Here is a 107,644-nt window from a genome sequence, read left to right as displayed (position 1 = left end):
GGCCTTCATATTTTCGGGCGTCAGCTTGCCGTCCCGCTCCAGCTTGGCGGCCGCGATCGACGGCAGGGTCCACATCGACGGCAGGGGCGAGATCTCCTGCGAGGCGCGGCCGGCGCTGGTCAGCAGCGGCGAGACCAGCACGACGCCCTTCACGGCGACGCCCAGGTCGGTCTGCAGCTCATAGGCCAGGCGCGGGCCGCGGAAACCGCCGTAGCTCTCGCCGACCAGATACTTGGGCGAGGTCAGGCGCTCGGTCTTGACCAGGTAGTCGAAGACGATGCGCGACAGGTACTCGATGTCCTGCTTGACGCCGTAGAAGCGCTTCTTGGTCTCCTCCTCGCCGACCAGCGAGCGCGAGAAGCCCGTGCCGACCGGATCGATGAAGACGAGATCGGTGAAGTCCAGCCAGCTGGCCGGATTGTCCTGCAGCTTGCTGAAGTCCGAGGGGCTATCGCCTTCCGCGCCGAACTGGACGCGCTTGGGGCCCAAAGCGAAGTTCAGATAGACGCTGGCCGCGCCCGGACCGCCATTGAAGGCGATCGTGATCGGCCGGTTCGGATCGCGCGGACCGTCTAGAACGTACGAGGTGTAGACCACCTCGGCGACCTTCTTGCCCTTCTCGTCGCGCACCGGCAGCGAGCCCACGGTGGCGGTGTAGGCGATGGTCTTGCCGGCGATGACGGTGGTCTGCTTGACCGACTTGTCGGCCGGCAGGGCGGGCAGGTCGAGGCCCTTCTCCGCGGCGGGCTTGTCGCCGCCCTTGTCCTGAGCCCAGGCCGGCGTCGCCAGCCCCGAACCCGCCAACACCAGCGACGCCACCACGGCCGCGACGCCGCCTCCGAAAACCTGTTTCATGTTCGTCCCCTCGACTGAGGACGAAATTGCTAGGGCGCCCGGCCAATCTTCACAACTGTTCCAAAGCGTGCTCGCTTGCGGAAAAGCCAGGGAGACGCCGAGCATGGATAAGAGCAGCGCGCGGGCCGCCGCGTTGACGCGCCTGGCGATCGGCCTGGCGCAGGGCATCGCCCTCTTCCTGCTGCAGAAGGCCGACGAGTCCAAGAGCTGGCCGGCGACGTCGCCCATGCTCTACGCGCCGCTGCTGGTCTGCGTGCTGACGGTTCCGCTGCTGCCGCTGTCGGCCCTGTCGGCGATGCGTCGCGGGCCTCTGCTCGCCTGGAGCGCGGTGGCCGCGGCGCTGGTCGCGATCATGGCCGTGCACGCCGCCTGGGTCGGCGCCGCGCCCGACCGCCTGGGCGCGGGACCGTTGTCGCCGCCGCTGTTCATCGCCGTCGCCGCCCTGCTGTTCATCGCCCACCACCTGGTCCAGCCGGCCGAGGCCTCGGGCAAGCCGGTCGCGCCCTATGCCGACTATTTCGACCTCGTCGGGACCAACGCCGTCCGCCTCTTCTTGTCGCTGGCCTTCACCGGCGCTTTCTGGCTGCTGCTGTTCCTGGCCGGCGCCTTGTTCAAGCTGATCGGCGTCACGGCGATCCAGAAGCTGATCGGCGAGACCGCCTTCGCCTTCCCGGCCACCGGCCTGATGTTCGCCGCCGCCGTGCACATGGCCGTGCAATTGACCGAGGCCCGCGCGGGCCTGGTGCGCGGCGTGCGGACGGTGGGCCTCGTTTTGCTGGCCTGGCTGCTGCCGCTGATGGTGGTGATCGCCGGCGGCTTTCTGGCCACCCTGCCGTTCACGGGCCTCGCCCCGCTGTGGAGCACCAAGGCCGCCGCCTCGTTGCTGCTGTCGGCCGCCGCCGCCCTGATCATCCTGATCAACGCCGCCTACCAGGACGGGCTCGAGCCGCCCAATTCGATCCTGCTCTGGGCCGCGCGGCTGGCGAGCCTGCTGCTGATCCCGATCGTCATCCTGACGGCCTACGCCCTGTGGCTGCGGATCCACCAGTACGGCCTGACGCCGGACCGGGTGATGGCGGCAGCCTACCTGATCGTCGCCGTGGGTTTCACGATCGGCTACACGCTGGCCGCCACGCGGCCGGGCGACTGGATGAAGCCGCTGGAGCCGACCAACCTGATCATGGCCGCTGTCTCCGTCCTGCTGCTGATCGCCCTCTTCACGCCGATCGCCGATCCGGCGCGGCTGTCGGTGGCGAGCCAGGTCAAGCGCCTGGAGTCGGGCAAGGTCTCGCCGGCGAAGTTCGACTTCCAGTTCTTGCGGTTCGAGAGCGGGCGCTATGGGCGGCTGGCGCTGGAGCGGTTGAAAGGCAGCCGTGAGCCCGAGATCGCGCGGCGGGCTCGGGAGGCCGACGCCCTTGGCGCACGCCGGCCGGCGCAGCCCGAAAAGCCCGATTTCAGCGGGATCAAGGTCTACCCCCTCGGCGCCAAGCTGCCGGACTCCTTCGTGAAGCAGGCCTGGGACACCGAGGCGCGGGGTGGCTGCATCGGTCCGGGTTCTGTCTGCAAGGCGCTGATCTTCGACTTCGACGGCGACGGGGCTGACGAGGTGCTGCTGGGCGCGACCGATCAGTCGGACATCTTCCGGTTCCAGAACGGGCGCTGGGAGCTGGTCGCCCAGACGAGCGCCCGCTGCGGCTCGGTTGATCTTGGAGAGGCTCTGGAAGCCGACCAAGCGCGCATGAGCGAGCCGAGGACCTCCCGCGACCTGATCATCGGCGACAAAGCGCTGATGATCCGACCGGTCGGGAAGGGCTGCGAGGGGGCGCCGGACGCCTCCAAGCCCAATCGCCCTCGAGGGCCTCCGGTCGCGCCAGGCCCTCTTGGCTCCGCTCCCCTCTAACCCACCCCCTCGCTGATCGCGTTGAGCCGCGCATAGACGCCGCCCTTCGCTTTCAGTTGGTCGTGGCGGCCTTCCTCGACGACGCGGCCTTTCTGGAAGACCAGGATCCGGTCGGCGCCGCGCACCGTCGACAGGCGGTGGGCGATGACGATCGTGGTGCGCCCCTCCATCAGCGCCTCGGCGGCGGCCTGGACGAGCCCTTCCGTCTCCACGTCCAGCGACGAGGTCGCTTCGTCCAGCACCAGGATCGGCGCGTCGGCCAGGAAGGCGCGGGCGATGGCCACGCGCTGGCGCTCGCCGCCCGACAGCTTGACGCCCCGCTCGCCGACCAGGGTGTCGTAGCCCTTGGGCAGCTTCAGGATGAAGTCGTGGGCGCGCGCCTTCTTCGCCGCCGCCTCGACCTCTTCGCGCGTGGCGTCCGGCTTGGCGTAGGCGATGTTCTCGAACAGCGTGCGGTGGAACAGGGCCGGGTCCTGAGGCACCACCGCGATGGCGCGGCGCAGGGACGCCTGGGTCACCTTCGAGACATCCTGACCGTCGATCAGCACCGCGCCGTCCTGCAGGTCATAGAGGCGCTGGACCAGCTTGACGAAGGTCGACTTGCCCGAGCCCGTCGGCCCGACCAGGGCCACCCGCTCGCCGGGCGCGATCTTCAGGCTGAAATGATCGTACAGCGGCGCGCCGGCGGCCTTGTAGCGGAAGGTCACGTCCCGGAACTCGATCGCGCCGGGGCCCGGCTGGAAGTCCGGCGCGCCAGGGGCGTCGGCGATCTGGGGGTCCAGCCGGGTCCAGGCGGCGACATCTTCAGTGTCGTCGAGGCCCTTCTGCAGCATGCGGATGTTCTCGCCCAGGTTCCGCAAGTAGCCGCTCATCAGCATGAAGGCGGTGATCGCGAAGGCCACATCGCCCGGCGTGGCCGTGCCTTGCGTCCAGCCCCAGACCATCGCGCCGGTCAGGCCGGCCTGCAGCACGACCAGCAGCAGGTTCTGGCCCAGCCACACGTCGGTGAAGCGGTTCCAGGTGACCATCACCGCGTCGCGCCAGGCGGCCGTCACCTCGGCCAGGCGTTGGGCCTCGCGCTCCTCGGCGCCGAAGCTCTTCACGGTGGGGTTCGAGGTCACCGCGTCGGCCAGGGCCCCGCCAATCTGGGAGTCGAGCGCGTTGGACTTCAGGTTGCTGGGCCGCACATAACGCTCGGTGACCCATAGGTTCACCGACAAATAGGCGACCACCACCACCAGCGAGATCCCGCCGGCCAGCGGTTGGCGGATCAGCATGGCGATCGACAGGCCGATCAGGACGATGACGCCGGGGCCCAGCCAGATGGTCACCGCGTCGGTGACGCTGTCATAGCCCCACATAGCGCGGGTCAGCTTGCGCACCGTCGCGCCGGCGAAGCTGTCGGCATGCCAATCCGACGAGAAAGCCTGCACCTTGGCGAAGCTCTCGTTGGTCATCTCCTCCATGTTCCGGGCCGCCAGCGGGATCCAGAACCGGTGGGCGATGTTGCGCACCACCGCGAAGGCGAAATAGACGCCGATGAACATGGCCAGGGCCGACCAGGCGTCGGTGTGGCCGCGAGGCTTGCTGGCGACGGTGTCGACGAGATGTCCCGAGGCGTAGGGCAGAGCGAGGTCGAAGCCGACCGCCACCAGGGTCAGGCCGACGCCCAGGCCAAACAGCAGCGGCCGCCGCTTCCAGAAGCGGGCCACGAAGGCCAGCACCTGGCGGTTGGACAGCGCGCGCTTCTTGGCGCCGATTTCGTCTTCGTCCTCGAGGATATCGGTCATGGCCCGCTAGATAGGGCCTTGCGAGCCTTAGCGGGAGGCGCCTTTTCGCCGTCCGAACGGGCGCCAGCGCAGGAAGCCGCGGATCGCCGGTCCGACCACGGGCGTGCGCAGCATCGGGCGGACGGCGTGCGGGCGGGTCTTCAGGAAGCAGACCACCGCTCCGATCCAGAAGACGGTGGTGGGCAGGCCCGGCGTGACGATGCCGACCGCCCCGGTGGCGACCAGCACCCCGCCCAAGCCGTCGAGCGCCCAGCGCTCGGCGCGGCTGAGACGGCGGCGGCGCGATTTTCGATCCGGAGCGGCGGAAGCCATGGCCCGATCCTCGCGCCCGGCGAACCCGCTGTCGAGAGAATTGAGAGCGGCTCGCAACATCGCGAACCCTTAAGCGAGGCTCAGGCGAAGGGCGCTAGAGTCGCGATCCTTGACCAGACCGCGCCGAATGCGCGGCCCGAACTTGGTCGCCGAGGTCAGGCGCGCGACCATGCCGCGATCGCCAGCCTTGTCGAACAGCCGCGCGGCGGCGGTCCAGAGGGTGGTGGTCACCGGATGCGGCAGCACGATCCCGGCCGCCCCGCCGGCCATCAGCAGGCTCCAACCGGAAACACGAAGAGCGGCGGTGGTCATTGTCGAACTCCAAAAAAGGACGGGGAGAACCAACGGAGCGGTGATGCGGTCCTCCCCGAAATCGTCGCCTATTCGGCGGCGATGGCGATGTCGGCGATCGAGACTCCCACGCGTTGGGCGACGCCCGCGGCGTAGGCCGGATCGGCCCGGTGGAAGTGGACCAGCTGGCGCTTGATGATCGCTTCGGGCACGCCCTGCATGGCCGCCGCGATATTGTCGAACAGCTGGGTCTGCTGGTCGGGGCTCATCAGGCGGAACAGGGCGCCGGGCTGGCTGTAGTCATCATTGCCGTCCCGGTGGTTGAACCGGTCCGCGTCGCCATGCAGCGGCAGCGGCGGCTCGGCCGCGGACGGATCCTCGACCGGCCCGCCGAAGCTGTTCGGCTCATACCAGGCGTCGGTGCGCGGCGGACTGTCGAACCGCATCGCGCCGTCGGCGTGGTAGTGATGCACCGGGCAGCGCGGACGGTTCACCGGCAGCGCCTCGTAGTGCGTGCCGATCCGATACCGGTGGGCGTCGGCATAGGCGAAGATCCGCGCCTGCAGCACCTTGTCCGGCGAGAAGCCGATCCCCGGGACGATGTTCGACGGCGAGAACGAGCTCTGCTCGACCTCGGCGAAATAGTTGTCCGGGTTGCGGTTCAGCTCCAGCACGCCGACCTCGATCAGCGGGAACTCGCCGTGCGGCCAGACCTTGGTCAGGTCGAACGGGTTGTAGGACGTCCGCTCGGCCTCTTCCTCGGTCATGATCTGTAGGGAGAAGGTCCAGCGCGGGTAGTCGCCGCGCTCGATCGCCTCGAACAGGTCGCGCTGGGCGCTCTCGCGGTCGCCCGCGATCACGGCATTGCCTTCGGCGTTCGTCCAGTTCTTGATCCCCTGCTGGGACTTGAAGTGGAACTTGACCCACACGCGCTCATTGGCGGCGTTGAGGAAGCTGTAGGTGTGGCTGCCAAAGCCGTGCATGAAGCGGTAGCCCTGCGGCAGGCCCCGGTCGCTGAACAGGGTCGTGACCTGGTGTAGGCTCTCGGGGCTCAAGCTCCAGAAATCCCACATCGCCGTCGGCGAGCGCAGGTTGGTCACCGGGTGGCGCTTCTGGGTGCGGATGAAGTCAGGGAACTTCAGCGGATCGCGGATGAAGAACACCGGCGTGTTGTTGCCCACGAGGTCCCAGTTGCCTTCCTCGGTATAGACCTTCAGCGCGAAGCCGCGCACGTCGCGCTCGGCGTCCGCCGCGCCGCGCTCGCCCGCGACGGTCGAGAAGCGCAGCAGCACCTCGCTTTCCGCGCCCGGCTGCAAGGCCTTGGCCTTGGTCCAGCGGCTGATGTCGTGGGTGATCTTCAGCGTGCCATAAGCGGCCGAGCCCTTGGCGTGGACGACGCGCTCGGGAATGCGCTCACGGTTCTGGTGGGCCAGCTTTTCCAGCAGCTGGTAGTCCTGCATCAGCAGCGGACCGCGCGGACCGGCGCTGATCGAATTCTGGTTGTCCGCGATCGGCGCGCCGGCCGTCGTCGTCATGGTCGTCTTGGTCATGGCTGCCTCCGCCTTGGGTGTGAGCGAACCTTGGCCCTCGGCCTTACATAAATCCAATTGATCGTTTTTCTCGACGGGATTGGATTTATCTATGTACGCATAGGTGAGCTTGGCCGATCGCGCTCCGTCGGGCTTGAACGTTATGGCCGCTCTTTTCGCCTTGCGCCGGCGCGGGTAAGCCTGCGGCCATGAACACGCACGCCATCCTGCCCGACGCCGCGGCGACCAACTGGGTCGATCGCCACGCGCCCGAACGCCTGCGGCCGTGGCTGAAGCTGGGCCGCTTCGACCGGCCGGCGGGGATCTGGCTCTTGATGCTGCCGGGCTGGCAGGGGATCGCCCTGGCCGCCGCCGAGCAGGGCCGCTGGCCCAATCCGCTGTTGCTGCTGGCCGTGTTCGTCGGCGCGGCCCTGATGCGAGCGGCCGGCTGCGCCTTCAACGACATCGTCGACCGCGACTTCGACGCCCAGGTCGCCCGCACCGCCCTGCGGCCGATCCCGGCCGGGCTGATCAGCGTCAAGCAGGCCTGGGGCTTTCTGATCGGCTGCAGCCTGATCAGCTTCCTGATTCTGATCTGCCTGGGTTGGACGGCGATCCTGCTGGGCGTGCTGTCGCTGGGCCTGGTGGCGGCCTATCCGTTCATGAAGCGGATCACCTGGTGGCCGCAGGCGTGGCTGGGCCTGACCTTCAACTGGGGCGCCCTCTTGGGCTACGCCGCCGCCGTCGGGCATCTGTCCTGGTCGGCCGCCCTGCTCTACGCCTCGGGGATCTTCTGGACCCTGGGCTACGACACGATCTACGCGATCCAGGACATCGAGGACGACGCCCTGGCCGGCATCAAGTCCTCGACGCGCCGCCTGGGCAAACACGTGAAGCTGGGCGTCGCGGGCTTCTACGGGGCCTCCGTGGCGCTGGTCGTCGCCTCGGCCTGGGTCGGGGGCCTCGGCCCGCTGTTCCTGCCGTTCGCCGGCGCCTTCGCCCTGCACCTGTCGCGCCAGGCGGCGGCGGTGCGGATCGAGGACGGACCGGGCGCGCTGAAGCTGTTCAAGTCGAACGCCTTGGCGGGGCTTCTGGTGGTGCTGGGTCTCGTGGCGGGGCTGTGGAAGCCCGGCGTGAGCTTTTAACGCGGCGCTTCCCCTCCCCCTTGCGGGGAGGGGCAGGGGGGGGGGGGTGTCAGCGCCAACCTCGGCCACCACGGAGCAGCGCCCCCATCCCCGACCCCTTCCCCGCGAGGGGCAAGGGGCTTTCTAGAACGGCCCCTGGCGGTACACCCGTTCCATCACCTGGTTCAGCTCGGCCAGCCGCCGATCGTAACTCCTGGCCAGGCAGGCTTGGTTCGCCCCGCAGGCATGGCGGCTCTTCAGCCAGGCGCGCTGGTCGCCGATGATCGCGTCGCGGCCGCCCATCGGCACGAGATGGCGGGTGATGCCGTACAGCTGGTCGACGCGGACGTCCTGGTCGTTCAGCGCGCGGTTGGCGCAGATGGCCCGCTCGTCGGTGGCCCTCGCCTTGGCGCAGTCGAAGCTGGCGGCGGCGGCGGGCGTCGCGGCGACGGCCAGGACAAGAGCTGTGATCAGGCGGCGCATCGGAACCTCCAGAAGTCATGACGCAGGGTCATCCTGTCGGGCCTAAGCTGAATGTGACATGATCCGTTCCATGGCCGTCGCCGCCCGCGTCAAACCGCAGAACCTGTTCACGCCCGACGAATGGACGCGGATTTCCGCGCGCTCGTCCTGGCGCGGGATTGCAATGGTCGCCCACGCCTGGGCGGTGATCGTCGCGGCCGGGGCCCTGTTCGTGGTCTTCCCCAATCCGCTGACCTACCTGATCGCCGTGATGCTGATCGGCGCCCGGCAGCTGGGCCTGGCGATCCTGATGCACGAGGCCGCGCACGGCGGCCTCCATCCCAATCTCAAGGTCAATGACTGGCTGGGCGAGTGGCTGTGCGCCGCCCCGATCGGAGCCTCCCTGGCGCGCTACCGCCCCTATCACCTGACCCACCACAAATACGCCCAGCAGGCCGAGGATCCGGACCTCATTCTCTCCGCGCCCTTCCCCACCACCGCCGCCTCGCTGCGCCGGAAGATGATCCGCGACCTGACGGGCCAGACCTTCTTCAAGCAGCGCTTCGGCTTCCTGCTGGCCAAGGCCAAGGGCCAGCCGAAGGGCGCGATCTTCGCCGGCGAGGTCGCCCGGCAGGCGCCGTTCCTGCTGTGGAACCTGGGGCTGCTGGTCGTGCTGTCGGCGTTCGGGTTGTGGTGGGCGTGGCTGGCGCTTTGGGTCGTTCCGATGGCGACCTGGTTCCCGCTGGTCACCCGCCTGCGCAACATCGCCGAGCACGCCCTGGTCGCCAAGGACGAGCCCGATCCCTTCCGCCATGCTCGCACCACCCACGCCAACTGGATCGAGCGCGCCCTGGTCGCGCCCTACCACGTCAACTTCCACGCCGAGCACCACATGTTCATGCACACCCCGTGCTGGAACCTGCCCTTGGCGCACCGGCTGCTGGAGCAGAAGGGCCTGACCGACGGCATGCTGACCGCGCCGGGCTATCTGTCGGTGCTGAAGGCCGCGTCGAGCAAACCCATCGCGGCCTGAGGCCGGGCATGCTCTAACGCCGTCCATGATCGTCCAGACTCTGGAAGGCCGCCGGGCTTTCATCCGCGACAACACCCGCCTGCAGGCGCCGCCGCATACGCCGGAGCTCAAGCTTCACCTAGCCGACGAGGTCACGCCGATCTGGAAGCTGACCGAAGAGGCGCTAGAGGAGATCGGCCTGCCGCCGCCGTTCTGGGCCTTCGCCTGGGCGGGCGGCCAGGCCCTGGCGCGCTATGTCCTCGACCATCCCGAGATCGTCGCCGGCAAGCGGGTGATCGACTTCGCCACCGGCTCGGGCATCGTCGCCGTGGCGGCGATGAAGGCGGGCGCGGCGAGCGTGCTGGCCGCCGACATCGACGTCTTCTGCGAGGCCGCCGTCGGCCTGAACGCGCAGGCCAACGGCGTCGAGATCGCCTTCACCGACCAGAACCTGCTCACCGCCCCGCCGCCGCAAGCCGACGTGCTGCTGGCCGGCGACATCTGCTACGAGCGCCCGATGGCGGAGGCGGTGATGGCCTGGCTGCGGCAGGGCCACGCCGCGGGCGCCCGCGTGCTGATCGGCGATCCGGGCCGCACCTACTTCCCCAAGGAGGGACTCGAGAAACTGGCCGAGTACCAGGTGCCGACCACCCGCGAGCTGGAAGACCTGGCCGTCAAGCGCACCAGCGTCTGGACTCTGCCCTGAGGGCGAACTAGAACAAATAAAGAACATTGTTTGAGGAGATCGCCATGCGCGAGGACGGCAAGATCGACTACATCGAATGGCCCGCCGGCGATCTGCCCGCGACCAAGGCCTTCTATTCCGCCGCCTTCGGCTGGACCTTCGTCGACTACGGCCCGGACTACGCCGCCTTCGAGGGCGAGGGTTCGGACGGCGGCTTCGCCAAGCCGCAAGAGGGTTCGACCGACCGACCGTTGGTCATCCTCTACGCCCACGACCTGGAGGCCATGCTGGACAAGGTCGTCAAGGCGGGCGGGACGATCACCGCGCCGATCTTCAGCTTCCCCGGCGGTCGCCGCTTCCACTTCACCGACCCATCCGGCAACGAGCTGGGCGTCTGGAGCGCCACGGGCGTCGAATAGGTCGACGCGGCGAATCGCTGTCGGTTCGCCGCCCGTGCTTTTCGAGGGGGATGACATGCGGGCGTTGTTTCTGGGTCTCGCGCTGGCGGGCATGACCGGAGTCGCGTGCGCCGAGGATCCGCCGCCCGCGCCCATCCCCGCCTCGGTCAAGGCGCTGGAAGGCTGCTGGCGCGGCGAAGGCGACGTGATGGGCAAGGCGGTCGATATAACGCTGGCGGTCAGACCCGCCGCGCTCGAGACCGCGCTGACCGTCGACGCCGACAGCCACGCCAAGGCCGATCCGGCCGACCGCTACGCCGCCCATCTGGTCCTGGCCGGTCGGGGTCCCGCGCCCAAGGACGGACCGGCGATCGGCGTCTCGGGCTTCTGGGCCGACAGCTTCGGCGGCGACTTCACCGCCGTCGGCAAGGGCGAGGCGGTCCCGGGCGGGTTCGACATCACCTATCCCTATCCGGACGCCGCCTTCGTCAACCGTTGGCGGCTGGACGGCGACAAGCTGTCCTGGAGCATCGTCGCCCGCGCCGGCGGCAAGGACTCTCCATTCGCCGCCTACGCCCTGACCCGCTCGGCCTGCCCGGCGCGGTAGGCGCGCCCATCAAACCGTCACACAGCGCCGCTAACGTCCGCCCCCTGACGATCAGCCTGGAGCTCTTGCTCTGGGGGCGAGGGACGGGATGGGCGCCGAGAACGGCGAGCGGAGCTGCGGCGACTGCGGCATGTGCTGCAAGCTGATGGGCGTAGAGGCGCTGGCGAAGCCGCCGCACGCCTGGTGCGGGCATTTCCGCAAGGGCTCGGGCTGCGCCATCTATGCGGACCGCCCCAAGGCTTGCGCCGACTACGCCTGCTACTGGCTGCAGGCCAAGCATCTGGGTCCCGAGTGGCGGCCGGACCGCGCGCGGTTCATCCTGCACCGCGAGGACGACGGCCAGCGCCTGGTGGTCGAGGTCGATCCAGCCCGTCCCGACGCCTGGCGCAAGCCGCCGTTCTACGGAACCCTGCGCGTCTGGGCCCAGCAGGGCGCCGCCAAGGGCCTCGCCCTCAACGTGATCGTCGGCGAACGCGCCTGGGAGATGCGGCCCGAGGGCGATGTCGATCTTGGCGTGATAAGGACCCTGCCGCGATGAGCGACGACCAAACCTTGACCGTCGAACAACCCGCCCCGGGCAAGGCCTGCGGATCCTGCGGTCTGTGCTGCAAGGTCCTGGCCATCGAGGCTTTGGAGAAGCCCGACGGCGTCTGGTGCGGCCATTTCAAGAAGGGCGGCGGCTGCGGCTACTACGAGCATCGTCCGCCGGCCTGCCGGGGCTTTCACTGCCTGTGGCTGACCTCGTCCCGCCTGGGCGACGAGTGGCGGCCGGACAAGGCCGGCTTCGTCATGTATTCCGACCGCGACGGCAAGCGGCTGAACGTCGTCGTCGATCCGGGCAAGCCCGCCGCCTGGCGGCGCGAGCCGTATTATTCCTACATCAAGGCGATGTCGCGCCGGGCGCTGGAGGGCTACGAGCTGGTGGTCTGCGTTGGCGATCGCCGGACGGTGGTCTTCCCGACCGAGGAGATCGACCTTGGCGTCCTGCCGCCCGACCGCAAGCTGGTCAGCGGCTATGTCGAGCAGGACGGCGCCCTGACGCCCTTCGCCATGGTGCTGGCCGACGTCGACTAGAATCGCGGATGAAAATCCCTCGGCGCCCAGCCAAAGTCCCGCATCGCGTCCGAAGAGTCGAAGGTCAGGTCCTGGCCCATGCGCGTCCCCATCGCCGCCGTGGCGCCGGGATAGAAGGGCTTGGCCAGCCGCATCAGCAGAGCAAACAGCCAGGGCGGCATCGGCAGGCTGCGCGGGGTCTTGCCCAGCCCCTCGAACACCCGGTCGACCATCGCCCGATAGGTCAGGGTCTCGCCGCCGACCAGGTCATAGGCCCGGTTCAGCGCCGCCGACGCTTTCCCCGCCGCCAGGGCGCCGACCGCCAGATCCGCGGCGTGCACCGGCTGGCGCAGGCCCTCGCCGCGTCCCGATAGCGGCATGACGTGGAAGCGTGTCACCAGCCGCGCGATGCGGCTGACATTCTCGTCGTGGCCTTCGTCATAGATCAGGGTCGGCCGCAGGATCGTCCAGGCGACGCCGTGCTCGGCGCACCAGGTCTCGACCGCCTGCTCGGCGTCGAGCAGCGCCTTCGCCACCGCGCGCTCGGCGGGTTCGGGCGAGGCGACCTTGGTGAAGCGGCTGGTCGAGGAGAAGGCGATCAGCCGCACCATGCCCCGCGCCTTCAGCCCAGGCAGCACCGCCGGCAGCAACCAGATCGGCGACAGCGAGAACACCGTCGCCGCCGGCGGCAGGCGCGTCTCCACGTCCGGATCGGTCAGGTCGACGTCGACCCAGCAGGCGTCTCCGGCGGGCGGGCGGCGGCTGATGGCGACGGGATCGAACCCCTCGTCCGCCAGCCGGGCCATCAGGTGGCCGCCGATCAGGCTGGTCGCGCCCAGCACCAGGATGGGCGTCTTGAGGGTGTTGTCGGAGTCCATGGCCAACATATAGTCGCGTCTCCGAGGGGTTGCCCATGACCTATGACACCCATGACCTATGACGAGGTCGTCGCCTTCGCCTTGCGCCTGCCCGGCGTCGAACACGGGACCGCCTATGGCCGTCCCTGCCTGAAGGCGCATGGCAAGTTCCTGACCCGCCTGTTCGAGGACGGCGAAAGCCTGGTCTGTCCCGGCGTGCCGTTCGACGAGCGCGAGATGCTGATCGAGGCCGAGCCAGACGTCTTCCATGTCACGGATCACTTCCGCGGCTATCCTTACGTTCTGATCCGCCTGGCCGGCGCCCATCCAGGAACGGTGCAGGGGCTGGTGCTGCGCCAATGGCGGGCGACCGCGCCGAAGAAGGTGCTGAAAGCCTGGGACGAGAACCACCCAACGGGGAACGCATGACCGACAAGACCAAGGCCTGGCGGCTGCTGATCGCGCTGGTCGCGGCGGCGGGGCCGCTGCTGCAGTACGGCCTGATGGCCTATGACGAGACCCTGGCCACCCTGCCGGCCAAGACCGTCGAGTTCTTCAGCTATTTCACGATCCTGTCGAACGCCCTGGCGGCCGTCGCCCTGGCCGCGCCGCTGATCGCGCCGGACAGCCGGCTGGCGGCGTGGTCGGAGAAGTCTGGTCCGCGCGCGGCGATCGCGACCTATCTGGCGATCACGGCCGTGGTCTATCACACCATGCTGGCCCACACCTGGAACCCGCAGGGCCTGCGCCTGGTCGCCACCACGCTGAACCACACGATCACCCCGGCCGCCTTCCTGCTCGACCTGGCCCTGCGTGGCGGCGAGGGCGAGGCGCGCTGGATCGCGGCCTTGAAAGCGATGGCCTTCCCCGCCCTGTTCGGCGCCTGGACCCTGGCGCACGGCGCGGTCTCGGGCTTCTATCCTTATCCCTTCATGGACGTGACCAAGCGAGGCTATCCGCCTGTTCTCTTGACGATCGTCCAGATGGGCGTGGCCTTCGCGCTGGTCTGCCTGATCTTCATCGCCATCCTGCGCGTTCGGACCCGGATGGCGCAGGCCAAACCGGCGCCCATATCCGCCTGACCGTCTTTCTCGGAGTTTCTCGATGTCCAAGCTCGTCCCCGCCATTCGCTCCGGCGACGTCCTGATGCCCGCCATCGGCTTTGGCACCTGGCAGCTGGAGAACGGGACCGCCGTCCCGCTGGTCGAGAAGGCCCTGGAGGTCGGCTACCGCCACATCGACACGGCCCAGATCTATGGCAACGAGCGCGACGTCGGCGCGGCGATCAAGAATAGCGGGATCAAGCGCGACGACCTCTTCGTCACCACCAAGGTCTGGATCGACCAGTTCGCCGATGGCGACCTGCAGCGCTCCGCCGAGATCAGCCTGGAAAAGCTGGGCCTCGACCACGTCGATCTCCTGCTGCTGCACTGGCCCAAGCCCGACGTGCCGCTGGCCGAGACCCTGGGCGCGCTGAACGAGGTCCGCGCCAAGGGCTGGACCCGCGCCATCGGCCTGTCGAACTTCCCCTCGGCCCTTTTGGAAGAGGCCGCCAAGCTGTCGGACGCGCCGATCGCCACCGACCAGGTCGAGTACCACCCCTATCTGTCGCTGAAGACCCTGAAGGCCAAGGCCGACCAGCTGGGCGTCTCGATCACCGCCTGGTCGCCGCTGGCCCAGGGCAAGGTGGCCCAGGACCCGCTGCTGATCGACATCGGCCGCGCCCACGGCAAGACGCCGGGCCAGGTGACCCTGCGCTGGATCATCCAGCAGGGGATCATCGCCATTCCGCGCACCAGCAACCCCAAGCGCGTCGAGGAGAACTTCGACATCCTCGACTTCGAGCTGTCGGAGAAGGAGATGGCCGAGATCCACGGCCTGGCGCGCCCGGACGGACGGATCGGCGACTGGCTGGACAAGGCCTATCGCTGGGACGCGGAATAGGCGCTCCAAAGCGATTCACACTCGGCAAGCTTGTTCTCCGCTGCGCTGGACCTTAGCGTTGAGGCTCAGAGGGAGGCTGCGGAATGAGCGAAGTGATTTTGGGCGATGACTCCAAAGGCGTCGAGAAGCGCAAGGTTGGCGCGGCTCTGGGCATAGGGATTCTTCTGCTGCCGTGGATCTTTGCCTGGTTCCTTTTGCGGAAGGGATACAGCCCGGTCGCGAGGGTGATCTCGTTCGGCTGGATGGCGATCTTTTTCCTGATCGTGATGGGCAGCGGCAGCAGCTCGAACCAGCCCGTCACCGCCAGCGCCGCCTCGACAGCCGCCAGCGCGCCTTCCGCGGAGCCGGCCAAGGCGTCGGCCAAGGCGTCGGCCTCCGAACCGGAATCAAACTTAACGGGTCCCCAGCGGAACGCCGTCAGGTCGGCCAAGCAGTATCTCAGCATGACCGGCTTCTCGCGTAAGGGCCTGATCGCGCAACTATCTTCCAGCGCGGGTGATGGCTACGACGTCGCCGACGCCACGGCGGCGGTCGATAGTCTCGACGTCGATTGGAACGAGAACGCCGTGAGGTCAGCCAAGCAGTACCTCGACATGTCCGGCTTCTCGTGCAACGGCCTGATCGAGCAATTGTCCTCCAGCGCTGGGGACAAATACACCGTGAGCGAAGCGACCTATGGCGCACGTCAAGCAGGCGCTTGCTCTTAAGCCAGACAACAGCGCTCCGGTCGCTGAAGGACCCCGAACCAGCCTCTTGAGGTCGGTTCGGGCCTCATTTCCCTGGCATGGCTGCAGCGTCGCTGGCCGGCGCTCGCTGGCGATCCTGAGACACAAGGATCGGTGAAGGGATGACGGGGGCGATCTGGGCGGCGGCGGCCTTGGCGATAGCGAACGCAGGGCCGGCGCCCTTTCCGCTGCAGGCCTTGCTCAAGGATTCCGAAGCGGCGCGAACCTTCGACTACTGGCGCCTGCGTGACGGCCGGACGCCGGCGCAGGTGCTGGCTCTCGGCGACAGCGTGACCAAGGCCTCGCGCGACGGAGCCTGCCAGACGGACGCCGAGCGGGAGGTCGTCGCGGGCCTCAGGACCGCCGCCGAAGCGTCGAGCGGCGGCCAGTGGCGAGCCGACCGGGATGCTGGCGCCAGCGCGGTCCTGTCCTATCGCGCCAAGCAGGCGCGGATTCTGGCCCATCAGCCAAGCGGCGATCCCGAGCTCGACGCAGCCATGGCGCCGATCCTCGCGGACTGGGGCGCGGCCTCGACGTCACGCGCGCGGGCCCTGCTTAAGCGCCAGGCCGCCGATCAGCTGCCCATGCAAGCGATGCTGATCGCCTCGGGAAATCCCCGCCTGTCCGATGGCGTGGCGACGCGCCTCTTCGCGTCGCTCGAACAGGACGAGTGCCGCAACAGCCATATCCTGTCGGGATGGCTGAAGACGGAGGTGGCTCGTCGCGGCTGGTTCACGCCATCCCGCGACGGAAAGTCGGCCGCCGAGGCCGCCTTCATCATCACCCAGCACGCCGACCACGACGTCGCCTTCCAGAAGAACGTACTGACGCGACTGGAAAAGCTGCTGCCCAGCGGCGACCTTGACCGCTCGCAATACGCCTATCTGTGGGATCGCATCGCCACCCACGAGGACAGGCCGCAGCGCTACGGAAGCCAGTCGAAGGGCTGCATCGGCGGCAAGATCGAACTGTGGCCGATCGAGGATCCGGAGCGCGTGGATGAGCGGCGCGCGCGCTTCGGGATGCCCCCGCTTTCGGAATACCGATCAACCCTGGCCAAGCTGTCGCGCTGCGGGGCTTGACCAAAACTCCCTCCGCTTTCAGACGAAGCTGGTTTCATCCCGCCTCGAAAGCGCCTAGGTAAGCCTCAACCTGAGCATAACCTTGCAGGGACGAGCGAACATGGACGACGCGGGCGTGAGCTTGCAGGCGACGATGGCGGACATGGGCCGGACGGCGCGCGAGGGCGCGCGCGCCCTGCGCCTGGCATCGCCAGAGCAGCGCACCGCGGCGATCCGCGCCATGGCCGCCGAGATCCGCAAGGCCGCCCCGGCTATCCTGGCCGCTAACGCCGAGGACCTGTCCCGCGCCGAGGCCAACGGCGTCTCGGGCCCGATGCTCGACCGTCTGGCCCTGGACGCCGCGCGCCTGGACGGCGTCGCCGCCGGGGTCGAGGCCGTCGCCGAGATCGCCGATCCGCTGGGCGTGGCCACCTCGCGCTGGACCCGGCCCAACGGCCTCGACATCAGCCGCGTGCGCACGCCGATCGGCGTGATCGCCATGATCTACGAGAGCCGCCCGAACGTGACCGCCGACGCCGCCGCGCTGTGCGTGCGTTCGGGCAATGCGGTGATCCTGCGCGGCGGTTCGGAGTGCATCGCCTCGAACCTCGCCATCCACGCCGCGATCGAGCGGGGGCTGGAAGCGGCCGGCCTGCCCGCCAGCGCGGTGCAGGCGGTGAAGACGCCCGATCGCGCCGCCGTCGGCATGATCCTGCAGGGCCTGGACCGCTCGGTCGACCTGATCATCCCGCGCGGCGGCAAGAGCCTGGTCGCCCGCGTCCAGGCCGAGGCCCGCGCCCCGGTGCTAGGCCACCTGGAAGGCCTCAACCACGTCTTCGTCCACGCCGCCGCCGACCTCCAGAAGGCCGTCGACATCGTCGTCAACGCCAAGCTTCGCCGCGTCTCGGTCTGCGGCTCGGCCGAGACCCTGCTGGTCGACAAGGCCGCCGCCGCGTCCCTGCTGCCGCCGATCGCCCAGGCGCTGATCTCGGCCGGCTGCGAGCTGCGCGGCGACGCCGCCGCCCGCGCCATCGTCCCCGAGATGAAGGCCGCGACGACCGAGGACTGGACCACCGAATACCTGGCCGCGATCCTCTCGGTCGCCGTGGTCGAAGGCGTCGAGGGCGCGGCCGCGCACATCGCCGCCTTCGGCTCTGGCCACACCGACGCGATCGTCACCGAGGACGAGGCGGCCGCCGAGGCCTTCGTCGCGGCGGTCGACAGCGCTATCGTGCTGGTCAACGCCTCGACCCAGTTCGCCGATGGCGGCGAGTTCGGCTTCGGGGCCGAGATCGGCATCGCTACAGACAAGCTACACGCCCGCGGTCCGGTTGGGGCCGAGCAACTGACGACGTTCAAATATGTGGTTCGCGGGACCGGCCAGACTCGTCCCTGACGCCGGCCGGCCCGCTGCGCAGCGCCTCGGTTTCCACCTGGAGCCGGGGATGCGCGTCGGCCTGTTCGGCGGCAGCTTCAACCCGGCGCACGAGGGGCACGCCCACGTGGCCGAGACGGCCATGCGCCGTCTCGAGCTGGACCGCGTCATCTGGCTGGTCTCGCCGCAGAACCCGCTGAAACCCTCTCACGAGACCAAGCCCGTGGCCGAACGGATGGCGCAGGCCCGGCGCTGGGCGCGCGGCTCGGGCATGATCGTCTCGGACGCCGAGACGCGGCTGGGCTCGCAATACACGATCGACACCCTGCGGGTGCTGAAGGCCCGCTTCCCGGGCGTGAAGTTCGTCTGGGTGATGGGCGCCGACAGTCTGGCGGGCTTCCACCGCTGGCGCGGCTGGACCCAGATCATGCGCGAGGTGCCGGTGGCGGTGATCTCCCGCCCCTGGATCGCGCTGAAGGCCCGCACGGCTCCGGCGGCGCGCCGCTTCGCCTTCGCCCGCTGGCCGGCCAGCGCCGCCTCGCGCCTTCCCGACGCCACCGCGCCGGCCTGGGTCTATCTGACGGGGCCGCTGAATTTCGCGTCTTCCACGGCGCTTCGGGCCCGCCAGACTGGCAAGCTGAACCGCTAGGTTCAGCACGGCGCGCGAGGCCAAATCGACCTTCGTGAACGCGCCCCCTCACGTTTCGCCCAATTCCGTGCTAAGAGAGCTGTCCACAGCGACCCTATAAGGAGCAATACGCTGCGTAGCGACCCCGCGCATGGTGCGCACGAAGGCTTGGCCGGCGCCGAGTCCTCGACTGAATCCCCGGGCCTGAGTCCGGTTCTCGACGTGAAGGCGCTGGAGCGCCTGATCCTGTCCCGCCTGGACGACGACAAGGCCCAGGACATCGTCCACATCGACCTGACGGACAAGAGCTCGGTCGCCGACAGCCTGATCGTGGCGTCGGGCCGCTCGCACCGTCACGTCGGCGCCTTGGCCGACCACATCCTGCGGGCGCTGAAGGAAAACGGCTTCGGCAAGGCGCGGGTCGAAGGCCTGCCGCATTGCGATTGGGTGCTGATCGACGCCGGCGACGTCGTCATCCACCTGTTCCGCCCCGAAGTGCGCAGCTTCTACAACATCGAGAAGATCTGGGCGGTCGACGCCCCGCACCGCACCGCGGCGAACTGATCTGATCGCGCTCGGCCGCTGTCTCCGCGAGACGGCGGCCTTGAGCCGCCTCTTTGCCTGGCGCGTGGCGGGCGCCGAAACCGGCTTCCACTTTCGGCTGCCACGCTTACCCTCATGAAGATCACCATCCTCACCGTCGGAAAGCTCGGCCGCATGGTCGAGGCGCAGTTGGCTCTGGACTATGCGTCCCGCGCCACGGCGTCCGGCCGCGCCCTGGCGCTAGGGCCGGTCGAGATCGTCGAGGTCGAGGCCCGCAAGCCCGGCAAGGCCGCCGAGGCCGAGGTGCTGCGTCCGCATCTGGAGGGCGCCCACGTCATCGCCTGCGACGAGCACGGCAAGGTCCGCAAGAGCCGCGACTTCGCCGACCACCTGGCCAAGCTGCGCGACGATGGGACGCGGCGCGTGGTCTTCCTGATCGGCGGAGCCGACGGCCTCGATCCCTCGATCCTGTCGACCGCCAACGAGACCATGGCCTTCGGGCCGCAGACCTGGCCGCACGCCCTGGCGCGGGCGATGCTGGCGGAACAGATCTATCGCGCCGCGACCATCCTGTCGGGCTCGCCCTATCACAGGGATTAGGGATAGTAAGGGCGCGATGCTTCGCCGCCCCACGCGTCTTGTCCTGATCCTCGCCGCCCTGGCGCTCGCCGTGCCCACGGCCGGGATCGCCTGGCAGAGCGTCGACCGCGCCGCCATGGAGCAGCGCGCCAAGGACCGCCAGGAGGCCGCCGACACCCGCCGCGAGATCGAGGACCTGCGCGCAGAGCTCGACCGGCTGGACCACGCCCGCGTCGCCGCCGGCGCCGACGTCGACGCCAAGCGGGCGCGGCTTGAGGCGCTGAACGCCCGTGAACGCGCCATCCTGGCCGACCTCGGCCTCAACCGGCAGCGGCTGGCCCGGCTGCTGTCGGCGCTGCAGCTGTTCCGCCGCGATCCGCCGCCGGCCCTGCTGGTCTCGCCGGCCAACGCCCGCGACGCGGTGCGGGCCGCCATCCTGATCCGCGCCATGACGCCAGACCTGCAGCACCGGGCGCAGGCCTACGCCCGCCAGGCCACCGCCGTCGGGACCCTGCGCCGCGAAGCCGCCGCCGCCTCGGCCGAACTGTTCACCGCCGAGAGCGTGGTCGCCGACCGCAAGGGCGAGATCGAGCGGCTGATCATCGAGAAGACCCAGCTGGAGCGCGCCTACGCCCAGGAAGCCCTGGCCCAGGAGAGCGAGCTGCGAACCCTCGGCGCGCTCAGCGACGGGCTGGGCCGGTCGGCGGCGACCGGACCGCTGGTGCTGCGCCCGCCGGTCGCGGGCGCCATCGTCCGGCGCTTCGGCCAGGAGATGCCGGCCGGCGGCAAGGCGCCGGGCCTGACCCTGCGGACGGACAAGGGCCTCTCGGTGACCTCGCCCGTCGCGGGAACCGTGGAGTACGCCGGGGCGCTGAACGGATGGGGCGCGGTGATCATTCTACGCGCACAGGGCGCCTATCACATCGTCCTGGCCGGTCTCGACCAGATCACCGCCGCGCCAGGACAATCTGTCGCGGCCGGCGCCCCGATCGGAAAGATGCCCGACCATGTATCCTCTGATCCGGAGCTCTATATGGAAGTGCGTGAGAACGGCGAGCCGGCGGATCCGGAACGCTGGTTCAAACAGGAGTCGCGATAACCGGCTTTTTCGGTAATGTGACTGTCTTCGGACAGCCGACCATTCGGGTTGGACGGGGCTATAATTGGTTTGCGACGCCGCGCGTCGCCAGGGAGCCTTCTGGGCCTTAATGCGCAAGTACCTGCTCATCGGCGTTTCCGCCTTCGTCCTCGGCGCGGGGACCATGGCCTACATCAGCCCCATCGCCCAGGCGAACAACGCGCCCAAGACCAAGACCTACAAGTTGCTGGAGCTGTTCGGCGACGTGCTGGGCACGGTCGAGGACCAGTACGTCACCGAGGTCGACGACAAGAAGCTGATCGAGGCGGCGCTGGACGGCATGCTGACCAGCCTGGACCCGCACTCGGGCTATCTGTCGCCCGACAGCTACGAGGACATGCAGGACACCACCCGCGGCGAGTACGGCGGGCTTGGCCTGGAAGTCACCAGCGAGGACGGCGTGGTCAAGGTGATCTCGCCGATGGACGGCACCCCCGCCGCCCGGGCCGGCGTGCAGGCCGGCGACTACATCACCGCCGTCAACGGCCAGAGCGTGCTGGGCCTGACCGTCAACGAAGCGGTCAAGCAGATGCGCGGCGCGGCCGGCGAGCCGGTCACCCTGACGATCGCTCGCGACAAGAACGACCCGTTCGACGTCAAGCTGATCCGCGAGATCATCAAGCCCAAGGCCGCCATCGCCCGCATGGAAGGCGACTACGGTTACGTGCGCCTGCCCGGCTTCAACGAGAAGGCGACCGAGGCCCTGACGGCCTCGATCAACGACCTGAAGGCCAAGAACCCGAAGATGAAGGGCCTGATCCTGGATCTTCGCAACAATCCGGGCGGCCTGCTGGATCAGGCGGTCGGCGTGTCCGACGTCTTCCTGGACGGCGGCGAGGTGGTCAGCCAGCGCGGCCGCGATCCGCGCAACATCCAACGCTACAACGCCAAGCCCGGCGACCTGCTGAACGGCCTGCCGCTGGTGGTGCTGATCAACCAGGGTTCGGCCTCGGCCGCGGAAATCGTCGCCGGCGCCCTTCAGGACCGTCACCGCGCCGAACTGGTCGGCCTGACCAGCTTCGGCAAGGGCTCGGTGCAGACCGTGATTCCGCTGCGCGGCGGGGCCGACGGCGCCCTGAAGCTGACCACGGCGCGCTATTTCACGCCGTCGGGCCGCTCGATCCAGAAGACCGGCATCGCCCCGGACCTCGAGGTCGCCCAGACCCGCGACCAGGCCCAGGACATCGCCAACCGCGTCTGGTTCAGCGAGGCCAGCTTCAAGAACGCGCTGAACGCTGACGAGGGCAAGACTCGCGTCGCGCCGCACGCGCCAGCCGAGGCGCCGCCGCCAGGCTTCGACGACAAGAAGAATGACTTCCAACTGGAGCGGGCCCTGGCCGTGCTGAAGGCCGGCGGGGTCGCCAAGACCCCCAAGCTGCCCGCGCCGGCGGCGAAAATCGCCGAGGTCACCGCCAAGGCGGCCGCCGCCGCGACCAAGGCGCCGGCCACCGAGAAGAAGTAGATCAGCGACACAACACGCTGACGAAACGCCGCCTCGCCCCTCCGGTCAGGCGGCGTTTTTCGTTTCCGCCGTGCGGCGTCGCGCCACGCTTGCCCAGCTGGCCGGCGACGTCTTGTTAACCATCTCTTCGGGCCTTCCGCTTAGCCTGCGAGGCGATGGCCGCCACGTTTTCCCGCAAGCCCGCCTACGCCGCCGCCACGCCCGCATCCGGCGGGTCGGCTGCGCTGCGCGCCAAGCTCGGGACCGCCCTGGCCAACCCCTATGTCGGCGCCGGCGGCGCGGCGTGCCTGTTCCTGGCCTCGCTGGCGACCCTCGTTCTGGTGACCAGCGACCCGCACGCAGGAAATCCCGTCGTTCGGCTGGAGCTGACCAAGATCGGCGCCACCAAGAACGCGCCCGAAGGCTGGCGCGAAGCCTTGACGGCCGAGGGCCCGCACGAGGCGCCGTTGAAGCCCGCCGAGCTCCAGCTTTCCCGCGCGCCCTTCCCGGCGGCGGGCGCCGAGGAAGGCGAAAAGCCCGCCTTCGAGGGCGAGCAGCCTGCGCCGCCCGTCCAGCAGGGTCCGGGCCTGCCCCAGGCGCCGATCGCCGGCCTGACCGCGCCGGGCCCCGGCGGCGCGCCGCTGCCGATCATCGCCGCCGACGGCCGCACCGCCGCCGACGCCTACGCCCGCCCCTTCACGCCGAACGGCCGGCCTAAGGTCTCCGTCGTGATCGGCGGCCTGGGCCTCAACGCCCAGACCACCCGCGCGGCGATCGAGACCCTGCCCGCCGAGGTCACCCTATCGTTCGCGCCCTACGCCGAGGGCCTGCAGGGCTGGATCGATCTGGCCCGCGAGCACGGCCACGAGGTGCTGCTGGAGACGCCGATGGAGCCGGCGGACTATCCCGCCAATGACCCCGGTCCCTACACGCTGATCGCCGCCAACCGGCCCGAGGACACCGTCCGCAAGCTGGAGTGGCTGATGTCTCGCGCCACCGGCTATTTCGGTCTGTCGAACTATCTGGGCGCGCGCTTCGTCGACAACGACCAGGCGATGAACACTTTCAACGCGGTGCTGAAGGCGCGGGGCCTGGCCTTCATCGACGACGGTCTGGCCGCCCGGCGCGGCGGACCGATCCCGCGCGCCTCGGCCGATCGCGTCATCGACGACGAGCTGTCGGCCAGCGCCATCGACGCCCAGCTGCGCGCGCTGGAGAACGGCGCCTCCGCGCGGGGGCAGTCGCTGGGCTCGGGCTTTGCCTATCCGGTGACGATCAACCAGGTCCGCCTCTGGGCCGCCGGCCTGCAGGCGCGCGGTCTGCAACTGGCGCCGGCCTCGGCTCTCGCCCATCGCTAAACTCTGTGGAATAAGGCTCCCATGAGTTCAGAGCCTGACTATCCGCAGCACCGCCCGAACGTCGGCGTCGTCCTGTTTCATCCGGATGGCCGCGTCTGGCTGGGCCGCCGCCACAAGCAGCCGCCGCCCTATAACTGGCAGTTCCCGCAAGGCGGCGTCGATGACGGCGAGGATCTCGAGACCGCCGCGCGACGCGAGCTGGCCGAAGAGACGGGCGTGACGTCCGTCGAACTGCTTGGACGGACGCCCGGCTGGATCACCTACGACTTTCCGCCCGAGGTCCTGGCCGATCCAAAGTCTTCGCGGGGATGGCGTGGTCAAAAGCAGGTTTGGTTCGCCTATCGCTTCATCGGAGACGAGGCCGAGATCGATCTGGCGGCGGACGAACACATCGAGTTCGACGCTTGGCGATGGGGTAGGCTCGACGAAGCACCCGAACTGATCGTACCTTTCAAACGCGGCGTCTACGAAGCAGTCGTCGCCGCGTTCGCGGGGTTCGCGCGAGGGGCCTGATTTCCGGGTCTTTCGGGCGGGGGGAGAACGGTGGTGGAAACAGTTCTGTTGATTCACGGCTACGGCTGCGCTGGCGACGTGTGGGGACCCGTCGCCAACCGGCTGCGCGCCGAAGGCTATCGCGTGGAGACGCCGACGATCCGGGCGGCGGTGCGGACGGTCGACGGGCCTCGCGCCGGTCTGGCGGGCCTGACGCTCGCGGACTACGTCGCCGAGATGGCGGCCTACGCCCAGACCCTGGCGCGCGAGACCGGCAAGAAGCCGATCGTGATGGGTCACTCGATGGGCGGCCTGATCGCCCAGAAGATCGCCGAGGCCGGCCTGGCCTCGACCGTCGTCTTGTTCGCCCCGGCCTCGCCCGCCGATGCGCGCGGCAAGCCCAAGCTTTCGCCTCTCTTCACGTTCCTGAACCTGGTCCTGGCCGGCAAGCCCGAGACCAAGGCCGGCAAGATGTGGAAGACCGGCTTCAAGTTCGGCGTCGCCAACGCCGTGCCGCCCGCGCGTCACGACGCCCTCTACGCCACCATGGTCTATGACAGCGGCCAGGTGCTGTCCGATCTGGCTTATCCCGCCAGAGACCCCAACAAGGCCGCCTATGTCGACGCCAGCAAGGTCACCGCGCCGATGCTGGTCATGAGCGGCGCCCTGGACCGCACGACACCGGTCGAGGACGTGCGTCGCGTCAGCAAGAAGTACGCTGGCGCCGAGTATCGCGAGTACCCCAACAACGCCCACTATCTGATAGATGAGCCAAACACGATGAAGATCCTCGACGACCTGATCGCCTGGCTGGGCGGCAAGAAACAGACCCCGGCCGCCACGCCCGCGCCGACTGCGGCCAAGGCCCCGACGCCGGCCCCGGCGGCCGCCCCCGTGAAGGCGGCGGAACCCGCTCCGGCCCCCGCGCCGGCTCCAAAACCCGCCCCCGCGCCCGCCCCGGCCCCGGCTCCGACGCCCGCTCCGGCGGCCGCCGCCGCGCCGAAGGCCGAAGCCAAGCCCAAGGCCGCCGCGAAGCCGAAGGCGGCCGCGCCGAAGAAGGCCGCCGCTCCGGCCAAGGCGCCGGCCGCGAAGGCTTCCGCCGCCAAGGCGAAGGCCGCCCCCGCGCCGAAGGCCAAGGCCCCCGCTAAGGCCGACGCCAAGCCCAAAGCCGCCGAGGCTCCGAAAGCGGCCGCCGCGCCCGCCAAGGCCGCGCCGAAGGCCAAGGCGGCGGCCAAGCCGGCGGCGACGAAGGCTCCAGCCGCTAAGGCCGCGGCTCCGAAGGCCGCCGCCAAGCCGGCGGCGGCCAAGGCGCCGGCCAAACCCGCCGCGGCGAAGCCTGCGACCGCCAAGAAGGCCGCTCCGGCCGCCAAGAAGCCTGCGACAAAGGCGACCGCCAAAACCTCGCCCAAGTCCAAATAGACCGTGTACTCTGCCCCCGCCGGCCAAGCTGGTCGGCGGGGCCTTAGTCGAGTTCAAGAGCGTCCATGCGCGCACCGGTCATCATGGTCCATGGGGCCTTCTGCGGCGGATGGACCTTCGACGCGTTCCGCGCGCCGTTCGAGGCCGCTGGTCACGCGGTTCTGACGCCCGACCTGATCGGCCATGACGGGTCCGGCGGCGTCGCCGGCGTCTCGATGACCGACTACGCCCGGCAAATCGCCCGCCTCGTCGAAGCCTGCGAGACCCCACCCATACTGATCGGCCACTCGATGGGCGGCCTTGTCGCCCAGATGGCCGCTTCCCGCGCCCGTGTGTCCAAGCTGATCCTGCTGGCCCCGTCCGCGCCCTGGGGCGTCAGCGGCGCCAGCCTCGAGGAGGCGGCTTCGGCCATGAGCCTCTACGCCCTCGGCCCTTACTGGCTTCAGGCCGTCGCGCCAGACTACGGCGTCGTCCGTCGCTATAGCGTCGATCGCCTGCCCCGCCCCGCCCGCAAGGCGATCTTCGCCCGCATGACGGCCGAGAGCGGCCGGGCGCTGTGGGAGACGCTAAACTGGTGGCTCGACCCCTTCATGACCACCAGCGTCGCCGCGTCGGGTTGCCCGGTGCTGGCCATCGCCGGCGGCCAGGACGTGATCCATCCGTCCGCCACCGTCCGCCAGACGGCGGCGCGCCTGGGCGGCGTCGTGGAGGTGTTCCCGGCGATGAGCCACTGGCTGCCCGGCGAGCCGGGCTGGGAAGACGTGGCCGCGCGATGCCTCGAATTCATCGCCGCCGAGGACCGGGCGGCGGCCTGATCTACTGCGGGCTGAACAGTTTCAGCCCGAGGATACCGGCCACGATCAGTCCCAGGCAAACCAGCCGCGCGGCCGTCGCGGGCTCCTTGAACAGCACGATCCCGACGATGGCCGTGCCGACCGCGCCGACGCCCGTCCAGACGGCGTAGGCCGCGCCCAGCGGCAGGGTCTTCACCGACCAGCCCAAGAGGCCCATCGACAGGACGAGGCTGATCGCGGTCAGCACGATCGGGATCGGCTTGGTGAAGCCTTCGGTGAACTTCAGGCCCACGGCCCAGCCCACCTCGAACAATCCGGCGATCAGGAGAATGATCCAGGCCACGACGAGCCCTTTCTTCGAAAAAGGCGGGGTCGTCCCCGGAAAAGCAAAAAGGCGCGGGGTCGTCCCCGCGCCTTCGCTAGATAGGTCGGTCTTGAAGACCGGGCAACCAGATCAGCGGCTGTTGGTGCTGTACAGGATCTGGGCGCGCTCGAAGTTCTTGCCGACCGAGGTCTCGTCCAGCTTCTTCAGACGCACGTAAACCAGACCCGCGTGGCCGTTGGCCCAGGCGTCATCCCAGGACACCGTGAAACGGCGGAAGTCGCTGCCGACCGTCTGGTCGTTGCGGATCAGGCGCAGCTGCGGGCTGTTTTCCCAGGTCGCCCAGTCGTGCAGGCCGTTGGCCAGTTCCTGAGCCTGCTCGGGGGTCTGGGCGTAGTCGATCGTGACCGTGCAGATGTTCTTGTTCGAGCCGGGGTTGTCGAGCGTGATGTTGTAGGGCTTGCCCAGGTCCAGAACCCATTGCTCCTTCTTCTTCTTGAAGCCGTAGTCCTTGACCAGCTGGGCGAAGTCGCCGCCGGCGACCTGCGGCTTGCAGACCTTGTCCAGCACGTCCAGCAGCTTCAGGGCCACCGGGTCGGTGGTCTTCGGGCCGCGCACCGGGGCGGTGTAGGTCTCGGCGGGCGCGGTCGCGGCCGGCGCCGCGACGGGCGGCGCAGCCTGGTCCGCCGGCGCGGCCGGAGCGGCTTGGTCCGCCGGAGCGGCTTGGGCGGCGGCGGGAGCCTGAGCGGGCGCGGCGGCCGGAGCCGGGGCGGCGGTTTGTTCCTGGGCGACGGCGGTGGAAGCGACCGCGCCGAGGGCGATCAGGCTGACGAGCGCTAGGCGCATAGGCTGGTTATCCCCAACTGAACGAGAGGTCGGCATTAAAACCGACAGACGATCCCTCGCAACCCTTATGGCCGCCGAATGCGGCGGAGATTGGGTCACAAGTGTAATTTTTTCGCGCCCGCCACCCGAGCGCTCACGAAAACGCCCTCGATCGCGAGGAACGAGGGCGTTTGCAAACTCGAAAATCCGAAAGCGATCAGGCCGCTTCGACGGCGTGTTCGGCCAGGATGGTCAGCCCCTCGGGACCCACGTCCGCGAAGCCGCCCTGGATGTCGAACACCTTGGTCGTCGCGCCGTCCTTCACGGTCACCTTGCCTTCGCGCAGGGTGGTCATGAAAGGGGCGTGGTTGGCCAGGACGCCGAAGTCGCCTTCCGCGCCCGGGGCCTGGACCATGTCCACGTCGCCGGAGAACAGTTCGCGCTCGGGGGCGACCAGAGAGAAGTGCAGCTTGGCCATCAGTTGAAGGTCTCCTCGACGCCGCCCAGGGCGGCTTCGATGTCTTCGTCGGTCTGGATCTCGGTCCCGCAGAAGGGGCAGAAGCGGATGGTGGCCAGCACCAGGCCCGTCTCGCCCTCTTCCTCGCGTTCGCCGAGATTCAGCAGGATCAGGCCGCTGTCGTGCTCGATGAGGCTGGCGGTCGTGTCCGGGGACACGGCCTCCGCCAGCTCCTCGCAGCAGAAGTGGCCCAGATCGGCGTCTTCGGTCATTAGGCTTCGGCCGCCATCTTTTCGGCCTTGGCCACGGCTTCCTCGATCGGACCGACCATGTAGAAGGCGCCTTCCGGCAGGTGGTCGTATTCGCCGTCGACGATGCCCTTGAACGAGCGGATCGTGTCCTTCAGCTGGACGAAGGCGCCCGGCGTGTTGGTGAACTGCTCGGCGACGTGGAACGGCTGCGACAGGAAGCGCTGGATCTTGCGGGCGCGGGCCACGATCAGCTTGTCCTCTTCCGACAGCTCGTCCATGCCCAGGATGGCGATGATGTCCTTCAGGGCCTTGTACTGCTGCAGGACTTCCTGGACGCGGCGAGCCACCGTGTAGTGCTCTTCGCCGATGATCAGCGGGTCCATGATCCGCGAGGTCGAGTCCAGCGGGTCCACGGCCGGGAAGATGGCCTGGGCCGCGATGTCGCGCGACAGAACGGTGGTGGCGTCCAAGTGGGCGAACGAGGTGGCCGGAGCCGGGTCGGTCAGGTCGTCGGCGGGCACGTAGATGGCCTGGACCGAGGTGATCGAGCCCTTGTTCGTCGAGGTGATGCGCTCCTGCAGGTTGCCCATCTCGGTGGCCAGGGTGGGCTGGTAGCCCACGGCCGAGGGGATGCGGCCCAGCAGAGCCGACACTTCGGCGCCGGCTTGGGTGAAGCGGAAGATGTTGTCGACGAACAGCAGCACGTCCTTGCCTTCTTCGTCACGGAAGTATTCCGCGATCGACAGGCCGGTCAGGGCGACGCGGGCGCGGGCGCCCGGGGGTTCGTTCATCTGGCCGTAGACGAGGGCGCAGCGCGAGCCTTCGGTCGAGCCGTTGTTGGCCTTCGGGTCGACGTTCACGTTCGACTCGATCATCTCGTGATAGAGGTCGTTGCCTTCGCGGGTGCGCTCACCCACGCCGGCCAGAACCGAGTAACCGCCGTACGCCTTGGCGATGTTGTTGATCAGTTCCTGCATCGTCACGGTCTTGCCGACGCCGGCGCCGCCGAACAGGCCGATCTTGCCGCCCTTGGTGTAGGGGCACATCAGGTCGATGACCTTGATGCCGGTGACGAGAACTTCAGCCGTGTTGGTCTGCTCGGCGAAGGTCGGGGCGTCGCGGTGGATCGGGCGCGATAGGGTCGACTGGATCGGGCCCTGCTCGTCGATCGGCTCGCCGATGACGTTCATGATGCGGCCCAGGGTGCCCGGACCGACCGGCACGCGGATCGGGGCGCCCGTGTCCTTGACCGGCTGGCCGCGGACCAGACCTTCGGTCGCGTCCATGGCGATGGCGCGGACGGTGTTCTGGCCCAGGTGTTGGGCGACTTCGAACACCAGGCGCTGGCCGGTGGCGGTGTTGACGGTCTCGACGGCGTTCAGGATCGCCGGCAGGGCGCCGTCGAACTCGATGTCGACGACCGCGCCGATGATCTGCACCAGACGGCCGGTGGCGCCGTCCAGGTTGACGGCGGCGTTGGCCGGAGCCGAAGCGGCGGCGGCCTTCGGAGCGGCCGGCTTCTTGGCGGCGGGCGCCTTGGCGACGGCGGCCTTCGGAGCAGCGGCGGCCTTGGGGGCGGCGGGCTTCTTGGCGGCGGCGGTCGCCGGCTTTTCAGCGGGGGTCTTGGCCATGGCTTGCGGGTCTTTCGGTCTCTGCGTGCTTGTGTCGTTAGGCTAGATCAGACGGCTTCGGCGCCGGAGATGATCTCGATCAGCTCCTTGGTGATCTGAGCCTGGCGGGAGCGGTTGTATTCGAGGGTGTAGCGCTTGATCATGTCGCCGGCGTTGCGCGTGGCGTTGTCCATGGCGGTCATCTGGCTGGCGTAGAAGCCCGCCATGTTGTCCAGCAGGGCCGACAGGATCTGGACCGTCAGGTTGCGCGGCAGCAGCGTCTCGAGAATGGCCTCTTCCGAGGGCTCGTACTCGTAGACCGCCGTCGGACCCGAGGCGGCTTCGACGCCTTCGACGGTCGCCGGGATCAGCTGCAGGCCGGTCGGGATCTGCTGCACCACCGACTTGAAGCGGCTGTAGAACAGGGTGACCACGTCGGTCTCGCCCGCCTCGTATTCGCGGGTGATGACGTCGGCGATCGGCTGGGCCACCGACAGGGTCAGCTGGCGATAGGCCGACAGGTCGAAGGTCTCGACGATCCGGCCGGCGTAGGGCTTGGCGAGCTGCGCCGTCACCTTCTTGCCGACGCAGATCACGCGGACGTCCTTGCCCTGCTTGATCAGGCCGTCGATGTGGGCGCGCGCGGCGCGGACGATCGACGAGGTGAAGCCGCCCGCCAAGCCGCGGTCGGCGGCGGCGACGACGACCAGGTGGCGGTCGTCACGGCCGGTGCCGGCCAGCAGCTTCGGCGCGCCGTCGCCCGAGACGCCGGCGGCGAGGTTGGCGATGACGCTCGCCAGACGCCGAGCGTACGGACGAGCGGCCTCGGCCGCGTCCTGGCTCCGGCGCAGCTTGGCCGCCGCCACCATCTGCATCGCCTTCGTGATCTTTTGCGTCGCCTTGACGCTCGAGATCCGATTGCGCATTTCCTTTAGGCTTGCCATCCGCCTATCAGACCTTCCTAAACAACCACCAGGTGGTGTCGTCCATCACGGTCGTCCTTCTCCAGAAGAACCCGTAATCAACCAGCACCAGATCCGGGAACAGATCCAAGTAGAGCGAGCCGAAATCGTTCTTGAACAGAAGATCCTGCTCGCCTCGGTACGTAATCGTTTCCGCCTTCGGCGAAAAATACTCCGCGCAAAGCACGTACTTGGCCGATACGCGATGAATCTCGCGCATCGTCGCCTCGAGCTGGGTCGGATCCACGTGGATCAGAACCCCCGAGGTGAACGCCATGTCGACCGCGCCATCCGCAAGCGGGATGCTGTGGCCGAAACCCTCGAACAGACGCTCGGGCGGCAGGACGCCGTCGTCGAGGATCTGCTTGCGGGCCGCGCCGTTGGGCTCGATGCCCCACAGTTCAGCGTCGGTGATCGCCTGGAGCCCCCGGAGGTTCAGCCCGACGTTCGGCCCGACCTCGAGGATGCTCTTCGGCGGATCGCCGACGAGACGCGGCAGCACCTGCCCCCAGACCTTGGCGCGGCCACGCACGGCGTCGACGGTCACGGCGTTCCGCTCAGTGTAGCGGTCGCCGAACTCGCCGGACCAGGCCTCCAGGGTTTTGGGGGCGTCAGCCACGCGTCAGATCCTTAGGCGAAGGTCGCCGAGAAACTGTCGAGCGCGCTCTTCAGCGTGTTCTCCAGATCCTTGTCGAGCGCCTTCTTGGTGCGGATGCCTTCCAGAAGGTCGGCGTGCTGGCTGTGGAGGCGGGCCAGGAACTCGGTCTCGAACCGGCGAACGGCCGAGGTCGGGATCTTGTCCAGATAGCCGCGGGTGCCGGCGTAGATCACGCAGACCTGCTCTTCCACCGCTTGCGGGGCGTATTGCGGCTGCTTCAGCAGCTCGGTCAGGCGCTCGCCGCGGGCCAGCATCTTCTGGGTCGAGGCGTCCAGGTCCGAGCCGAACTTCGCGAAGGCGGCCATTTCACGGTACTGGGCCAGTTCGCCCTTAATCGGGCCGGCGACCTGCTTCATCGCCTTGATCTGGGCCGACGAGCCGACGCGCGACACCGAGATGCCGACGTTCACGGCCGGACGGATGCCTTGGTAGAACAGGTCGGTTTCCAGGAAGATCTGGCCGTCGGTGATCGAGATCACGTTGGTCGGGATGTAGGCCGAAACGTCGTTGGCCTGGGTTTCGATGATCGGCAGAGCCGTCAGCGAGCCCGAACCGTTGTCTTCGTTCAGCTTCGCGGCGCGTTCCAGCAGGCGCGAGTGCAGGTAGAAGACGTCGCCCGGATAGGCTTCGCGGCCCGGCGGGCGGCGCAGCAGCAGCGACATCTGACGGTAAGCGACGGCCTGCTTCGACAGGTCGTCATAGATGATCAGGCCGTGCAGGCCGTTGTCGCGGAACCATTCGCCCATGGCGCAGCCGGCGAACGGGGCCAGGTACTGCAGCGGGGCCGGCTCCGAGGCCGAGGCCACGACGACCGTGGTGTACTCGAGAGCGCCGTGCTCTTCGAGGGTCTTCACGATCTGGGCGACGGTCGAGCGCTTCTGACCGATGGCGACGTAGACGCAGTAGAGCTTGGCGCTCTCGTCCTTGCCGGCGTTCACGGCCTTCTGGTTCAGGATGGTGTCGATGGCGACGGCGGTCTTGCCGGTCTGACGGTCGCCGATGATCAGCTCGCGCTGGCCGCGGCCGACCGGGATCAGGGTGTCGATCGACTTCAGGCCGGTCTGCACGGGCTCGTGCACCGACTTCCGCGGAATGATGCCCGGAGCCTTCACGTCGACGCGGCGACGCTCGGTGTATTGGATCGGGCCCTTGCCGTCGATCGGCTCGCCCAGCGGGTTGACGACGCGGCCCAGCAGGCCGCGGCCGACCGGCACGTCCACGATCTCGCCGAGGCGACGGACTTCGTCGCCTTCCTTGATTTCCTGGTCCTGGCCGAAGATCACGGCGCCGACGTTGTCGCGCTCGAGGTTCAGGGCCATGCCCTTCACGCCGGCCTTCGGGAATTCCAGCATTTCGCCGGCTTGGACGTTGTCCAGGCCGTAGATGCGGGCGATGCCGTCACCGACGGACAGCACCTGGCCGACGTCCGAGACGGCGGCTTCCTCGCCGAAGTTGGCGATCTGCGACTTGAGGATGGCCGAGATTTCGGCGGCGCGGATGTCCATGGTCTTCAGGGCTCTCTGCGATCTATCTTTTGGGCGCGCTTATACGCTCAGGCGCGCTTCAGGGCGAATTTCAGGGAATCGAGCTTCGAACGGAGCGAAGCGTCGAAGAGACGCGAACCGACGCGCACCTTCAGACCGCCCAGCAGGGACGGATCGACGCGCGTGGAAACTTCGGGGGTCTTGCCCAGCGACTGGGCCAGAGCGGTCTGCACGCTCTTCAGCTGGGCGGCCGACAGCGGGGCGGCCGAGACGACCTCGGCGGTGACGACGCCGCGGTGCTTGGCCGACAGCGCGACGAAGGCCGAGATGGCGCCCAGGAGGTCGCCGGTGCGGCCGTTCGAGGCCACCAGGCCCAGGAACTTCGTGGTCAGCATGTCGAACTTGGCCTTCACGGCCACGGCGACCAGGCCTTTGCCCTTGTCCTCGGCGGAGAAGGCGGGGCTTTCGATCAGGCGACGCAGGTCGGCGCTGTCGGCGATCATCGCCTTCAGGCTCTTCAGGTCGGCCTCGACCTTCGCCAGGTTGCCGTTCTCGATCGTCAGTTCGAACAGGGACTGCGCATAGCGCTGACCCGCATCCGTCGCCTTGGTTTCGTCCGCCACTTGGTATCCGCCCGGTGCGTTGCAAATGGCCGCGAACAAGAAGGTTAACCCTTATCGCGGCTTAAAGGCTTGAGCGCGCTTGAAAAAAGCACATGGACGGTCGGCGCGTAAACGCCGCCCCGTCCGAAGCCGCGCGCCTGATAACACGGGCTTTTCGCAGTCGCAACCAAGCGGGCGCGATCAGTCGCCGGCGCGGCGGAATACAGCCGAGGCCGAGGCCGCCAGGCTGCCGTTAGGGCGCCTTAGCTCGCCTTGGGCGAAGACCAGGCTGCGGGTCGCGCGCTCAACCCAAGCCTTGGGCCGCAATGCGGCCTCTTCAAGGCCAGAGGCGAAGTCGATGGTCAGCGACGTCAGGGCCGCGCCGTCGCCGACGATCTCGCGCAGGGCGGCTTCCAACTGGGCGGAGAGACTCGTGTCCATGGCCTAAACTCAATCCGAGAACCGTAAAGAAAAAGAGGCGGCGGAACGCTCCGCCGCCCCATGAAGGCGAATGCTCGAGGAAACAGCCAGACGGGCCGGAGAAACGAACGGCCCTAAGCGTCTGGGTAGGCGATACGGAGTCCCAGGAGACTCCTACTTCGCCGAGGCCAGGGCGGAGCCCTTGGCCGAGGCGTTGCAGCGGGTCAGGTCGTCGGCGTCCAGCGAACGGCTTTCGCCGCCGAAGGCCGAGACGCGACCCACTTCCTTGGCCAGCGCCTTGCAGGCGGTGGCGGTGAGGGCGCGGGACGGCGCTTGGGCCGAAACGCACTCGGAGCCTTCGCAGACGAAGACGGCGCCGCCCGCGACCACCTTGGTCTTGGCGGCGACCGGCGCGTCCAGCGCGGCGGCGATGCGGCCGTTGGCGAAGGCCGAACCGGCGAACATGGAGACGGATACGGCGGCGACAGCCGCCAGGGTGCGGAGCTTCATCAGAAAGCCCTCCGGTGTTTGGGGAGTTGCGGTCAGATCGTTGATCGGTGGGAACGCGTACTGGCCGCTCGGAGCCGGGGGATGACAAGCGCCGGTATCCCCACCGGTGCTTCGGATCCGAACTAAGCATCGCTTAGATAACAGTGATTACAAATTGCGCAAGCGGATTTTCGTTCGGGCCCCGACATTTGCGGAAAACGCCAATTTTGGGCGACGGCGGCGAAAGGCGCGCGAAAACGGCGAACGTCGGCCCGTTCCGTCGGGGCACGATTGGCCGGCCTGACGACAGGCGTACTCTCGCTCAACAACGACAAAGACGTGCGAGGGAGGCTTGGCCATGGACTTCCAACTGCCGCCGGAGCTGACCGCCTATCTGGCGGAGCTGGACGCCTTCATCGAGAAGGAGATCGCGCCGCTGCAGGCGCGCGACGACAACCAGCGCTTCTTCGACCACCGCCGAGAATGGGCGCGCACCGACTGGGACGCCGGCGGCCTGCCGCGCCACGAGTGGGAAGAGCTGCTGGGCCAGGCCCGCAAGCTGGCAGACCAGGCGGGCCACTATCGCTACGCCTTGCCCAAGGCCTACGGCGGCAAGGACGGCACGAACCTCGGCATGGCGGTGATCCGCGAGCACCTGGCCTCCAAGGGCCTGGGCCTGTTCAACGACCTGCAGAACGAGCACTCGATCGTCGGCAACAATCCGTTCGTGCTGATGATCCGAGACTTCGGCCGGCCCGACCAGCAGCACCTGATCGAGGACATGCTGGATCGCGGCGCGTTCCGCCCGACGTTTGGCCTCACCGAACCCGACCACGGCTCGGACGCCACCCACATGGAGACCCAGGCGGTCCGCGAGGAGCGTCACGGCCAGTCCGGTTGGCGAATCGACGGCGAGAAGATGTGGACCACGGGCATGCACGCGGCCACCCACTGCTGCCTCTTCGCTCGCACCAGCGGCGAGGACGGCGACGCGCGCGGCATCACCACCTTCCTGGTCCCGGCCCACGCGCCCGGCGTGAAGATCGAGGAGTACCTCTGGACCTTCAACATGCCGACCGACCACCCGCGTGTCAGCTTCACCGACGTCTGGGTCCCGGACAGCGCCATGTTCGGCCCGGAAGGCGGCGGCCTGGCGCTGGCCCAGCACTTCGTGCACGAGAACCGCATCCGCCAGGCGGCCTCCAGCCTGGGCGCGGCGGCCTACTGCATCGAGGAGAGCATCAAGTACGCGCGCGCCCGCAAGCCGTTCGGCAAGGCCCTGGCCGAGAACCAGGCCATCCAGTTCCCGATCGTCGAGCTGTCCACCCAGGTCGAGATGCTGCGCCTGCTGATCCGCAAGACCGCCTGGGAGATGGACCGGATGACCAAGCCGGAGGTCGAAAAGCGGCTCTCGGACAAGGTCTCGATGTGTAACTACTGGGCCAACCGTCTGTGCTGCGAGGCCGCCGATCGGGCCATGCAGATCCACGGCGGCATCGGCTATTCACGGCACAAGGCCTTCGAGCACATCTACCGCCACCACCGCCGCTACCGCATCACCGAGGGCGCGGAGGAGATCCAGATGCGCAAGGTCGCCGCCTGGCTGTTCGGCTACATCGGCCCCCGGAAGAAGGACTTCCAATAGCTGGAGGTCGGCGGCCGATATGGACAAGGTTTAATTCCACGCCACCTGACGTCGATCAAACGACGCGCTATCTAACGGGGGTACGCGAACGGTCATGTTCGCGTGTCGTATTGGCGCGTTAGGGTCCTGATCGATCGTCCGCCGCCGCGCGGACCCTGGAGGATTGAATGAACCGTCTCGTCCGTAACACCGCGCGCGTGGCGCTGATCGTCGCGATTCCCGCCGCCCTGGCCGGCTGCGGGATCAACACCATCCCCACCCAGGACGAAGCAACCAAGGCCGCATGGGCCGAGGTCCAGAACCAGTACCAGCGCCGCGCCGACCTGGTGCCGAACCTGGTCGCCACGGTGAAGGGCTACGCCGCCCAGGAGAAGGACGTGCTGACCGCGGTGACCGCCGCGCGCGCCAGCGCCACCCAGGTCAAGGTCGACGCCTCGACCATCACCGACCCGGCCCAGTTCCAGAAGTTCGCCGCCGCCCAGGACCAGCTGTCCGGCGTGCTGGGCCGCCTGATGGTGATCCAGGAGCGCTATCCGGAGCTGAAGTCGAACCAGAACTTCATGGCCCTGCAGAGCCAACTGGAAGGCACCGAGAACCGCATCGCCATCGCGCGCCGCGACTACAACGAGGCCGCCCAGAAATACAACACGACGCTGCGAACCTTCCCGAGCATCCTGTGGGCCAAGACGGTCTATAGCGGCCAGAAGCCGGCCCAGCTGTTCCAGGCCACCGCCGCCGCCCAGAGCGCGCCGACGGTCGACTTCTCCAGCCCGCCGACGGCGACCCCGCCGAAGGTGCAGTAGGATCGTGAACCTGACCGCTCTCATCCTCCCTCGCGAAGCGGGGGAGGGGGACCGCGAAGCGGTGGAGGGGGCGCTCGCCACCGCAAAGCGCCCCCTCCGTCACGGCGCGCACGCGCGCCGCGCCACCTCCCCCGCTCTGCGGGTGAGGAGTTGGCTCCTCGCCCTCATCGCACTGCTGTTCGCCCTGCCCGCCCTCGCCGCTCCGACCTTCCCGCCGCTGACCGGGCGGGTCGTCGACGAGGCGCAGGTGCTGTCGCCGGACGCCGAGCGCGACCTCACCGACAAGCTGGAAAACCTGGAGGCGACCACTGGCCGCCAACTCGTCGTCGCGACGGTGCCCAGCCTTCAGGGCTATCCGATCGAGGACTACGGCTACCAGCTGGGCCGAACCTGGGGCATCGGCCAGAAGGACAAGGACGACGGCGTCATCCTGCTGGTCGCGCCCAACGAGCGGAAGGTGCGGATCGAGGTCGGCTACGGGCTGGAGCCCGTCCTGACCGACGCCCTCTCCAGCGTCATCATCCAGAGCGCCATCCTGCCCAAGTTCCGCGACGGCGACCTGTCCGGCGGGATCGTGGCCGGGACCGACGCCCTGGTCGAGCAGCTCAGCCTGCCCGCCGACCAAGCCAAGGCCCGCGTGGCCGAGGCCAGCCAGCCCGAGCGCCACAAGGCCGAGGGCTCTCCCATCGTCGCGATCTTCGTCATCCTGTTCCTGATCGTCGTGTTCTCCAGCCTGTTCCGGAGCGGGCGTCGCGGCGGCCTGGGCTCGGCCCTGCCCTGGATCATCCTCAGCGCCCTCAGCGACAGCCGCCGCGACGGCGGCGGTTGGGGCGGCGGCGGAGGCGGCGGCGGCTTCTCGGGCGGCGGCGGATCGTTCGGCGGCGGCGGCAGTTCGGGGAGCTGGTGAGATGGCGAGCAACATGAGCCCCGAGGACCTCGACCGCATCGCCCAGGCCGTGGCCGAGGCCGAGAAGACCACCGCCGGCGAGATCATCTGCGTGCTGACGCCCGAGGTGTCTGACTATCGCGAGACGCCGCTGGTCTGGGCCGCCGCGACGGCGCTGGTGCTGCCGGCGGCGGCGCTGTTCGCCGGTTTCCGCCCCGAGATGCTGACCCGTCTGTTCGGCGGCTGGAGCGTCGGCCACGCCGCGGCGATGGACGGCGCGATCCTGTCGGCGCTGTCGACCTATATCGCCCTGCAGGCCGTGGTGTTCGTGCTGGCCGCTCTGGCGGTTTCGATCCCGAGCGTCCGTCGCGCCTTGACGCCCGGCGCGCTGAAGGCCGCCCGCGTCAAGAAGGCCGCCATGGAGCAGTTTCTCAGCCGGGGCCTGCACCTCACCCGCGAGCGCACCGGGGTCCTGATCTTCGCCGCCCTGGCCGAGCATCGCGTCGAGGTCATCGCCGACGAGGGCATCTACGCCGCCGCGCCGAACGCCGTCTGGGACGAGGTCGTCGCCGACCTGGTCGCCGGCCTCAAGCGCGACGCGATCGCCGACGGCTTCGTGGCCGCCGTGCGCCGCGCCGGCGCCATCCTGGCCGAGCACGTGCCGCCCCGGACCGACAACCGCAACGAGCTGCCGGACGGCCTGACGATCCTGCCGAAGCGCTGATGCGGACTGTGAAGCTCGTCCCCGACAACAGCGTCAGCCTGCCTGGAGCGCCTGGAAAAGTCGCCCGCGCGAGCCGCTCAACATGTCGGATCGAACGGCGCTGAGATGCCGTTGGCGCGCGACCGTCTTGGACTGTTCTTTGTCCTGACCTTCGCGATCAGTTGGGGCGTCGGCGGCTTGTGGCTGCTGCTTCCAGGACCGATGACCTCAGCCTTCGGCCCGTTCGCCTACGGTTCGGCCGGCTATCTGGTCGCCGCCTGCGCGCCAAGTCTGGTCGGTTTGGCTTTGACGGTCGTCGAGCAAGGCGTCGATGGCCTGCTCGCCATGTTCCGACGGCTCGCGCCGCGCTCGTGGCTCGCCTTGGCCGTCGCCATCGCAACGCTGCCGGCCATCGCCTTGGCGCTGAGCCTGCTCATGCCCGCCCCCTGGCCGGTCCGGCCACACGATGTGCTGGTCGCGACGCCGCTGCTGCTCCTGACCACCGCCCAGTTGGTCGCCAACTCGGGACCATGGGGCGAGGAGTTCGGCTGGCGCGGCTACGCCCTGCCCCGCATGCTGGAACGCTGGCCGCCCCTATCGGCTGGCGTGATCCTGGGCCTTGCCTGGACGCTCTGGCACGTGCCGGCCTTCCTGTTCTCTGGCGTCATCGCCGCGCCCCTGACCGACCTTGGATGGTACGCCCTTGGCACGATTGGCCTGTCGCTTCTGATGACTTGGCTACACCTGCGCAGCCGGGAAAGCCTTCTGGTCGCGGGGTTGATCCCTCACATCATGATCAACGCGATGGGAACGGTCGGCGCATGGCGGACCAGACCGGCTGAGGCGGTGCTGCTGACGATATTCGGCTTGGCCTTGCTGCTGTTCTGCCGTCCCATGGCGGCGGAGCCAGAGCGCCTTTGAGGCGCCGCAGGGAGAAACGCCATGACCAGCATCGACCCGACCCGCGCCCAGTTCGACGCCTTCAAGGCCTTGCCGCGCGACACGCCGATCCACATGCTCAACCTGATCCGGCTGAAGCCGATGGCCGACTATCCGCCCGACCATCCCAACCACGGGAAGGGCATGACGGGCCTCGACGCCTATCGCGAGTACGGGCGGACCTCGGGCCCGATCTTCCAGGGCCTGGGCGGTCGCCAGGTGTGGTCGGGCCGGCCGGAGACGGTGGTGACGGGGCCGGACGATGAGCGCTGGGACCTGGCCTTCATCGCCGAGTATCCGAACGCGGCCGCGTTCCTGGCCATGGTCACCAATCCCGAGTATCGCGAGCACGTGAAGCATCGCCAGGCGGCGGTCGAGGATTCGCGCCTGATCCGGCTGGCCCCGCTGACGCCTGGCGCGGGCTTTGGCGAATAGCCCTACTCCGCCGCCATCGCCAAAGGCGCGGCCTGGGCGCCGCGCACCAGACGGCCCGGCAAGGCGCCCGTCGGCTCGCCGTCGCGCTGGGTGACCACGCCGCCCACGATCGTGGCGACATAGCCGTGGGCGCGCTGGACCAGGCGGCGGCCGCCGGCCGGCAGGTCGTAGGCCACCTTCGGCGCCTCCAGCCGCAGCCCCTCGTAGTCGATGATGTTGAGGTCGGCGCGATAGCCCGGCGCGATCAGACCGCGGTCGAACAGTCCCACGGCCTGCGCGGTGTCGCGCGTCTGGCGGGCGATCATCGTCTCTAGCGGCAACCTCGGGCCGCGCGTGCGGTCGCGGGTCCAGTGGACCAGGTTGCTGGTCGGAAAGCTGCCGTCGCAGATCATGCCGACATGCGCCCCGCCGTCCGACAGGCCCGGCACGGTGTCGCGGTGGCTGAGCATCGCGAAGCTGGGCTCCAGCGATCCGTCCGCGTAGTTGAGGAACGGGTGGTAGAGCATGCCGCGGCCGTCGTTCGCCAGCAGGGCGTCGAGGGCCACGGCTGCGGGGTCGCGCCCTTCGCGCGCGGCGATGGCGGCCACGGTCCGATCAGCCGTCGGCTCGTAGTCCGGCTTGGCGTCCATCGGGAACAGGTTGTCCCAGGCGCGCAGGGCGCTGCCGGCGAAGGGGCCCTTGGCCTCCGTATCGTGGGCCAGGAGACGGGCGCGGAAGCTTGGATCCGACAGGGCCGCGACCTTGTCGGCTAGCGATCGATCCTTCAGCTCGGCGAAGACGGGGTTCTGACTGAACGGGTTGAGCGTCAGCTCCAGGCCGAACAGCACCCCGACCGGTCGGCCGCAGACCTGGGCCTTCATCGGCAGGCCGGCGTCCACCGCCGCCGTCAGCCCCGCCAGCATCGCTTTCCAGCCCTCGGGCGACTTGGGGCTCTGGACCAGGGAGAAGGACAGCGGCCGCCCCGAGCGCTCGACAATCCGGCGGAGCATGGCCAGCTCGGCCGCGCCGTCCGGGAAGAAGTCCGAGACCACCTGCAGCACGCCCCGGCCCGCCGCGGCGAGGCCCATGGCGATGCCCGTCAGCTCGTCCTCGCCGGCGGTCAGGGTCGGGGTCGGCTGGCCGTCGCTGGTGCGATGGTTGAGCGTGCGCGAGGTGGAGAAGCCCAGCGCCCCGGCTTCGACCGCCCGTTGGGCCAAAGCGGCCATGGCGGCGATGTCGGCCGTCGTCGCCGGCTCGCGGTTCGCCCCGCGTTCGCCCATCACATAGACCCGCAACGCCGCGTGGGGCAGCTGGGCGGCGATGTCGACGTCGAAGGCGCGATCGGCCAGAAAGTCGAGATAGTCGGGAAAGCTCTCCCAGGCCCACGGGAGGCCCTCGGTGAGCACAGGGAATGGAATGTCCTCGACGCCCTCCATCAGCCGGATCAGGCGGTCGTGGTCCTGGGGCCGGCAAGGCGCGAAGCCGACGCCGCAATTGCCCATCACCACGGTGGTCACCCCGTGGCCGGAACTGGGCGTCATCCGCGCGCCCAGGTCGCCTGACCGTCATAGTGGGTGTGGATGTCGACGAAGCCGGGCGTCACGATCCGGCCGCGGGCGTCGATCTCCTCGACGCCGGCCGCCAAGCCCCGCCCGACGGCGGCGACCCGGCCATCCCGGACCCCCACGTCGGCCGCGACGCCCGGCGCGCCGGAGCCGTCGAAGACCGTCCCGCCGCGCAGGACGAGGTCGTAGGCTTGGTCCGCGGCTGGGGTGGCCATGGCGCGTCCTCCCTTATCGTTGACGGAAGGGCCCGCCCGCGTCCGGAGGGCGTCAAGCCTACCCCGGCGGAAGGGGGGACGGCCGCCCGAGCGACCGTCCCCCCTTGGCCTAGAACGCCTTGCGCACCGTCACGCCCGCCGTACGCGGCTGGCCGATGGAATAGCCGAGGCGCGCCCGGCCGCCGCGCTCGCGGTCGAACGACAGCAGGGCGTTCTCGTCGAACAGGTTGTTGACGTAGAGCGTGACGTCGACGCCGTCCTTCATCTCGACCCCGGCGCTGAGATTGACGATCTCGTAGCTGGGCAGCTGCAGGTTCACGACCGTCGGGACCTTGCCCGTCGCCCCGCCGAACGCCAGGTTCGAGACGAACGAGCGGGGGTTGTTCTCCTGGTCGCTGGCCTGGGTGTAACGGCTGCCGACGTGCTGGATCGAGGCTTTCAGATAGCCGTTGGCGCCGTCGAAGACCTCGCGGCTGTAGGTGACGTCGAACGAGATCTGGAACTTCGGCACCGAGGGCAGGCGGTTGCCCTCGCGGATGCCGCCGATCACCGCGCCGGTCCCGTCCTTGACGGTCGAGTCGAACTCGGCCTCCAGCAGGCTGCCCGACAGGCCGATGTCGAGGCCGTTGGCCAGGCGCGCGGTCAGCTCGCCCTCGATCCCCTTGGTGTGGGCCTTGGGCACGTTGAAGACGACGCGCGAGCTGCACGAGCCGGCGTCCAGCGTCGTCTGCAGGTTCTTGATGTCGGTGTAGAAGACCGCGCCGTTGAAGCGGACGCCGCCGAAGCGCGACTTGATCCCGCCTTCGTAGTTCCAGAGCGTCTCGTCATTATAGCTCTGGTAGCCGCCGAAGATCGCCCGGTCCTGGGCCGAGCACAGCGGGATGTTCAGCGGGTCGTTGACGCCGCCCAGGCGGAAGCCCTTCGAGGCCTGGGCGTTGAAGGTGACGTGGTCGGTCGCCTCGTAACGCAGCATGAAGCGCGGGGTGAAGCCGTCGGACGAGGTCTTGTCGGTGCGGTTGTCGCCATTGGCGAACAGGCCGCCGGACTTGAACTGCCGCGTCTCGCTGAAGTCGTAGTAGCGGCCGCCCGCCGTGGCGGTCAGCTTGCCCAGGGTGTAGTTGACCTCGCCGAACAGAGCCTTCTGCTTGATGTCGTAGGGCAGATAGGCGTCGTAGGGCGAGTTGCGCTCGAAGCCGTTGGCGACGGCGGCCGAGGTGCCCGCGCCCAGCACCGCGTCGGTATAGGCGTCGTAACCAGGGGTCGGCAGGCGCTGGTTGTAGACACGGTTGACCTTCGAATAGAAGCCGCCGACCACCCACTGCAGCGGCCCGTCGCCGGTGGAGGCCAGGCGCAGTTCCTGGGTCCACTGCTCGAGGTCGGTGGTGTCGACCAGCTTGGACGGCAACAGCACGGCCGCCGACGGGAAGCCCAGGTCGACCGAGACGCTGCCGGTCAGGGCGCTGGCGTCACGGTTCACGGTGATGTCGCGGCTGATATAGCTGGTCACCGAAGTCAGGGCCGCGCCGTCGAAGGCGAGGTTCGCGGTCAGGTCGGCCAGCAGGGTGTTGTCGGCGAAGCTCTCGTCCAGCAGCAGATATTGCTGGCGCTTGCCCAGCCGGATTGGCGGCCGGGTCGTCGTGTTTGGATTGGCGAACAGGTTGAACGACTCCTGGCGGTTGAAGCCGCCGGCGCGGATCTCCTGATAGACGACGCGCGGGGTCAGGCTGAAGTTCTCGGTCGGCTGGAACAGGAAGGCGATCCGCCCGCCGCGCCGCGAGCCGTCATTGACGTTCTTCTCGACCTTGCCGCCCTCCTTCAGGGCGTCGATGAAGCCGCCATAGCGAGTCAGGTAGCCGACCGCGCGCATGGCGACCTTGTCGGAGATCGGCACGTTGACCGCGCCCTTCACGTGGCCGCCGAACGAGTCGCCGCCCACCAGGTTGGCGTTGGCCTCGAACACGCCCTCGTTGACGCCCAGCTTGGGCTGGTTGGTGATGTAGCGGATCGTGCCGCCCACCGAGCCCGAGCCGAACAGGGTGCCCTGCGGGCCGCGCAGGGTCTCGACCCGGTTCAGGTCGAAGAGGTCGATGTCGGGCGTGAATAGCGACAGCGAGATCACCGACTCGTCGAGATAGACGCCGACCTGCTCCTTGACGCCCGGCTGGTCGCGCACGACCTGGCCGGCCGAGACGCCGCGCACGGACACCTGGCTCTGGCCGGGACCGAGGTTCTGGATCGTCAGGCCAGCGACGTTGCGCGACAGATCTTCCAGCGTGATCGCGCCGGACCGCTGGATGTCCTTCTCGGTCTGGGCGTTGATCGAGAACGGGATGTCCTGGATCGTCGCGTCGCGCTTGGTGGCGGTGACGATGACTTCCTCGACCGCCGTCTGGTCGGCTTGCTGGGCCGCCGCCAGGGCGGGCGCGAGCAGAAACGAAGACAGGGCGGCCCCGCCCAGCAGGGCGCGGCGCGCGCGGCGGCGCGATGTGGCGATGATCATGATTTCCTCCCAACCCTTTATTTTTGTGGCGGCGAGGTCGAGCCCGCAGCGCAACTCCAGCGTTCATCCTGGAATCACGGAAAGTCAACGCGAAAAGAAGCTGCAAGAAATCAGCCTTTTAGGGGCCGATGCTCGCTGATTTCGAAGATGTCGTATGAAAAATGGGTCAGGCTTCCGTTTACGCGCACGTGACCTTTCGCGCTGCGAAAAGCCGGTCTAGGGTGGGCCCAATTCAAACTAATGTTTTATTGGGGAGTGCGCCCTCATGCGCGAAGCGGTCATCGTCTCTTACGCCCGCACGGGCCTGGCCAAGTCCAACCGCGGCGGCTTCAACAACACTCACGGCGCGGCCATGGCCGGCCACGCGATCCAGCACGCGGTCAAGCGCGCCAAGCTGGACGGTCCGGAGGTCGAGGACGTGGTCCTGGGCTGCGGCGGCCCCGAAGGCGCCACCGGCATGAACGTCGCCCGCAACGCGGCCATGTGGGCCGGCCTGCCGGTGACCACCTCGGGCCAGACCGTCAATCGCTTCTGCTCCTCGGGCCTGCAGGCGATCGCCACCGCCGCCAACTACGTCCGCAACGACGGCGCCGACGTCGCTATCGGCGGCGGCGTGGAGTCGATCTCGCTGGTGCAGGGCGGCGGCCACATGAACCGCTTCCACATCACCGAAGAGAAGCTGATGCAGACCCATCCGGCCCTCTGGATGGCGATGATCGACACCGCCGACATCGTGGCCAAGCGCTACAATGTCAGCCGCGAGTACCAGGACGAATACGCCCTGCGCAGCCAGCAGCGCATCGCCGCCGCCCAGGCCGCCGGCCTGTTCGACGACGAGATCGTGCCGATGGCCACCAAGATGAAGGTGGTCAACAAGGAGACCAAGGAAGAGAGCCTGGTCGACTACGTGGTCACCAAGGACGAGTGCAATCGTCCGGAGACCACACTGGAGGGTCTGTCCAGCCTGAAGCCCGTGATGGGCGAGGGCAATTTCGTCACCGCCGGCAACGCCAGCCAGCTGTCGGACGGCGCCGCCGCCGTGGTGGTGATGGAGGCCAAGGAGGCCGCCCGTCGCAATCTCGAACCGCTGGGCGCCTTCCGCGGCTTCGCCATCGCCGGCTGCGAGCCGGACGAGATGGGCATCGGCCCGGTCTTCGCCGTGCCGCGCCTCTTGGAACGACACGGCCTGAAGGTCGACGACATCGACCTGTGGGAGCTGAACGAGGCCTTCGCCAGCCAGTGCCTCTACAGCCGCGACCGCCTGGGCATCGACCCGGAAAAATACAACGTCAACGGCGGCTCGATCGCCATCGGCCACCCGTTCGGCATGACCGGCGCCCGCTGCGCCGGCCACCTGCTGCTGGAAGGCAAGCGCCGCAAGGCCAAGCTGGGCGTCGTGACCATGTGCATCGGCGGCGGGATGGGAGCCGCCGGTCTTTTCGAAATCTTCTGATTTCGAAAAACCCGACAAGGAAGCGCTGCTGAAATCGCCTTGGCGATTTCAGTTGCGGTCTTTTCGAAATCTTCTGATCTGACGCGAGACTAAAACCTCGCCTCAAGAAGGCCGGGAACCGTGAAGCCGGTTTCCGGCCTTTGTTGTTGTCGTTTCAACAACAAAGGACCCGACCGCCATGGCCGCCAAGGCCTTTTTCGCAGTCGCCCTGCTTGTCGCCGCCGCCATCGGGCTTGCGTTGCCCACGCCCGGCGCCAGCCACGAGCCGCAAGCCACCCGCTCGTCGTTCCAGACGATCCCGATCGACTGAGCGGAAAAGAAAAGGGCTCCCCGGCTTCCCGGAGAGCCCTCGGCGGTCGCCGACCTAAAGCTTAGAATTCTTCCCAATCCTCGGAGACGGCCACCGCCGCCGATCCCGAGGCGCGGCCCGGACGGACGGCCCGCGACGGGCGCGGCGCGGACGGCGCGGCCGCCGAAGCTTGCGGCGCGGGCGTCGAAGACGGGGCCGGAGCCGCCGCGGCGGCGCCTTGGGCCACGCGGAAGCGGGCGACCATCTCGCTCAGCGAACGGGCCTCGCCCTTCAGCGAGTGGGTGGCGGCCGTGGCTTCCTCGACCATGGCGGCGTTCTGCTGAACGACCTGATCCATCTGGTTCACGGCGGTGTTGACCTCGTTCAAGCCCGTGGCCTGCTCGGCGGCCGAGGCGGCGATCTCGGTGACCAGGGCGTCGATCGTGGCGACCTGATCGACGATGCGCTGCAGCGCCTCGCCGGTCTGACCGACCAGGTCCACACCCGCCCCGACCTGCTGGGTGGAGGTCGAGATCAGGGCCTTGATCTCCTTGGCGGCCTCGGCCGAACGCTGGGCCAGGGCCCGCACTTCCTGGGCGACGACCGCGAAGCCCTTGCCCGCTTCGCCCGCCCGCGCGGCTTCGACGCCGGCGTTCAGGGCCAGCAGGTTGGTCTGGAAGGCGATCTCGTCGATCACGCCGATGATCTGGCTGATCTGGCTGGACGAGGCCTCGATCTCGCTCATGGCCGAGACCGCTTGGCTGACGATCGAGCCCGAACGCTCGGCGTCGGTGCGCGCGGTGGCGACCACTTGCGAGGCCTCCTTGGCGCCCGAGGCGGTCTTGCGCACCGTCGCGGTGATCTCGTCGAGGGCGGCGGCGGTCTCTTCCAGGCTGGCGGCCTGCTGCTCGGTGCGGCGCGACAGGTTGTCCGAGGCGTCGGCGATCTCGTCGGCGCCGCTGTTGACGCCGCTGGTGGCGCGGCCGATCGCCTGGATCGCCTGCTGCATGCGGTCGGCGGCGGCGTTGAAGTTGGTCTTCAGGCTTTCGGTCTTCGGCGCGAACGGCACGACGATCCGGTGGGTCAGGTCGCCCGAGGCCATGTGATCCAGGGCCTCGTTCAGGGCGGTGATCGCCTGGGCGTCCTCGCGGGCCGACGCGGCCTTCTCGGCTTCGTTGGCGGCGCGCTCGCTCTCGGCGGCCTGGCGCTCGTCGGCGGCGGCCTGCTCGATGCGGATCTTCTCGATCGCGGCGTCCTTGAAGTAGACGACGGCCGAAGCCATGTCGCCGATCTCGTCCTTGCGGCCCATGGCCGGGACTTCGACGCTGTTGTCGCCGGCCGCAAGGCGGCGCATGGCGTTGGTCATGGCCGCGACGGGACGGGCGATGGCGCCGGTCAGCAGCAGGCCGCCCGCGATGGCGATGCCGGCGGTGATCAGGATGCCGACGGCCAGAACCAGGGTCGACTGCAACGAGGCCTTCTTTTGCGCGGCCGCTTCGGTCGCCAGTTCTTCCTCGGCGTGCTTGGTGATGGCTTCGATGGCGTCTTCGACGGGGGTGACCGCCTGGTCGGCGACGCCGTCGTGCTTAACCAGATCGATGGCCTGGGCGCGGGTCGCCGGATCGGCGCCCAGCGCCTCGCCCGGCTCGATCGCCAGCTTGCGGTAGTTGGCGTAGGCGGTCTCGACGGTGGCGACGCGCGCCAGGTCCTCGGTATTGCCGTCGGCCAGGTCCTTCAGCTTGTCGAGCGCCTTCAGGAACTTCGGCTTGTGGGCCTCTTCCAGACGCTTGACGTAATAGGGGTCGGCCGAGAGCAGGAAGCCGCGCAGCGAGTTCTCCTGGCGGGTCAGGCGGAACGCCGCCGTATCGGCCGCGCGCAGCATCTCATAGGCCCGCTCGGTCCGCTCGACCGAGTGGCCGAGATTGACCTTGTTGACGTACAGGGCGACGCCCATCGCCATGATCGTCGCCAGCATGACGGCGAAAACCGCCATCAGCTTCTGGGGGATCTTCAAGTTGCCGAAGGACACCGCGCGAACTCCTCGTTCATGGAACGACGGCCGCTCAAGCCTCCACGGCGCCCGATGACGCCGTTGCCTAAAAATCGACCGTGGAGCTCAAAAATCGCGCAGGTACGGTTGCGGAGGCATTAACCCTGACCGTGACGGAATGTCGCATACACCATACCGTACCCGCATCCGGTCAATGGGCTTCGTCCCAGTTGAGCGCCGCCCGAACCTCGACCGTGAGCGGCACAGACAGGGCGACCGCCGGCTCCGCCGCTTTTTCCATCACGCGGGCGATCACCGCACGCGCGGTTTCGGCCTCGGCTTCCGGGGCCTCGAAGACCAGTTCGTCGTGCACCTGCAACAGCATGCGGGTCGACAAGCCAGCCTCCTTCAACGCCGCCGGCATGCGGATCATCGCCCGGCGCATGACGTCCGCCGCCGCGCCCTGGATCGGCGCGTTGATGGCCGCCCGCTCGGCGAATTGCCGCTGGCCGACCGACTTGGCCTGGATCTCGGGGATGTTGATCTTGCGGCCGAAGATGGTCGTCACATAGCCGTGCTCGCGCACGAAGGCCTTGGTCGCGTCCATATAGGCCTGGATGCCCGGGAAGCGCTCGAAATAGGTCTTGATATAGGCCCCGGCCTCGCCCTGGCCGATGCCCAGTTGGTTGGCCAGGCCAAACGCGCTGATGCCGTAGACGATGCCGAAGTTGATGGCCTTGGCCCGGCGGCGGATCATCGGGTCCATGCCCTCGATCGGCGTGTCGAACATCTCCGAGGCCGTCATGGCGTGGATGTCGAGCCCTTCCTGGAAAGCCTTCTTCAGCTGCGGGATGTCGCCGATGTGGGCCAGCAGGCGCAGCTCGATCTGGCTGTAGTCGGCGCTGATCAGCACCTTGCCCGGCTCGGCGATGAAGGCCTTGCGGATCTTGCGGCCTTCCTCGGTTCGGACCGGGATGTTCTGCAGATTGGGATCAGATGAGGACAGGCGCCCCGTCGTCGTCGCGGCCAGGGCGTAGGAGGTGTGCACCCGGCCCGTGCGCTCGGCGATCGCCGCGACCAGGTTCTCGGTATAGGTGCCCTTCAGCTTGGACAGCTGACGCCAGTCGAGCAGCACGCGCGGCAGCTCATGCTCCAGCGCCAGGCTCTCCAGCACGTCGCTGTCAGTGGACCACTGGCCGGTGGCGGTCTTCTTGCCGCCCTTGATCTGCATCTCGCCGAACAGCACGTCGCCGATCTGCTTGGGGCTGCCCAGGTTGAACGGGCGGCCGACCAGTTCGGTGGCGCGCGCCTCGAACTCGGCCATCCGCAGCGAGAACTCGTTGGAGAGGCGACGCAGGGCTTCGGGGTCGACCTTGATCCCGTCGTTCTCCATCGCCGCCAGCACGGTTGGCATCGGACGCTCGAGGGTCTCGTAGACCGTCAGCAGCCCTTCGCGGGCCAGGCGCGGCTTGAGCACTTCGTAGAGGCGCAGGGTGACGTCGGCGTCCTCGGCGGCGTAGGCGGTCGCTTCGGCCAAGGCGACGTGCTTGAAGCTGATCTGCGCCTTGCCGGTCCCGGCCACCTGCTTGAACGGGATCGGCTTGTGGCCCAGCCACAGCTCCGACAGCTCGTCCATGCCGTGGCCGTGCAAGCCGGCCTCCAGCACGTAGCTGATCAGCATGGTGTCCTCGATCGGGGACACCTGGACGCCGTAGCGGGCCAGGACGGCGATGTCGTACTTGGCGTTCTGGGCCACCTTCAGCACCGCCGGATCCTCCAGCAGCGGCTTCAAGGTCGCGATCACATCAGCCAACGGGATCTGGACGAGGTCGGCCGCGGCCTCTAGCGCTAGGCCTTCCTTTTCGCAGTGACCGACCGGGATGTAGCAGGCCTCGCCCGGCGCGATCGCCAGGGAGACGCCGCACAGGCCGGCGGTGGCCGAAGACAGGGCGTCGGTCTCGGTGTCGAACGCCACCACGCCCTTGGCCGTGGCCTTCTCGACCCAGGCCTTCAGGGTGTCGAGGTCGCGCACGCAGGCATAGGCCGCGTGATCGATCGTCACCGGCTCGGCCACCGGCTGGGCCGCGGCGCGGGCGGCCGCGCCCATGTAGGAGACGGTCGAGACCGGAGCCTTTGGCTGGCTCGGCGGACGGTCGAGCGTTCCGGGAACAGCCGCGGCCGAACCGTCGCCGACGCGGCGAGCCAGCGACCGGAATTCCATCTGCTCGAGAAAGGCGGCCAGGACCTCCTTGTCCGGCTCGCGCACCTTCAGGTCGTCCAGCGGCTCGGGCAGCGGCGTGTCGCAGTCCAGCTTCACCAGGGCCCGCGACAGGCGGATCTGGTCGGCGAAGTTGATCAGGGTCTCGCGGCGCTTGGGCTGCTTGATCTCGCCCGCGCGGGCCAGCAGCGTGTCGAGATCGCCGAACTCGGTGATCAGCTGGGCGGCGGTCTTGATCCCGATGCCCGGGGCGCCGGGGACGTTGTCGACGCTGTCGCCGCACAGGGCCTGAACGTCGACGACCTGCTCGGGATAGACGCCGAACTTCTCGAACACCTGCTCGCGCTCGATGCGGACGTTCTTCATCGGGTCGAACATCGACACGCCGTCGCCGACCAGCTGCATCAGGTCCTTGTCGGACGAGACGATCACCGCCTCGCCGCCAACCTCGCGCGCCTTGCAGGCGTAGGCCGCGATCAGGTCGTCGGCCTCGTAGCCCGGCAGCTCGATGGCCGGCACGCCGAACGCCCGGGTGGCCTCGCGCACCAGGGGGAACTGCGGGATCAGGTCCTCGGGCGGCGGCGGACGGTGAGCCTTGTACTGGTCGTACAGGGTGTTTCGGAACGTCTTCTCGGAGTGGTCCCAGATCACCGCCAGGTGCGTGGGCGTATCGCCCTGCATGTCGCGCAGCAGCTTCCACAGCATGTTGCAGAAGCCTTGCACCGCCCCGACCGGCAGGCCGTCGCTCTTCCGCGTCAGCGGCGGCAGGGCGTGATAGGCCCGGAACAGATAGGCCGAGCCGTCGACCAGGAAGAGCCGAACGGCGGGGCCGTCCTGGGTCAGGTGCGAGGCGGGCGGGGATTCGGAGACGACGTCGGTCATGGCCGCGAACATAGGGGGACCGGCGAGCCTCGGAAACCCTCTGGCGGCGCGCGAAAAGCTGTCATAGGCTCGACCTAGGGTCGAGTTGCGTCACGAGCGCATCGCCAGTTGCGTGGGGGGTCCGGTGCTGTCGCGTGCGATTCTATTTAGCCTGCTGATCGGCGGCCTGTCCGCAACGTCCGCCCTGGCCCAGGACGAGGACTCCAAAACCGGTTGGCGGCCGCAGTTCACCGCCAGCATCCCGGCGGACAAGATGAAGGCCGCCTACCCGCAAGGGGCAAACGCGAGCGGCAAGGTGGCGCTGGATTGCGTCGCGGCGGCCGGCGGAAAACTGGTCGACTGCAAGGTCGCCAGGGAGGAGCCGGCTGGACAGGGCTTCGGCGCCGCGGCGCTGTCGGTCGTGAGCTATGAGCGCATCAAGCCGAAGGACGACGCCGGCGTCTCCGTCGTGGGCCGGCCCGTGCGCACGTACTTCAGCTTCCTCGCTCCCGGCGACGCCAATCCGAACTGGCTGCGCAGGCCAACCCCCCAGGACATCGCCAATGTCTTCCCCAAGAAGGCGCTGGCTGACGGCGTCGGCGGCAAGGCGGTGATCGGCTGCGACGTGACGGTCGAAGGTTTCCTGCAGAACTGCAAGGTCTTGACCGAGTCGCCCGAGGGCTACGCCTTCGGCGCGGCCGGGCTGCAGATCACCCCGCAACTGCGCATGACGCCGATGATGCGGGGCGGCAAGCCCGTGCCCGGCGGCACGGTCAGCATCCCCATCAACTGGGGCGCGCCCAACCCGGGCTCGGACTTCAACAGCACGCCGGTCGTTCTCGATCCGCCTTGGACGCGCGTTCCGACTCAGGCCGAGCTCAACGCGGCCTGGCCCAAGAGCGCGGCGGGCGCATCGCACGCCCAGGTCGCCCTGCGTTGCCTCCTGGTGAGGACCGGCCAGCTGCGATCCTGCGACGTCATCTCCGAAGAGCCGCGCGGCAAGGGCTTCGGGCGCGCCGCCCAGGACCTGTCGAAGCTCTTCCAGGTCGCCGTCGACCCCAACGACAAGAAGCTCCGCGACTACAAGGTCGACGTGCCGTTCCGCTTCCGCGACCCAGCCTTGCCCGACAATCGCAAGCTGACCAGGCCGCACTGGACCGCGACCCTGACGGCCGAGGGCATGGCGGCGATCTATCCGGAGGCCGCGATCAAGGCCAAGGTGATGGCCGGTCAGGGCGCGGCGACCTGCGTCGTCACCGCCGAAGGGCGGCTGAGCGAGTGCCAGGCCTCTCGGGAAAGTCCGGCGGGCCTCGACTTCGGCGCGGCGGCCGTCAAGGCGGCGTCGGCGATGCGCATGAACCCGTGGACCAAGGAGGGCGACACCCTGGACGGCTTGAAGCTCACGGTGCCGTTCCAGTTCACCTTCACCGACGACGCGCCCGCCGAACCGGCCAAGCCCGCGCAGGGCGGCCAGCCCTGAGGCTTCGGGGCAGCCCGCCTGATCGCCGCGCCAGCTTTCCTCGCCTTGCGAAAAGGGGGCATGAGGCGTAACGGAACGCCGCTCCGCGATCTGTGGCGGACCAGAGTTTTCAGGAGAGCGCGATGGGTTACCGGGTCGCCGTGGTCGGCGCGACGGGCAATGTGGGCCGCGAGATGTTCAACATCCTCGAGGAAGTGAAATTCCCCGTGGACAAGATGCACGCCATCGCCAGCCGCAAATCCATCGGCGTCGAGGTCTCGTTCGGCAACGAGATCCTGCGCTGCGAGGACCTCGAACAGTTCGACTTCAGCAAGGTCGACATCGTGCTGATGAGCGCCGGCGGCGCGATCTCCAAGGCCTGGGGCGAGAAGATCGGCGCGGCTGGTCCGATCGTCATCGACAACTCCAGCCACTTCCGGATGGACCCGGACGTGCCGCTGGTCGTGCCGGAAGTGAACCCCGAGGCGGTCAACAGCATCCCGAAGAACATCATCGCCAACCCCAACTGCTCGACGGCGCAGCTGGTCGTGGCGCTGAAGCCCCTGCACGACGAGGCCAAGATCAAGCGGGTGGTCGTCTCGACCTATCAGTCGGTCTCGGGCGCGGGCAAGGAAGGCATGGACGAGCTGTGGGACCAGACCAAGGGCGTCTACGTCCTGGGCGCCCCGCCGCCCAAGAAGTTCACCAAGCAGATCGCCTTCAACGTCATCCCCCACATCGACGTCTTCCTGGACGACGGCTTCACCAAGGAAGAGTGGAAGATGACCGCCGAGACCCAGAAGATCCTGGATCCGAACATCCAGCTGGTCGCCACCTGCGTGCGCGTGCCGGTCATGGTCGGCCACTCCGAAGCCGTGAACGTCGAGTTCGAGAGCCCTCTGGACGAGGACGAGGCCCGCGAGATCCTGCGCGAGGCCGACGGCGTCGTCGTGGTCGATAAGCGTGAGGACGGCGGCTACATCACGCCCAAGGAAGCCCAGGGCGAGTTCCCGGTCTATGTCTCGCGCATCCGCAAGGACCCGACCGTCGAGAACGGCCTGGTCTTCTGGTGCGTCTCGGACAACCTGCGCAAGGGCGCGGCCCTGAACGCGGTGCAGATCGCCCAGTTGCTGCACGACAAGGGCCTGATCAAGCAGAAGACGCCGGCTTAAGACGACCATCCCCGTCGTCCTTCGCCAGCGAAGCGGAGGACGACGGATTTCCTGGGCGCCGGTCCAGATTTTCCCGAACCACCGCAAGATGTCGGCGGACGGCGGGCTTCCTATTTGCGAGAAGCCTTCCGAAAGGTTCGGATCATGCCACCCAGTACGCAGAACGAAAGCCGCTCGGCCTATATCGCCGGGGTCGCCTGCTATTCGCTCTGGGGCTTTTTGCCCCTCTATTTCCACTTGCTGGCGAACCTGGGAGTCACCTCCTGGGAGATGATCGCCCACCGGACGCTGTGGTCGGTGCTGTGGGCCGGCGGCCTGGTGCTGATCGCCAAGCAAGGCGGCCAGGTGGCCCAGGTGCTGCGCCAGCCCAAGACCCTGGGCGTGCTGGCCCTGTCGACCCTGGCGATCTTCGGCAACTGGACGATCTACGTCTTCGCGGTCAACGCCGGCCACGTGATCGAGGCCAGCCTCGGCTATTACATCAACCCGCTGATGAACATGGCGGCCGGCGCCCTGCTGTTCCGCGAACGCATGACGACCGAGGGCAAGGTGGCGATCGGCTTCGCGGCCGTCGGCGTGGCGATCCAGACGGTGGCCCTGGGCCACCTGCCGATCGTCTCGCTGGGTCTGGCCCTGACCTTCTGCGTCTATGCGATCCTGCGAAAGCAGGTGAAGGCCGACGCCCAGACGGGCCTGTTCATCGAATGCGCCTATCTGGCCCTGCCCGGCCTGATCTACGTGCTGGCGCTGCAGGCCAGCGGTCACGGCCACTTCGGGACCGGCGCCGGCGTCACCGCCCTGCTGGCCCTGGCCGGCCCCGCCACGGTCGTCCCGCTGGCGCTGTTCGCCTGGTCGGCCCGCCGCCTGCCGTTGTCGGCCGTCGGCTTCCTGCAGTTCATCGCCCCCACCCTGCAGTTCGCGCTGGGCGTGGCGTTCGGCGAGCCGTTCACGGCGCTGCGAGCGCTGTCGTTCGTGTTCATCTGGCTAGGCGTGGCGACCTTCGCCTACGGCGCCTGGAAGAAGACGCGGGTGCTGGCCGCCGCCTAAAAGCGGTGGGCGAGCCCGACGACGAGCTCCAGGTCGGGAGTCTTCCGGTTCAGGCCGACATAGGCCGAGGCGTCCAGCTGGACGTCCTTCAGCCCCTTGGGCGTCCAGGCGGCAGTCAGGTCAAAGCTGGCCTTGGTCACGCGCTCGGCCGGATCGTCGTCGACATCGACCCAAAGCTCGGCGCCCAGGTTCGCCGGCCCCACGGCGCGTCCGACGCCGCCGGCCAGGGCGTAGGCGGCGTGACGCCCCAATCCCGAGGCGTTGGGGCGGACATCCGCTTCGGGCGACAGGCTCAGCGACCAGTCCCCATTCAGCGGAATGGAGACCGGGACGATCACCCCGCCCTGCCAGGCGTCGCCGCCGATCCCGTCCGCGCCCGTCGGAGCGATGGCGAAGGGCTGGATCGCGGCGGAAAAGCCATCCCCCGCCGGGTTCTTCAGCGACCAGCGCAACGCCATGCCGAGGTCGCCAGAGCCCGAGACGGTCGAGACGACACCGTGGTCGCGGGTGCGCGCCCGCTCGCGCGGCGTCCAGGTCATTTGCCCCTCGACCATCGAGGCCAGGCCCAGGCGCAGCTCCAGAGCGCCGTACGAGACGTCATCGACCGACACCCCGCCGCCGCGCGTGAAGGCGGCGTCGGCGCCGCTGACCTCGACCTGGAAGCGGCCCTTGTCGAGCACGCAGGGCGGCGAGCCCTTGCCCGGCCGATCGGCGCAGAAGTCGCGCTCCTGCGCGCGCGCGGCGCCGGCCAGCGCCAGCAAGGCCAGGACGCCCAGAGCGATGGGTGTGGCGGTGCGGACCATGGGCCTCTCCTTCGCGGAAAGGCCTAGGCCCAAAGCCTGAACGCCTCGCTAAAGGCAGGCGTAGGCCGCCTCGATCAGCCGCACGGCGCGGGGATCGCCGATCAGGGCGTTACCTTGCTTGTTCATCACATAGGCCCCCGACACGCCCCGCGTCGGATCGGCGAAGGCGCACGAGCCGCCCCAGCCCGAATGACCGAACGCCTCGGCCGTCGGGCCGTAGAAGAAGTTGGGCTCATTGCGCATGAAGCCCGCGCCCCAGCTGATCTCGTAGGGCAGGACCAGGTCGCGGCCGCGGATGCGCTCGGCGGTGGCGGCCTTGATCCCGGCGGGCGTGATCAGCGAGCGGCCGTCCAGCGTCCCGCCGCTGGCCAGAGCGCCCATCAGCCGCGCCAGGGCCGGCGCGGTGGCGTGGCCGTTGGCCGAGGGGATCTCGACCCGCCGCCACTCGGCCGCGCCCTTGCCGCCTGGCGAGGACCAGGGCTTGAAGAAGGCGGCGGTCACGGCGGCGTTGATCTCGCCGAACTGCGGCATGGCCGTCGGACGCATCAGGTCGGCGACGCGGTCGTGCTCGCTGTCGGGCAGGCCGATCCAGAGGTCGAGGCCCAGCGGCGCGCAGATGTCCTCGCGTAGCGCCGCGCCCATCGTGCGGCCGTCGACGCGGCGGAAGATCTCGCCGGCCAGGTAGCCATAGGTCACCGGGTGGTAGCCGCTGGCCGACCCGATCGGGAACAGCGGGGCCATGGCGGCCAGCTTGGCGCAGGTGGCGTCCCAGTCAAACCAGATGGCTGGATCGGTCTCGTCCGGAAAGCCCGACAGGCCCGCCTGGTGCGACAGGGCCTGCTCGACCGTGACGTCCTGCTTGCCGTTCTGCGCGAACTCGGGCCAGACGTCGGCGACGCGCTGGTCGTAGGCTAGGCGTCCCTCGTCGACGAGACGCGCGACCATCAGGGCCGCCACGGCCTTGGTGGTCGAGAACAGGGCCGTCAGGGTGTCGGGACCGAACGGGACCTCGCGCTTGCGGTCGGCGAAGCCGCCCATCAGGTCGAGGACGATCTCGCCGTCGATGGCGAAGGAAAAGCGCGCGCCCAGCTCGCCGCCGTCCTGGAAATTGGCTTCGAAGGCGTCGCGGACACGGGCGAAGCGCTCGGGGCAGAGGCCGGTGATGTCGGTCATGTCTTAAGCCAGCCGTTCAATGCGGACAGAGGGAGAGGTCTGCTTCAGGCGCGCGCCCAGGGCCACGATCGGCAGTTCGGGGGCGTTCCAAAGCTTGGCGGCCGCGACGGTCTCGGCGACGCCGCCGACGGCTCGAGCCAGGCCGTGCGACAGCGTCTGGCCCTCGACCACGGCCGCCGCGTAGAGCGCGGTCAGAAGGTCGCCGGTTCCGTTCGGCGCCGTGTCGATCTGGGCGTGCAGGGCCAGCCAGGCTTCGTCCGCCGTCGCCAGGACCGCGCCGATCTCGTCGCCGCGACGGATCGAGGAAACGAGGACCGGCTTGCCCAGTTGCCGCGCGGCGCGCAGGGCGGTGGCGGGTTCGCGGGCCTCGGCATTCGTCAGCCACTGCAGCTCCCAAGCGTTGCAGGCCACGAGGTCAGCGCGCGGAATCAGCAACGCGCGGATCGCCTCGGCGGTCTCGGCGGGGACATAGAGGCCCTTGCCCTCGTCGCCCACGGTCGGGTCGACGATCACGGTCGGCGCGGGCGCGAAGGCGCCGTCGCGCGGGGCGGCGCGAACCGCGTCGATGGCGCGCGCGGCCGCCTCGACCTGGGCGGGGCTGGCGAAATAGCCGGTGACGACGAGGTCGGTGCGACCGAAGAGGCCGTTGGCCGCGATGCCTTCCAGCATCCCTTCGAAGATCGCGATCGGCGTCGCCGCGCCGCCGGGCGCGCCCCAGCCGGGGTGACGGCCGAACAGCACCGTGGGGACGACCATGGCGTCGATCGCGAACGGCGCCAGCGCCGCGGCCTGAGCGGTCGCGCCGACCTGGCTGCCGGCGACGTGGCTGGAGAGGATCAGGGCGAGCGGCATGACCTAGCGATTAGCCGAGCCTTCCAGGCTTGAACAGGCGCCCGAAAAGCAGAAGGGCCCGCCGCTTGCGCGACGAGCCCTCCGAAAGCCGAAAGATGGACGGCTTAGTAGCGGTAGTGATCCGGCTTGAACGGACCCTTTTCCGGCACGCCGATATAGTCGGCCTGGTCCTTGCGCAGGGTGGTCAGCTTCGCGCCCAGCTTCTCCAGGTGCAGGAAGGCGACCTTCTCGTCGAGGTGCTTGGGCAGGGTGTAGACTTGGTTCTCGTACTTGGACTTGTTGGTCCACAGCTCGATCTGGGCCAGGGTCTGGTTGGTGAACGAGGCCGACATCACGAACGAGGGGTGGCCGGTGGCGTTGCCCAGGTTCACGAGGCGCCCTTCCGACAGCACGATCAGCTTCTTGCCGTCCGGGAATTCCACGTGGTGGACCTGCGGCTTGATCTCGTCCCACTTGTAGTTGCGCAGGGCGGCGATCTGAATTTCCGAGTCGAAGTGACCGATGTTGCAGACGATGGCGTTGTTTTTCATCTTCCGCATGTCGTCCAGCGTGATGACGTCCTTGTTGCCGGTCGCCGTCACGAAGATGTCGGCCTTGTCGGCGACGTCGGCCAGGGTCTGGACCTCGTAGCCTTCCATGGCCGCCTGCAGGGCGCAGATCGGGTCGATCTCGGTGACGATCACGCGGGCGCCGCCTTGGCGCAGCGAGGCGGCCGAGCCCTTGCCCACGTCGCCATAGCCGCAGACCACCGCGACCTTGCCCGACAGCATGACGTCGGTGCCGCGACGGATCGCGTCGACCAGGCTTTCACGGCAGCCGTACAGGTTGTCGAACTTGGACTTGGTGACGCTGTCGTTGACGTTGATGGCCGGGAACGGCAGCTCGCCCTTCTGGGCCATGTGATACAGGCGGTGGACGCCCGTGGTGGTCTCTTCCGAGACGCCGCCGATGGCCGAACGGATCGCCGAGTAGAAGCCCGGCTTCTCGGCCAGGTACTTCTTCATCACGGCGTAGAGGGCTTCTTCTTCCTCGTTCTGCGGGTTGTCGAGGATCGACGGATCCTTCTCGGCCTTGGGGCCCAGCACGCAGAGCAGGGTGGCGTCGCCGCCGTCGTCGAGGATCAGGTTCGGATAACCGCCGTCGTGCCACTCGAAGATCTTGTGGGCGTATTCCCAGTACTCGACCAGGTTCTCGCCCTTGAAGGCGAAGACCGGGATGCCGGCGGCGGCGATGGCGGCCGCGGCGTGATCCTGGGTCGAGAAGATGTTGCACGAGGCCCAGCGGACCTCGGCGCCCAGGGCCACCAGGGTCTCGATCAGCACGGCGGTCTGGATGGTCATGTGCAGGCTGCCGGCGATGCGGGCGCCCTTCAGGACCTGCTTGGGGCCGTACTCGGCGCGCGTGGCCATCAGGCCCGGCATCTCGGTCTCGGCGATAGCGATTTCCTTGCGGCCGTAATCGGCGAGCGAGATGTCCTTGACGATATAGTCGGCCACGAGCGGCTCCTGCGGGATGGGATCTTGGGCAGGCTTATACCCTGCCCAGCCCTTCCGAGCAATTAACGCATAAAGATATCCTTATGCGATACTCAAGTCGGGCTAATCGCTAGAATCCCAGCTCCGGCTGCGACGCCCCGGGCGGCTGGTTCTCGGGCAGGTGGCAGGTGAAGGTCGAGCCATTGCCCGGCTCGCTCTCCAGCGCCACCCAGCCGCCGTGCAGCTCGACCAGCGCCTTGACCAGGGCCAGGCCCAGGCCAGGCCCGCCGCGATCGCGGCCGACAAAGCGGTCGAAGATGTGGGCCTGGACGTGGAACGGCACGCCCCGCCCCGTGTCTGAGACATCCAACCGCACCTCGCCCAGGGCCCGGCGCGCCGACAGGGTCACGCGGCCGCCGGGCGGCGTCTGGCGCAAGGCGTTCTCGACCAGGTGGTCCAGGGTCTGGGCCAGGCGTTTGGCGTCGCCGCGGATCAGGCCGACGTCCTCCTCGCACTCGACAGCCAGGGTCACCGCGCCCAGCTGGGCGTCCTTCAGGGCGCGTTCCTGGGCGTTCATCAGGAGGTCCGAGACGCGGATGTCCTGGATCTCCAAGGCCATTTCGCCGGCGTCGATCTGGGCCATGTCCAAGACATCGTCGATCGAGCGGGCCAGCTGGGTGGCGGCGGCGCGGACGGCGGCCACGTGGTTGCGGCCGCGCTCCGACAGGCCGTCGGCCCGCTCCAGCAGTTCGGAATAGCCGATGATCGTCGTCAGCGGCGTGCGCAGCTCGTAGGAGACGTTGCCGACGAAGTCGCGCTTCAGGCGCTCGGCCTCGTCGAGCGCGGCGGAGCGGTCCGCCAGGGCGCTCTGCAGCTCGCGGGTGTCGGTGACGTCGGCGAAGGCGATCAGGGTCGCGCCGTCCGGCAGCGGCCGGCTCTGATAGACGACGATGCGGTCGTCCGAGGTGCGCACCTCACCCGAGGTCGGGGCGCGCATCTGCGGATCGGGATCGGCCACACGGCCCTTCAGCTCGCGCCAGAAGGCCAGGTCATGCAGACGCGGCACGCACAGCTCGACCACGCCTTCGAAGTCGCCGGCCGCCTCGAGGGCGTGCGGCGTGACGTTCCAGAAGGTCTCGAAGGCTTCGTTGTGCAGGCGCAGGCGGCCGTCCGAGCCGAACACGGCGACGGCGTCGTTCAGCTTGTCCAGCGTGGCCTGCTGCACCTGGATCAGGGCGTTATACTGGGCCTTCAGGCGTAGCTCGCCGGTGATGTCGGAATAGATCAGCAGCATGCCGCCCAGCGGGTGCGGCTGGCGCACGACCTTGAGCGTGCGGCCGTCGGGCAGGTGCCAGAGGTCGTCGGCCTGGGGGCCCAGGCTCTCGTAGCGGGCCAGTTCGGCGGCCTTCCAGCCGGCGTAGTCGATCGTCTCGGGCAGGCGGCGGCGCTGGCGCAGGCGATCGAGGATCTCGCCGTGGGTCGGACGGTCGGCCAACCAGGCAGGCTCCAGCCCCCAGAGCTCGGCGAAGGCGGTGTTGTGGAACGACAGGCGGCGGGTGGCGCTGAAGATCGCCACGGCCTCGGCGATGTGGTTCAGGGTCTCGTCGTGGGCCTCGACATGCTTCTTGAAGGCGTCGCGAACGTCCTCGATCTCGGTCACGTCGGCGCAGAACACGCCGACCCCGCCGCCTTCCAGCGGCTGGGCGGAAAGCCGGAACGCGCGGCGGCGCCCCTCGAGGTTCACCCAGCGGATCGCTTCCTTGCGCTCGCCCTTGGCGGCGGCCTCGACGACCATGGCGTCGACCGCGCGGTCGAAGCTCTTGCCCAGCAGGGCGGGCGCCGAGGCGGCGCTGGCCCCGACGGCGCGGACGAAGGCGGTGTTGCCCCAGACGGCCTGGCCGTCGGCGCCGGCGATCCAGGCGGGCTCGACCACGCTGTCGACGAAGGCGGCGAAGCGCGCCGCCGAGGGCAGGCCCGCGTCATGGCCGCTGACCGGCGCCAGGCGCAGCCAGGCCATGGCTCCGGCCGCGCGGCCCTCGACCGAGACCCAGCCGCCGCGCCCGCGCGCGTCGAAGGCGCAGGACTGGCCGCGCTCGAACAGGGCGGAAAGCTTGTGGGCGTGGTCTGGATCCGCGCCGCCCAGGGCGGCGACCACCGCCTGGACGTCGGCGGGAACGCCCAGCACCTGGGCGCAGGCGGAAAGGCCCTCGGCGCCCGCCATCAAGCTGGCGCGGCCGCCCTCGACGGCGATGACGGCGGAGTCGAAGGCCTCGACCCAGGCCGGCGCCTCGGCGTCGCCGCCCTGCAGGGCTAAGCGCGCCTTCAGCGCCGCGATCCGCGCCTCGAAGCCCCGCCGCTGTCCGAACGCCCACAGGGCGACGCAAAGCGCGAGGCAAACCGCCCCGGCCGCGGCCGCGAGGATCAGGTCATACGAAGTCATCAAAACGGGTCGCTGCCCCAGCGGGTCTTCGAATCAGAATCCCAGATTAGTCGGGCCATGACCAGAGCGCGATCAAGGCCGTCCACGAACCGCCATCGCGATTTCGGGGAAACGGGCGCTGGCGCCGCCGGCCAATCGCTCTATTTGGAAGTCCATGACCTGGTCCGATCGCCTCGCCCCGTCGCTGGACGACTTCGCCGCCCTGGGCAAGGCGGCCTTCGACGCCCTACCCGAAGGCTTCCGCCAACTAGCGGGCGACGTGGTGATCCGGGTCGACGACTTTCCCGACGAGGAGGTGCTGGAGGCGCTCGGCATCCCCGACCCCTTCGAGCTGACCGGCCTCTATCAGGGCGTCGACCTTTCCCAGCGCTCGGTGCTCGATTTCGCCACCCAGCCGTCGCGGGTGTTCCTGTACCGCCGGCCGATCCTCGACGAATGGGCCGAGCGCGGCGACGTCAGCCTGGGCGAGCTGATCACCCACGTGCTGGTCCACGAAATCGGCCACCATTTCGGCCTGTCGGACGACGACATCCACCGTATCGAGGACGAGGCATGAGTCTGTTCGACACCGACACGTGGCGCGAGCGCATGGACGAGCGCTGGTTCGACACCGGCGTGGCCATGGCCGAGAAGGGCGATGTCGACCTTGTCGCGATCGAGGACGAGAAGGTCACCGCCCACGTCACCGGCAGCGTCGGCGACCTCTATGTCGTGCAGCTGTGGGCGCCGGCCGGCGATGGAACCTGCACCTGCCCCGGCTTCGAGAAGTTCGGCGCCTGCAAGCACCAGGCGGCCGTGGTCGCCGCCGCCAACGCCGCCGACCTCGGGAAGGTCCGCGACCGCATGGCCCGCCTGCGCGACGGCCTGGCGGTGGACAGCAAGGAGGCCCTGATCGAGCGCCTCGCCGAGCTGGCCCGTCTGCAGCCGGCGGTGCTGGCGGCGCTGGAGGGGCGTTAGTCCAGATTCAAGAGCCGCCTTCGGCAGGCACAAAATGCATCAAACGCCATGCAAATCTAGTTGACGCACCGCACTCGCAATCAAGCTGGAATTGCTGATTGGATCTAATATCTAGAATCCAATCTTCGGAAAATTTACTCTCAGCCCGACATGACAGGCACACCAATGCTATTGATTTTCTTTGGAAGCCGATCGCATCGCCTTCCAAATGCACAGCCCACTTCTCTCTACATTTTGGATTTATGCAACTGACCGTCTGCCCCTCCTTTAAGAGGCAGGCTCGTCGCTTATTTTCTGCGCCACAGCCGCAAGTAAATTTGACTACCTCGCCCATCCCACTTGAAATTAGTGTTCCTAACTGGATTTCCTCCAGTATTTCCAGGGCCTCATCGATTTTTCGCTTTAGCTTTTCGCGACCCCCAAACGGCTTCACCTCCACGTCCCCGACCTTCGGCATTTGAACGTGAAGAAAGTTACTTAACGCATTCCAGATGCGGCCAAGCCTCTTCGCATCGAAGCCGGCCTGTCGGCCTATTTCCACATACTCTTCGTCTTCCTCCGGCACGCTTCCTGCCGGCGTCTTAGCTATCGAGATCGTAAAGCTGGAAGCGACATGCGGATCCACATCCTGGATGAGCCTATTAACAACGTCCCGTGGCTGCCATCGGCCAATATCCTCTGGGGAAATATATGCATGCGACACCCTGAGCCTGTCGTAACAGACCCGCTCCAAGGCCAATCGGCATTCCAAAGCGGCGTAGGTTAAAGAGGCTTCGGTGCCGTTTTGGACCAACCCTCGAACACGTTCCACATGGTCCTTGATCCAGTACATCGGTAGTTTCCAAAGATTATCTCGAAAGCGATCTCATCTTCTTACAGAAAGTCGTCGATCGGCTTGCGCCTGGGCTTGGCCTTAGGCCGTTCCCACATCACGCCGGGATAGCCCTTCAGCGGGACCAGCTTGCCGCCGCCATAGGCCCAGTCCGGCGCCTCGTCGAGGTGGGTGTGGTAGCGCGGCTCGCGGCCGGTGCGGGTCGCGAACAGGGCGCGGGGCAGGTTGATCATGGTCGGCGCGCGCTGGCGGGTCATGAACAGCGGCGTCCCGCACCGGGCGCAGAAGCCGCGCGTGGTCCCCTCGTGCTCATGGCGCGTGATCAGGTCCTCGCCCTCTAGCCAGCGGAAGCGGCTGCGGTAGCTGGCGACATAGGTGACATAGGCGCAGCTCTGGGCCCGGCGGCTGGCGGCCGAGTGATCGTGGAACGCCCACCGCGCCGGCACGCCGATCGCCAGGCGAACGCCGCCACAGGCGCAGGATCCCTCGGCTTCCTCGGCGGGCGGCTTCAGGGCTTTGGGCATGGGGCGTCTCCAGCGCGGCTGATCGTTTCCGAATAAACCTGATTGCTGCCAGATCTGTCAGGAGCGCGGCTTGACCCCGCGCTCGCCGCGACGCTCTGCTGGGCGCGGGGAGGACAACCGCCATGGCGTCCTGGTACGAGCGTTACATCCTGCCGAAGCTGCTGTGCTGCGCCTGCGGTGCGCCGGCCTTCCGCGAGCGACGGGCGGAACTCGCGCCCCGCGCGGCGGGCGAGGTGCTGGAGCTGGGAATCGGCGGCGGCCTGAACCTGGCCTTCTACGATCCCGCGCGCGCCACCCGCGTCACCGGCGTCGATCCTTCGCCCGAGTTACGGACCCTCGCCGAGAACGCCCCGCGTCCCGACGGACTCAAGATCGAGATCCTGGCGGGCGAGGCCGAGGCCCTGCCCTTCGCCGACGCGCGGTTCGACACGGTGCTGTGCACCTTCACCCTCTGCTCGGTGCGCTCGCCGGCGGCCGTGCTGGCCGAGACGCGGCGGGTGCTGAAGCCGGGCGGGACCTTCCTGTTCTGCGAGCACGGCCTGTCGCCCGACGCCGGCGTGTCGCGCTGGCAAAGGCGCATCGAGCCGTTGTGGAAGCGGCTGGCGGGCGGCTGCCATCTGACGCGACCGGTGACGGCGACGGTCGAGGCGGCTGGCTTCCAGGTTCACGAGGGCCGGCGGTTCTACTTCGACAAGGCCCCGCGCCCGATGGGCTGGTGCGAACAGGGCGTGGCGCGGGTCGCCTAAAGCGCCTTGAGCACCCGCTCGCCCCAGGTCGGCACGAGCTCGCTGGCCGGGCCATAGAGCTTCTCGTCGAACATGTAGGCGTTGGCGGAGGGCTCCAGATTGATCTCGCAGGTCGCCACGCCCATCGCCCGCGCCTCGGCCACGAAGCCGGCGGCGGGATAGACCGCGCCCGAGGTGCCGATCGAGACGAAGAGGTCGGCGCGCGACAGGGCCTCGTCGATCTCGTCCAGGAACAGTGGCATCTCGCCGAACCAGACGACGTGGGGCCGCGCGCCGTCCGCCCGCCCGCAGGCCTCGCAGACGGCCTCGGCGGTCAGGGGCGTCATGTCGGGCTTCAGCGCCTGGCAGTGGTCGCAGCGGGTGACGGCCAGCTCGCCATGCATGTGGACCACGCGCCGAGAGCCCGCCTTCTCGTGCAGGTCGTCGACGTTCTGGGTGCAGAGGAAGAGCTCGCCGCCGCGCGCCGCCAGCTCGGCCTCCAGCCGCGCCAGGGCCGCGTGCGCGGCGTTGGGCGAAGCCTCGGCCAGATTGGCGCGGCGGGCGTTGTAGAAGGCGCGCACCAGGGCCGGATCGCGCGCGAAGCCCTCGGGCGTGGCGACCTCGCGCAGGTCGTACTTCGTCCAGACCCCGTCCTTGTCGCGGAAGGTGCCCAGGCCGCTCTCGGCGGAGACGCCCGCTCCGGTCAGCACGAAGATCTTCATCCCCGGTCCCTCTTGGTCAACAAACCTGACGCCTCCGTCATTTTTCATTTGACCCGCGTCAAGCGTTGAGTTGACAGTGTTCAGATCGACGAAGGCCCGCGCAAGACGGGCCCGTCAAAGCCATGTCGCTCAAAGCCATGACACGGGGCGATTAGGGAGCCACGCCATGACGGACAAGAACATCACCAAGGACGCCATGTATGACGCGGTGGCGCCGGACGACTTCGAGGCGATGCTCGAACTCGACCGGTACAACAACCGCTCGACCGCGTTCGACAAGATCATCTCCGCGACCCACGACCACTTCTGGGACCCGCTGGACAAGGCCTATATCGATTTCGACGAGCCGTTCGACATGGAGAACCAGGCGCTGGTTCCCGAGGACATGGTCATCGCCCTGTCGACCGACTACGTCTCCAACCATCTGTCCGATCCGAAGCAGCGCATCCGCTTCATCAACCAGTCGGTGCTGCGGAACTTCTCGTCGATCCTGCACGGCGAGCAGGGCGCGCTGAACCTGTCGGCCAGCCTGTGCCACGTGCTGCGGGACCAGGGCGCGCAGGAATACGCCGCCAACCAGACCCGCGAAGAGGCCCGCCACGTCACGGCCTTCGCCAAGTACATCAAGGCTCGTTGGGGCAAGCCGGTCGAGTGCGGCCCGGCCCTGAAGAGCCTGCTGGTCGAGATCATCGGCGCGCCCGAGGTCTACAAGAAGATCATCGGCATGCAGATGCTGGTCGAGGGCCTGGCCATGGGCGCCTTCGCCACCTTCTTCAACACGATCAACGATCCGGTCGGCAAGAAGCTGCTGCAACTGGTGATGACCGACGAGGCCTTCCACCACAAGTTCGGGAAGATCTGGGCCGACCGCACGGTGCCCAAGCTCAGCGCCGAGGAGCACGCGATCATCGAGGACTGGGCGGCGCACTGCTTCCAGACCCTGCTGTTCAACCTGGTCTCACCGCACCAGCAGCTGGATCTCTACGCCGAGTTCGGCCTGGACCCCGACAAGGTGGTCGAGGAGTACGGGAAGATCATGACCGACGACGTGCGTCGGGAGAACATGAAGGAGCAGACCAACATCTTCCGGGTGCTGGTCAAGACGCTGCTGAACGCGGGCATCATCACCGACCGCACGCGGGCCTTCTACGCCATGTACGTCGATCTCGACGAACTGAAGCGCGAGGGCGAGCGGATGGTCGGCGACGACATCGCCGAGGAAGGCATCCGCTACCTGCAAGCCATCAACTTCAAGGACCGCCCGGTGGCGGCGGTCAGCATCGCCGCCGAGTAGGGTTTCCCACCACCCCGCCGGCGCAGCGCCGCCCCGTCGGAACCCCGGCGGGGCGGTCGTCGTTTTGGGGCTTCGCGCCCATCCGCCAAGCGTGCGAGGGCGTATCGTCAGAGCGCCCGCCTTCAAGGGCGCCCCAGCCCGGAGATTCCATGCGCGCCGCCCTGCTCGCCCTGCCGCTCGTCCTGTCCCTGAGCGCCTGCGTCTCCGGCCCCAGCGGCAATCCGAACCCGCCCCAGCCGGCCAAGGCGGTCGAGCTCGATCGCTATCTGGGCAAATGGTACGAGGTCGCCCGCTACGACATGCGCTTCGAGAAGGGCTGCGAGGGCGTCACCGCCGAATATTCCAAGCGCACCGACGGCCTGATCCGCGTTCTGAACACCTGCCGCCAGGGCGCGCTCGACGGACCGATCAAGACGGCCGAGGGCAAGGCCAAGATCGTCGACGCCACCACCAACGCCAAGCTGAAGGTCAGCTTCTTCGGCCCCTTCTTCGGCGACTACTGGGTGCTGGACCGGGCCGACGACTACAGCTGGGCGATCGTCGGCGAAGGCTCGGGGAAGTATCTCTGGCTGCTGTCGCGCCGCGTCCCCACCCCGGCCGACCGCGAGGCGCTGACCGCGCGAGCCAAGGCCCTGGGCTACGACGTCGGCATGCTGCGACAGACCAAGCAGCCGGGGCCCTGGGGCTGACCCAAGGCCAGGGCTTCCGGCGCGACGAACGCCGTGGAAGAGTGGCGCCATGAGAACCGCCCTGACCTTCCTCGCCCTCGCCGGCGCCCTCGCCGCCGCCGGCTGCACCGACAGCAAGCGCGCCCGTAACGACGCGACCTGGACCGATCGCCCGGCCGACATCGTCTGCTGGAGCTACGGAACCGAGACCTTCAAGGGCCGGTCTACCGGCAAGGTCGAGTACGACGAAGGCCGCGTCTCGTTCGTGGACGCGGCCAGCCATCGCTATACGACGATCGACGGCGAGTGCCGCGTTGTCTACGAGCCGAAGGCCGGCTGAAGCTGGCCAGGCTCACGACCGGTCAAGCTCGCGAAGGATCAGGCCTCGTCCGCTCGCTCGGCCCCGACGCGCCAGCCGCCCATGCCGCGGTAGATGTCGTCGCGCAGGTCGCGGACCTGGCGATTGAGGTCGTTCAGGTCCGCGAGCGCATGGCCGGACGTCTCCAGCAAGGCCGCCGCGAGACAGCCGGCCTTCTCGCGAATGGCGCGCCCGGCGGGGGTCAGGGTGATGATTACCTGGCGCTCGTTGTCGGGATTGCGCGCGCGCCGCACCATGCCCGCCGCCTCGAGGCGCTTGAGCAGCGGCGTCAGCGTGCTGGACTCCAGCGCCAGCTGGTCGGCGAGACGCCCAACCGACTGGCCGTCCTCGGCCCACAGCACGTTCAGCACCAGATACTGCGGATAGGTCAGGCCCAGCGCGTCGAGCAGAGGCTTGTAGGTCCGCTGAATGGCGATGCCGGCGGAATAGATCGCGTAGCAGAGCTGGCCGTCGAGGGGGGGCGGGGGTGTGTCGGTCATGGACGTCTCCTACGCCTCATATAGGGTGTCGACGCCATAAAACATATCGCGATAATTTTTCTGGGCGACCCAAGGCTCCGCCGCGCGGTGGCCCCCTCTTGATCCGCGAACAAAGCTGGAACATGATCGCGGCGTGGACGTCATCATCCAGCTGCAGAGCCGCCCCGAAACCACCCTCGCCGTCACGCGCGGGGCGGCGCGGCTGCTCGTCGATCTGGGCTATGCGCCGCTGGCCGAGGTCACCTTGCCCAACGGGCGGCGCGCCGACCTGATGGCGCTAGGACCCAAGGGCGACGTGCTGATCGTCGAGGTGAAGTCGAGCTTGGAAGACTTCCGGGTCGACCGGAAGTGGGGCGAATACGCGCCGTTCTGCGACGCCTTCTACTTCGCCGTCGCGCCCAATTTCCCGGAAGGCGTCCTGCCCGACGAGCCGGGCTTGTTGGTCGCCGACGGCTTTGGCGGCGCGGTCGTGCGCGAGGCGCCGCTCACCCCTCTGGCGCCGGCGCGTCGCAAGGCCCTGACGCTGGCGTTCGCCCGCCTCGCCGCCTTGCGGGCGGCGGGGGTGAACGCCGAGCGCCTTAGCCTCTAGGGAGAGCACTTTTCGAGCGAAGTGGTCCCGGTTCGCGTGAAGAAAAATGCGTCAAGGCAAAAGGTAAGAGCGTGATCTCTTAGTCGCGGGCGCGGGCGATCAGGAAGCCGACGCCCAGGCCGATGGCGAAGGCGCTCAGGGCGACGACGATCGGACGCTCTTCAGCGACCTGGTGCGCCACCTGGGCCTTGTCGCGGGTCCAGGCCGCGCCGACCTTGGCCTTTTCGGCGGCGAAGGTGCGGGTCTGTTCGGCGACTTCGGCGGCGGTCTCGCGCGCGGACTTCATGGCCTTGCTGACCGCTTCCTTGGCGCGCTTGCTCTTTTCGGTCGCGATCTTCTCGGCGTCGCCCAGGGCGGCGGACGCGGTGTCGGGGGTGAAGCTGCTGATGTCGGTCATGGGGAGGCTCCTCGGCTTGAGCCACACTAACACGTCCCGGCCGCTTTAGTTCTCCCGCACGACCTTCAAAACCGCCTCGCCATAGCGATCGAGCTTGCCCTGACCCACGCCGCCGGCCTTGCCGAGGGCGGCCAGGGTGGTCGGTCGCGCGGCGGCGATCTCGGCCAGGGTGGCGTCGTGGAAGATGACGTAGGGCGGCACGTGCTGCAGCTGCGCCGCCTCCTTGCGCCAGGCGCGCAGGGCCTCGAACAGCACCTGGTTCTCGGCCGGGATCGCCAGGGCCTTGCCCTCGCGGCGCTTGCGCGCGCCCCCGGCGCGACCGCCGCTCTCGGGCGCGTCGACCATCTGGCGCAAGGCCACCCGTCGCTCGCCGCGATAGACCTGGCGCACGCCCTCGACGTCGCCCAGGCCGATCAGCGGCCGGCCGTCGTTGGGGTCCTCGCGCAGCAGGCCCTCGAAGATCAGGGTGTCGAAGAGGTCGCGCCAGGCCGGCTGGCTCATCTCGCGGCCGATGCCGAAGGTCGGCAGCTGGGCCTCGCTGGGCGTGAAGTCCTTGGTCTTGCCCAGCAGGTGCTCGATCACGCGGCCGCGCCCCAGGCGCCCGCCCAGCCGGTGGACGGCCGACAGGGCCTTTTGCGCGGCCTCGGTGGCGTCGGTCGCGGCCGGCGGCGAGACGCAGATGTCGCAGACCCCGCAACGGGCCACGCCCTCCTCGCCGAAATAGCGCCGCACCGCCGCCGCGCGGCAGGTGACGCCCTCGAGCATGGCGTAGAACTGGCGGAGCTTGCGGGACTGGACCTGCTTGACCTCGTCGGGCGCCTCGCGGGTCTCGATGCGGCGCGCGGCCCAGGCCATGTCGGCCGAGCCGTAGAGGGTGATGCCCTCGGCCGGCTGGCGGTCGCGGCCGGCGCGGCCGACCTCCTGCCAATAGGCCTCGATGGCGGCCGGCGGGTCGGCGTGGATCACGAAGCGGACGTCGGGCTTGTCGACGCCCATGCCGAACGCGATCGTCGCCACCATCACCGCCGCGTCGGCCTCGAGGAAGTCCTCCAGCCGGCGAGCGCGCACGGCCTTGTCCAGGCCCGCGTGATAGGCCAGGGCCGGCACGCCTTCGGCGTTGAGTTTCTCGGCCAACTTCTCGGTGGCGTCGCGCGAGCCGGCATAGACGACGCCCGAGCGGCCCCGCCGCTCCAAGACCAGCTCGACGACCCGGTCGTGGCCCTTGCCGCGCTTGCGCTCGGCGCTAAGGGCGAGTTCCGGGCGGGCGAAGCTGTCGACGAACTCGGCCGCGCCCTCTAGGCGCAGCTCGGCGCGGATGTCGTCCCGCGTCCGGGCGTCGGCGGTGGCGGTGACCGCCAGGCGCGGCACGTCGGGGAAGAGCTCGGCCAGCCGCCCCAGCATCCGGTATTCGGGCCGGAAGTCGTGGCCCCACTGGCTGACGCAGTGGGCCTCGTCGACGGCGACCAGGGCCAGCGGCGTGCGCGACAGGCGCTCCAGCATCCACGGCTGCATCAAGCCTTCGGGCGAGAGGTACAGCAGGTCGACCTCGCCGGCGTCGATGCGCCGCCAGATGTCCGAGCGCTCGTCCAGCGAGATGTTGCTGTCCAGCCGCTCGGCCGCCACCCCGGCCTGGCGCAGGCCCTGGACCTGATCGGCCATCAGGGCGATCAGCGGCGAGACGACCAGGCCAACGCCCGGCCGGATCAGCGACGGGATCTGGTAGCAGAGGCTCTTGCCGCCGCCCGTGGGCAGCACGGCCATGGCGCTGCGTCCGGCCAGGATCTCATTGACCACCCCGGCCTGCATGCCGCGGAAATCGGCGTGACCGAAGGTGCGGCGCAGGACGTCGCGCGCCTGATCGAGCTCTGGGGATTCGGGAGGAACGTACACGGGCGTGGTTATGGCGGTCCGCCCGCGCCGCGCCAAGGCAGGATCGCTGGCGCCGACGTTTCTGTGAAGTCCGTGCTCGGCGAGCGCCCGAAAACCGCCGCGTTCATATCTCGTCAATCTTGTCGCGCGTTCTGTGGGGTTCGGCTAAACGGATCGCGCTAAAAGACCCCCGGCGCGCGCAGGAACGATACCAACATGGCGAACGGACCCTTCGGCGGAAACAAGCCGGCGAAGCCGCAACGCACCCCGCTTCAGGCCCTGGTCTACTGGGGAACCGTGCTGGGCATCTGGGGCCTGATCTTCGTCGTGGCCTTCTTCGCGGTGTTCGCCCGCGACCTGCCCGACACCTCGACGCTGTACGACGTCAAGCGCCAGCCCTCGATCAACTATCTGGACCGCTCGGGCGCGCTCCTCGCCGTGCGCGGCAGCCAGTACGCCCCGCCGGTCGACATCGACGCCCTGCCGCCCTATGTGCCGGCCGCCTTCGTGGCGATCGAGGACCGCCAGTTCTACCACCACTTCGGCTTCAACCCGTGGGGCATCGTGCGCTCGGCGGTGTGGAACGCCACCCATGACGGCCCCCAGCGCGGCGGCTCGACCATCACCCAGCAGCTGGCCCGCAACCTGTTCCTGAGCCCGGCCCAGAACTATCGCCGCAAGGCCCAGGAGCTGATCCTGGCCGTGTGGCTGGAGATGAAGTTCTCCAAGAAGCAGATCCTGGCCCTCTACATGAACCGGGTCTATTTCGGCGCCGGCGCCTACGGCATCGAGGCCGCCTCGCAGCGCTATTTCAACAAGCCCGCCAAGGACCTGTCGGTCGGCGAAGCGGCCTTGCTGGCCGGCATGATGAAGGGCCCGGCCCGCTATTCGCCGGTCTCGGCCAAGGATCGCGCCGCCCGCCGCGCCACCATCGTCCTGGACGAGATGGTGCGCATCAAGGCCATCACGCCCGAACAGCGCGACCAGGCCTTCAGCACCCCGGTGCAGGTCTCGGCCACCCTGGCCAACCAGCGCGCCCAGTACTTCACCGACTATATCGACGCCCAGGTCCGCTCGCTGGTCGGCGAGCCGACCGAGGATCTGGTGGTCGAGACCACCCTGGACCTGCCGATCCAGGTCGCCGCCGAACGCGCCGTCAAGCAGGGCGTCGAGGCCTATGAAAAGCAGGGCGTCCAGCAGTCGGCCCTGGTGGCGATCGACGGCGAAGGCCGCATCCGCGCCTATGTCGGCGGCGCCGACTACGCCGACAGCCAGTTCGACCGCGCCACCACCGCCCGCCGCCAGGCCGGCTCGGCCTTCAAGCCATTCGTCTACCTGACCGCCATGGAGCAGGGCCGCACGCCCGACATGATGGTCGTCGACGAGCCGGTGAAGATCGGCAACTGGGAGCCGCGCAACTACACCGGCAAGTACCTCGGCCAGATCACGATGCAGACGGCCCTGGCGCAGTCGATCAACACGGTCGCCGCGCGCCTGGCCAGCGAGGTCGGCACCAGCAACGTCGCCAACACCGCCCGCCGCCTCGGCATCACCAGCAAGATCCAGCTGGACCCGTCGATGGCCCTGGGCGCCGTCGAGGTCTCGCCGATGGAGATGGCCCAGGCCTACGCCCCGTTCTCGAACGGCGGCTTCCTGGCCAAGGGCTACGGCATCGAGCGCATCCGCACCGCCAAGGGCAAGGTCCTGTACGACCACAATGTCGACAAGCAGGCCCGCGCCGCGGTGATCGGCACGCCGGCCCTGCAGTACATGAACCAGATGATGCGCGAGGTCGTGACCTCGGGCACCGGGACCCGCGCCAACGTCCCGGGCTACGACATCGCCGGCAAGACCGGCACCACCAGCGACTACCGCGACGCCTGGTTCGTCGGCTACACCGGCGGCTTCGTGACCGCCGTCTGGACCGGCAAGGACGACAACACCACCATGCGCCGCGTGACCGGCGGCGGCGCGCCGGCCGAGATCTGGCGCAACTTCATGACCGCCGCCCTGCCGCGCCTGAAGGCCACCCCGATCCCCGGCGGCGTCGCCCCGCCGCCGGAAGCGCCCGACCCGATCGGCGACCTGATCAACCCCACCCCGACGCCGACGGGCGCGGCGGCGGAGACCCCGGCGGGAACCGCCCCGCCGCCCGGGCAGCTGCCTTATTAGAGGAACCCTCCCCCCAGAGGGGGAGGCGGCCGAAGGCCGGAGGGGGAAGTGCGGGCTATCCGGCTTCTTCCCCCTCCGTTCGCTTCGCGAACACCTCCCCCGCTAGGGGGAGGATTTGAACCCCTACGCCCCGATCGCGTGCAGCTCCGCCGCATGCGCCCGCAGCCAGGCTCGGTGCGGAGCCGGATCGCCCGCAAGCTGCTCGCAGATCGCCCAGAACCTCGGCCCGTGGTTCGCCTCGATCAGGTGAGCGCATTCGTGGGCGGCGACATAGTCGGCCACCGCCGCCGGGGCCAGGATCAGGCGCCAGCTGTAGCGGATCGCCGCCGCCGCGCGCGGCGTCGCCGGGCGGCAGGAGCCCCAGCGCGCCTTGGGATCGGCCACGGCCACCGACGGCATCGGACGGCCCAGGGCGGCGGCATGGACGGCGGTGCGTTCGGTCAGCACGCTCAGGGCCTCGCGCTTGGCGAGCCGGATGACCTTCAGCCCCCAGTTCGGATCATCGGGCGCGATGATGCGGCCGTCCTCCATCCGCGCGCGGCCGGGACCGACCTCAAGGCGATAGGGCTTGTCGTTCAGCCGCAGCACGCCGCCCGGCGCCAGGCTCATCCGCTGGGGCAGGGCCGCCAGCTGCTTGGCGATCCAGCTAGACTTCTCCTGGGCGAAGGCCACGGCCTCGTTCAGCCGCTTGGGACTGGGCGCCAGGGCGACGATCTCGGACTTGGCGCGATCGACCCGCAGCGACACCCGCCGCGCCCGGCCGTCGACGCGCAGCCGCACCGGCCAGCCGCCGATCTCCAGCCGATCGCCGTCCGAGAACCTCTGAGCCATGCGCGAGAACATGGGCCTTAGATCGCGTGCGAAGCCCCGCGTCGCAAGATGCCGCCCCTAGGCTTCTTCCGCGAAATTCGGGTCGCACTTGCGGATGAACGCCCGCACGCGGGGATAGATCTCTTCCCGGAACCGGCGGCCATTGAACACGCCGTAGTGGCCGACGCTGGGCTGGACATAGTCCAGCTTCATGTCCTCGGGGATGTTCGGGCACAGGCCGTGGGCGGCCTGGGTCTGGCCGATGCCGGAGATGTCGTCGTTCTCGCCCTCGACCGTCATCAGGCCGATGTCGGTGATCGCCTCGGGTCGCACGAGCGTTCCGCGGTGCGTCAGCTCGCCCTTGGGCAACAGGTACTGCTGGAAGACGATATCGATGGTCTGGAGATAGAACTCCTCGGTCAGGTCCAGGACCGACAGGTACTCGTCGTAGAACTCCAGGTGCTTGTCGGCGCTGTCGCCGTCGCCGCTGACCAGGTGGTTGAAGTAGCGGCGGTGGGCTTCCTGGTGGCGCTCGGCGTTCATGCTCATGAAGCTGGCCAGCTGGACGAAGCACGGATAGACGCGCCGCCCCGCGCCCGCATAGGGCGGCGGCACGGTGTAGATCATGTTCGACTGGAACCAGGTGAACGGCTTTTCCTCGGCCAGCTGGTTCGTGACGGTCGGCGACAGGCGCGCGTCGATCGGCGAGCCCATGAAGGTCATGCTGGCCGGACGCGAGGGGTGGTTCTGCTCGGCCATCAGGGCGGCGGCCGCCAGGACCGGCGGGCCGGGCTGGCAGACGGCGACTACGTTCGGACGCGGCCCCAAGACCTCCAGCATCTGGATGACGTGGTCGATATAGTCGTGGAAGTCGAAGCGGCCCTCCAGGACCGAGACCTCGCGGGCGTTGACCCAGTCGACGATGAAGACGGCGTGGTCGGGCAGGAAGGCCTCGACGGTGCCCCGCAGCAAGGTGGCGTAGTGACCTGACAGGGGCGCGACGATCAGCACCGCAGGGTCCAGCGAGAACTTGCCCGCCCGGCGCATGTCGGCCATGTCGCGGTCGAACTGGATGAGACGCGCCCAGGGGCTTTCCCAGACCACGGTCGGCCTTACGCGAACGTCGACCTGGCCGACCTTGACCTTGTCGATGTTCCACTTCGGCTTGCCGTAACGCCGGGTGATGTTGGCGAACAGGTCCGCGCCGGCGTGCATGCGCCGGCCGAGCGCCGAGTCAGCGGCCGGATTCAGCGGCGATCCCCAGAAATCCCGGGCCGCCAGCGCCGCGAGGCGCATCGGGGTCGAGGCGTAGTAGGCCGCCTCGTGAAGGGCGTAGAGCATGTCGCACCCACAATGTTGCAGCGCAACATAGCATAAGGAAGCCTAACGGAGTCTAGTCTTGCGGTGCGGCATGGCATCGCTTTGCTCCGCCGCGTGACCGCTATCACGCACGACGGGGGATGCTAGGGTCGCGGGGAGCCGACGACAGGGGGATCCGATGACCAGGCACAGGCTTTACGCCACCAGCTTCGCCAGCGTTTACCCCCACTATGTCGCCAAGGCCGAGAAGAAGGGCCGGACCAAGGCCGAGGTCGACGAGATCATTCTCTGGCTGACGGGCTTCGCCCCGGCGGCGTTCGAGGAGCATCTGGCGCAACGCACCGACTTCGAGACCTTTTTCGCCCAGGCGCCGGCGCTGAACCCGGCGCGCCTGGCCATCACGGGCTCGATCTGCGGCGTGCGCGTCGAGACGGTCGAGGATCCGCTGATGCGAGAGATCCGCTATCTCGACAAGCTGATCGACGAATTGGCCAAGGGCAGGCCGATGAGCAAGATCCTGCGCGATGGCTCGCACCAAAGGGCCTAGTTCATCGCCGCCTTGATCCGCGCGGCGATGTCGGCTGGCGGCTGGTTGTAGGGGATCACCGTCTTGAAGCGGCCCTTGGGGTCCATCAGGTAGATCGCCGTCGAGTGGTCCATGGTGTAGCCCGGCCCCGTCCCGACCTTGGCGTAATAGACCTTGTAGGCCTTGGCGGCGGCGTCGACCTGCGCCTGGGTTCCCGTCAGGCCGATCGTCGATTTCGGCACATAGTCGGCCGACAGGTAGCTCTTCATCTGGGCGGGCGTGTCGCGCTCGGGGTCGATCGAGATGAAGACGATCTGGAGATCCTTGGCCTTGGGTCCCAGCAGCTCCGTGGCGGCCGCCAGGCCCTGCAGCGTGCCCGGGCAGACGTCGGGGCAGTAGGTGAAGCCGAAGAACACCGCGCTCCACTTGCCCTTCAGCACCTTCTCGGTGGTCGGGGCGCCGTTCTGGTCGACCAGCTGGAACGGGCCGCCGACCGCGACGGCGGGCTGCTCGCCGAGCGTGTTGGCCCGCCACGCCAGCCCGCCGACGACGAGCAGACCCAGCAGGCAGACCACGATCAGGACCAGACGTTGGCGAAGCATCGACGGCGCATCCTTTTGTCTCAGCCCATCCTTTTGCACTCGCAAAGCGCGCAATTCTGGACAATCTTGCGGCCATGGCTGACGTCTCGTTCGCTGGAATGCCCGAGGATCCGCGCCGCAACGGGCTCGATAGGCCGGGCGACGAGCCGGCGCAAGACGACGCCTGGAGCTGGACCGCGCCCGGCCTGCGTCGCAGCCGCCTCCGCGTTCGCACCCTGCTGGCCCAGCGATGGGCCTGGGTCGTCGGCCAGACGGCCGCCCTGCTGATCTCGGGCCTGGCGCTGAAGATGCAGGTGCCGTGGGCGATGTGCTTCACCCTGGTGGCCCTGTCGGCCTGGCTGAACGTGCTGCTGGGCCTGGCCTCCAACGGCCAGAGGATGGCTCGGGACGGCGAGGCCACGGCCCAGATCGCCTTCGACATCCTGCAGCTGTCGGGCCTGATCTACCTGACCGGCGGCGCCTATAATCCCTTCGCCCTGCTGCTGATCGCGCCGGCCACCCTGGCGGCGGCGACCCTGCCCGCGCGCTATGCGATGGGCTTGGCGGCCTTGGCGGTCGCCGCCTCGATCCTGTTGGCCGTCTTCCACATGCCGCTACCCACCATCGGCGGAAGACCGATCCTGCCAGACTCCTCGCCGTTCAATCTGTGGTTCGTCGTCTCGGCCCGGATCGTCGGCATCATCCTGACCACCGCCTACGCCTGGCAGGCGGCCAGCGAATCCGCCCGCATGGAGCTGGCCTTGAACGTCACCGAGACGGTGTTGGCCCGCGAGCAACGGCTCTCGGCCCTGGGCGCCCTGGCGGCGGCGGCCGCGCATGAGCTGGGCACGCCGCTGGCGACCATCTCGGTCGTCTCGCGCGAGATGGCCCGCAACGCCACCAGCGAGGAGGTGCGCGAGGACGCCGAGCTGCTGATCGGCCAGGCCGCCCGCTGCCGCGAGATCCTGCAGCGCCTGACGGAAATGCCCGAGGCCCAGGACGCCGTGCATGAGCGCATGAGCCTGGTGCAGCTGGTCCAGGACGTCATCGAGCCGCATCTCGTCCACGGCATCCGGGTCGAGGCCGTGGTCAATGGTCCGGCCGGCGAGACCGCGCCCGACATCTGGCGTCGCCCCGAGATCATCCACGCCATGACCTCGATCGTGGAGAACGCGGTGGACTTCGCCCGCAGCGAGGTGATCGTCATCGCCCGCTTCGACCCGCGACATATTGTCATCGAGGCCCGCGACGACGGGCCGGGATTCTCGCCCGAGGTGCTGGCGAAGCTGGGCGAACCGTACGTGACCACGCGTCCGGGCGCGGAAGGCTCGCGTACCGGCCATATCGGCATGGGTCTTGGCTTCTTCATCGCCAAGACCTTGCTGGAACGGACCGGCGCGACCGTCGATTTCCGTAATGGTCGTCGCGGCGGCGCCGTGGTGTCCGCGCGTTGGCCGCGCGCCGCGCTCGAAGCTCCAGGTTATACGGGGGCTTGAGTTCTGTCGCGGATGCGCGGAAGGATAGAGCACTATTTGGCCTGTTGAGTATTGGCCCGGGGAGGGGCTGACTTCATGGCGGATATCGGAGAGCTGGTTTCGGCGCTGCCGGACAAGACGCTGCTTCTGTTGGACGATGACGGCCCGCTGCGGACCCGGCTCGGACGAGCGCTGGAGCAACGCGGGTTCGAGGTGACGCTGGCGGCTTCCGTGGCCGAGGCCCTGACCATCCTGCGCGCCCAGGCCCCAGCCCACGCCGTGCTGGACATGCGCCTGGAGGACGGCTCGGGCCTGAAGGTGGTCGAGGCGGTGCGCGACGCGCGCCCCGACGCCAAGGTCATCATGCTGACCGGCTACGGCAACATCGCCACGGCCGTGGCGGCGGTGAAGGCGGGGGTGGTCGACTACCTCTCCAAGCCGGCCGACGCCGACGACGTGGCCCGCGCCCTGCTGGCGGCCAAGGACGCCGCGCCCGCGCCGCCGGAAAACCCGATGAGCGCCGACCGCGTCCGCTGGGAGCACATCCAGCGCGTCTACGAGATGTGCGGCCACAACGTCTCGGAAACCGCCCGCCGCCTGAACATGCACCGCCGGACCCTGCAGCGGATCCTGGCGAAAAGGGCGCCGCGCTGATCAAGCTTCCCCTCTTCCCCTGCGGGAGAGGGTGGCTCGACAGGGCCGGGTGAGGGGTCGCACCAACAGAAACGCCGCGACGGCCGAGGGGCTGTCGCGGCGTTTGCGTTCTTCAACCCCTCATCCGTCGCCTACGGCGACACCTTCTCCCGCAAGGGGAGAAGGGCTTTCGCCTCACATCGCCGAAATGCCGCCGTCGACCTTGATCTCGGCGCCGGTCATGAACTTGCTTTCGTCGCTGGCCAGATAGAGCACCGCGTTGGCGATGTCGGCCGGCTCGCCGATCCGGCCCATCGGCACCTGGCGGGCCAGCTTGGCGAAGGCCTCTTCCTTGCCGAACCGGGCCGAAAAGCCGTCCAGGATCGGTGTGTCGATGAAGGTCGGGTGGATGGAGTTCGAGCGGATGTCGAGCTTCATCTTGGCGCAGTACAGCGCGATGTTCTTGCTGAGCAGCCAGACCGCCGCCTTGCTGGCGTTGTAGGCCGGCGAATTGCCATTGGCGATCAGGCCGGCGATCGAGCTCAGATTGATGATCGAGCCAGGCTGATGCGCCCGCATGTGGGTCAGGGCGTGCTTGGCGCCCAGGAACACCGAGTCGACATTGACCGACATGACCTTCTTCCAGAGGCCGAAGTCGAGGCTCTCGATCGGGCCGTCGCCGCCGATCCCGGCGTTGTTGACCAGAACCGACAGGCCGCCCATGTCGCCGACGGCCTTTTCCAGGACCTCGATCCACTGGTCTTCCTGGGTGACGTCCAGCGGGTAGGCGAAGGCGGTGCCGGCGCCGTGCTGGGCGTTGATCTCGGCGGCCACGGCCTGGGCGCCCGCCAGGTTGATGTCGGCGAGCGCGACCTTGGCGCCCTCTTCGGCGAGCCGACGCCCGGCCGCCGCGCCCAGGCCCTGGGCGCCGCCAGTGATGAAGGCCTTCTTGCCGGCGACCCGGCCCGTGCTCTGCGCCATGCGGCATCCTCCCGATTATAATTCAAACGAGAGTTTGAACTGGGCGCACAGCCAGGGGAAGACGAAATCTCTCCTCCCCCTCTGGGGGAGGGGGACCGGCGAACGCCGGTGGAGGGGCCCTGTGAAGTCGCAACCTCATCACCGCTTCGCGGACCCCCTCCGTCTCGTCGCGTATTCGCGCCGATCCACCTCCCCCTAATGGGGAGGAGAGACGATCATCACGCCGCCTCGTTCATGAACTTCGCCAGCGTCACGTCCAGCTCGGTGACACCATCGGCGTCATGGGTGGTCAGCAGCACCTCGACGCGGTTGTAGACGTTGAACCACTCGGGATGATGGTCGAGCTTGTCGGCCATCAGGGCGACGCGGGTCATGAAGCCGAACGCTTCATTGAAGTCGGCGAAGCGGAAGGTCTTCTTGATGGCGTCCTTGTGGTCCGGGGCGACGCTCCAGCCGTCGAGCTGAGCGATCGCGGCGGCGGCGCCGATCCTGGGGCGGGACATGTTTCCTCCGAGAGAGACTTACCCCCTCAGAACGCCAATCCGGTCGCTTCTGCAAGATCGGTGAGAAGTTGGTCCTCGCCGGAGACCTTGATGGCGGTCATCCCCAAGGCCGCGGCCGGCTTGCAGTTGATCCCCAGGTCGTCGAGATAGACGCAAGCCTCGGGCGCGACGCCCAGCAGCTCGCACATCATCTGGTATATGCGCGGATCGGGCTTGCGCACCCCGGCCTTGGAGCTTTCGATCACCGCGTCGAACAGGGCCATGATGTCGCCCACCGCCAGGGCCTTCTCGGCGCTCTGGGCCATGCCGGGCCCGTGGCCGGTGGGCACGTTGTTGGTGATGCAGCCGACCTTGAAGCGGGCCTTGCAGGCCTTCAGCGCGTCCATCACCCGGGGACGCAGGTCGCCATAGAGCAGCGGCAGAACCTCGGCGCCGCGCACGGCGTGGCCCAGGCGCGTGGCCTCCTCCAGGAAGAGGCCGTCGAACGCCGCCGCGTCGATCTCGGCCCGCTCGAACCGCGCCCAGGCGTTGGCGTCCGGGTTCGTGGCGTTGACCGTGCGGATGAAATCCCTGGGCAGGCCGCGTTCGGTCTCGTAGCGGCGGAAAGCCTCGAACGGCGAGGTCGTGAAGACACCGCCGAAGTCCCAGATCACCGCCTCGATCGCCATCTTCAGCCCCCTCAAACACTTGTTTGATCGAAAGCTAGCCGCGCGACGCCCCGAGGGGAAGCCCCGCGGCAGGGAACATGACCACCGCCTTCGCGCGTTAGGTGGGTTCAACCGGAGCCACGCCCCTGTCGACCGCCGACGCCATCCCGCCGCCAAAGCCTCCCCGCCATCCGTGGCGCGGCCTGTCGCGGCGCGCCCTGATCGGCATCGGCTCGGCCTTGGCGCTGACGGCGGCGATCGTCGCGTTCCTGGTGATCTTCGACTGGAACTGGCTGCGCGGGCCGCTCAGCCGCTACGCCTCGGCCCAGATGCAGCGCGAGGTGGCGATCACCGGCGACCTGCGCGTCCATCCCTGGTCGTTCTCGCCCAAGGCCGAGGCCTATGGCGTACGCATCGGCCAGCCGGCCTGGGCGCGGAAGGTCGATCCCGCGGCCGGCGATATGGTCCGCCTTCAGCGCATCGCCGTGCAGATCAAGATCCTGCCGCTGCTGCGCGGCGAGGTGATCATGCCGTTTCTCGCTTTGGACAAGCCGGACGTGCGCCTGCTGCGCGACAAGGACGGCAAGGCCAACTGGACCTTTGGCGCGCGCAAGAGCGACAAGCCGCTGAAGCTGCCGGCCATCCAGCGCTTCGTGATCAACGACGGGACCTTGCGCTTCGACGACCGCCAGCGCGGGACCCTGTTCGTCGGCTCGGTGAACGCCCAGGAGCGGGCCGGCGCGCGCGGCGGCCGGTTCGTGCTGGAGGGCCATGGGACCCTGAACAAGTCCGCCTTCGTCGCCGAGATCAGCGGCGGGCCGCTGCTGAACATCTCGCCCCGCCGCCCCTATCCGTTCGACGCCGAAGTGCGCGCGGGCGCGACGCGGATCGTCGCCCACGGCCAGGTCACCAAGCCCTTCGACCTGGGCCGTTTCGAGACCGACCTCACCGTGTCCGGCGCCGACCTCAACCGGCTGCACGACCTGACCGGCCTGACGCTGCCCAACACCCCGCCCTACCGCGTCTCGGGCCACATGGTCCGCAAGGGCGCCCGCTACGACTTCCAGAAGCTGAACGGCCGCGTCGGCGACAGCGACATCGCCGGCGACCTGTTCGTGCTGACCGATCGCGAGCGACCCTATCTGGAGGCCGAGCTGCGCTCGAAGCGCCTCGACTTCGACGACCTGGGCAGCCTGGTCGGCGCCGCCCCCGCGACAGGGCGCGGCGAGACCGCCTCGGCGGGCCAGAAGGTCGAGGCCGCCCAACGCGACGCGACCCAGCGCCTGCTGCCCGACGCCACCCTGCAGACGGAACGCGTCCGGGCCATGGACGCCAAGGTCGCCTATCGCGCCGAGACGGTGAACGCCCCGAACCTGCCGCTGCGCAAGGTCAGCGTCGACGCCGTGCTCGAAGGCGGCGTGCTGACCCTGGACCCGCTGGCCATGACCTTTTCGCGCGGAGACCTGCGCGGCAAGGTGCGTCTCGACGCCCGCCCGGCCGTCCCCCGCACCGAGCTCGACCTCACCCTGACCAACGGCCGGCTGGAGGAATTCATCCCGATCCAGAGCGAGGGCAAGCCGGCGATCTCGGGGACCGTGATGGCCCGGGCCAAGCTGACCGGCGTCGGCAATAGCGTCCACCGCGCCGCCTCGACCGCCAATGGCGACCTGACGTTGGTCGCGCCGCGCGGCGAGATCCGCCAGGCCTTCGCCGAGCTGCTGGGCGTCAACGCCTCCAAGGGCCTGATCCTGCTGCTATCGAAAAGCGACAAGGAGACGCCCGTGCGCTGCGCGGTCGCCGACTTCTCGGTCAAGGACGGCGTGATGACCACCAACCACCTGGTCGCCGACACCGGCGTGGTGCTGGCGCGCGGGCGCGGGACGATCAACCTGGCGACCGAGCGGATGGACTTCCGCATCGAGGGCGACAGCAAGAAGCCGCGCCTGGTGCGTCTGTTCGTGCCGATCACGATCCGGGGGCCGTTCCTGGCGCCGAAGGTCGGGCTCGATCCCAGCAAGGCCGTGGGCCAGGGCGGCGTCGCCGCGGCTCTGGCCTCGCTGGTCAATCCCGCCGCCCTGCTGCTGCCCTTCCTCACCGCCGGCGAGGCCAAGGACGCCGACTGCGCTGGCCTGGTCAGCGACGCCCGCCAGTCGGGCGCGCCGGTGAAGGTGTCGCAGACCACGCCGGCGAAGCCGAAGAATTAGGCCGCTTGAGCTCGGGCGCCGGTTACGCCATGCTTGCTCCCATCCGAAACCCAGTGTGGTTCATGTCCGAGATTGTGCGCGAGGTCCGGGCCTAACAGGCTCCGAACCTCGAGGTTCGAAAGTCGCTAGGCCCGCTCCGCCCGCGCGTTCCCGCTGGTGGTCGCGCGATCGTATGCCTCGATCTCTCGGACAATCCCTTGAACATCTCGAAACCGCAGCAACGGACGCTGCACGCCCTGGCCCAAGGCGGCCGGATCGACCTCGAACGCGACGAAAACGGCAAGATCATCGCGGCGCCTTGCATCACCCGCGACGGCTGGGCGCTGACCGACTGCACGGTCGGCGTCTTCCAGTCGCTGAAGCGAAAACGACTGATCGCCAGCCAGGATGGCGGGCCCTACCGCATCACACGGCTAGGCCTCGCCAACCTGCGCGCCCAACTCGACAACCGGGTGGGCGCCAAGGCTTGGTAGGCTAGAGCAGCTTGAAGAACAGGACGCGCGCGGCGCCGTAGTCGCGCGCGTCGATCTGCTCGAAGCCTTGCAGGAACGGGTCGGGCTCGCCGCGACTGCGCTCGAACATCAGGATCGCACCGGGGGCCAGCCAGTCGTGAGCCTTGAGCTCGGCCGCCGCCTTCTCGCCCAGGCCCTTGGCGTAGGGCGGGTCCAGAAAGGCGATGTCGAACGGCGCGCCGGCGCTGGCCGGGCGGGGGCCCAGGTCCGTGGCGTCGCGCCGGTGCACGCGGGTGACGCCGAACAGGTTCATGGCGTCGATGTTCTCTCGGATCGCGCCGCGCGCGGCGTCGTCGGTCTCGACGAACAGGCAGAAGCCGGCGCCGCGCGACAGGGCCTCCAGGCCCAAAGCGCCCGAGCCGGCGAAGACATCGATCACCCGCGCGCCGCGCAGTTCCGGCGCCCAGGCGGCGTGCTCCAGGATGTTGAACACCGCCTGGCGGGCGCGGTCGGAGGTCGGTCGGGTGGCGTCGCCCGGCGGGGCGACGATGGCCTTGCCGCGATACTGGCCGGAAACGATGCGCATCACGCGGCCTTGGTCGACGCGCGGACGATTCGACGTCCCAGCCAGGAGGTCGCGACGACCAGGAAGGCCATCAGGGCCCAGCCCCAGGGATAGACCAGGCTGTACATCGTCAGGCCGCACATAAGCCCGGGCAGCACGGTCACGCGGAGCAGGACGAACCAGGCCTCGGCCGCCGGCATCGGCTCGGTCAGCTTGCCGATGAAGGCGGCATAGCCCCAGACCAGGCCCATCGCGACGCCGATCAGGGCGACCTGGCCGACATAGATCGGCAGCGCCTGACCGCCGCGCTGCTCCCACAGAAGCTCGGTGCCCAGCGGCAGCAGGCCGATCAGGCCCAGCACCAGGAAGTTCGTGAAGTCGAGGCCCGCGTCGGCGCGAACCAGGCGCGCGAACACCCGTCGGTGGCTGAACCAGCAGACGCCGATCACGGCGAAGCTGACCGCGTAGGCCAGAAGCTTGGCGCCCATCAGGTTGAACAGGTCCGCCGCGCCATGCCAGTGCTCGGGCGGATGGATCTCGATCGCCAAAAGGGTGATGGCGATCGCGAACACGGCGTCCGAGAACAGCACCAGCCGGTGCAGGTGCGCGCCGCCGCTGTCGCCCTTGCTCGAATTCCGATCGCTCATCGTGTTCCCCTTACAACCCGTAACGGGATGTGTGCCGTCCCTGGCGCGCTGCGGCAAGCGCGCGCTTTACAAGTCGCCCGTCGCCCCCTCTTAGTCGCCTTTGAAGGGAAGGGCGATCGAACGATGCGCATGGGCGAGATCCTGGAGGCGGCGAGGCGTTCGCCCTTTCTGGCCGACCTGTCGCCGTACGACCGCGACCCGTGGCGCACCCTGTTCGCGGTGCCCGTCGGCGTGCTGGCCGGCGCCGTTGCCGCCCTGCTGGGCGCGATCACCGCGACCCTGGCGGCCCTGCTGATCGTCAGCGGCCTGGACGGGGCCCCGGCGGCCGGTGACCTCTTCCAGATCTTCACCGACCCGACCCTGACCGATCCGTCGGCGCGGCAGTCGCTGTTCCTGCTGGCGGTGCTGGCCGGCGTGAACCTGGGCGCGGCCGTGGGCTTCGTCTATGCGGCCGGCGCCATCCACCACCGCAAGATCACCGAATACGTCAACAGCGGCGGACGCTTCCGCAAGCGCCTGCTGATCGGTGGCCTCGTGATCGTGGGCGCGGCCATGACCGGTCTGGTCGCCATTTCCGCCGTCACCGGCCAGACCATCGATCCGCCGCTGTGGCGCACCTCGCCCAACCTCGTCGGCCGCACCCTCTACGCCGCCATGGCCGTCGGCCTGCTGATCCTGGCCGCCGCGGCCGAGGAGCTGGTGTTCCGAGGCTGGCTGCTGAAGCAGAGCGCCGCCTATGTCCGCGATCCGATCGTGCTGATGGTCCTGAACGGCCTGCTGTTCGCCGCCATCCACTTCGACCCGAACATCGACGCCTTCCTGGTTCGCGCCGCCATGGGGGCGGGGCTGACCTGGATGGCGCTGCGGCTGGGCGGCATTGAGCTGGGCATCGGCGCCCACGCGGCCAACAACGCCGTGATCCTGCTGCTGGTGCGTCCGATGACCACCCGCCCCGACGCGCCGCACGAGTTCAAGGCCGGACTGATCGCCAGCGCCCTCGTCGTGCTGGCCGGCTTCATCGGCGTCGCCGAACTGGCCGCCCGCTGGCCGGCCCTGCGCCGCTGGACGCGGCTTCAGGCCCCGGCTGCGGCGTGAACTGACGCTAGGCGGAAGACGGCGCTGAACGCCACGCCCCCTCCGTCACGATGCGTATCCGCATCGCGCCACCTCCCCCGTTTCACGGGTGAGGAAGAAACCGCTTCCCTCCTGCCCCGCTTGCGGGGGAGGTGGATCGGCGCGAAGCGACGAGACGGAGGGGGCGTTCGCGCCTTGTCGGTTAGGGAGAGTTGCGATGAAGACCATGGCGAAGGCCTTCGCGATCAGTGCGGCGCTGGCGCTCGGCGTCGGATCCAGCGCGGCTTCGGCCCAGGCCCCCGCCGCGCCCGCCGCCGATCCGACCAGCTTCGCCAGCGGCGCGGAGGTCCAGGCGCAGCTGCGCCAGATGCTGACCGAGATGAAGCCCGACCAGGGGTTCATGTGGCGGCCCGTGGTTCGTGACGGGGCGAATGTGGCGGCGATCGAGATCTGGAAGAAGCCCGGCCGCCCCGCCGTCCACCCCAATCAGGCCGAATACGCCATCGTGCTGGAGGGCAAGGGCGAGCTGGTCTCGGGCGGCGTCATGACCGACCCGAAGGTCACCAACCCCACCCTGACCGAGGGCGGCCGCATCGAGGGCGGCGTGACCCGGGCGCTGGCCGCGGGCGACGTCATCCTGGTTCCCGCCGGCGTCCCGCACTGGTTCGGGATCACCGGCGAGCGGCTGGTCCTGCTGGGGATCAAGCTGCCCGCCGGGAAGTGACGCGGCCTTCTAGGGCGGATCGACAGTCGAACACGACTTGGAAGCCAAATCCTTGCCTTCCTGGGCCTTGCGCCCAGGACCCATGCCGGCGACGGCCTCAGGCGTCCAGGACCGCCGGGGCTGAGAGGCCCAGCTTACAGCTCAAGACCAGCAGCGACGGACGATGGGTCCTGGGCACAGGGCCCAGGAAGGCGGGAATTCGTCCCGGCTTGGAATGTCGATCCGTCCTAGCGTTTGGGACCACCGCGCGGGGCCGGACCGCGACCGCCTTGGGGCCGGGCGGCCGTGGGGCGAGGGCCAGCGGGACGCGCGCCAGAGGGACGAGCATCAGGGCGGCCCATCGGCTTGCCGGACTTTTCCGAGACACGCCGCGCCGCGCCCTCGACCGGCTTCGCGCCAAGCTTCCCAGCCGGACGCGCCGCCGGCTTGCCGCGCGCGACGGGCTTCTTGTCGTCGATGAACTTGGTCTCGATCGACTTGGCCGGCGCGCGCTTGGCCTTGGCCGCGCCTTTGGCCGGAGCATGCGGCGCGGCCTTCTTCTTCGGTTTGGCCCATCCGGCCTTGTAGACCGGCTTCTCGGGCCGTTCCGGCGCGGCGGGCAGGATTTCGCGATCGGCTCGGGGGACGCCGCGACGCTGCAGGTCGCCGCCGCCGTCCGTGCCCGGGGCCTTCACTGGATTGGCGATCCCGGCGAACTTCGGACGATCGCCGGTCGGCATGTTCTCGGGCGGCACGACGCCTTCCAGCAGCTCGCGGATCACCCGGGGCCCGACCTCCTCGATCTGGCCGGCGGCCAGGGTCCCGAGCGCGAACGGGCCATAGGACATGCGGATCAGGCGGTTGACCTTCAGGCCGACCGACTCCAGCACCTTGCGGACCTCGCGGTTCTTGCCTTCCGACAGCGAGACCGTGATCCAGATGTTCTTGCCGCCGCCGGCCCTGTCGTGGGCCTTGTCCAGCTTGGCCTCGATCGGGCCGTACTTGACGCCCTCGACCGTCACGCCGTCCTTCAGCGCATCCAGCTTGGCCTGGGTGGTGTCGCCGAAGGCTCGGGCGCGATAGCGGCGGACCCAGGCGTTGCTGGGCGTCTCCAGGGCGCGCGACAGCTCGCCGTCGTTGGTCAGCAGCAGCAGGCCCTCGGAGTTCAAATCCAGGCGGCCGACCGAGATCAGGCGCGGCAGATCCTTGGGCAGGGTCTGGAACACCGTCGGGCGGCCCTTGGGGTCGCTGTGGGTGGTCATCAGGCCGGTGGGCTTGTGGTAGCGGAAGATCCGCGTCGGCTCGCGCTCGGCCACCAGCTGGCCGTCGACGGTCAGGAAGTCGCCCGGCTTGACCTTGATCGCGGGGGTCGTCAGCACCTTGCCGTTGATCGCCACGCGGCCCGCCTCGATCAGCCGCTCGACCTCGCGCCGCGAGGCCACGCCCGCCCGCGCCAGGGCCTTGGCGACCCGCTCGCCGGGGCCGTTGTCGAGATCGCCGTCTTGACCGTCGAGTTCAGGCTCGTACAGGGGATCGTGTGGCTTGGTCATGTTGGCGTCCTTCTTGGGCTGGGCGCATCTCTCGATGGGCTTTTGGACCTAATGCGCACTGATCAGGACGAGGATCAAGACCGCCAGATGATGCGCCTGGCGTTGGACGCGGCGCGCGCGGCGGCCGAAGCCGGCGAGACGCCGGTCGGCGCGGTGATCCTCGATCCCAAGACCGGCGAGGTGATCGCCACGGCCGGCAACGGCCCCATCGCGGCCCATGACCCGACGGCCCACGCCGAGATCGCGGCGATGCGGGCGGCGGCGGCCAAGCTCAAGAACTATCGGCTCACCGATCTCACCCTGGTCGTGACCCTGGAGCCCTGCGCCATGTGCGCCGGGGCGATCAGCCACGCGCGGATCGGGCGGGTGGTGTTCGGGGCCGAAGACCCCAAGGGCGGCGCCGTCGTCCATGGGCCGCAGTTCTTCGCCCAACCGACCTGCCACTGGCGGCCGGAGGTCACCGGCGGGGTGCTGGCCGAGGAAAGCGCGGAGTTGCTGCGGGGTTTCTTCCGGGCGCGGCGGAAGAAGTCCTGATCAGCTGATCAGGGCCGAGCCCAGCAGGACCTTCGAGCCGGGCTTGCCGATCACCTGGTCGGCGGCCTTCTGCAGTTCGCGGCCGATATAGTCCATGTCCGGCGCCGCCCCGCCGCGCAGGCCGGCGGCGTAGATCATCAGCACCTGGGCGAAGGCCGCGCGCAAACGGGGCGTCGAGGCCTCGGCGCGCTTCATCAGCTCGGGATCCTTGACCTCGAGGCCCGTCTCCAGGGTCATCACCCCGCGGCGGCCGTCGCGGCGCATGACCACCGCATTGATGGGGGCCAGGGCGAAATAGGTCTTGGGCGCTTCCTTCTTCTCCTCGCCATGGCCCGCAAAGGCGGGGGCGGGCGCGAGCAGCGGCGCGCCGGCGAGAGCGGCGGCCAGGACAAGCGGCAAAGGGCGGAAGCGGCGCATGCGCCCTCTTAGCGCGTCAGGGTTGACGTCCTCTTTACGTCTGTGGGTGCAAACAGCATCGTTAACCACGCTTCGTCGTCGCGGCCGTAGGGCGGCCGTGGGCCGGACGCGCGTCTTTCGGAGGCAGACCTTGGGCCGTTTCTCCCCCAAATCCCTCGATCTGGACGGCAAGGTGATCCTGGTCACCGGCGGCACCGGCTCGTTCGGCCGGCGGTTCATCGAGACCGTGCTGCGGCGCTACGCCCCGCGGAAGGTCATCATCTATTCCCGCGACGAACTGAAGCAGAGCGACATGCAGATCGAGCTGCGCGAGCAGTTCGACGAGAAGACCTACGCCAAGCTCCGCTTCTTCCTGGGCGATGTCCGCGACCGCGAGCGCCTGACCCTGGCCTTGCGCGGCGTCGACATCGTCATCCACGCCGCGGCGCTGAAGCAGGTGCCCGCGGCCGAGTACAACCCCTCGGAATGCATCCACACCAACGTGCTGGGCGCCGAGAACGTGGTCTGGGCCAGCCTCAGCAACGGCGTGAAGCAGGTCGTGGCCCTGTCGACCGACAAGGCCTGCAACCCGACCAACCTCTATGGCGCGACCAAGCTGGCCTCGGACAAGACCTTCGTGGCGGCCAACAACCTGTCGGGCGACATCGGCACGCGCTTCTGCGTCGTGCGCTACGGCAACGTGGTCGGCTCGCGCGGCAGCGTGGTGCCGCTGTACCGGCGCTTGCTGTCCCAGGGCGCGACCGAGCTGCCGGTCACCGACCCGCGCATGACCCGCTTCTGGATCACCCTGAACGAAGGCGTCGACTTCGTGCTGTCGTCCCTGACGATGATGCGCGGCGGCGAGATCTTCGTGCCGAAGATCCCGTCGATGGCCATGCCCGACCTCGTGAAGGCCATGTCGCCGACCGCCGGCATGAAGGTGATCGGCATCCGGCCCGGCGAGAAGCTGCACGAGATCATGATCAGCGCCGACGACGCCCGCGCCACCGTCGAGTTCGAGGACCGCTACGCGATCGAGCCCAACTTCGCCGAGTTCGGCCGCACGCCCTATTCCGCCGCCGACGGCGCCAAGCCGGTGGGCGAGGACTTCTCGTACAGCAGCGACAACAACCACGACTGGCTGTCGCCCGAAGGTCTCCTGGCGATGCTGGAGGAGAAGACCGCGCGATGAGCGGGTTCCTCCCCTACGGCCGCCAGACGATCGAGGACGACGATATCGCGGCCGTCGCGGAGGCCCTGCGCGGCGATTTCCTGACCACCGGCCCCACGGTCGAGGCGTTCGAGACCGCCTTCGCCCAAAAGGTCGGCGCCCGCCATGCCGTCGCCGTCTCGAACGGCACGGCGACCCTGCATCTGGCGATGCTGGCCCTCAAAATCGGAGAGGGCGACACCTGCATCGCCCCGTCCGTGACCTTCCTGGCCACCGCCAACTGCGCCCGTTACGTCGGAGCCGAGGTGGTGTTCGCCGACGTCGACCCCGACAGCGGCCTGATGACGCCGGAGACCCTCGCCGAGGCGCTGAACCGCGCGGCCGGCCGGCGCGTGAGGGCGATCCTGCCCGTCCACCTGCGCGGCGATGTCTGCGACCTGCCGGCCCTAAGGGCCCTGGCCGACGCGGCCGGCGCGGCGCTGGTCGAGGACGCCCCCCACGCCCTGGGCTCGATCGCCACCTTCGACGGGCTCGCCCACCCGGTCGGCGACGGCGCCTATTCCAGTTTCGCCAGCTTCTCGTTCCACCCGGTCAAGACCCTGGCCACGGGCGAGGGCGGCATGCTGACCACCAACGACGCGGCCCTGGCCGAGCGCGCCCGCCTGCTGCGCTCGCACGGCATGGTCCGTCCGGCCGGCGGCGATCCCTGGTGGTACGAGATGCCGGAGCTCGGCTTCAACTACCGCATCCCCGACGTGCTCTGCGCGCTGGGCCTGTCGCAGCTGAACAAGCTGGACCGCTTCGTCGCCCGCCGGCGCGAACTCACGGCGCTGTACGCCAAGCTCCTGCCCGAGCGCGCGCCCAAGGCCCGCCTGGCCGCGAGCCCCGCGCACTCGAACCCGGCCCTGCACCTCCTGACCGTGCTGATCGACTTCGAGGGCCTGGGGCTGACGCGCCGCGCCGTCGTCGAGGCGCTGAAGGCCAAGGGCGTCGGGACGCAGGTCCACTACATCCCGGTCCACCGCCAGCCCTATTACGTCAACCGCCAGGGCCTCGCCGACCTGCCCGGCGCGGACGCCTGGTACGCCCGCTGCCTGACCCTGCCGCTGTACCCGGCCATGACCGACGGAGATGTCGAGCGGGTGGTCGACGCCCTGGCCGAGGTGTTGGCCTAGAGCCCCTTCCGATCTGATTGCATCAATCAGATCGGATAAAAAGGGCTCTAATTCAAAAGTTTAGAGCATTTTTCGATCCGATAACCGTTTCACACTTATCGGAAAATGCTCTAGGCCACGCTGATCTGCGCGATCGGCTGGATGTCGGTGAAGTTGGGCACGTCGGCCGTCAGTTCAGCCCCCTGCGGACTGGTCAGCGAGGCCTGCATCGCCTCGGCGTCGCGGAAGAACAAGGTGACGATCTTGACGAACGGCGCGGGTCCGCCGTCGCCGGCGGAGACGCCCGTCAGGACCTGCACGTCGGTCAGGCCCGTCTCGGCGAAGGCCTTCTTCACCAGCGGGATGTGGTGGGCGTCGTAGTAGGCGTGATCGAACTTCGCGCCTTCGCGAGCGGGATAGAGGACGGTGAACACGGCCATGGCGATCTCCCAGCGGCCGGAATGACCGCGCCGATGGACCCTAGCGGGCGCCGCCAGGGAAGAGTCAAACGCCCGAGCGCTTCGACGGCCGCCCCTTGAAATAGGCCAGCGGGAAGATCGTCCCGAAGCAAAGCACGAAGGCGCCAATCAGGAACACGATGCTTGGAACGCGCGGCAAGGCTTTCGTCAGGACCATCATGCCCGCGAGCGGCCCCGCGATCAGCACGATCATCGCCGCCCAGCCCTGCCAGCGAACGGGCCACGCCGTGAACCGACCCGCCGTCAGCACATACTCGAATCAGACATCGGATTTTTCGCGGTTGTCCTCTGTCATCGTCTCCGCCCTCGACAACGTCAGGTTGGCCCGCCAGGCGGCGCGAATCCAGAGGGAAGACGCGCCCGCCGCTCAACATTAAATTATCGTCAGGCGCCTCCGCGAGACGGCGCCGGAGCCTCTAAGCGCCAAGAGCGTCGAGGGGAATCCATGTTTCGCACCATCCGCATCCTGGCCGCGGCCGTGACCTTGGCCAGCATGACCGCCGTCGCCCAGGCGGGGGATTATCGGCCGTCCTTCCATCCGGACACCTTGAAGGGACCGCCGCGCGGCGCGCCAAACGCGGTGATGGTTCTGGGCACGCCGCATCTTTCGGGCCTGCCCAAGACCTTCGACATGGCGCGGCTGTCACCCCTGCTGGAACAGCTGGCGGCGTGGAAACCGACCGGCGTCGCCACGGAGAGCCTCTCGGGCCTGCAATGCGACGCGCTGCGGCGGTATCCCGCCCGCTACGCCGAGACCGTGAAGAGCTACTGCCCCGATCCCTCGGCGGCGGGCAAGGCTTTGGGCCTGGATGTTCCCGCGGCCAACGCCGAGGCCGAGCGCCTGTTGGCCGCCTGGCCCGCCGAGCCCAGCGCCGCCCAGCGTCGCCGTCTGGCCGCCGTCTTCCTGGCGGCGGGCGAGCGCGGCTCGGCCTTGGTCCAGTGGCTGCGGCTGCCGGAAGCCGAGCGGAAGGCCGGCGAGGAGCTGAATGACGAGCTTGTGGCCCTGCTGGAAAAGATCAGGGCCAGCCGCAACGAGACCTATTCGATCGCGGCCGTCCTCGCCGCGCGCCTGGGGCACGAACGCCTGTGGAGCGTCGATGACCACACGGCCGACACCGCCGAAAGCGCCGATCCCGCCGAACTGAAGGCCTTCGAGACCGCCATCCGGGCCGCCTGGGACAATCCGGTCAGCCACGCCCGGCGAGCCGAGGACACGCGCCTTCAGCAAGACCTCGACAAGCCGGATGGCGTGCTGAACCTCTATCGCGTCTACAACGGCGCCAAGGCCCAGCGCATGGCCTATGAAGGCGACTTCGGCGCGGCCCTGCGAGACCCCTCGCCCCAGGGCTTCGGCCGCCAGTACGTCGGCTACTGGGAGACGCGGAACCTGCGGATGGTCGCCAATATCCGCGACGTGCTGGGCCAGCATCCCGGCATGCGCCTGCTGGCGATCGTCGGCGCCTCGCACAAGGGCTATTACGAGGCTTATCTGAACCAGATGCATGACGTGCGGCTGGTCGATGTCCAGACCGCGCTGCGCTGAGCGCCGCGCCCTGGCGAATAGCGATCAGCTGGCGCATCCTCCCCAAAACCCAGGGAGGGCAAAGAATGGCGCGGAAGAAGTCTGTGGTGGTCACCGGCGTGTCCACGGGCATTGGCTGGGGCGCGGTCAAGGTGCTGGTCGGCAAGGGCTTTCACGTCTTCGGCAGCGTGCGCAAGCCGGCCGACGCAGACCGCCTGAAGGCCGAGTTCGGCGACGCCTTCACGCCCTTGCTGTTCGACGTCACCGATGAGGCGGCCGTTCGCGCGGGCGCCCGACAGGTTGAAGCCGCGCTGGGCGGCGCGACGCTGGCGGGCCTTGTCAACAACGCCGGCGTCGCCGTGGCCGGTCCCTTGCTCTATCTGCCCTTGGACGAGTGGAAGAAGCAGCTGGACGTCAACCTGACGGGCGTGGTGATCGTCACCCAGGCCTTCGCGCCCCTGCTGGGCGCGGGCGGCGCCCCCGCCCCAGAGCCCGGCCGGATCGTCAACATCTCCTCGGTCGGCGGCCGCAACGCCAATCCGTTCATGGCCCCCTACTGCACCACGAAGTTCGGACTGGAGGGCCTGTCGGAATCCCTGCGCCGCGAGCTGCTGCCGTTCGGGGTCGACGTCGTGGTGGTCGCGCCCGGCGCGGTGGCCACGCCCATCTGGGACAAGGCCGACGAGACCGACACCACCCGCTACGCCAACACCGTCTACGCCCCAGCCCTGGAGAAGCTGCGCCAGTTCATGCTGGCGATCGGCAAGTCGGGCCTGCCGCCGGAGACGATCGGCGAGGCCATCGCCACCGCCCTGACCACCGCCAAGCCCAAGGTCCGCTACGTCGTCTCGCCTTCGCCGATGCAGGTGCTGATGACCGAGATCCTGCCCAAGCGCACGCTGGACAGGATCACCGGCCGGCGGCTGGGATTGCTGCCGGAGTGACAGGGCGCTGGGAACGTCGGCTTCGACCCTGATGGGACCCTGGCGGGGTGGTCGCGCTCCTTCTCCTCGGAGAAGGAGCCATCCTTACATCTCACGGCGAGACGATCGCAGGGCTGACCGGGTTGCTCAAGGACGACGCTTCGCGTCGCCGCCGCGCGGCCGGCCGGAGGCCGGTCCTTGACCAACCCGGTCAGCCCTGCACGCTGCAGCCTCCAAGAGATGTAAGGTTCGCACCGACCTCGCGAGGTCGGCTTTCGACCCTAGTCGGACATTGGCAAAGCATCCGCTGCGGATGCCAAATTGTCAGCAGGAGCGGAAGCCGAGCCGGATAAATCGGACGTGATCGCATTCTCCACGACCCTGCCGCTGGAGACGGTTTAGAGCGTGGGCCTGGCGAAGGTCCGGCGCAGCGACGCGCCGGACCATGCGCCGATCAGGCACCAGCAGAGGACGGCGCTTAAGCCGACCACGGGTGGGGCGTCCATGATCTTGACGCCCTTGCCCGTCGGCCAACGTAATACATAGATCCACACGATCTCGCTGATCGCGTACTGCACGACCAAGTAGGTGATCGCTGCGGGAGCGGCCAAGCGCGGGCGCCATGCCGCCAACAAAGCGCAAACTAACGCCTGCTGCAGCAGCCAATAGCTGTAGATCGCGGGCGATCCCAGTCGGTCCAGCAAGCGATAGATCGGAACCGTCGCGAGGAAGGTCACCGAGCGCCAGATTGGCAGGGCGCACGCTAGGACGACGGCCCAGAACAGTCCGTCGACGCGCAGGCGCCAGCCGAGCGCGCTGACTAGGCCGCCCAGCGCCCAAGACAACCGCCCGTCGTACAGCACGTCCAGCTCGGCCCGCATCGCCTGGCACAGAGTCCGGCGACCGGGTGGCGCGACCCAGGCCGCCAGGGTCAGGATGACACGGGACAGCGAGACGGTCGTCGGCATCAGACGGCTCCCTTGGGCGACAGCGCCAGCACTGTGTGGTTGGAGGTCGGGTTCTCGCGCAGCGCGGTAAGGCCTTCAGCGGTCAGACGGTAGGCATGGCGGGCGGGCCGGCCGGCCCGCTCCGGCTCCAGCCAGCGGCTTTCCACCAGGCCGCGTTCGTCCAGCCGCGCCAGTATCGGATACAGGCTGCCGGACTTCAGCCCGGTTACGCTGGCGATCTCTAACCCGTACGACCAGTCGCCGCGGCGCAGCGCGTGCAGAACGGCGAGCGTCTGAGCGGAGGGGCGGCGCTGGCGTATGGTCATGCAATAACTCTACATAAGTAGATATTTTGCACAAGGGCCTTCGCTAGGGCGCGGAGGTAGGCTCAGTCGTCGAACTTCATCCGGCCGCGCCCGGACTTCAGCCTAGGCGAAGGGCTGGAGAATTGATGGCCGCTCCCCACCCTCTGCAGCCTTCGCAAGCGTCCGCTTTCGCGTCGCCAAGACGCGCCTAAGCCGCCTTGCCGGCCAGGGTCTTGAGCAGGTCCATGGTGGCCGGGGACTCGGCCAGCTCCTCGCGGGCGCCGGGCCCGCGGGCCAGTTTCAGGGCCTCGACGCGGGCCTTTTCCGCGACCGGGCCGGTCGGGCCGGACTCGCCCATGGCCAGCTTGGCCAGCAGGGTCAGGCGATGCGGCAGCGGCGCGGGCGCGCGGACCAGCATGGTCAGGAGGCGCGTGTCGCCCTCGATCTGGGCGCCGATCTCGCCGAGCTTGGCGCACAGCGGCTCGTAATCTTCCCGCACCAGGCCCGAACGGGTCAGCTGGCGCTGGAGCCCAGCCAGTTGGCTCAGCTTGGCGACCGGGGAGTCGGGGCCCTGGCGCATTTCCTTCTCGAAGCGCATGGCGCTGATGTTGCCGTTCAGCCAGCGGGCGGCGTTGCGCTTGTTGACCGCGCCCATGACGTTCTCGGCCAGGCGGATCAGGATCTTGATCTCCTCGTATGAGGAGAGGTCGCGGCCCAGCAGGCTGTCGATGAAGTCGCCGTTCAGCAGGGTCTTGGAGCGCGTGGTGAAGGCGGCCTGGATGTCCTCGGCCTGCAGGATGCGGCCGGCGGCGGCCGTCAGGCTCATGGCCAGGGCGCGCAGATATTCGATCTCGGCCTCGGCGTCGCTGGGCTTGAGGCGGCGCACGCCGTTCAGCTCGGTCAGGACGCGCTCGGCGATCGCCTTGCGCACGGTCGGGAAGTCGTCGCCCGACAGCCAGTCGCTGAGCCGCTTGGCCGTGCCGGAAAGCTCGGGCATGCAGGCGCGCACGCTGGCCTCGATGCGGATCAAGGCCTCCACCGCCGCGCCGCCGGTCAGGCGGGTCATGGCGGCCAGGGTCGAGCCCAGGTCGTTCTTGGTGTCCAAGAGGTCGGCCATGCCGGCGCGCGAGCCGATGATTTCGGCCAGCGGCTGCTCGATGGCGGAAAGGGCCGCGGCGCGGGCGCGCGGCTCGGTCGGCGCGGCGTCGGCCAGGTCCAGCAGGCGGGCGATCTTGTCCGACCAGTTGACGGCCGGGGCGATCGAGGCGGCGACGCCCGCGCCCAGCAGGAAGGCGCGATCGGGATCGGCGACCAGGCGCTCGGCGGCCTTGGCGAAGCCTTCCTTGTCGAGGTCGGGCAGGGCGCCCTTCTTGAACGCCTTGCTCAGGTTGCCGATCGTGCGTTCGACGAGGCCCTGGAAGTGGCGGATGATCTCGTGGACCGTGACGCCGCGCGCCTCGGCCTCGGGAATGGCGATCTTCTGCAGCGCGTGCTGCAGGTCGGTGCCGGACGCTTCCAGCTTCTCGACCAGGTCGGGACGGTGCAGCAGCTCGAAAGGCGTGGCCTTGTGGCGGTTCAGCCAGCCCTCCAGCAGGCGGCCGATGCGGTCGCGAGCGTGGGCGGTGTAGAGGTCGGCCGGCTGGACGCAGAGCGGATCGCGCTCTTCCTCTTCCTTCTTCGGCTTGCCGCCGTCGACCATGCCCTTGGTGAAGATGGCGAGCGACTTGTATTCGCCGGTGTCGGGGTTCAGCGTCTCCTTGCTGACCCGCACGGCCACGGCGCGGCCCTGCTCCAGGACGTCTTCAGCCGTCTGGATGGCGTGCGCGCGGTTCTCGGTGGCGATTTCGAGCGTCCACTGCGCGCCGACCTTCCGTCGGACAAAAAGCTCGTAATGGATTTGGCTCATTCAATCGTCACTCCCGAGGCGCGACTATGGCGTACGAGACCTTAAGGTGAGGTTGAGGGAAACCCAGGTTGGGGGGCGCCACGATCGCGCCTTGCTGAGGCCGCAAAGGCCTAGGACTTAGGGCGGGAAAGCTTTGCCGCGACGCGCGTTGAAGCTGATGCGCTCGACCGGTAGGATCGGACGAGCGACGAAGGTCGAAGGATAAGATCGAATAGATGGCCGCCATCACCCTCATTGACGACGACGAGAACATCGTCGCCTCGATCGCGATGACCCTGCAGGCTCATGGGCACACCGTGAACCACTTCCACGACGGCGTGTCGGGGCTGGAAGGCGTCGAGGCCAATCCGCCGGATCTCGTCATCCTGGACGTCAAGATGCCTCGCATGGACGGCATGGAGGTGCTGCGCCGCCTGCGCCAGCACTCCGAGATCCCCGTGATCATGCTGACCTCCAAGGACGAGGAGATCGACGAGGTTCTGGGCTTCAACCTCGGCGCCGACGACTACATGCACAAGCCGTTCAGCCAGCGCCTGCTGGTCGAGCGGGTCAAGGCGGTGCTGCGCCGCGCGCGGCCCGAGGGCGAGACCGCCCCGGCCGACCCGAACGCGCCGGGCTCCAAGGTCATGAAGCGCGGCAAGCTCACCCTGGATCCCGCCCGTCACGACAGCCTGTGGGACGGCAAGCCCGTGCGCCTGACGGTCACCGAGTTCCTGCTGCTGCAGGCCCTGGCCCAGCGTCCCGGCTTCGTGAAGAGCCGCGACAACCTGATGGACGCCGCCTACGACGATCAGGTCTATGTCGACGACCGCACGATCGACAGCCACATCAAGCGCATGCGCAAGAAGTTCCGTCAGGTCGATCCGGAATTCGACTCCATCGAGACCCTGTACGGCGTTGGCTACCGTTACCGCGAGGCCTGAGCCTTCGGGGGCCGACGCCCCCCGTGGGCGCCTGGCCTGGCCGCGCGGCTCGCGGCTGGGCCGGCTGATCATCACCCTGAACGTCCTGGCCCTGGTGATCGTGGTCGTCGGGGCGCTGGTGCTGAACGAGCTGCGCAGCGGCCTCGTCAACGCGCGGATCGACAGCCTCAGCACCCAGGGCGAGCTGATCGCCAACGTCATCGACCAGTCGGCGACGATCGGCGAGCCCGAACCGGCGCTGGACTCCTATACGGCCAGCCAGATCTTCCAGCTGCTGTTCATCCCGCGCTCGCAGCGGGCGCGGCTGTTCGACGCCCACGGCAAGGTGTTGGCCGACTCGTTCGTGGTCGCCGACCGCGTCGACTGGAAGGTGCTGCCGCCCGCCCGCAAGCCGGGCCAGACCCAGGACGGCCCGCGCAAGACTCCCGCCGAGCAGGCCAAGGCCGAACGCGCCCAGAAGGCCCTGGCCGACGAGATCGCCCAGGCCATGAAGGGCCGCACCGTGGCCGGCACCCGCATCGACGAGGACGGCGAGCGGGTCGTCTCGGTCTCGATCCCGATCCAGCACGTGCGCGCCATCCTCGGCGTGCTGACCCTCGAGGCCGGCGACGTCGACGAGATCATCTCGGCCGAGCGCCGGGCGCTGCTGCCGTTCATCGTCGTGGCCATGATCGCGATCCTGACGTCGAGCGTGCTGCTGCATCGGCTGATCGCCATCCCCGTCCAGCGCCTGGCCCGCGCCGCCGACCAGGTCCGGCTGCAGGGCGCGCGCGCCATCTCCCTGCCCGACCTGTCGCGCCGCCACGACGAGCTGGGCGACCTGTCGCGCTCGCTGGAGGACATGACCCACTCGCTGTCCGAGCGCATGGACGCCATCGAGCGCTTCGCCGCCGACGTGGCCCACGAGATCAAGAACCCCCTGACCTCGATCCGCTCGGCCGTCGAGACCCTGGACCTGGTCAGCGACCCAGCCGCCCGCGCCCGCCTGCTGGCCATCCTGCAGAACGACGTCAACCGGCTGGACCGCCTGGTCACCGACATCTCCAACGCCTCGCGCCTGGACGCCGAGCTGTCGCGCGATCCGCCCAGGGCCCTGGACCTCAATCGCCTGCTGACCGAGGTGACCAGCCTCTACGAAGCCCAGCTGCGGCCCGGCGACGCCCCCGGCAGCGTGCGGGTCCGCTTCGCCAGCGCCGATCCGGGCCATCCGGCGCAGATCCTGGCCCGCGAGACCCCGATCGGCCAGGTGTTCCGCAACCTGATCGACAACGCCCGCTCGTTCAGCCCCGCCGACGGCGAGGTCCGCGTCGGCCTCTCCCGCGCCAAGGGCCGGCTGATCGCCACGGTCGAGGACGACGGCCCCGGCGTCCCGCCCGACAACCTCGAGACCATCTTCGAGCGCTTCTACACCTCGCGTCCCAAGGGCCGGGCGTTCGGCGGCAATTCGGGCCTGGGCCTGTCCATCGCCCGCCAGATCGTCGAGGCCCACGGCGGCCTGATCCACGCCGAGAACCGCCACGACGCCGCCGGCGCGGTGATCGGCGCGCGCTTCGTCGTCGACCTGCCGGAAGCGCGGGCGTGAGCAACCCCGAAATCCGCCACGCCGGCCTGATCGCCCGCCGCCAGGACGGCGTCTGGCGCGGCGCCCTGATCGAGGGCCCCTCCGGCGCGGGCAAGAGCGACCTGGCCCTGCGCGCCCTGGCCCACGGCTTCCGCCTGGTCGCCGACGACCGCGTCCTCGCCTTCGCCGCCGGCGGCCGCCTCTATGGCAAGGCCCCCGACACCCTGGCCGGCCTGATCGAAGTGCGCGGCCTGGGCGTCGTCGCCGCCGAGGCCGCCCTGCCCTTCTGCGAGGTCGCCGTCGTCATCCGCTGCGTCGCCGCGCCCGAGGCCGTCGAGCGCCTGCCCGAGCCCCGGACCGAGACGATCGCGGGCATGACCGTCCCCGTCTTCGACCTGTGGCCGCGAGAACCCGCCGCGCCTCTGAAAATCGTTCGCATCATGCAGTCTCTTGGAGTCCCTCTCTAACGGGCGTATCAAGACCGCCCGCGCGGCGTTCACTCGGTCGCGCAGGGAATGGGGATCCCGTTTGAGATATCTGGCATGATCGGGCTCGTGATCGTGACGCACGGGCGTCTGGCGGAAGAGTTTGTCTCCGCCATGGAGCATGTGGTCGGTCCGCAGACCGCCGTGAAGGCGATCTGCATCGGCCCCGAGGACGACATGGAGCGCCGCCGCTCCGACATCCTCAAGGCCTGCGCCGACGTCGACCAGGACGGCCACGGCGTCATCCTGCTGACCGACATGTTCGGCGGCACGCCCAGCAACCTGGCCATCTCGGTGATGGAGCAGACCAAGGCCGAGGTCATCGCCGGCCTGAACCTACCCATGCTGATCAAGCTGGCCAGCGTGCGTCAGCGCGAGAGCCTGCAGGCCTGCGTCGCCCACGCCCAGGAAGCTGGACGCAAGTACATCTCCGTGGCCTCCTACGTGCTCGCCGGAGAGAAGTGAGCGGAATGAATTCCAGAACGGTCGAGATCGTCAACGAGCGCGGACTGCACGCCCGCGCCTCGGCCAAGTTCGTGAAGATGGCGTCCAGCTTCGACGCCGAAGTGACCGTCAGCCGCGACGGCGCCAGCGTCGACGCCCGCTCGATCATGGGCCTGATGATGCTGGCCGCCGGCATCGGCTCGACCATCGACATCAGCGCCGAGGGGCCGGAGGCGGCGGCGGCGCTGGAGGCGTTGTGTGAGCTGGTGGCGAACCGGTTTGATGAGGAGCGGTAGGGGTTTGAAGCCTACTGGCGCTGTTACCCGCTAAGTCTTCTTCCCGGCATCGAAGAACATCGGGAAGAAGCTCTTCTGGTCTTTGAGCTTAAGAATGTCACCCGCGTCGATCGCCTTTGCAGAGCGACGCTCTCCTCCGGTGGGCGTGATCACCTGAATATCTGGGTTATCGATGAGGGCTTGGTGGACGTCGTCGGTGTGAGCGGGAGTTGCATTATAGATTCCCTCATAGAATTCGCCGACCCGAATGACATCCCCCGCCTCCGAGATAAGCCGAGGGATATCGGTCAGCAACTGGGTTCGGGCTCCCTCCCGTCCGCTGACATCAAATAGATAGAGCGCCCCGTCTTCATGGCTGGGGTCATAGGAAAGCATGTTCAAGCCCGAGCGGCCGAAGTGCGCTTGGGCGCTAGCGTTGTCATGCAGGACGTTGTTGTAAACCTGCCGGGCCCTGACCACGTTGGCGAAATGGATCATCCAATAACGCCAGCCGCCTGGGTTATTGATTGAAAATGGACTCACATAAGGGGCGCATGACCTGAAGGCGTCGAACACCAGTCGCTCCGCAGCACCGAGCCATGTGTTCTTGCTCATAGCGCCTTCCAACGCGCTCAGATCCGTCGACTGCAGTCCGAACGGACGAAGCTGATCCGCAAGCTTTATCGGATCGGCCTTTTTCAGGAATGAGATAAGTGCCTCGATCGCAAAGGTATAGAAAATCTCCACCGACGAGTAGGACCGCATGATATCAACCAGCGTGGCCCGCTCGACATGCTTGTGTCCGCATTGGTCTAGATTGAAGAGAACATTGCGGTATCGTCCCTGTTCGAGCGCTCGCTTGATCTTCGGGTAGGCCCCCTCAAACGGGTCGTTCATGTACTCGACGCGCACATGCAGGCGCGGCGTCGTAGATTGAATATCGGTTTGGAGCGGTGCCAAGTTGACCTTTAACCGCTCAATCGCGTCTCGACTGAAGTCGTTCAGCACGAGCAAGCATTCGATCTCGATCAAACCTAGCCCCTGAGCGGCGCGCTGTGTGTTGACCGCGTCGATCGCCCGTTTTAGCTCCTCAACGAAGATGAGCGGCGATCCCGACGTGCCACACTTATAGCGCCCGCCACCTGCGAAGCCATCAATGACCGCTAGTCGAAATCGCTCTTGCTGGGGGAGCTGACAGCGCACTGTTATATACTGGAAGAAGTATTCGCGGAGAATCTTGTGCTTACGGCGCGAATGCTCCTCAAGTTCAGCACCATTCGCCCACTCGTAAGGTTTCTCCATCGCCCACCCCTCAATTCAGCTTCTGCGGACTTTATGGTACGGCGGCCAAGCTTGTTGGCATTTCGTCCCAGGTCCGACCTCGATACTCTCGACCATTAGCTTTCTTGGACCTGCGCTTGTTGTCCTTGCCCCAGGTCCCCCATTGCTTAAAGAAGAAGGCCGTCTCGAACTTGGCGCATTGGCCGTAGATTTCGTCGATCCATTCTTCTCGAATGGGGCGCGCGAACCGGCCGCTCTCACCGCCGACGATCGCCCATTGGATACCGGAAAGATCGATCTCACCTACGGCACCGATCAACGGCTCGAATGAGACAAACCGGATAGCCGCCGGCACAGTGCGAAGGTAATCAATCCGCCCAGCGACCTCTGCGCTCTCGACGCTGGTTCCAAGCCAGACATTGGGCAGCACGTTGCCGATCTGCGTAGCAACGACCGACGCCATGCGCTCGGGCCGCTTAGTCAAAATCTGATAGTGATGGTGGGGCGTGTCTTGCATTACCCGCCAGACCTTTCTGATGAAGGCGTCGCTCACGCCCTCATGGAACAGGTCGCTCATCGAGTTGACAAAAATCTTCCTTGGCTTCTTCCACCCGTGCGGGATGGCCAGCGCGCCCTCGTCCTCGCGGACAACGCCATTCCAAATGGTGCGAGCGCCGCTTCGTCGGACCAGTCCCTGATATTTGGGGACGCCCATGGCTTCTAGGCGGCGTGCCATCTCCATGGCGTAACAGTGGGTACAGCCGGCGCTCACGATCGTACACCCTGCGACCGGGTTCCAGGTGGCGTCAGTCCACTCGATTTGCGTTTCAGCCATTGCGATCTCGCTAGGGGCCAGTCGTTGAACCAACCCCACTAACCTCACCATGCCACAAAGAACAAAAAAAGAACAAGCAGCAATATTAGCATCTATAGCGTGGGGTCCGTTAAGGATGGATTCACGGTACTTGGTCGTGGTGCCTCTGCGCTTAGACATGTGCGTCAGAGACCCAAGGCGTCGATCCTCGCCCACCCGACCTCCCAGGTCGGCGCTCTCCTTACACCTCTTGGAGGCTGGAGCGTGCGGGGCTGAGCGGGTTGGTCAAGGACCGGCCTCCGGCCGGCCGCGCGGCGGCGACGCGGAGCGTCGTCCTTGAGCAACCCGCTCAGCCCCGCGATCGTCTCGCCGTGAGATGTAAGGATGGCTCCCGCCGCTGGGGGACGGGAGGGCTGACACAGCAGACCGGCCCGCGCGAAACCCCTTTCTCTCGAGAGAGGGAGGGGCCCGCCGCGAAGCGGTGGGAGGGTGAGTGGCGACGAGGGTTGGCCGATAAGCCCCGGCCATTCAGCGGCCCGCCTTGTCCGGGCAGGCCTGTCTACTCACCCTCCCACGCTGCGCGTGGGTCCCTCCCTCTCTTCAAAGAGAGGAGATTGGCGCGGCTGAACGCTCGGCGTCGCCGTCTCCAGGCGCCGGTTCAAGTCGTGACGACACCAGCCCAGGTCGCGCAGCCGCGTCGGGGCGAGAAGCGCGCCCAGGGCCGGCCGATCGCGCGCCGGCGCGACGCCGGTCAGCCGCTCGCCGTCCGTGAAGTCCAGGCGGAATTGGCGCACCTTGAGCACGCCCAGAAGGCTGGTCTGCATGCCCACCTTGGCGACGGGTATGGACGGCGCGCCGACGGCCTCGAAGGTCAGGTCCACCACCTTGGGCCCGAACAGCCCCATCGCCCGCCGCGCCGTGATCGCGACCACGCGGAAGCCGGCCTCTTGTCGCTCGCTCATGTCCGATCCGTGGCGGGCTGGGTGGAGCTGAGGATGACCAGGCGGCGCGGCGGGCGTCAATCGGGGAAGGGAATCCTTCTCTCTTCAAAGAGAGGGAATTGGCGTGGCTGAACGCTCGTAGTTGGCGGAATAGAAGCCAGAGATTTCAAACACTTCTCACTTTTACACGCCGCTGGGTCATCCGCGTTGAAACCGCGCGCACAATCAGAGCCGTCCCCGTCGCGGGGGAGGGCGCTTGGATCCGGCCCAAAGCGGCGGCGGGGATAGGCTGAGCGGGGCCGCTTTCGGTCCCCGTCCGTTTCGGCAGGCCGCGCGGCTTACTCTTTAGGAGCGCGCGCGGGTGGCGGGACGGTCGGGACCAAGGTCGAAAGCGGAGCGACAGGGCGGTGATCGTATAAGCCGCCTATCGCGGATCGTCGGGCTGGACACGGAAGTCGCCGCTCCAGTTGGTCCGCGCCCGTCCGGGGGCTAGTGGGGTCCCGAGCTGAAACACGCTCACGCCCCCCATCCTCACGGGCAAGAACAGCCTGGCGGAGCGGTCGTTCGAGCCGAAACGCAAATCACACTCACGGTCTCCGGGTTCGCCCGGCCGCTCCGTCGCCTCCCCAACACCTTCAGCGAGCGATCGCGTGAAGCAGAGATGTCGTGTCCGCCAGTCAGTTCCTCCCCCGCCTTGCGGGGGAGGTGGCCCAGAGGGCCGGAGGGGGCCATCTCGGCCGACGTCCAGCTTGCCCCCTCCGTCGGCTCCGCCGACACCTCCCCCGTGTCACGGGGGAGGAACTTCACAGGAGCACCCCATGCCCAAGTCCAAGCCACCCCGCCGCAAGCGTCCGCGCCATGTGAACAGCCATGATCGGGGGATGGTCGACTTCTTCGATCGCCTGGAGCGGATCACCGATCGGGCCGAGCGCGAGGCCGAGGCCCTGGCCGATCGCATCCCGCCCGAGGAGCTGGCGGCCATGCGGGCCACCTGCGCCGAGAACCGGCGGATCTTCGCCGAGGCGCGGGCCGAGATGCTGGTTCCCAGCCGCACGCCGGTGCTGGATCGCCTGGCCGGCGAGATGCGGCGACGGGAGCGCCGGGTCGGACGGGGCTGAGCGCTCCGCCGGCTACTCCGCCGCCGCCACGAACTCGGCGCGGACCGAGCCCATCGGCTTCAGGTCCAGGTCCTGGAACAGGCGGCTGTCCTCGTCCATGTCGGGCAGCGGGGTGGTCAGGAGCTTGCCGCCGACGAAGATCGAGTTGGCGCCGGCCATGAAGCACAGGGCCTGCAGCTCGCGGCTCATGCCCTCGCGGCCGGCCGACAGGCGGACCATCGATTTCGGGCAGACCAGGCGGGCGACGGCGATGGTGCGGACGAACTCGATCGAGTCGATCTGCTTGGCGCCATCCGCCAGGATCTTGTCGCCCAGCGGGGTGCCGCTGACGGGCACCAGGCCGTTGATCGGCAGGCTGTCGGGGTGGGCCGGCAGGGTGGCCAGCTGATGCAGGAGGCCGGCGCGGTCGCGGCGCGTCTCGCCCATGCCGACGATGCCGCCGCAGCAGGTGCTCATGCCCGCGTCGCGGACGTGGGCCAGGGTGTCCAGCCGCTCCTGATAGGTGCGGGTGGTCACCACGTCCTTGTAGTAGTCCGGACCGGTGTCGAGGTTGTGGTTGTAGTAGTCGAGGCCGGCGGCCTTCAGGGCCTTGGCCTGGTCGGCGGTCAGCATGCCCAGGGTGGCGCAGGTCTCCATGCCCAGAGCCTTCACCTCGGCGATCATGGTCGCCAGCTTGGGCAGGTCGCGGTCCTTCAGCTCGCGCCAGGCCGCGCCCATGCAGAAGCGCTGGGCGCCGCCGTCGCGGGCGGCGCGGGCCTTGGCCACGACGTCCTCGGCCTCCATCAGCTTCTCGGCCTTGAGGCCGGTCTTGAAGTGGGCGGACTGGCTGCAATAGCCGCAGTTCTCGGCGCAGCCGCCGGTCTTGACGGACAAGAGCTGCGAGAGCTGAATTTCGGAGGGATCGAACCAGGCGCGATGGACGTTGGCGGCTTGATGGACCAGGTCCATGAACGGCAGGTCGAAGAGGGCCTCGACCTCGGCCAGGGTCCAGTCGTGACGGGGTTCGAACGCGTTGATCTTGCTCATGGCGCGCACGTTTGGACCGGCGCCATGGTGTTTGCAAGGCCTTGCCAAGGCGCGCGTTCGTCACCATAGCGCTGGGGCGGCCCTGGCGTTCTTTCGGGCTTTGTCGCGACCCGCGCGGGAGGGGATCAGGTCATGGATCGCGAGATCGAGCTGAAGTTCCTGCTGCCGCCCGAGGCCGCCAGCCTGGCCTTGGCCGAGCTGAAAGCCGTGCAGGCCGGCGAGGGCGCGGTGCGCCAGCTGGATGCCACCTATTTCGACACCCCCGACCACGCCCTGCGCCGCGCCGGCTACGGCCTGCGGGTGCGCGACGGCGAGGGCGGCCGCAAGCAGACCCTGAAGTCGGCCTCGGCGGGCGGGGTCTTCTCGCGGGGCGAATGGGAGACGGTCGTCGAGGGGCCGGGCCCCGATCGCGACGCCCTGGCCCTGACGCCGGCGGCCGCGATGCTGCGGGACCAGCCCCTGGCGCCGGTCTTCACGACCCATGTCGAGCGCGTGGTGCGCCTGGTCCAGGTCGGCGAGGCGATCGTCGAGACGGCGCTGGACCGCGGCGAGCTCAGCGCCGCCGATCGCCGCGCGCCGGTCTGCGAGCTCGAACTCGAGCTGAAGGCCGGCCCGCCTCGGGCGCTGTTCGACTTGGCTCGCACCCTGGCCGACCGCGTGCCGCTGCGCCTGTCGCTAGTCAGCAAGGCCGAGCGCGGCTACGGCCTCGCCGCCGGCGAGGACGGCCTGCCGCCGCGCCGACATGCGGCGGGCTTGAGCCACCGGGCCACCGTCGGCGAAGCGCTGCAGACCTTGGGCCGCGCCGATCTCGGCCATCTCTGCGCGGCGCTCGAAGCCCTGCGCGAACGGCCCGAGGCGCAGGCCGTGCACCAGGCGCGCGTCGCCGCCCGGCGGCTGCGGGCGCTGCTGAAGATCTTCAAGCCCCTGGCGAAGGACGAGGCGGCCCAGCGCCTCGACGAGGAACTCTCGTGGCTGGCCGGCGAGTTTGACAACGCCCGCGACCTCGATGTCTTCGTCGACGAGATCTGGCGCGGCGCCGCGCCCGGCGCGGAATTCTCGGGCAAGGACGCCTTCGAGCGGGGGCTACAGGCGGTCCACGCCAACGCCTATCTGCGGATGGAAGCCGCGCTGGAAAGCCCTCGCGCCCGCGCGGTGCTGCTCGAAGCCGCCGCCTGGCTCGAGGCCGGCGACTGGACGACCGATCCCGCGCTGGCCGAGATTCGCGACGGTTCGGCCAAGGCCTACGCCGCCGAGGCGCTCGAGCATCGCCGCAAGGCGGTGAAGAAGCGCGCCAAGCACTTCGACGACCTCGACGCCGCCGCCCGCCATCGCCTGCGCCTGAAGGGCAAGACCCTGCGCTACGCCGCCGAGGACCTCGCCCCGCTGTTCCCCGACCACGCCGAGCGCGCCGATCGCTTCGTGAAAGCCGCCAAGGCCGCTCAGGACACCCTGGGCGCGCTCAACGACCGCTCCGTCCGTGAAGACCTCGTCGGCCTCGCCGCCCACGGCGACGCGGATCTCGCGCGCGCGGCCCAACGCGTGGTGCTCGGCGACGAGGAGCAAGACCTGCTCTCCGCCGCTCGTGACGCCTTGAAGGACCTCATCGAGGCCAAGCCGTTCTGGTGAAGCCGAGCTCCAGACACGAAAAAAGCCGCCCGAAGGCGGCTTCTTGTCGATCTAGACCCTTGGGTGCGGGGACAGGATTTGAACCTGTGACCTTCAGGTTATGAGCCTGACGAGCTACCGGGCTGCTCCACCCCGCGTCAGGGTGTTTTGTATTGTGAGGGAGGGTTCGTGGACTTTGGTT

At 68.5% G+C, this 107,644-nt stretch carries 114 protein-coding genes, 1 tRNA gene and 2 pseudogenes (1 of these 117 cut by a window edge); 63 read left to right on the top strand and 54 right to left on the bottom strand.

What is annotated here, in order from left to right:
* Positions 1-855: the 5' portion of a S10 family peptidase gene (locus CSW60_RS12835; protein WP_099537757.1), read on the bottom strand. Its footprint begins 654 nt before the window's first position; the window shows 855 of its 1,509 coding nt (coding positions 1-855); it begins with the start codon at positions 853-855; the stop codon falls past the left edge of the window.
* Between the two features lie 103 nt (positions 856-958).
* Between CSW60_RS12835 and CSW60_RS12830 the strand changes: the two genes are divergently transcribed.
* Positions 959-2,755 (top strand): DUF4153 domain-containing protein, encoded by a 1,797-nt coding sequence (locus tag CSW60_RS12830; RefSeq protein ID WP_099537756.1) that lies wholly within the window; start codon positions 959-961, stop codon positions 2,753-2,755.
* Here CSW60_RS12830 and CSW60_RS12825 read toward each other — a convergent pair.
* The 4 genes from CSW60_RS12825 to CSW60_RS12810 form a co-directional block, all read right to left on the bottom strand.
* Positions 2,752-4,545 (bottom strand): ABC transporter ATP-binding protein, encoded by a 1,794-nt coding sequence (locus CSW60_RS12825; protein WP_099537755.1) that lies wholly within the window; start codon positions 4,543-4,545, stop codon positions 2,752-2,754. The two genes, CSW60_RS12830 and CSW60_RS12825, sit on opposite strands and share 4 nt — an antisense overlap.
* A gap of 27 nt (positions 4,546-4,572) precedes the next feature.
* On the bottom strand, positions 4,573-4,857 hold the full coding sequence (locus tag CSW60_RS12820) for a DUF454 family protein (protein ID WP_099537754.1): 285 nt from the start codon (positions 4,855-4,857) through the stop codon (positions 4,573-4,575).
* 69 nt (positions 4,858-4,926) lie between these two features.
* The gene (locus CSW60_RS12815) at positions 4,927-5,169 is read right to left on the bottom strand and encodes a hypothetical protein (RefSeq protein WP_099537753.1); all 243 of its coding nucleotides are present in this window, start codon (positions 5,167-5,169) and stop codon (positions 4,927-4,929) included.
* Between the two features lie 68 nt (positions 5,170-5,237).
* Positions 5,238-6,698, bottom strand: coding sequence for a catalase (locus tag CSW60_RS12810; RefSeq protein WP_099537752.1), 1,461 nt, complete (start codon positions 6,696-6,698; stop codon positions 5,238-5,240).
* 188 nt (positions 6,699-6,886) lie between these two features.
* Here CSW60_RS12810 and ubiA point away from each other — a divergent pair, with 188 nt between their 5' ends.
* Entirely contained in the window at positions 6,887-7,822 is a 936-nt protein-coding gene (gene ubiA / locus CSW60_RS12805) for a 4-hydroxybenzoate octaprenyltransferase (protein WP_099537751.1), read from the top strand.
* Between the two features lie 123 nt (positions 7,823-7,945).
* On the opposite strand, the gene CSW60_RS12800 is transcribed toward ubiA, so the two are convergent.
* Positions 7,946-8,284, bottom strand: a complete 339-nt coding sequence (locus CSW60_RS12800; protein WP_099537750.1) for a lysozyme inhibitor LprI family protein — start codon at positions 8,282-8,284, stop codon at positions 7,946-7,948.
* Between the two features lie 70 nt (positions 8,285-8,354).
* Between CSW60_RS12800 and CSW60_RS12795 the strand changes: the two genes are divergently transcribed.
* The 6 genes from CSW60_RS12795 (at position 8,355) to CSW60_RS12770 (ending at position 12,039) form a co-directional block, all read left to right on the top strand.
* Positions 8,355-9,296 (top strand): fatty acid desaturase family protein, encoded by a 942-nt coding sequence (locus CSW60_RS12795; protein WP_099539115.1) that lies wholly within the window; start codon positions 8,355-8,357, stop codon positions 9,294-9,296.
* A 25-nt stretch (positions 9,297-9,321) separates the two neighbouring features.
* A complete protein-coding gene (locus tag CSW60_RS12790; protein ID WP_099537749.1) occupies positions 9,322-9,981 on the top strand; it encodes a methyltransferase in 660 nt (219 codons plus the stop codon).
* A gap of 44 nt (positions 9,982-10,025) precedes the next feature.
* Positions 10,026-10,379, top strand: coding sequence for a VOC family protein (locus tag CSW60_RS12785; protein ID WP_099537748.1), 354 nt, complete (start codon positions 10,026-10,028; stop codon positions 10,377-10,379).
* Between the two features lie 55 nt (positions 10,380-10,434).
* Positions 10,435-10,965 (top strand): hypothetical protein, encoded by a 531-nt coding sequence (locus CSW60_RS12780; protein ID WP_099537747.1) that lies wholly within the window; start codon positions 10,435-10,437, stop codon positions 10,963-10,965.
* Between the two features lie 88 nt (positions 10,966-11,053).
* Entirely contained in the window at positions 11,054-11,503 is a 450-nt protein-coding gene (locus CSW60_RS12775) for a zinc/iron-chelating domain-containing protein (RefSeq protein WP_099537746.1), read from the top strand.
* Entirely contained in the window at positions 11,500-12,039 is a 540-nt protein-coding gene (locus CSW60_RS12770) for a zinc/iron-chelating domain-containing protein (protein ID WP_099537745.1), read from the top strand. The genes CSW60_RS12775 and CSW60_RS12770 overlap by 4 nt, the downstream gene beginning before the upstream one ends.
* Here CSW60_RS12770 and CSW60_RS12765 read toward each other — a convergent pair.
* Positions 12,036-12,896 (bottom strand): NAD(P)-dependent oxidoreductase, encoded by an 861-nt coding sequence (locus tag CSW60_RS12765; protein WP_099539114.1) that lies wholly within the window; start codon positions 12,894-12,896, stop codon positions 12,036-12,038. The two genes, CSW60_RS12770 and CSW60_RS12765, sit on opposite strands and share 4 nt — an antisense overlap.
* Positions 12,897-12,938: 42 nt before the next feature.
* On the opposite strand from CSW60_RS12765, the gene CSW60_RS12760 reads away from it, so the two are divergent.
* From CSW60_RS12760 to CSW60_RS12690, 15 genes are all read left to right on the top strand, one after another.
* Positions 12,939-13,304, top strand: a complete 366-nt coding sequence (locus CSW60_RS12760) for an MmcQ/YjbR family DNA-binding protein (RefSeq protein WP_099537744.1) — start codon at positions 12,939-12,941, stop codon at positions 13,302-13,304.
* A complete protein-coding gene (locus CSW60_RS12755) occupies positions 13,301-13,957 on the top strand; it encodes a Pr6Pr family membrane protein (protein ID WP_099537743.1) in 657 nt (218 codons plus the stop codon). The genes CSW60_RS12760 and CSW60_RS12755 overlap by 4 nt, the downstream gene beginning before the upstream one ends.
* A gap of 22 nt (positions 13,958-13,979) precedes the next feature.
* Positions 13,980-14,819 carry an aldo/keto reductase gene (locus CSW60_RS12750; RefSeq protein WP_099537742.1) on the top strand — a complete coding sequence of 280 codons (840 nt, stop codon included), beginning with the start codon at positions 13,980-13,982 and terminating at the stop codon, positions 14,817-14,819.
* Positions 14,820-14,902: 83 nt separating this feature from the next.
* A complete protein-coding gene (locus CSW60_RS12745; RefSeq protein ID WP_201723051.1) occupies positions 14,903-15,526 on the top strand; it encodes an Ltp family lipoprotein in 624 nt (207 codons plus the stop codon).
* Between the two features lie 140 nt (positions 15,527-15,666).
* Positions 15,667-16,626, top strand: a complete 960-nt coding sequence (locus CSW60_RS12740; protein ID WP_099537741.1) for a DUF6624 domain-containing protein — start codon at positions 15,667-15,669, stop codon at positions 16,624-16,626.
* Positions 16,627-16,726: 100 nt separating this feature from the next.
* Entirely contained in the window at positions 16,727-18,001 is a 1,275-nt protein-coding gene (locus tag CSW60_RS12735; RefSeq protein ID WP_099537740.1) for a glutamate-5-semialdehyde dehydrogenase, read from the top strand.
* Positions 17,967-18,629, top strand: a complete 663-nt coding sequence (locus CSW60_RS12730; RefSeq protein WP_099537739.1) for a nicotinate-nucleotide adenylyltransferase — start codon at positions 17,967-17,969, stop codon at positions 18,627-18,629. Before CSW60_RS12735 ends, CSW60_RS12730 begins: the two co-directional genes overlap by 35 nt.
* Positions 18,630-18,740: 111 nt before the next feature.
* Positions 18,741-19,172 (top strand): ribosome silencing factor, encoded by a 432-nt coding sequence (gene rsfS / locus CSW60_RS12725; RefSeq protein WP_201723103.1) that lies wholly within the window; start codon positions 18,741-18,743, stop codon positions 19,170-19,172.
* Positions 19,173-19,286: 114 nt separating this feature from the next.
* Entirely contained in the window at positions 19,287-19,751 is a 465-nt protein-coding gene (rlmH, locus tag CSW60_RS12720) for a 23S rRNA (pseudouridine(1915)-N(3))-methyltransferase RlmH (RefSeq protein WP_066685697.1), read from the top strand.
* Between the two features lie 16 nt (positions 19,752-19,767).
* Positions 19,768-20,829: a murein hydrolase activator EnvC gene (locus CSW60_RS12715; RefSeq protein ID WP_099537738.1), complete on the top strand. Its 1,062-nt coding sequence runs from the start codon at positions 19,768-19,770 to the stop codon at positions 20,827-20,829.
* A gap of 109 nt (positions 20,830-20,938) precedes the next feature.
* Positions 20,939-22,330 (top strand): S41 family peptidase, encoded by a 1,392-nt coding sequence (locus tag CSW60_RS12710; RefSeq protein ID WP_099537737.1) that lies wholly within the window; start codon positions 20,939-20,941, stop codon positions 22,328-22,330.
* Between the two features lie 155 nt (positions 22,331-22,485).
* A complete protein-coding gene (locus tag CSW60_RS12705; RefSeq protein WP_099537736.1) occupies positions 22,486-23,667 on the top strand; it encodes a divergent polysaccharide deacetylase family protein in 1,182 nt (393 codons plus the stop codon).
* 21 nt (positions 23,668-23,688) lie between these two features.
* Positions 23,689-24,180: an RNA pyrophosphohydrolase gene (locus CSW60_RS12700; protein ID WP_099537735.1), complete on the top strand. Its 492-nt coding sequence runs from the start codon at positions 23,689-23,691 to the stop codon at positions 24,178-24,180.
* Positions 24,181-24,210: 30 nt separating this feature from the next.
* Positions 24,211-25,578, top strand: a complete 1,368-nt coding sequence (locus CSW60_RS12695; RefSeq protein WP_099537734.1) for an alpha/beta hydrolase — start codon at positions 24,211-24,213, stop codon at positions 25,576-25,578.
* A 65-nt stretch (positions 25,579-25,643) separates the two neighbouring features.
* A complete protein-coding gene (locus CSW60_RS12690) occupies positions 25,644-26,393 on the top strand; it encodes an alpha/beta hydrolase (RefSeq protein WP_099537733.1) in 750 nt (249 codons plus the stop codon).
* Position 26,394: 1 nt separating this feature from the next.
* Here CSW60_RS12690 and sugE read toward each other — a convergent pair whose 3' ends face one another.
* The 11 genes from sugE to CSW60_RS12635 all read right to left on the bottom strand — a co-directional run bounded on the left by sugE (position 26,395) and on the right by CSW60_RS12635 (position 34,473).
* Positions 26,395-26,715, bottom strand: coding sequence for a quaternary ammonium compound efflux SMR transporter SugE (gene sugE / locus CSW60_RS12685; protein WP_099537732.1), 321 nt, complete (start codon positions 26,713-26,715; stop codon positions 26,395-26,397).
* Between the two features lie 111 nt (positions 26,716-26,826).
* A complete protein-coding gene (locus CSW60_RS12680; protein ID WP_099537731.1) occupies positions 26,827-27,576 on the bottom strand; it encodes a hypothetical protein in 750 nt (249 codons plus the stop codon).
* A 160-nt stretch (positions 27,577-27,736) separates the two neighbouring features.
* On the bottom strand, positions 27,737-27,997 hold the full coding sequence (locus tag CSW60_RS12675; protein ID WP_066686484.1) for an ATP synthase F1 subunit epsilon: 261 nt from the start codon (positions 27,995-27,997) through the stop codon (positions 27,737-27,739).
* A complete protein-coding gene (locus CSW60_RS12670; RefSeq protein WP_066686486.1) occupies positions 27,997-28,248 on the bottom strand; it encodes a hypothetical protein in 252 nt (83 codons plus the stop codon). Before CSW60_RS12670 ends, CSW60_RS12675 begins: the two co-directional genes overlap by 1 nt.
* Positions 28,248-29,858, bottom strand: coding sequence for a F0F1 ATP synthase subunit beta (gene atpD / locus CSW60_RS12665; protein ID WP_099537730.1), 1,611 nt, complete (start codon positions 29,856-29,858; stop codon positions 28,248-28,250). The genes CSW60_RS12670 and atpD overlap by 1 nt, the downstream gene beginning before the upstream one ends.
* 47 nt (positions 29,859-29,905) lie before the next feature.
* Positions 29,906-30,781, bottom strand: coding sequence for a F0F1 ATP synthase subunit gamma (locus tag CSW60_RS12660; protein WP_099537729.1), 876 nt, complete (start codon positions 30,779-30,781; stop codon positions 29,906-29,908).
* A gap of 7 nt (positions 30,782-30,788) precedes the next feature.
* Positions 30,789-31,418 (bottom strand): pseudaminic acid biosynthesis-associated methylase, encoded by a 630-nt coding sequence (locus CSW60_RS12655; RefSeq protein WP_099537728.1) that lies wholly within the window; start codon positions 31,416-31,418, stop codon positions 30,789-30,791.
* 11 nt (positions 31,419-31,429) lie between these two features.
* Positions 31,430-32,962, bottom strand: a complete 1,533-nt coding sequence (atpA, locus tag CSW60_RS12650) for a F0F1 ATP synthase subunit alpha (protein WP_099537727.1) — start codon at positions 32,960-32,962, stop codon at positions 31,430-31,432.
* Between the two features lie 47 nt (positions 32,963-33,009).
* Positions 33,010-33,564, bottom strand: a complete 555-nt coding sequence (locus CSW60_RS12645) for a F0F1 ATP synthase subunit delta (RefSeq protein WP_099537726.1) — start codon at positions 33,562-33,564, stop codon at positions 33,010-33,012.
* A 180-nt stretch (positions 33,565-33,744) separates the two neighbouring features.
* On the bottom strand, positions 33,745-33,984 hold the full coding sequence (locus CSW60_RS12640) for a hypothetical protein (RefSeq protein WP_099537725.1): 240 nt from the start codon (positions 33,982-33,984) through the stop codon (positions 33,745-33,747).
* A 153-nt stretch (positions 33,985-34,137) separates the two neighbouring features.
* A complete protein-coding gene (locus tag CSW60_RS12635) occupies positions 34,138-34,473 on the bottom strand; it encodes a hypothetical protein (RefSeq protein ID WP_099537724.1) in 336 nt (111 codons plus the stop codon).
* Between the two features lie 331 nt (positions 34,474-34,804).
* On the opposite strand from CSW60_RS12635, the gene CSW60_RS12630 reads away from it, so the two are divergent.
* The 6 genes from CSW60_RS12630 (at position 34,805) to CSW60_RS12605 (ending at position 39,863) form a co-directional block, all read left to right on the top strand.
* Positions 34,805-36,097, top strand: coding sequence for an acyl-CoA dehydrogenase family protein (locus CSW60_RS12630; RefSeq protein WP_099537723.1), 1,293 nt, complete (start codon positions 34,805-34,807; stop codon positions 36,095-36,097).
* Positions 36,098-36,264: 167 nt separating this feature from the next.
* Positions 36,265-36,900, top strand: a complete 636-nt coding sequence (locus CSW60_RS12625; protein WP_099537722.1) for a LemA family protein — start codon at positions 36,265-36,267, stop codon at positions 36,898-36,900.
* Between the two features lie 22 nt (positions 36,901-36,922).
* Complete coding sequence (locus CSW60_RS12620) at positions 36,923-37,807, top strand: YgcG family protein (RefSeq protein WP_369801040.1); 885 nt, start codon at positions 36,923-36,925, stop codon at positions 37,805-37,807.
* Between the two features lies 1 nt (position 37,808).
* The gene (locus CSW60_RS12615) at positions 37,809-38,510 is read left to right on the top strand and encodes a TPM domain-containing protein (protein ID WP_099537721.1); all 702 of its coding nucleotides are present in this window, start codon (positions 37,809-37,811) and stop codon (positions 38,508-38,510) included.
* A gap of 105 nt (positions 38,511-38,615) precedes the next feature.
* On the top strand, positions 38,616-39,410 hold the full coding sequence (locus CSW60_RS12610) for a CPBP family intramembrane glutamic endopeptidase (protein WP_099537720.1): 795 nt from the start codon (positions 38,616-38,618) through the stop codon (positions 39,408-39,410).
* 21 nt (positions 39,411-39,431) lie between these two features.
* The gene (locus tag CSW60_RS12605) at positions 39,432-39,863 is read left to right on the top strand and encodes a DUF1330 domain-containing protein (protein WP_099537719.1); all 432 of its coding nucleotides are present in this window, start codon (positions 39,432-39,434) and stop codon (positions 39,861-39,863) included.
* Positions 39,864-39,865: 2 nt separating this feature from the next.
* Here the strand turns inward: CSW60_RS12605 and CSW60_RS12600 are convergent.
* Positions 39,866-41,622, bottom strand: a pseudogene (locus CSW60_RS12600) (amidohydrolase family protein).
* Positions 41,623-41,731: 109 nt separating this feature from the next.
* Positions 41,732-44,122: a TonB-dependent receptor gene (locus CSW60_RS12595; protein WP_099537718.1), complete on the bottom strand. Its 2,391-nt coding sequence runs from the start codon at positions 44,120-44,122 to the stop codon at positions 41,732-41,734.
* 265 nt (positions 44,123-44,387) lie between these two features.
* On the opposite strand from CSW60_RS12595, the gene CSW60_RS12590 reads away from it, so the two are divergent.
* Both CSW60_RS12590 and CSW60_RS24245 read left to right on the top strand, forming a co-directional pair.
* Complete coding sequence (locus CSW60_RS12590) at positions 44,388-45,575, top strand: acetyl-CoA C-acyltransferase (RefSeq protein ID WP_099537717.1); 1,188 nt, start codon at positions 44,388-44,390, stop codon at positions 45,573-45,575.
* Between the two features lie 178 nt (positions 45,576-45,753).
* Positions 45,754-45,885, top strand: coding sequence for a hypothetical protein (locus CSW60_RS24245; RefSeq protein ID WP_255357085.1), 132 nt, complete (start codon positions 45,754-45,756; stop codon positions 45,883-45,885).
* A 61-nt stretch (positions 45,886-45,946) separates the two neighbouring features.
* Here CSW60_RS24245 and CSW60_RS12585 read toward each other — a convergent pair whose 3' ends face one another.
* Together CSW60_RS12585 and polA are read right to left on the bottom strand one after the other, a co-directional pair.
* Complete coding sequence (locus CSW60_RS12585) at positions 45,947-47,893, bottom strand: methyl-accepting chemotaxis protein (protein ID WP_099537716.1); 1,947 nt, start codon at positions 47,891-47,893, stop codon at positions 45,947-45,949.
* Between the two features lie 172 nt (positions 47,894-48,065).
* Positions 48,066-50,954 carry a DNA polymerase I gene (gene polA, locus CSW60_RS12580; protein ID WP_201723050.1) on the bottom strand — a complete coding sequence of 963 codons (2,889 nt, stop codon included), beginning with the start codon at positions 50,952-50,954 and terminating at the stop codon, positions 48,066-48,068.
* A gap of 124 nt (positions 50,955-51,078) precedes the next feature.
* Here polA and CSW60_RS12575 point away from each other — a divergent pair, with 124 nt between their 5' ends.
* The 3 genes from CSW60_RS12575 to rarD all read left to right on the top strand — a co-directional run bounded on the left by CSW60_RS12575 (position 51,079) and on the right by rarD (position 54,611).
* Positions 51,079-52,413: an energy transducer TonB gene (locus tag CSW60_RS12575; protein WP_143324179.1), complete on the top strand. Its 1,335-nt coding sequence runs from the start codon at positions 51,079-51,081 to the stop codon at positions 52,411-52,413.
* A gap of 122 nt (positions 52,414-52,535) precedes the next feature.
* Complete coding sequence (locus CSW60_RS12570; RefSeq protein WP_099537713.1) at positions 52,536-53,564, top strand: aspartate-semialdehyde dehydrogenase; 1,029 nt, start codon at positions 52,536-52,538, stop codon at positions 53,562-53,564.
* 144 nt (positions 53,565-53,708) lie between these two features.
* A complete protein-coding gene (gene rarD, locus CSW60_RS12565; protein ID WP_099537712.1) occupies positions 53,709-54,611 on the top strand; it encodes an EamA family transporter RarD in 903 nt (300 codons plus the stop codon).
* Here rarD and CSW60_RS12560 read toward each other — a convergent pair.
* The 5 genes from CSW60_RS12560 to CSW60_RS12540 form a co-directional block, all read right to left on the bottom strand.
* Entirely contained in the window at positions 54,608-55,414 is an 807-nt protein-coding gene (locus CSW60_RS12560; RefSeq protein ID WP_099537711.1) for a transporter, read from the bottom strand. The two genes, rarD and CSW60_RS12560, sit on opposite strands and share 4 nt — an antisense overlap.
* 48 nt (positions 55,415-55,462) lie before the next feature.
* On the bottom strand, positions 55,463-56,587 hold the full coding sequence (locus tag CSW60_RS12555) for a serine hydrolase domain-containing protein (protein WP_099537710.1): 1,125 nt from the start codon (positions 56,585-56,587) through the stop codon (positions 55,463-55,465).
* A gap of 3 nt (positions 56,588-56,590) precedes the next feature.
* The gene (locus CSW60_RS12550) at positions 56,591-57,439 is read right to left on the bottom strand and encodes a pyridoxal kinase (protein WP_099537709.1); all 849 of its coding nucleotides are present in this window, start codon (positions 57,437-57,439) and stop codon (positions 56,591-56,593) included.
* A 104-nt stretch (positions 57,440-57,543) separates the two neighbouring features.
* Positions 57,544-58,935 (bottom strand): adenosylhomocysteinase, encoded by a 1,392-nt coding sequence (ahcY, locus tag CSW60_RS12545; RefSeq protein ID WP_099537708.1) that lies wholly within the window; start codon positions 58,933-58,935, stop codon positions 57,544-57,546.
* Positions 58,936-59,044: 109 nt separating this feature from the next.
* On the bottom strand, positions 59,045-61,354 hold the full coding sequence (locus tag CSW60_RS12540; RefSeq protein WP_099537707.1) for an ATP-binding protein: 2,310 nt from the start codon (positions 61,352-61,354) through the stop codon (positions 59,045-59,047).
* 154 nt (positions 61,355-61,508) lie between these two features.
* Here CSW60_RS12540 and CSW60_RS12535 point away from each other — a divergent pair, with 154 nt between their 5' ends.
* Both CSW60_RS12535 and CSW60_RS12530 read left to right on the top strand, forming a co-directional pair.
* Complete coding sequence (locus CSW60_RS12535) at positions 61,509-61,910, top strand: metallopeptidase family protein (RefSeq protein ID WP_099537706.1); 402 nt, start codon at positions 61,509-61,511, stop codon at positions 61,908-61,910.
* Positions 61,907-62,311 carry an SWIM zinc finger domain-containing protein gene (locus CSW60_RS12530; protein WP_099537705.1) on the top strand — a complete coding sequence of 135 codons (405 nt, stop codon included), beginning with the start codon at positions 61,907-61,909 and terminating at the stop codon, positions 62,309-62,311. The genes CSW60_RS12535 and CSW60_RS12530 overlap by 4 nt, the downstream gene beginning before the upstream one ends.
* A gap of 7 nt (positions 62,312-62,318) precedes the next feature.
* On the opposite strand, the gene CSW60_RS23160 is transcribed toward CSW60_RS12530, so the two are convergent.
* Together CSW60_RS23160 and CSW60_RS12525 are read right to left on the bottom strand one after the other, a co-directional pair.
* Positions 62,319-63,143: a hypothetical protein gene (locus tag CSW60_RS23160; RefSeq protein ID WP_143324177.1), complete on the bottom strand. Its 825-nt coding sequence runs from the start codon at positions 63,141-63,143 to the stop codon at positions 62,319-62,321.
* A gap of 41 nt (positions 63,144-63,184) precedes the next feature.
* Complete coding sequence (locus tag CSW60_RS12525) at positions 63,185-63,667, bottom strand: GFA family protein (RefSeq protein WP_099537704.1); 483 nt, start codon at positions 63,665-63,667, stop codon at positions 63,185-63,187.
* A gap of 95 nt (positions 63,668-63,762) precedes the next feature.
* Between CSW60_RS12525 and CSW60_RS12520 the strand changes: the two genes are divergently transcribed.
* Positions 63,763-64,413 (top strand): class I SAM-dependent methyltransferase, encoded by a 651-nt coding sequence (locus CSW60_RS12520; RefSeq protein WP_369801038.1) that lies wholly within the window; start codon positions 63,763-63,765, stop codon positions 64,411-64,413.
* Here the strand turns inward: CSW60_RS12520 and CSW60_RS12515 are convergent.
* On the bottom strand, positions 64,410-65,114 hold the full coding sequence (locus tag CSW60_RS12515) for an NAD-dependent deacylase (RefSeq protein WP_099537702.1): 705 nt from the start codon (positions 65,112-65,114) through the stop codon (positions 64,410-64,412). The genes CSW60_RS12520 and CSW60_RS12515 overlap by 4 nt on opposite strands.
* Positions 65,115-65,280: 166 nt before the next feature.
* Here CSW60_RS12515 and CSW60_RS12510 point away from each other — a divergent pair, with 166 nt between their 5' ends.
* From CSW60_RS12510 to CSW60_RS12500, 3 genes are all read left to right on the top strand, one after another.
* On the top strand, positions 65,281-66,408 hold the full coding sequence (locus CSW60_RS12510) for a ferritin-like domain-containing protein (RefSeq protein WP_099537701.1): 1,128 nt from the start codon (positions 65,281-65,283) through the stop codon (positions 66,406-66,408).
* Positions 66,409-66,557: 149 nt separating this feature from the next.
* Positions 66,558-67,097, top strand: coding sequence for a lipocalin family protein (locus CSW60_RS12505; protein ID WP_099537700.1), 540 nt, complete (start codon positions 66,558-66,560; stop codon positions 67,095-67,097).
* 49 nt (positions 67,098-67,146) lie between these two features.
* Positions 67,147-67,416 (top strand): hypothetical protein, encoded by a 270-nt coding sequence (locus CSW60_RS12500; RefSeq protein WP_099537699.1) that lies wholly within the window; start codon positions 67,147-67,149, stop codon positions 67,414-67,416.
* 38 nt (positions 67,417-67,454) lie between these two features.
* Here CSW60_RS12500 and CSW60_RS12495 read toward each other — a convergent pair whose 3' ends face one another.
* Positions 67,455-67,934, bottom strand: coding sequence for a MarR family winged helix-turn-helix transcriptional regulator (locus tag CSW60_RS12495; protein ID WP_099537698.1), 480 nt, complete (start codon positions 67,932-67,934; stop codon positions 67,455-67,457).
* A gap of 133 nt (positions 67,935-68,067) precedes the next feature.
* Between CSW60_RS12495 and mmcB the strand changes: the two genes are divergently transcribed.
* Positions 68,068-68,523, top strand: a complete 456-nt coding sequence (mmcB, locus tag CSW60_RS12490; protein WP_099537697.1) for a DNA repair putative endonuclease MmcB — start codon at positions 68,068-68,070, stop codon at positions 68,521-68,523.
* 79 nt (positions 68,524-68,602) lie between these two features.
* Here the strand turns inward: mmcB and CSW60_RS12485 are convergent, their stop codons facing one another.
* Together CSW60_RS12485 and recQ are read right to left on the bottom strand one after the other, a co-directional pair.
* The gene (locus tag CSW60_RS12485) at positions 68,603-68,920 is read right to left on the bottom strand and encodes a hypothetical protein (RefSeq protein ID WP_099537696.1); all 318 of its coding nucleotides are present in this window, start codon (positions 68,918-68,920) and stop codon (positions 68,603-68,605) included.
* Positions 68,921-68,965: 45 nt separating this feature from the next.
* Positions 68,966-70,810, bottom strand: coding sequence for a DNA helicase RecQ (gene recQ, locus CSW60_RS12480; RefSeq protein WP_099537695.1), 1,845 nt, complete (start codon positions 70,808-70,810; stop codon positions 68,966-68,968).
* A 195-nt stretch (positions 70,811-71,005) separates the two neighbouring features.
* Here recQ and CSW60_RS12475 point away from each other — a divergent pair, with 195 nt between their 5' ends.
* Entirely contained in the window at positions 71,006-72,961 is a 1,956-nt protein-coding gene (locus CSW60_RS12475; RefSeq protein ID WP_099537694.1) for a transglycosylase domain-containing protein, read from the top strand.
* Between the two features lie 123 nt (positions 72,962-73,084).
* On the opposite strand, the gene CSW60_RS12470 is transcribed toward CSW60_RS12475, so the two are convergent.
* Both CSW60_RS12470 and CSW60_RS12465 read right to left on the bottom strand, forming a co-directional pair.
* Positions 73,085-73,804: a M48 family metallopeptidase gene (locus CSW60_RS12470; protein WP_099537693.1), complete on the bottom strand. Its 720-nt coding sequence runs from the start codon at positions 73,802-73,804 to the stop codon at positions 73,085-73,087.
* A gap of 45 nt (positions 73,805-73,849) precedes the next feature.
* A complete protein-coding gene (locus CSW60_RS12465) occupies positions 73,850-75,112 on the bottom strand; it encodes a polyhydroxyalkanoate depolymerase (RefSeq protein ID WP_099537692.1) in 1,263 nt (420 codons plus the stop codon).
* A 157-nt stretch (positions 75,113-75,269) separates the two neighbouring features.
* Between CSW60_RS12465 and CSW60_RS12460 the strand changes: the two genes are divergently transcribed.
* Positions 75,270-75,638: a DUF2200 domain-containing protein gene (locus CSW60_RS12460; RefSeq protein WP_099537691.1), complete on the top strand. Its 369-nt coding sequence runs from the start codon at positions 75,270-75,272 to the stop codon at positions 75,636-75,638.
* On the opposite strand, the gene CSW60_RS12455 is transcribed toward CSW60_RS12460, so the two are convergent.
* Positions 75,635-76,219: an SCO family protein gene (locus tag CSW60_RS12455; RefSeq protein ID WP_099537690.1), complete on the bottom strand. Its 585-nt coding sequence runs from the start codon at positions 76,217-76,219 to the stop codon at positions 75,635-75,637. The genes CSW60_RS12460 and CSW60_RS12455 overlap by 4 nt on opposite strands.
* 74 nt (positions 76,220-76,293) lie before the next feature.
* Here CSW60_RS12455 and CSW60_RS12450 point away from each other — a divergent pair, with 74 nt between their 5' ends.
* Together CSW60_RS12450 and spdR are read left to right on the top strand one after the other, a co-directional pair.
* Entirely contained in the window at positions 76,294-77,694 is a 1,401-nt protein-coding gene (locus tag CSW60_RS12450) for an ActS/PrrB/RegB family redox-sensitive histidine kinase (RefSeq protein ID WP_099537689.1), read from the top strand.
* 75 nt (positions 77,695-77,769) lie between these two features.
* Entirely contained in the window at positions 77,770-78,327 is a 558-nt protein-coding gene (gene spdR / locus CSW60_RS12445) for a stationary phase response regulator transcription factor SpdR (RefSeq protein WP_066683190.1), read from the top strand.
* A gap of 174 nt (positions 78,328-78,501) precedes the next feature.
* Here the strand turns inward: spdR and CSW60_RS12440 are convergent, their stop codons facing one another.
* The 3 genes from CSW60_RS12440 to CSW60_RS12430 form a co-directional block, all read right to left on the bottom strand.
* Positions 78,502-79,287: an SDR family oxidoreductase gene (locus CSW60_RS12440; RefSeq protein ID WP_099537688.1), complete on the bottom strand. Its 786-nt coding sequence runs from the start codon at positions 79,285-79,287 to the stop codon at positions 78,502-78,504.
* A gap of 218 nt (positions 79,288-79,505) precedes the next feature.
* Positions 79,506-79,790, bottom strand: a complete 285-nt coding sequence (locus CSW60_RS12435; RefSeq protein ID WP_099537687.1) for a 4a-hydroxytetrahydrobiopterin dehydratase — start codon at positions 79,788-79,790, stop codon at positions 79,506-79,508.
* A 26-nt stretch (positions 79,791-79,816) separates the two neighbouring features.
* Entirely contained in the window at positions 79,817-80,458 is a 642-nt protein-coding gene (locus tag CSW60_RS12430; protein WP_099537686.1) for an HAD-IA family hydrolase, read from the bottom strand.
* 101 nt (positions 80,459-80,559) lie between these two features.
* On the opposite strand from CSW60_RS12430, the gene CSW60_RS12425 reads away from it, so the two are divergent.
* Both CSW60_RS12425 and CSW60_RS12420 read left to right on the top strand, forming a co-directional pair.
* Entirely contained in the window at positions 80,560-82,641 is a 2,082-nt protein-coding gene (locus tag CSW60_RS12425) for an AsmA family protein (protein ID WP_236634275.1), read from the top strand.
* Positions 82,642-82,838: 197 nt separating this feature from the next.
* On the top strand, positions 82,839-83,114 hold the full coding sequence (locus CSW60_RS12420; RefSeq protein ID WP_099537685.1) for a YjhX family toxin: 276 nt from the start codon (positions 82,839-82,841) through the stop codon (positions 83,112-83,114).
* A gap of 1 nt (position 83,115) precedes the next feature.
* Here the strand turns inward: CSW60_RS12420 and rsmD are convergent, their stop codons facing one another.
* Both rsmD and CSW60_RS12410 read right to left on the bottom strand, forming a co-directional pair.
* The gene (rsmD, locus tag CSW60_RS12415; protein WP_099537684.1) at positions 83,116-83,679 is read right to left on the bottom strand and encodes a 16S rRNA (guanine(966)-N(2))-methyltransferase RsmD; all 564 of its coding nucleotides are present in this window, start codon (positions 83,677-83,679) and stop codon (positions 83,116-83,118) included.
* Positions 83,679-84,305: a TMEM175 family protein gene (locus CSW60_RS12410; RefSeq protein WP_099537683.1), complete on the bottom strand. Its 627-nt coding sequence runs from the start codon at positions 84,303-84,305 to the stop codon at positions 83,679-83,681. Before CSW60_RS12410 ends, rsmD begins: the two co-directional genes overlap by 1 nt.
* A gap of 129 nt (positions 84,306-84,434) precedes the next feature.
* Here CSW60_RS12410 and CSW60_RS12405 point away from each other — a divergent pair, with 129 nt between their 5' ends.
* From CSW60_RS12405 to CSW60_RS12400, 3 genes and pseudogenes are all read left to right on the top strand, one after another.
* On the top strand, positions 84,435-85,400 hold the full coding sequence (locus CSW60_RS12405) for a CPBP family intramembrane glutamic endopeptidase (protein ID WP_236634274.1): 966 nt from the start codon (positions 84,435-84,437) through the stop codon (positions 85,398-85,400).
* 34 nt (positions 85,401-85,434) lie between these two features.
* Positions 85,435-85,585 (top strand): annotated as a pseudogene (locus CSW60_RS24030) (hypothetical protein); the annotation flags it as partial.
* Between the two features lie 11 nt (positions 85,586-85,596).
* Positions 85,597-86,103 (top strand): cupin domain-containing protein, encoded by a 507-nt coding sequence (locus tag CSW60_RS12400; RefSeq protein WP_099537681.1) that lies wholly within the window; start codon positions 85,597-85,599, stop codon positions 86,101-86,103.
* Positions 86,104-86,330: 227 nt separating this feature from the next.
* Here CSW60_RS12400 and CSW60_RS12395 read toward each other — a convergent pair whose 3' ends face one another.
* Positions 86,331-87,632, bottom strand: a complete 1,302-nt coding sequence (locus CSW60_RS12395) for a pseudouridine synthase (protein ID WP_099537680.1) — start codon at positions 87,630-87,632, stop codon at positions 86,331-86,333.
* 51 nt (positions 87,633-87,683) lie between these two features.
* On the opposite strand from CSW60_RS12395, the gene tadA reads away from it, so the two are divergent.
* Positions 87,684-88,166 (top strand): tRNA adenosine(34) deaminase TadA, encoded by a 483-nt coding sequence (gene tadA / locus CSW60_RS12390; protein ID WP_099537679.1) that lies wholly within the window; start codon positions 87,684-87,686, stop codon positions 88,164-88,166.
* On the opposite strand, the gene CSW60_RS12385 is transcribed toward tadA, so the two are convergent.
* The gene (locus CSW60_RS12385; protein WP_099537678.1) at positions 88,167-88,583 is read right to left on the bottom strand and encodes a hypothetical protein; all 417 of its coding nucleotides are present in this window, start codon (positions 88,581-88,583) and stop codon (positions 88,167-88,169) included. It lies immediately after the preceding gene.
* 130 nt (positions 88,584-88,713) lie between these two features.
* Between CSW60_RS12385 and pseB the strand changes: the two genes are divergently transcribed.
* Both pseB and pseC read left to right on the top strand, forming a co-directional pair.
* The gene (gene pseB / locus CSW60_RS12380; RefSeq protein WP_099537677.1) at positions 88,714-89,754 is read left to right on the top strand and encodes a UDP-N-acetylglucosamine 4,6-dehydratase (inverting); all 1,041 of its coding nucleotides are present in this window, start codon (positions 88,714-88,716) and stop codon (positions 89,752-89,754) included.
* Positions 89,751-90,908 carry a UDP-4-amino-4,6-dideoxy-N-acetyl-beta-L-altrosamine transaminase gene (gene pseC / locus CSW60_RS12375; RefSeq protein ID WP_201723049.1) on the top strand — a complete coding sequence of 386 codons (1,158 nt, stop codon included), beginning with the start codon at positions 89,751-89,753 and terminating at the stop codon, positions 90,906-90,908. The genes pseB and pseC overlap by 4 nt, the downstream gene beginning before the upstream one ends.
* A 110-nt stretch (positions 90,909-91,018) precedes the next feature.
* On the opposite strand, the gene CSW60_RS12370 is transcribed toward pseC, so the two are convergent.
* The gene (locus CSW60_RS12370) at positions 91,019-91,327 is read right to left on the bottom strand and encodes an EthD family reductase (protein WP_099537676.1); all 309 of its coding nucleotides are present in this window, start codon (positions 91,325-91,327) and stop codon (positions 91,019-91,021) included.
* 64 nt (positions 91,328-91,391) lie between these two features.
* Entirely contained in the window at positions 91,392-91,616 is a 225-nt protein-coding gene (locus CSW60_RS12365; RefSeq protein ID WP_236634273.1) for a hypothetical protein, read from the bottom strand.
* Between the two features lie 195 nt (positions 91,617-91,811).
* On the opposite strand from CSW60_RS12365, the gene CSW60_RS12360 reads away from it, so the two are divergent.
* The 3 genes from CSW60_RS12360 (at position 91,812) to CSW60_RS24025 (ending at position 94,013) form a co-directional block, all read left to right on the top strand.
* Entirely contained in the window at positions 91,812-92,909 is a 1,098-nt protein-coding gene (locus CSW60_RS12360; RefSeq protein WP_099537675.1) for a DUF5694 domain-containing protein, read from the top strand.
* A gap of 65 nt (positions 92,910-92,974) precedes the next feature.
* Positions 92,975-93,832, top strand: a complete 858-nt coding sequence (locus tag CSW60_RS12355) for an SDR family NAD(P)-dependent oxidoreductase (protein ID WP_099537674.1) — start codon at positions 92,975-92,977, stop codon at positions 93,830-93,832.
* A gap of 88 nt (positions 93,833-93,920) precedes the next feature.
* A complete protein-coding gene (locus CSW60_RS24025) occupies positions 93,921-94,013 on the top strand; it encodes a hypothetical protein (protein WP_236634329.1) in 93 nt (30 codons plus the stop codon).
* A gap of 196 nt (positions 94,014-94,209) precedes the next feature.
* Here CSW60_RS24025 and CSW60_RS12350 read toward each other — a convergent pair whose 3' ends face one another.
* The 3 genes from CSW60_RS12350 to CSW60_RS12340 all read right to left on the bottom strand — a co-directional run bounded on the left by CSW60_RS12350 (position 94,210) and on the right by CSW60_RS12340 (position 96,969).
* Positions 94,210-94,779: a hypothetical protein gene (locus CSW60_RS12350; protein ID WP_099537673.1), complete on the bottom strand. Its 570-nt coding sequence runs from the start codon at positions 94,777-94,779 to the stop codon at positions 94,210-94,212.
* Positions 94,779-95,084, bottom strand: coding sequence for a PadR family transcriptional regulator (locus CSW60_RS12345; RefSeq protein WP_099537672.1), 306 nt, complete (start codon positions 95,082-95,084; stop codon positions 94,779-94,781). Before CSW60_RS12345 ends, CSW60_RS12350 begins: the two co-directional genes overlap by 1 nt.
* 187 nt (positions 95,085-95,271) lie before the next feature.
* Complete coding sequence (locus CSW60_RS12340; protein WP_099537671.1) at positions 95,272-96,969, bottom strand: hypothetical protein; 1,698 nt, start codon at positions 96,967-96,969, stop codon at positions 95,272-95,274.
* 215 nt (positions 96,970-97,184) lie between these two features.
* On the opposite strand from CSW60_RS12340, the gene CSW60_RS12335 reads away from it, so the two are divergent.
* The 5 genes from CSW60_RS12335 to CSW60_RS12315 all read left to right on the top strand — a co-directional run bounded on the left by CSW60_RS12335 (position 97,185) and on the right by CSW60_RS12315 (position 100,678).
* Positions 97,185-97,892, top strand: coding sequence for a response regulator transcription factor (locus CSW60_RS12335; RefSeq protein ID WP_099537670.1), 708 nt, complete (start codon positions 97,185-97,187; stop codon positions 97,890-97,892).
* Positions 97,867-99,474: an ATP-binding protein gene (locus CSW60_RS12330; protein WP_099537669.1), complete on the top strand. Its 1,608-nt coding sequence runs from the start codon at positions 97,867-97,869 to the stop codon at positions 99,472-99,474. Before CSW60_RS12335 ends, CSW60_RS12330 begins: the two co-directional genes overlap by 26 nt.
* Before the next feature lie 11 nt (positions 99,475-99,485).
* A complete protein-coding gene (locus tag CSW60_RS12325) occupies positions 99,486-99,920 on the top strand; it encodes an HPr kinase/phosphorylase (protein WP_099539108.1) in 435 nt (144 codons plus the stop codon).
* Positions 99,921-99,995: 75 nt separating this feature from the next.
* Entirely contained in the window at positions 99,996-100,403 is a 408-nt protein-coding gene (locus tag CSW60_RS12320) for a PTS sugar transporter subunit IIA (RefSeq protein ID WP_099537668.1), read from the top strand.
* The gene (locus CSW60_RS12315; RefSeq protein ID WP_099537667.1) at positions 100,400-100,678 is read left to right on the top strand and encodes an HPr family phosphocarrier protein; all 279 of its coding nucleotides are present in this window, start codon (positions 100,400-100,402) and stop codon (positions 100,676-100,678) included. The genes CSW60_RS12320 and CSW60_RS12315 overlap by 4 nt, the downstream gene beginning before the upstream one ends.
* Positions 100,679-100,708: 30 nt before the next feature.
* Here the strand turns inward: CSW60_RS12315 and CSW60_RS12310 are convergent, their stop codons facing one another.
* From CSW60_RS12310 to CSW60_RS12300, 4 genes are all read right to left on the bottom strand, one after another.
* Entirely contained in the window at positions 100,709-101,959 is a 1,251-nt protein-coding gene (locus CSW60_RS12310) for a three-Cys-motif partner protein TcmP (RefSeq protein WP_099537666.1), read from the bottom strand.
* A 31-nt stretch (positions 101,960-101,990) separates the two neighbouring features.
* Positions 101,991-102,773, bottom strand: a complete 783-nt coding sequence (locus CSW60_RS12305) for a phage Gp37/Gp68 family protein (RefSeq protein ID WP_099537665.1) — start codon at positions 102,771-102,773, stop codon at positions 101,991-101,993.
* Between the two features lie 264 nt (positions 102,774-103,037).
* Positions 103,038-103,130, bottom strand: a complete 93-nt coding sequence (locus tag CSW60_RS23155) for a hypothetical protein (RefSeq protein ID WP_236634328.1) — start codon at positions 103,128-103,130, stop codon at positions 103,038-103,040.
* 185 nt (positions 103,131-103,315) lie between these two features.
* Positions 103,316-103,714 carry a hypothetical protein gene (locus CSW60_RS12300; protein ID WP_099537664.1) on the bottom strand — a complete coding sequence of 133 codons (399 nt, stop codon included), beginning with the start codon at positions 103,712-103,714 and terminating at the stop codon, positions 103,316-103,318.
* A gap of 797 nt (positions 103,715-104,511) precedes the next feature.
* Between CSW60_RS12300 and CSW60_RS12290 the strand changes: the two genes are divergently transcribed.
* A complete protein-coding gene (locus CSW60_RS12290) occupies positions 104,512-104,811 on the top strand; it encodes a hypothetical protein (protein ID WP_099537663.1) in 300 nt (99 codons plus the stop codon).
* 12 nt (positions 104,812-104,823) lie between these two features.
* Here CSW60_RS12290 and bioB read toward each other — a convergent pair whose 3' ends face one another.
* Entirely contained in the window at positions 104,824-105,837 is a 1,014-nt protein-coding gene (bioB, locus tag CSW60_RS12285; protein WP_099537662.1) for a biotin synthase BioB, read from the bottom strand.
* Positions 105,838-105,969: 132 nt separating this feature from the next.
* Between bioB and CSW60_RS12280 the strand changes: the two genes are divergently transcribed.
* A complete protein-coding gene (locus CSW60_RS12280) occupies positions 105,970-107,463 on the top strand; it encodes a CHAD domain-containing protein (protein WP_099537661.1) in 1,494 nt (497 codons plus the stop codon).
* A 60-nt stretch (positions 107,464-107,523) separates the two neighbouring features.
* On the opposite strand, the gene CSW60_RS12275 is transcribed toward CSW60_RS12280, so the two are convergent.
* Positions 107,524-107,600 (bottom strand) — tRNA-Met (locus CSW60_RS12275).
* Positions 107,601-107,644: the final 44 nt, after the last annotated feature.

This window comes from Caulobacter sp. X (assembly GCF_002742635.1).
Lineage (GTDB): Bacteria > Pseudomonadota > Alphaproteobacteria > Caulobacterales > Caulobacteraceae > Caulobacter.
This window is presented reverse-complemented; position numbering and strand designations above follow the sequence as displayed.

What these genes read in the sequence shown, in the direction of transcription:
- CSW60_RS12830 (WP_099537756.1), top strand. Translation starts at nt 959, where the DNA reads ATGGATAAGAGCAGCGCGCGGGCCGCCGCGTTGACGCGCCTGGCGATC.
- CSW60_RS12825 (WP_099537755.1), bottom strand. Translation starts at nt 4,545, where the DNA reads ATGACCGATATCCTCGAGGACGAAGACGAAATCGGCGCCAAGAAGCGC.
- CSW60_RS12820 (WP_099537754.1), bottom strand. Translation starts at nt 4,857, where the DNA reads ATGGCTTCCGCCGCTCCGGATCGAAAATCGCGCCGCCGCCGTCTCAGC.
- CSW60_RS12815 (WP_099537753.1), bottom strand. Translation starts at nt 5,169, where the DNA reads ATGACCACCGCCGCTCTTCGTGTTTCCGGTTGGAGCCTGCTGATGGCC.
- CSW60_RS12810 (WP_099537752.1), bottom strand. Translation starts at nt 6,698, where the DNA reads ATGACCAAGACGACCATGACGACGACGGCCGGCGCGCCGATCGCGGAC.
- ubiA (WP_099537751.1), top strand. Translation starts at nt 6,887, where the DNA reads ATGAACACGCACGCCATCCTGCCCGACGCCGCGGCGACCAACTGGGTC.
- CSW60_RS12800 (WP_099537750.1), bottom strand. Translation starts at nt 8,284, where the DNA reads ATGCGCCGCCTGATCACAGCTCTTGTCCTGGCCGTCGCCGCGACGCCC.
- CSW60_RS12795 (WP_099539115.1), top strand. Translation starts at nt 8,355, where the DNA reads ATGGCCGTCGCCGCCCGCGTCAAACCGCAGAACCTGTTCACGCCCGAC.
- CSW60_RS12790 (WP_099537749.1), top strand. Translation starts at nt 9,322, where the DNA reads ATGATCGTCCAGACTCTGGAAGGCCGCCGGGCTTTCATCCGCGACAAC.
- CSW60_RS12785 (WP_099537748.1), top strand. Translation starts at nt 10,026, where the DNA reads ATGCGCGAGGACGGCAAGATCGACTACATCGAATGGCCCGCCGGCGAT.
- CSW60_RS12780 (WP_099537747.1), top strand. Translation starts at nt 10,435, where the DNA reads ATGCGGGCGTTGTTTCTGGGTCTCGCGCTGGCGGGCATGACCGGAGTC.
- CSW60_RS12775 (WP_099537746.1), top strand. Translation starts at nt 11,054, where the DNA reads ATGGGCGCCGAGAACGGCGAGCGGAGCTGCGGCGACTGCGGCATGTGC.
- CSW60_RS12770 (WP_099537745.1), top strand. Translation starts at nt 11,500, where the DNA reads ATGAGCGACGACCAAACCTTGACCGTCGAACAACCCGCCCCGGGCAAG.
- CSW60_RS12765 (WP_099539114.1), bottom strand. Translation starts at nt 12,896, where the DNA reads ATGGACTCCGACAACACCCTCAAGACGCCCATCCTGGTGCTGGGCGCG.
- CSW60_RS12760 (WP_099537744.1), top strand. Translation starts at nt 12,939, where the DNA reads ATGACACCCATGACCTATGACGAGGTCGTCGCCTTCGCCTTGCGCCTG.
- CSW60_RS12755 (WP_099537743.1), top strand. Translation starts at nt 13,301, where the DNA reads ATGACCGACAAGACCAAGGCCTGGCGGCTGCTGATCGCGCTGGTCGCG.
- CSW60_RS12750 (WP_099537742.1), top strand. Translation starts at nt 13,980, where the DNA reads ATGTCCAAGCTCGTCCCCGCCATTCGCTCCGGCGACGTCCTGATGCCC.
- CSW60_RS12745 (WP_201723051.1), top strand. Translation starts at nt 14,903, where the DNA reads ATGAGCGAAGTGATTTTGGGCGATGACTCCAAAGGCGTCGAGAAGCGC.
- CSW60_RS12740 (WP_099537741.1), top strand. Translation starts at nt 15,667, where the DNA reads ATGACGGGGGCGATCTGGGCGGCGGCGGCCTTGGCGATAGCGAACGCA.
- CSW60_RS12735 (WP_099537740.1), top strand. Translation starts at nt 16,727, where the DNA reads ATGGACGACGCGGGCGTGAGCTTGCAGGCGACGATGGCGGACATGGGC.
- CSW60_RS12730 (WP_099537739.1), top strand. Translation starts at nt 17,967, where the DNA reads ATGTGGTTCGCGGGACCGGCCAGACTCGTCCCTGACGCCGGCCGGCCC.
- rlmH (WP_066685697.1), top strand. Translation starts at nt 19,287, where the DNA reads ATGAAGATCACCATCCTCACCGTCGGAAAGCTCGGCCGCATGGTCGAG.
- CSW60_RS12715 (WP_099537738.1), top strand. Translation starts at nt 19,768, where the DNA reads ATGCTTCGCCGCCCCACGCGTCTTGTCCTGATCCTCGCCGCCCTGGCG.
- CSW60_RS12710 (WP_099537737.1), top strand. Translation starts at nt 20,939, where the DNA reads ATGCGCAAGTACCTGCTCATCGGCGTTTCCGCCTTCGTCCTCGGCGCG.
- CSW60_RS12705 (WP_099537736.1), top strand. Translation starts at nt 22,486, where the DNA reads ATGGCCGCCACGTTTTCCCGCAAGCCCGCCTACGCCGCCGCCACGCCC.
- CSW60_RS12700 (WP_099537735.1), top strand. Translation starts at nt 23,689, where the DNA reads ATGAGTTCAGAGCCTGACTATCCGCAGCACCGCCCGAACGTCGGCGTC.
- CSW60_RS12690 (WP_099537733.1), top strand. Translation starts at nt 25,644, where the DNA reads ATGCGCGCACCGGTCATCATGGTCCATGGGGCCTTCTGCGGCGGATGG.
- CSW60_RS12680 (WP_099537731.1), bottom strand. Translation starts at nt 27,576, where the DNA reads ATGCCGACCTCTCGTTCAGTTGGGGATAACCAGCCTATGCGCCTAGCG.
- CSW60_RS12675 (WP_066686484.1), bottom strand. Translation starts at nt 27,997, where the DNA reads ATGGCCAAGCTGCACTTCTCTCTGGTCGCCCCCGAGCGCGAACTGTTC.
- CSW60_RS12670 (WP_066686486.1), bottom strand. Translation starts at nt 28,248, where the DNA reads ATGACCGAAGACGCCGATCTGGGCCACTTCTGCTGCGAGGAGCTGGCG.
- atpD (WP_099537730.1), bottom strand. Translation starts at nt 29,858, where the DNA reads ATGGCCAAGACCCCCGCTGAAAAGCCGGCGACCGCCGCCGCCAAGAAG.
- CSW60_RS12660 (WP_099537729.1), bottom strand. Translation starts at nt 30,781, where the DNA reads ATGGCAAGCCTAAAGGAAATGCGCAATCGGATCTCGAGCGTCAAGGCG.
- atpA (WP_099537727.1), bottom strand. Translation starts at nt 32,962, where the DNA reads ATGGACATCCGCGCCGCCGAAATCTCGGCCATCCTCAAGTCGCAGATC.
- CSW60_RS12640 (WP_099537725.1), bottom strand. Translation starts at nt 33,984, where the DNA reads ATGGACACGAGTCTCTCCGCCCAGTTGGAAGCCGCCCTGCGCGAGATC.
- CSW60_RS12635 (WP_099537724.1), bottom strand. Translation starts at nt 34,473, where the DNA reads ATGAAGCTCCGCACCCTGGCGGCTGTCGCCGCCGTATCCGTCTCCATG.
- CSW60_RS12625 (WP_099537722.1), top strand. Translation starts at nt 36,265, where the DNA reads ATGAACCGTCTCGTCCGTAACACCGCGCGCGTGGCGCTGATCGTCGCG.
- CSW60_RS12615 (WP_099537721.1), top strand. Translation starts at nt 37,809, where the DNA reads ATGGCGAGCAACATGAGCCCCGAGGACCTCGACCGCATCGCCCAGGCC.
- CSW60_RS12610 (WP_099537720.1), top strand. Translation starts at nt 38,616, where the DNA reads ATGCCGTTGGCGCGCGACCGTCTTGGACTGTTCTTTGTCCTGACCTTC.
- CSW60_RS12605 (WP_099537719.1), top strand. Translation starts at nt 39,432, where the DNA reads ATGACCAGCATCGACCCGACCCGCGCCCAGTTCGACGCCTTCAAGGCC.
- CSW60_RS12595 (WP_099537718.1), bottom strand. Translation starts at nt 44,122, where the DNA reads ATGATCATCGCCACATCGCGCCGCCGCGCGCGCCGCGCCCTGCTGGGC.
- CSW60_RS12590 (WP_099537717.1), top strand. Translation starts at nt 44,388, where the DNA reads ATGCGCGAAGCGGTCATCGTCTCTTACGCCCGCACGGGCCTGGCCAAG.
- CSW60_RS24245 (WP_255357085.1), top strand. Translation starts at nt 45,754, where the DNA reads ATGGCCGCCAAGGCCTTTTTCGCAGTCGCCCTGCTTGTCGCCGCCGCC.
- polA (WP_201723050.1), bottom strand. Translation starts at nt 50,954, where the DNA reads ATGACCGACGTCGTCTCCGAATCCCCGCCCGCCTCGCACCTGACCCAG.
- CSW60_RS12570 (WP_099537713.1), top strand. Translation starts at nt 52,536, where the DNA reads ATGGGTTACCGGGTCGCCGTGGTCGGCGCGACGGGCAATGTGGGCCGC.
- rarD (WP_099537712.1), top strand. Translation starts at nt 53,709, where the DNA reads ATGCCACCCAGTACGCAGAACGAAAGCCGCTCGGCCTATATCGCCGGG.
- CSW60_RS12560 (WP_099537711.1), bottom strand. Translation starts at nt 55,414, where the DNA reads ATGGTCCGCACCGCCACACCCATCGCTCTGGGCGTCCTGGCCTTGCTG.
- CSW60_RS12555 (WP_099537710.1), bottom strand. Translation starts at nt 56,587, where the DNA reads ATGACCGACATCACCGGCCTCTGCCCCGAGCGCTTCGCCCGTGTCCGC.
- CSW60_RS12550 (WP_099537709.1), bottom strand. Translation starts at nt 57,439, where the DNA reads ATGCCGCTCGCCCTGATCCTCTCCAGCCACGTCGCCGGCAGCCAGGTC.
- CSW60_RS12540 (WP_099537707.1), bottom strand. Translation starts at nt 61,354, where the DNA reads ATGACTTCGTATGACCTGATCCTCGCGGCCGCGGCCGGGGCGGTTTGC.
- CSW60_RS12535 (WP_099537706.1), top strand. Translation starts at nt 61,509, where the DNA reads ATGACCTGGTCCGATCGCCTCGCCCCGTCGCTGGACGACTTCGCCGCC.
- CSW60_RS12530 (WP_099537705.1), top strand. Translation starts at nt 61,907, where the DNA reads ATGAGTCTGTTCGACACCGACACGTGGCGCGAGCGCATGGACGAGCGC.
- CSW60_RS23160 (WP_143324177.1), bottom strand. Translation starts at nt 63,143, where the DNA reads ATGTACTGGATCAAGGACCATGTGGAACGTGTTCGAGGGTTGGTCCAA.
- CSW60_RS12525 (WP_099537704.1), bottom strand. Translation starts at nt 63,667, where the DNA reads ATGCCCAAAGCCCTGAAGCCGCCCGCCGAGGAAGCCGAGGGATCCTGC.
- CSW60_RS12515 (WP_099537702.1), bottom strand. Translation starts at nt 65,114, where the DNA reads ATGAAGATCTTCGTGCTGACCGGAGCGGGCGTCTCCGCCGAGAGCGGC.
- CSW60_RS12510 (WP_099537701.1), top strand. Translation starts at nt 65,281, where the DNA reads ATGACGGACAAGAACATCACCAAGGACGCCATGTATGACGCGGTGGCG.
- CSW60_RS12505 (WP_099537700.1), top strand. Translation starts at nt 66,558, where the DNA reads ATGCGCGCCGCCCTGCTCGCCCTGCCGCTCGTCCTGTCCCTGAGCGCC.
- CSW60_RS12500 (WP_099537699.1), top strand. Translation starts at nt 67,147, where the DNA reads ATGAGAACCGCCCTGACCTTCCTCGCCCTCGCCGGCGCCCTCGCCGCC.
- CSW60_RS12495 (WP_099537698.1), bottom strand. Translation starts at nt 67,934, where the DNA reads ATGACCGACACACCCCCGCCCCCCCTCGACGGCCAGCTCTGCTACGCG.
- CSW60_RS12485 (WP_099537696.1), bottom strand. Translation starts at nt 68,920, where the DNA reads ATGACCGACATCAGCAGCTTCACCCCCGACACCGCGTCCGCCGCCCTG.
- CSW60_RS12475 (WP_099537694.1), top strand. Translation starts at nt 71,006, where the DNA reads ATGGCGAACGGACCCTTCGGCGGAAACAAGCCGGCGAAGCCGCAACGC.
- CSW60_RS12470 (WP_099537693.1), bottom strand. Translation starts at nt 73,804, where the DNA reads ATGTTCTCGCGCATGGCTCAGAGGTTCTCGGACGGCGATCGGCTGGAG.
- CSW60_RS12465 (WP_099537692.1), bottom strand. Translation starts at nt 75,112, where the DNA reads ATGCTCTACGCCCTTCACGAGGCGGCCTACTACGCCTCGACCCCGATG.
- CSW60_RS12460 (WP_099537691.1), top strand. Translation starts at nt 75,270, where the DNA reads ATGACCAGGCACAGGCTTTACGCCACCAGCTTCGCCAGCGTTTACCCC.
- CSW60_RS12455 (WP_099537690.1), bottom strand. Translation starts at nt 76,219, where the DNA reads ATGCTTCGCCAACGTCTGGTCCTGATCGTGGTCTGCCTGCTGGGTCTG.
- CSW60_RS12450 (WP_099537689.1), top strand. Translation starts at nt 76,294, where the DNA reads ATGGCTGACGTCTCGTTCGCTGGAATGCCCGAGGATCCGCGCCGCAAC.
- spdR (WP_066683190.1), top strand. Translation starts at nt 77,770, where the DNA reads ATGGCGGATATCGGAGAGCTGGTTTCGGCGCTGCCGGACAAGACGCTG.
- CSW60_RS12440 (WP_099537688.1), bottom strand. Translation starts at nt 79,287, where the DNA reads ATGGCGCAGAGCACGGGCCGGGTCGCCGGCAAGAAGGCCTTCATCACT.
- CSW60_RS12435 (WP_099537687.1), bottom strand. Translation starts at nt 79,790, where the DNA reads ATGTCCCGCCCCAGGATCGGCGCCGCCGCCGCGATCGCTCAGCTCGAC.
- CSW60_RS12430 (WP_099537686.1), bottom strand. Translation starts at nt 80,458, where the DNA reads ATGGCGATCGAGGCGGTGATCTGGGACTTCGGCGGTGTCTTCACGACC.
- rsmD (WP_099537684.1), bottom strand. Translation starts at nt 83,679, where the DNA reads ATGCGCATCGTTTCCGGCCAGTATCGCGGCAAGGCCATCGTCGCCCCG.
- CSW60_RS12410 (WP_099537683.1), bottom strand. Translation starts at nt 84,305, where the DNA reads ATGAGCGATCGGAATTCGAGCAAGGGCGACAGCGGCGGCGCGCACCTG.
- CSW60_RS12405 (WP_236634274.1), top strand. Translation starts at nt 84,435, where the DNA reads ATGGGCGAGATCCTGGAGGCGGCGAGGCGTTCGCCCTTTCTGGCCGAC.
- CSW60_RS12400 (WP_099537681.1), top strand. Translation starts at nt 85,597, where the DNA reads ATGAAGACCATGGCGAAGGCCTTCGCGATCAGTGCGGCGCTGGCGCTC.
- CSW60_RS12395 (WP_099537680.1), bottom strand. Translation starts at nt 87,632, where the DNA reads ATGACCAAGCCACACGATCCCCTGTACGAGCCTGAACTCGACGGTCAA.
- tadA (WP_099537679.1), top strand. Translation starts at nt 87,684, where the DNA reads ATGCGCACTGATCAGGACGAGGATCAAGACCGCCAGATGATGCGCCTG.
- CSW60_RS12385 (WP_099537678.1), bottom strand. Translation starts at nt 88,583, where the DNA reads ATGCGCCGCTTCCGCCCTTTGCCGCTTGTCCTGGCCGCCGCTCTCGCC.
- pseC (WP_201723049.1), top strand. Translation starts at nt 89,751, where the DNA reads ATGAGCGGGTTCCTCCCCTACGGCCGCCAGACGATCGAGGACGACGAT.
- CSW60_RS12370 (WP_099537676.1), bottom strand. Translation starts at nt 91,327, where the DNA reads ATGGCCGTGTTCACCGTCCTCTATCCCGCTCGCGAAGGCGCGAAGTTC.
- CSW60_RS12360 (WP_099537675.1), top strand. Translation starts at nt 91,812, where the DNA reads ATGTTTCGCACCATCCGCATCCTGGCCGCGGCCGTGACCTTGGCCAGC.
- CSW60_RS12355 (WP_099537674.1), top strand. Translation starts at nt 92,975, where the DNA reads ATGGCGCGGAAGAAGTCTGTGGTGGTCACCGGCGTGTCCACGGGCATT.
- CSW60_RS12350 (WP_099537673.1), bottom strand. Translation starts at nt 94,779, where the DNA reads ATGCCGACGACCGTCTCGCTGTCCCGTGTCATCCTGACCCTGGCGGCC.
- CSW60_RS12345 (WP_099537672.1), bottom strand. Translation starts at nt 95,084, where the DNA reads ATGACCATACGCCAGCGCCGCCCCTCCGCTCAGACGCTCGCCGTTCTG.
- CSW60_RS12340 (WP_099537671.1), bottom strand. Translation starts at nt 96,969, where the DNA reads ATGAGCCAAATCCATTACGAGCTTTTTGTCCGACGGAAGGTCGGCGCG.
- CSW60_RS12335 (WP_099537670.1), top strand. Translation starts at nt 97,185, where the DNA reads ATGGCCGCCATCACCCTCATTGACGACGACGAGAACATCGTCGCCTCG.
- CSW60_RS12320 (WP_099537668.1), top strand. Translation starts at nt 99,996, where the DNA reads ATGATCGGGCTCGTGATCGTGACGCACGGGCGTCTGGCGGAAGAGTTT.
- CSW60_RS12310 (WP_099537666.1), bottom strand. Translation starts at nt 101,959, where the DNA reads ATGGAGAAACCTTACGAGTGGGCGAATGGTGCTGAACTTGAGGAGCAT.
- CSW60_RS12305 (WP_099537665.1), bottom strand. Translation starts at nt 102,773, where the DNA reads ATGGCTGAAACGCAAATCGAGTGGACTGACGCCACCTGGAACCCGGTC.
- CSW60_RS12300 (WP_099537664.1), bottom strand. Translation starts at nt 103,714, where the DNA reads ATGAGCGAGCGACAAGAGGCCGGCTTCCGCGTGGTCGCGATCACGGCG.
- CSW60_RS12290 (WP_099537663.1), top strand. Translation starts at nt 104,512, where the DNA reads ATGCCCAAGTCCAAGCCACCCCGCCGCAAGCGTCCGCGCCATGTGAAC.
- bioB (WP_099537662.1), bottom strand. Translation starts at nt 105,837, where the DNA reads ATGAGCAAGATCAACGCGTTCGAACCCCGTCACGACTGGACCCTGGCC.
- CSW60_RS12280 (WP_099537661.1), top strand. Translation starts at nt 105,970, where the DNA reads ATGGATCGCGAGATCGAGCTGAAGTTCCTGCTGCCGCCCGAGGCCGCC.